Origin of the sequence: Paraburkholderia phenoliruptrix (assembly GCF_019511605.1) — a bacterium.
In the GTDB taxonomy this organism is placed as follows: Bacteria; Pseudomonadota; Gammaproteobacteria; order Burkholderiales; family Burkholderiaceae; genus Paraburkholderia; species Paraburkholderia phenoliruptrix_A.
In genome coordinates this window covers 1-115,343 of the sequence record NZ_JAEUAV010000008.1, presented here as the reverse complement: position 1 = coordinate 115,343, position 115,343 = coordinate 1, and the positions used below count along the sequence as shown (strand labels likewise).

The window sequence follows — 115,343 nt, the reverse complement described above, 5'->3', positions numbered from 1 at the left end:
CGCGTAGTGCGTTTCGATCTCGGGCAGCAGGTCTTCGAAGAACGCCGTCTCCATCTTCTCCTTGCGGTCGACGTACCAGTCCGTGCCGCCTTGCGGCATCACGGCTGCAACCGGTGGAATATCGCGATGCTCGATGAGCGCGTCGAGCGTGCTTTGCAGATGGCCGCGGCTGACCCAGTCGTTTGCATCGCCATTGTTGCCATGCAGAAGGTAGAGCACCGGAATGCGCGCGGCGTCGGGGCGGTAGCCTGTCGGCAGATAAAGCATGTAGGACCAGTCGCGCCCGAGCGCGGACGAATGGAAGCTGCGACTCGTTATGGTGCTGGCGAACGACGATGTACCGCAGACGGCACACAGGAGAGCCAGCGTGAAATGTAGGAATAGACGCATGTCACAGTAGGAAGCGGCCGCGTCGCAGGGGACACGGCGGTCATGCTATCAGCATCCAGAGACGCTTTGACCAAGGGTGCGGCCTGGTAGGCCACGGCCGACCCGCGGAACTCACGGCCACGTCCGAAGCCGTGTGCCGACCATACGCATCACGAGGCGCTTGAGCGGCTCGGTTCCGCACGCGACGGCGACAAGCGCCGTGACCGCGCAAGCGTCGGCGAGCAGACCGAGTGGGTAGTTCAGGTAGCCGTCGGTGGCGGCATACAACACCGAGTCCACCACGAGCGAGATCACGGCGCCGGCTATGAAGCACAGCAAGCCCTTGCGTCCGATCAGACCGACGAGCGGCAGCGACTGCGCGAGCTTTTTGGCCCAGCCCAGCTCGGTCAGCTTGGCCACGAGCCACGCGATGGCGAGGAAATTAACCGCTCGCAAGTAGGAAAGGTTCTGCTTGAAGGTCGGATCGAGCGGCTCGCGCTCGATGAAAAGCTTGTAATAGGCCGCGACCGCTGCGACCGAGCATGCGGCGAGCGTCACGAGCCACCCCAGGCGGTGCTGGCTGACGCGCTGATAAACCGGCTGGCAACGCGCGAGCACGCCGACCACGAACAGCAACTGCCACGCGAACGGGTTGAAGTCCCAATGCATGTCAGGCGAGGCGGGCAGATAGGCGGTGATGGACGGCGCGCCTGCCCACAATGCGACGCTGCCGGCGAGCAGCAGCCAGGGTTTGCTGCGCGCGAGCGGCAGAATCATCGGCACGAGCAGCGCGAAGAACACGTACATGGGCAGCACGGACGCCAGATAAGGCTGACGGCGCAACAGCACGATGTCGCGCAAGGCGGCAAGCGGCGTGTCCATCAGGTCGTCGAGGTCGGTGATGGCGAGATTGGGCGCCTCGATGCTGAACGCGTTCAGGACTGCGCTCACCAGCAGCATCAGCCCGGCGGTGACGAGAAATGCGCGATAAATTTCCAGCGAGCGCCGCAGGAAGCGATTGCGCGCGATGCTCTCGCTGCGCCGCTCGGCGAGCGCCGCATAGGCCGTGGCGGTCGCGAATCCGCCGAGAAACACGAACACCTCGGCGGCGTCGCACAGGGCGTACGCGTGCAGCGTGACGCGCGACAGAATGCTGCCGCCTATGTGGTCCACCACGATGATCAGCAGGACGAGTCCACGAAAAAAATCGAGCTCGATTAAGCGGGATTGCGACGGTTGCATTGTTTTTGTGCCAAAAGCAAGCCCCGTGCGACGGCGCGCTCTTTCAGCGCGTCGGGCGTCTCACAAGGCTTTGGAATAGTGGAGTGGTGCTGCGTGGCGGCCGCGACTCGCGTTGCCGCTCCAGCCTGCCGCAAGCAGGAGGCTTGCATCGGGCAGTAAAAATGACTCCCGCAGCACGGCGGAGTTCCGCTTCGGTGCCGCGAAAGTGGGCGATTATATTTCTTTCTGTGACAAGTCTGCTGAGAACCGCGCATTGGTAGAGCCTATCCCATCGGGCCGCAAGCGGATCCGCCGTTTTAGGACAGTGGAGATTTCGCAACGTTTTGACAGATCTACGCGACACCCAATGGACGGACGCGTTCCGGCGTGTGACGATTTCCCACAAGCGCGTCGGGCTTTCAGAAGCGCGTTGTCATAGAGTCAACAAGAAGGCGTCCGATCGAGTCAGGCCCTTACTCGAGGGCAGGGGGATCGTCATGAACAGGCAAGTGTTGGCGCTCGCTGTTTCAACCGCTGTTTCGACCGCTGTCTCAGCCGCTTTCAGCGCAGCCGCGTCCGCGCAGACGAGCGTCACGCTGTACGGGGTACTCGACGAAGGCGTCAACTACACGAACAACGCCGGGCGCGGACATGTCTACGAGCTGTCGAGCGGTTACGCGCAAGGCAGCCGCTGGGGACTCAAGGGCAACGAGGAACTCGGCGGCGGGCTCAAGGCGATTTTCCAGCTGGAAAATGGTTTCGACGTGAGTTCAGGGCGGCTGAATCAGGGCGGCCGCCTGTTCGGGCGCCAGGCCTTTGTCGGCTTGAGCGCGCAGCGATATGGCGTATTGACGTTCGGGCGGCAATACGATTCAGTGGTAGATTATCTCGCGCAGACCACGGCGAACGGCAACTGGGCCGGTTCGCTCTTCTCGCATCCTTACGACAACGACAACACCGACAACTCGTTTCGCCTCGACAACACGGTCAAATACACAAGCCCATCAATTAGCGGCTTTCAATTCGGCGGTACATATAGCTTCAGCAACGCGACGAATTTCGGCAATAACCGCGCATATAGCCTGGGCGGGCAGTACGCGTATGGCGGTCTGCTCGTGAGTGCCGCTTATTTGCGAGCGAATAATCCCGGTAATACCGCCAATGGCGCCATTACGGCCAACGACGCGAGTTTCGTGGCCACCCGCATGCGGGTGTTCGGCGGGGGCATTACTTATAGTTTTGGGCCGGCCACCGCAGGCTTCGTTTATAGCAATTCCAGATATCTGAATCCGACCGGCAATGGCTATCTCGGTACCGCGCCGCTCGTGCCGCCTGGCGTGCTGCTGAACTCGTTGAAATATCAGAACTTCGAGCTGAACGGAAAATATCAGATCTCGCCGATGCTGTTTGTCGGCGCGCAGTATGTCTACACGATCGAAAATTACGATGCGTCGAGCGGCGGCGTCAAACCGAAAATCCACTCGTTTGGCTTGATGGCGGATTACAACCTGTCGAAGAGAACCGACGTCTACATTCAGGGCGAATACCAGCAGGTCGCTGGCGATTCGACGTATTCGATACTCGATGAAGCGTTTATACCTGGCGCGCAGGCGCCTTCATCGACATCGAAACAGGTGGTGGTGCGCGCCGCGATCCGTCATAAATTCTAGGCAGCGCGCGGTGCGCGTGACTGAGTGTTCAAGCAGTCAGAAGATTTTGAACCAGAATGCCGACCATCACGCCGGCGGGAATGCCAAAGGTTCTGCCGCGCAATGTTGCGTTGAGGTCTTCGTCGAGAATGAAGCTGCTGCGGCGCTCGCTCCACACGGTTTTATACAGAAGCGGCTTGGTATCGGAGATAAGCAGTGCAATCACGACCGTCGCGATGACCTGCTCGAGCGCGTGCAGTTTTGCCATGAAGGGCGAAAATTCGCCGCCCACGCAAAGCAGCACCATGATGACCGTAGTGACTATGGCGCCAAAGAAAAAACCGCCCATGAAGCGGTTGGCTGATGTAAGAGAATCCACTTGAGCCTCGACTTCTTCATCGCCCGGATGCAGGCTGACGAAGCAAAAATATTCTGAAGGGAAGGTGTTCCGTTGAGTCATCGACCGGGCGTTGCGCCGCCGGTCAACTTTAGGGAAGGCCTAAGAATATTTTTTTTGCGCTTTGCAACCTATCGTCCGTTTCCTAATCCAGCTTCGGAAAAATCCTAAAGCATGGGCGCGAGCCCTGCGGTGAGCGCACTCGCGCGCCGACACGTGTTCGACCCGTAGCGCCCGGGGCATCGCGCTCCGGGAACCGGCGACTCAAGTTCTGGCACGGGCGTGCCGTTATGCAGGTGGGGTCGGTGTCGGCGGCGTTGCATTGGGCCTCGCGTAATGGTTGTGCGCACAACGCTATGCTCAAAAGGCGGTGCGTAAAGTTTGTATCAGACTGTTTGACGCACTGCGGTTTGTGTTAAACCCACTTTACAATCCCGCTGGAAATTTAATCGCAATCTCGTCCCGTCCGCGCGAAGTGGCGGCCTTGAGCGCCCCAAGCCGCCGCCGTCGTGACCGGCTAGTCGAAGAGTCGGGAAGTCGGAGAACCGGCGGGGCTAGCCGGCCAGCCAACGGTGACGGTCGCAAGACGCTCGCCGGATCGCCACGCGAAGAGCACGACTGGTGAACCGCGCGCATCGCGGTCAGTCGGTCAGGCGGCAAGGTGGGAAGGCGGAGTCCAGCCCGCCGACAGAACAAGCAGGAGTCGAACATGATTGGAAAGCGCTTCGACAGAGCAATGGTGATGGGCGTCGCCGGCGCCTGGCTCGCGCTCGCAATGAGCGGTTGCGCCAATGTCGGACAGCAGTCCGGGCAGGGCGAAGCGGCATCGGCGGCGTCGGGTGTGTCCGCGGCAGGTGCAATCGGCGCGCAAGGCGCGGGCGGAGCGCCCGCGTCGGCGAATACCGCTAGCCAAGGGCGCGCGGCGCAGGCTGCGCCGACCAGCAAGGCGCCGCCGCTCGTCTATCGTGTGAAGCGCGGCGACACGCTCGCGCGCATCGCGCAGCGTCACCATTGCAGCGTCAAGCAGTTGCAGGCGTGGAATGGACTGAAAGCGTCTTCGCGGCTCAAGAACGGCCAGGTGTTGCGCGTCGCATCGCCGGAAACCGTGCAGGCGGTCAATGCCGCAGCGGCAGCGGCAAAAGCTGCCGCTGCCACGCAAGGTGCGTCAACCGCGCAGGTTCCCGCTGCCACGCAAGCCGCGTCGCCCACGCAGGCTCCTGGCGCGGCGGGATCGGCAAGCTCGCCGGTAGCACAAGCGCCCAGCGCCGCAGAAGCGCGCGAAGTCGCGCAACAGGTCACGCGCCGGGCGAACAGCGTGGCGCTCGCATGGCCTGCCGGCGGCCGGGTCGTCGAAGCGTTTCAGCCGGGCGAGACGCGCGGCATCGAGATTGCCGGCAAGCCGGGCGACCCGGTTCGTGCGGCCGCCGACGGCAAGGTCATGTACGCCGGCACGGGCTTGAACAGTTACGGCAGTCTGATCATCGTGCAGCACAACAAGGACTTTCTGACCGCGTATTCGCATAACCGCAAGCTGCTGGTCAAAACTGGCGACATCGTTCGGCAGGGGCAGCAGATTGCCGAAATGGGCGACGAAAACAATTCGCGCGTGTCAGTCGGCTTCGAATTGCGTCGCGACGGCAAGCCTGTCGATCCGATGCCATATCTGCCGCAAGGACGAGGCTAACGCAGCGTTGCGCGCACGACGCGGCGGCGTCAGTCGAGCCACCTCAGCGCCGCCGCGACGATGGCCTCGGGCGCGTCCTCCTGCACCAGATGGCCCGCTCGCGGTACGGCCTGAAAACGCGCCTCGGGAATCGCCCCGGCAAGGCGCCGACCGCGTTCCAGCGGAATCCACTGATCCTCTTCGCCCCAGAGAATCTGCGTTGGACAGCGTAGCTGCGAGTAGCGCGGCTCGACTTCGTCGGTATAGCGCTGGTCCATTTGCGCGATTTGCCTGTAAAACGCGGCTTGCCCTGTTGCGCCGAGCCACGGCGTGACATAGGGCGCAAGTTCTTTGTCCGTGATGTCGCGTGCAATCGCACCACGCACATAGGCGCGTACCACGGCTTCATGAACGTAGGGCGGCAAGCCGGCGAACGCATCGCCGTGCCGGCGCACGTGCTGCACGAATGGCGAGCCCCACGGCGCGAGTGCGACAGGATCGACGAGCGTCAGGCTGCGATACTCGCAACCGTCGATAAGATGCGCGCGCAACGAAGTCGCGCCGCCAAAATCATGCGCGATTACGTCCGGGCTCTTGACTTGCCAGTGGGCGAGCAGCTCGGCGAGCAAGACGTTCTGGACGCCGAGCGACACGTCTTGCCCATCGCTCATCTGCGACTGGCCATAGCCGAGCAGATCGTAATAATGAACCGTGCGAACCTGTGCCAGATGAGGCGCAATGCGATGCCACACATAGGACGAGAACGGCGTGCCGTGCACGAGCACGAGCGGCGGTCCGGTTCCGGTCACCGCAAAGCGCACGGTCTGATCGCGGAACGTGTAGGTCTCGGGAAGTGGCCAGTCGGTCATGGCAGTGAGAGAGACGGTGACAATAGCGGCTGTGAGCGGCAGTGAACAGGAGCGGTCTACTTGGTCTGCGCGCCGCGCAGCACCTGCGACACCTGCCCATGCAGATGCAGAATGCCCAGATCGGCCTGCAATAGAGGCAGATAACGCGGCAAGAAAATATTATTTGGCTGGTCCGCGGAAAAGAGGCCGGTGACCGCTTCGACCGCGGCGAGGCGGTCCGCGGAATCGGCTTCCTTGTCGTCGAGTATCTCGTCGACGTTCGCGATGATCGTGGAAAGCGGCGTAAGCCAGCGGAACCCCGAGCCGTTGATCAGCACTTGCAGAAACGCTGCGGGCGTGACCGGGCCGAACTCTTTTTCATACGCCGCGCGCTCATGATCGAGTATCGCCTTGTGCAGCGCAAGCAGCGGCCTGCGAATATCCGAGAGGAACTGGGTGCATTGCTGGTCGTTCATGATGCGTCTCCGTCGGATGGTCAGTGCGGTCGCGTCCATGCTAACAAAAATACGCTCTACGGGCCGCGTCGGGTGCCTGTTGCAATGGCGTGGTGTCGTTGGCGCGGTGATTTGCACTGCGGCTCGGCGTGAACGCTCGGGCTGGTACTTTTGCACTACAACATAATGCATTGTGGAAACCAGATGCTGGACGGGGTCCGGCAATGTCTTTCACATGCGGTTAACAACAGACGGCAGACGAGTGCACATCGTGATGACTTGTTCGCTTTAATACGAGGCGAACGCTGAAGCTGCCCGGCCAGTTCGCGCTGGCCCACAGGTTCGTCTCGAATCTGATCGCTCAGGCAGTAAGTGTTGTCCTGACGCTCAGACTTCAACTAAACCAAACCGCATTCCCGGATTAAGAGCCATTGTGCCTAAGCCAGTCGATAGGCCGGCTACCGAATCTCGTCTTAATCAATCAATCGGATCAGCCGACGACATTTAACGTTTTTGTTACACTCTTCCCACTAAAAATTCCCGCGGGTAGTTTTTGGGAATCAAATGTTAGCGTAATATTCCGCCTGCGCAAAAGCGCCAAGAACAAAATCGGCATTTGCCGCGCTGGGGGCATTATGAGTTTCAATAACGCAAGCGATGGGATATCTGGCAGCGGAGGCTCTGTTGCCGGGGTATTGGGGAGTGCGGGATCGCTCGCAGGACTCGCGAGCAACGTGGGCGCGATCAGCCCCTCGGCTGCCGGCGTGGTCAACCAGGCGGCGCGCGCGGTTCAATTAGCTCAGACGGCGTCCAGCCTTATCGGCAAGACGCCTGCCGCGGTTGCCGACGCAATCAATACGCTGGCAAGCAAGCCCGTTCTCACTCAACAAAACCGGTTCATGTCCGTCCGGACGCCGCTCGGGCCGGACGTGTTGTTGGTAACGGCGCTCGTTGCGGACGAATACCTCAATCAACTGTCTGAGATTCATCTCGACCTTATCTCCCAAAAGCGTGACATTCCGATTGATTCGCTAGTGGGCCAGGTCGTTTCAGTCTCACTAACCGCTGAGCGGTCCGGCGTGGTGTCGGCGCTGTCCGCAAAGGGCAACGCTGCGACGGAGCGTTATTTTCACGGTTTCGTAATTTCCTTCTCGCGAGTCGGAAATTCCGGCACGGTAACCCGATATGAAATGACGGTCGTTCCGTGGTTATGGTTTTTGACACGCTCGACGGACTGTAGGATTTTCCAAGATAAGACGCCGCCCGATATTTTGACGGAAATATTTTCCGAGTTCGGCTTTACCGACTTCGAGCTCGATCTTCAGGGGACTTATAAGCCCTTTGAGTACATTGTCATGTATCGGGAGTCGTACTTCAATTTCGTTGCCCGGCTGATGGAGCAGGAAGGCATCATCTGGTGGGTTCGCCATGAGAAGGACAGGCATGTCCTCGTGATAACGGACAGTAATGCTGGCTTTCGCGGCATCGATGATTTGACGGAGATTCCGTTCTACGCGGATAGTGCCGCCAGCGAGAAGAACGGCATATCACAATGGAACGAGGCGTTCAGTTTCCGCGTCGGCAAAATCACCTATCGCGATTTCAACCATCGCACGCCGTCTACGCCGCTCCTTCATGTCGAGGTGCCGTCCACTCTCCGAAATCCGAGCATTCAGAACACCGAGAGATACGAATATCATTCGCTATACGATCACGGCGAGGACGGTGAACGTTACGCACGTTTCGCAATGGAAGCGGAGGAGGCGCAAGCCCATCATTTCAATGGAGCGTCGTACGTTCAGAAGCTTGCCCCGGGCTTGAAGTTCAAGCTCGTTAATCATCCCGTGTCTGCGTACAACAACAAGGACTTCGTACTTCTTCACGTGCGGCACGAAGCCGCTAACGACTACACCCACGAGTCGAACGAGTTTCCATACCGGAATTCGTTCTCTTGCCTGCCGGTGGACATCCCTTATCGGCCGGAGCGTCGTACGCCAAAGCCTTACATGTACGGCACCCAGTCGGCGGTAGTAGTCGGCCCGAAAGGTGCCGAGGTCCACACCGACGGCAGCTCGGTGAAGGTGCATTTTTTCTGGGACCGCCGCGGCAGGCAGGATGGCAGCGACTCAATGTGGGTGCGTGTGGCCCAGTCATGGGCCGGCGGAGGCTGGGGCGGCTCGGCGATGCCGCGCACGGGGCAGGAGGTACTTGTAGCATTTAATGAGGGGGACCCGGACAATCCCATCATCGTGGGCCGAGTGTTCAACGGCGAGAAAGCGAACCCATACCACGACACGGCTGGCCGAACCATGGGGTTTCGCAGCAAGACGATAAACGGCGACGGATTCAACGAACTGAAGTTTTCGGATGTCGCGGGCTCGGAAGAGGTTTTCGTCCATGCACAAAAGGACCTGAATGCCGTTATCAAGGATAGTGAAACCCGCTCTATCGAAGGCGGCAACCGGCTCGTGCGGCTGCACGCAGGCGATGAAACGAAAGACATTGCCAAAGGCAGCTTGACGGAGACAATCGCAAAGGCGCGCGCGACGACGGCTAATACGATCGATACGAAAGCGGTCGGCGGTGAGGCTGGGCCTGGCAACCAGACGCATCAGGCAACAGACCAGATAGAGCATCGCGTGGGCTCAAGCATCATCACGATGAAGCCCGACAGTATCAAGCTGTCGCACGGCGCGTCGAGCATCCTGATCAACCAGAGCGGAATTTTCCTTGACGGACCGGTAATCCACCTGAATCAGGGCCTGTTCGTGACGCCGGATCAGGCGTTGGCCATTCAGTGGGCACAGCAGCAGGCGATCATCGCGGCGGGCCTGGCGAGCCCCGATCCTAAGGTGCGCGACGCCGCAAAGCGGCTGCAGGCATCTGTGAAGGCGCAGCAGATGGCGAAGCTCGCGGACGCAGTGTATTCGCCAGGTACCGCGCCGCCCGGATGGTCGAACATCAGCAATGATCCTGAGGCTTTGAAGAAATTCGGCCTGCGGCCGGCAGATCTGTCCATACCGGGAAGCAACTTCGGGGCACAGGCGTATGCGCCTGACCCCGCTGTGTTCGGCGACAGCATGAAGCCAACGGTGGCGTTCAAAGGTACCGAACAGCTGACGGGTGAGGACATGTCGAATAACATCGCACAAGGTCAGGGCCACGAGTCCGCCTATTACGGGCGGGCAGTAAAAATAGGCAAGACCGTGCAAGCCTCGGGCAATGCTTCGGATCTTGACCTCACGGGTCACTCGCTCGGTGGTGGCCTCGCGTCAGCGGCCGCAGAGGCAAGCGGGTCGAGCGCAACGACCTTTAACGCCGCGGGATTGAATTCCGGGACACTCTCACTGTACGGAGCGACACCGGTCCGCGCTTCGATAACCAATTACCGCGTCGACGGCGACATCCTGACTGGATTGCAGGAAGGGAAACTTGGTCCGATCAGTGACGCCACAGCGTCAGTCATGCCAAAGGCTGTGGGCGAGCAGATCGATATCCCGGGCAGCGCGATGACGACGCTGTCCCGCCACAAGATGGCGCAGGTCAATGCTGGAATGGAATCAACGGTTGCAGACCAACAGTCGTCGCTGCTTCAGATTCTAGGATCGCACTAAATGAAATATCGAAAACTGGCCATTGCGGGGGCAGCCGCTATCGCAGTGTGCGTCACAAGCCCAATTTGGTGGCCTACTCAGGCACAGGAAACACACATGTCCACCTTCAAACGGTATCCTCCAGAAGACTTTTTCTCTGGCGTTGAACTCGAGCTAGCGCGTGCTATCCGTGACGGCGATCTCGCGCGTACAAGGGACCTGATACCGAAGGTCGACTTGAGCCTGGTAGGCAAGAAAGAAATGACGATGCTTGCGTTCGCCGTCCAGGAAACGGTCCCCGTCAAAACCGACGCAGACAATGTGCGCTACCAGATCGTTAGCGAACTGGTCCGCCATGGTGCCAAACCGGAGCAGCCATTTGGTCAAAGCAAAGGCAACGTCGCATATATCGCCGCCCGCGCTGACTCGCCCGCTCTGCTCAAGGCGCTCCTTGCAGGAGGCATGAGCCCTGACCTGAGATATGACGGGGACACCCCTCTTCTTTTCGCAGTTGCGGAAGACAATCTCTTACCTCAATTGCGCGTGCTCGTGGAAAACAATGCCAACGTGAATATCAAGGATTCGCTTGGCAATACCGCGATTTTCGGAGCCACCCAGATCCGTCAATGGGACTCCGTTGACTATCTGCTATCGCACAAGGCCGACCCAACCGTCGTCAATGACGTTGGCGTGACATACGCCAAGGTGCTTAAGATCGAGCTTGACAGCACGCCAAAAGGCTCCCCGCAGCTCGAGCGTATCGCGGCGATACGCAAGAAAGTAATCAGCGCAGGTGGAAAGTGGCCGACGGCGTGAGAGGTGCCTGAGACGAATACGCGGGGCGCTGGAATGAGACGCACATGGAATGGGTATGCCGGACTGCGCCTCGTCGGTCCCGACTCGCCACCAGCAAACCGCATCGAGGCGATCGCAAAGCGCATCCTGGCAGCCGAGATGCAAACCAGAAGCAGCGGATAGAAAACCATGTCCAGTTACCAGATGAACGATGCCTCCATCGATCTGCCCGAGCAGTTCAAGGACGGCACCATGCACCTGTTCACCGTGGAGCGCAACGGTAGTAACGCCTTCACCTTTGTCGTGTCACGCGCGGATATGGATGAAAGCGATACGGTAGATACGTTCGCGCATAAGCTAGTCCAGCAAATGCGCCAAACGCTGCCCCGGTTCGAACTGAAAAACTTGCGAGCAAGGGAGGTCGACGGTGAGACGGCGCGCGAGGTGGACTATATATGGGTCTCGCAGGGTACACCGTTGCACCAGCGACAGACCGTGGTGATGGCGCGGGGACCCTCGCACAAGACACGGCGCGCAATCAGTTTCATCGGCACGTGCCCCAACGGCTTTACGGCGGAGTGGACAGAGGAATACCAGAAGCTGGTCACGAGCGTGAAACTTGCCGAGCGAAGCGCTGTATCGTTCGCGAGCCGTATGCTCCCTGCAGACGCGGACGGGCTGATCTTCGTTCTGCGGGAGGTCGACGGGTCGCTGGTGGTCGTGCCCAGGTTGTCGCAACTCTTCGGCTATGACATCGCGGACGCACTCGACCCCAAGGTCGCGTTCTTCGATCACACCGGGGCGCCGATCGGGCTTCAGCGGACAACAGAACCTGGGGAAGGCTGGGCTCATCCGGATGGCGACCGCTACATGTTCTGGACTCTCGACGCGGCGACTCACTCTCGTCTTGTCGATAGACTCGACGCCGTACGTAGCGTGAGCGGCATCAGCAGTCTGACCAGCGTCGACGCCGTGCGCCGTTATCTGGCTGACATGTCCGTTTCTGGACTCATGAAACCGGCGGCTAGCTGATGGACTCGCTACTCGCCGCAGCCCGACTCGGAGACCCGGTGGCGCACACCGCTTCAAAAGGCTGGATGCTCGCCGGTCTGATAGGTGGCGCATTGCTTGGCGCAGCAGTCGTAGCACTCACAGGCGGCACAGCATTGATCGCGCTGGCCGCAGTCGCAGCGGGAGCTGCTGCCGGTGGTGGTATCGGCGAAGTACTGGGCACCATGTCGTGGGCGCCGCGGCACGTTACAGGCAGTCTGATATCAGGGTCGCCAAACGTCTTCATCAATAGCCGCTCAGCGATACGCGCGCACATCAGTAACGGGCTTTGTAATGACCACTCAGGCGCCCCTCAGGTCGTTGCCCAGGGTTCGAGCACCGTCTTTATCAACAGCCAGCCCGCAAGCCGCAAGGAGGATATGCTTGCCTGCAGCGCGGTCATCAGTGACGGCTCGCCGAATGTGTTCATCGGCGGCGCCCGCCAGACGACCGACGATATCAGCCCCGAGGTTCCGGCCTGGATGAACTGGGCGATGCTCGGGGTTGGTATTGCTGCGGCGGTTGTGCTCGCGGGGCCCGTTGTCGGCCTGATCGGCGCAGCAGGCGGATTCCTCGGCGGGGAACTCGGCTCCGCGGTCGGCGGTGCTATTTTCGGCGAGGGTTCGGATGGCCAGAAGTGGTCGATGCTGGGTGGATCGCTCGTTGGCGGCGGACTCGCGGGCAAGGGCGCAGGCATGCTCGAGGCGCCCAAAGAGCCCGTTCCCGTCGCTGTGCTTGAAACGCCCAAAGAGCCTGTCGCCACGCCTGTTTCGCGCTTTGACTATACGGTTGATAAGGTGCCCGCTGACCTCGAGCCCAACTCGGCTGGCGTCTACGGGTACATGCCGAAGGAAGGCACCGAGTTTCATCAGTCGAAGTGGGGTGTAGACTGGACCGATCCCGAAGCAACGGCGGGTGCGACTGCGAAGCGGATCAGTTATCACGAGGGTATGGAGCAGAAAGAGGCCTGGATCGCCGATCAGAGAAGCGCTGGGGTGCCTGATGAGGAGATAGCTCGGCAGATAACCAACAGTCGCAACGCCGACCGTCTTTCTTACTACACGGAAGAGCAGTTGCCGGGCGTGTACGCGCGCAACCTCGCCAGGTATGGCGACAAGATGGGGCCGAGCTACGAGTATTTGATCGAGAGCGGGAAAACACCTCAACAGATAATACAAAGCGCAACCCGCACCAACCCGTCCATGGACATTCTCACAGGCATCGCGAAAGTCAAATGAGAGAAACACAAATCGTCGTGCGCACGCTGCCGAACAGACCGCGCCTGGTGCTGGAAAAGCCCACAGGCCGTCTGACGCCTGCTACCGGATCGGAAGCATTGCCCGTGCGTGGTTTCGCGTTCCCGGTCGAGGGCAAGACGTTCGTGCAGTATGCGGAAGACGGACGGATGTACCTTCAAGTCGACGCGCAACGATGGGAAATCGGCCCGGCTAGCAATGTTAGCTATGGCCATGACTTCCAGAAGAAAACCACGACATTCGCCATCAATGAATTCAGCGTCGAATATGAAGCATGGTGGGCTCACGATCCGACTTTCAACAAGTTCGCTCCCGAGCGCGACCAGGATGAAGACCCGCTCGCCTATGTGTACCACCTCTATAAGGACGACGAGGAGCGCAAGGACTATATCCTGCGCATGATGCAGGGCTAGGATCGCGATTACCTCGCATATCGGTCTGCTGCGTCCGCCAACGCTTGTCGTCCTGAGTCCGGGCACATGACGGCGAGGCCACCCAGGCACCGCCTGGGGGCAGACTCGCGCAAGTTTCAACCCCTTCCTGTGCCGGTTCGTTTCCCTGCAGTGGTTGCGACCGCCGCGTGAGCGCCGGACCGAGCCATCCCCGAGACGTACGACCGGGGCTCCCGATTCACGCAATTATTTGCGGGAATCTGCGCGAGCCGAATGAGCTTGGGCACCTTCCAGGCGAACTTTTTTACGCACGGCTACAATCGCCGGACCCTCACAGTGCACCCGTGCAGCGACGCCTCCAGCGAGCTGCGCATGGACATTGCGCATTAGTCCGGACTCTCGAATAAACGCGACAAGTCATTGCCTTTTGGTCGGCATGCTGGTCTAAAGAGCCGAATAACGATTACCCCACAAGGAACCGCTCATGACAACGTTCAACATCAACGGCGAGACGCATACCGTCGACGCGCCACCTGACATGCCACTCCTGTGGGTCTTGCGCGACCTCGTCGGTCTGACCGGAACGAAGTTCGGTTGCGGCATTGCCCAGTGCGGCGCGTGCACGGTGCATCTGGACGGCGTGGCGGTGCGCTCGTGCGTGCTGCCGGCGGCGGCTGTCGGCGACAAGAAAATCACCACTATCGAAGCGGTCGGCAATACGCCCGCCGGACAGAAGGTGCAGCAGGCGTGGCGTCAACTCGACGTCGTGCAATGTGGCTACTGCCAGTCGGGCCAGGTCATGTCGGCGGCCTCGCTGATTGCGAGCAACCCCAATCCCAGCGATGCGGACATCGACGCCGCCATGGCCGGCAACATCTGCCGCTGCGGCACCTACAACCGCATCCGCGCGGCCATCAAGCACGCGGCGAAGGGAGTCTGACATGTCGCAAGGATTGCTCGATGCACATCGCGACGCAAAGCGTCCGCAAGCCGAATCACATGAACCGCGCGGCTTGTCGCGCCGCACGTTCCTCAAGCTCGGAGTGAGCGTGGGCGCGATGGCGGGCGGCGGTCTGCTGCTCGGCTTCAGCGTGCCGGCCGTCAGTCAGGATCAGAAGGCGGGCAAGTCCGTGATCGGCGGCGACGGGAACGAAGCGCCTCAAAACGGTGTGTTTGCACCGAACGCGTTCATTCAGATCGACACGGCAGGCAAGGTCACGCTGATTATTCCCAAGGTCGAAATGGGGCAGGGTGTGTACACCTCCATTCCGATGCTGATTGCGGAGGAACTGGAAGTACCGCTCGACACCGTCACGCTCGATCATGCGCCGCCTGACGAAAAGCTCTTCATGGACCCGCTGCTCGGCGGCCAGCTCACCGGCGGTTCGACGTCGATCCGCTATGCGTGGGAGCCGATGCGCCGGGCCGGCGCGACGGCCCGCACGCTGCTCATCAACGCGGCCGCGCAGCAATGGCAGGTGGACGCGGCAAGCTGTCATGCGCAGGCCGGTCAGGTTATTCATGCGGCCAGCAACCGCAGCATCGGTTACGGTCAACTGGTGGAGGCGGCCGCGAAATTGCCCGCGCCGCAGAACGTGCCGCTGAAAAATCCGAAGGACTTCAAGATTGTCGGCACCGCGGTCAAGCGCCTCGATTCTCCGGAAAAAGTGGACGGCACCGCCCGCTTCGGTCTCGACGTGCGCGTGCCCGACATGGTCTACGCGGCCATCGCCAATTGTCCGGTGTTCGGCGGCACGCTCGCGAGCGTCGACGACACCCACGCGAAGAAGATTCCGGGCGTGCGTCAGGTCGTGAAGATCGACAACGCGGTCGCGGTGATCGGCGACCATACGTGGGCCGCCAAACGGGGCTTGCAGGCGCTCGACATCAAGTGGAACGAAGGCGAAAACGGCAGTGTTTCGATGAAGCAGATCGTCGACGATCTCGCGCATGCGTCGCAACGCGACGGCGCGGTAGCGCGCAAGGAAGGCGACGTTGCGCAGGCTTTTTCGAACGCGAAGAAGCGCGTCGATGTGATCTACCAGCAGCCGTTCCTCGCACACGCCACGATGGAGCCGATCAACTGCACGGTACACGTGCGGCCCGACAGTTGCGAAATCTGGCTCGGCTCGCAAGTCCCCACGCGCGTGCGCGACGCGGCGATGGCCGTCACCGGCTTGCCGGCCGACAAGATCATCGTGCACAACCATCTGATCGGCGGCGGTTTTGGACGGCGGCTGGAATTCGACATGGTCACGCAGGCGGTCAAGATCGCCCGGCAGGTATCGGCGCCCGTCAAAGTGCTGTGGACCCGTGAAGAAGACATCCAGCACGACATGTATCGCCCGTACTACTACGACAAGATCTCCGCGGGTCTCGACGCGAACGGCAAGCCGCTTGCCTGGCAGCACCGCATTGTCGGCTCGTCGATCCTCGCGCGTTTCGCGCCGCCCGCCTTCAAGAACGGGGTCGATCCCGACGCCGTTGAAGTGGCCGCGGACCTGCCGTACGACTTGCCGAACCAGCTGGTCGACTACGTGCGTCAGGAGCCGCGCGCAATTCCCACCGCGTTCTGGCGTGGCGTCGGCCCGACGCGCAGCACCTTCGTGGTGGAAAGCTTCATCGACGAACTCGCGGCCGAAGCGAAGGTCGACCCGGTCAAATACCGGCGCGATCTGCTTGGCAAGACGCCGCGCGCGCTGAACGTGCTCAACACCGCTGCGCAGGCAGCCAACTGGGGCAGCACGCTGCCCACAGGCCAGGGGCGCGGCGTGTCGGTCATGCACGCGTTCGGCAGCTACTTTGCGATTGTCGTCGAGGTCGCGGTCGAACAGGGCGAGGTGGCGGTCAAGCGTGTGGTGTGCGCGGTGGATTGCGGCATGGTGGTCAATCCGAACACGGTCGAGGCGCAGGTGCAAGGCGGCATCATCTTCGGCATTACGGGGGCGCTTTATAGCGAGATCACCATCAAGGACGGCCGCGTCCAGCAGAACAACTTCACCGACTACCGGATGCTGCGCATCGACCAGACGCCGCCTATCGACGTGCATATCGTGAAGAGCAGCGAGGCGCCGGGCGGCATCGGCGAACCTGGCACGGCGGCCCTCGCGCCGGCGTTGACCAACGCGATTTTCGCGGCGACCGGCAAGCGTCTGCGGCAATTGCCGGTCGGCAGCCAGTTGCAAACCGCTTAACGGGAGCCCGATATGAAAAGCACGTTGAAGGGTTTCGGCGCGGCGCTGGGCATGGCATTGCCGCTGCTGATGCAGGCCGCGACGGCCACGGCGGCAACAACGGGAGCAACGGCAGCGGACCCGGCGCTGGTCCAACGCGGCGCCTACCTCGCGAAGGCAGGCGATTGCGTGGCGTGTCACACCGCCCCGAAAGGCAAGCCGTTCGCGGGCGGCCTGCCGATGAACACGCCGATGGGCCAGATCTACACGACCAACATCACGCCGGACCCGCAAACCGGCATTGGCCGCTACACGGAGCAGGACTTCGCGCGAGCCATGCGCGAAGGCGTCGCGAAAGACGGGCACAACCTGTATCCGGCCATGCCGTATCCGTCGTATGCGAAGGTCAACGACGAAGACATGAGGGCGCTCTACGCGTTTTTCATGAGCGGCGTCGCGCCGGTGCAGCAGGCCAATCGCGAGTCGGACATCAAGTGGCCGATGAACATGCGCTGGCCGCTCAAGCTCTGGAACATGGTGTTCCTCGAGAAGGGCGTCTATCAGAACAAGCCGGGCAAAGACGTTGCGTGGAATCGCGGCGCGTATCTGATCCAGGGGCTGGGGCATTGCGGCTCGTGCCATACGCCGCGCGGCATTGCGTTCCAGGAGAAGGCGCTCGACGAAAGCGGCAGCGCGTTTCTGAGCGGCGGCCTGCTCGACGGCTGGTTCGCAGCCAACCTGACGGGCGAGCATAACGTCGGCCTCGGGCGCTGGAGCGATCAGGACTTGCAGGCGTTCCTGAAGACCGGCGCGAATCGGCACGCGTCCGCATTCGGCTCGATGACGAGCGTGATCAACAACAGCATGCAGGCGCTGAACGATGCCGACATCGCGGCAATGACGACGTACCTGAAGTCGCTGCCGCCGGCCGGCGGCAACGGCGCGCCGCCTTACACGTACGATCCGCAAGCAACCAGGGTGTCGCTCAACCGTGCGGCAAACGATGCCGGTGCGCGCGTCTACACTGCGTACTGCATGCACTGCCACGGCGTCGACGGGCGCGGCTTCGCGCCGATGCTCGCGCCGCTTGCCGGCAATCCGAACGTGCTGGAGAAAGACGCGTCGTCGCTGATCAACGTCACGCTCAACGGCACCGAGGATCTGGTGATCGGCGGCATTCCCGCGCCGTATCCAATGCCGAAGTACGCGCCGGTGCTCAACGATCAGCAGATCGCCGACGTGCTCACTTTCGTGCGCGCCGGCTGGAACAACGGCGCGCCGGCAGTCACGGCCGCCGAGGTAGCGAAGCTGCGCAAGTCGACACAAGCTGCGCGTTAGCACCGGTTCGTCTGGTCGACCAGCGGCACATGAAAAAAGCGTCAACCGTCTCGCGGCGGTTGACGCTTTTTCATTGCGCGAGCCGTGAGTTGGCGCTCGTGCCGCGGCGTGGGTGGCTAACGATGCTGGCCCACCTTGTTGCGCTTTTCCAGCACACGTGCATACCACGTGAGCGGAAAGCACATCGCAAAGTAGATCATCGCGACCATGCCGTAGATGGGGAACGGGCGGAACGCTGCGTTGGTGATCATCGTGCCGGTCTTGGTCAATTCCGTGAAGCCGATGATCGACGCAAGCGCCGTGCTCTTGACCACCTGTACGAGAAAACCGACCGTTGGCGCGACGGCGATTTTCAGCGCCTGCGGCCAGACGATATAGCGCAACTGCTGGCCGAACGTCATGCCGAGACTCGCGCCCGCGGCCCACTGACCGCGCGGCACGGCTTCCACGCAGCCGCGCCAGATGTCGACCAGATACGCGCTCGTATAAAGCGTCAACGTGACCGTGGCCGCGACCCACGGCGATACGTCCACACCGACGAGCGGCAAGCCGAAAAAGGCGAGAAACAGTTGCATGAGCAGCGGCGTGCCCTGAAACACTTCCACGTACAGCACGACGATGCGGCGCAGCCAGGCGACAGGCGACACGCGCATTGCGAGCAGCAAAAGGCCCACCAGGCCGCCGCCGACGAACGCAATCAGCGAGAGCAGCACCGTCCAGCGCGCGGCCAGCAGCAGGTTGCGGGCGATGTCCCAAAGGGTGAATTCGACCATGATCAACGCTCCGTCGGCAGAGTGCGGGGAGCTCGCCACATGAGGCGCGCGCGCCAGCCGCGCGGCGCGCTTTCAGACCCGCGCGCGGCTCGCCCGGCGAACAGGCCGCGTCCAAACCGGTTGAGAATCTGGCGCAGCGCGATGGAGAGCAGCAGATACGTCGCGGTGATAATCACGTAGCTTTCGAACGAGCGGAAGTTGCGCGACTGGATGAAGTTGGCCGCATAGGTGAGGTCGGGCACGGAGATCTGCGACACGACCGCCGAACCCAGCATCACGATCAGCACCTGGCTTAGCAGCGCGGGAAACACGTTGGCGAGCGCCTGCGGCAGCACGACGTAGCGAAACACCTGGCGCCCGTGCAGGCCGAGCGCCTGGGCCGCCTGAATCTGGCCGCGCGAGATCGAATCGATGCCCGCGCGCACGATCTCGATCGCGTAGGCGCCGAGGTTGACCGTCATCGCCAGAATCGCGGCCTCGATTTCGTCGATATGAATGCCGAGGCTCGGCAGGCCGAAGAACACGAAAAAGAGCTGCACGATGAATGGCGTGTTGCGGATCAACTCCACGTAACTCGCCACCACCCAGCGCGCCCATGCGGGGCCGGCCACCGCGACGCTCGCGCCGGCAATGCCGAGCAGGCCGCCGAGCAACGTCGAGACGGCGGTCAGCGCGAGCGTGACGGCCACGCCGTGCGCGAGCATGCCCGCATAGAGGCCGAAGCCGCTGAAATCGAACGCATAGGTCATGACTGGGCGCTCATCGTGAGGTCAAACTCCGTACCGTAAATTCAGAGGTCGGCAGGCAGCGGTGCGCGCAACCATTTCTGCGAGATCGCGTTCATGGTGCCGTCGCTGCGAGCCTTGGCAATGGTTTCGTCGACTTTCTGCTTCAGGCGCGGCTCGTTCTTGTTCAGCCCGACGTGGTCCGGCGAGCTGAACAGTGAGAACTTCTGCTCGGGATCGTTCGCGGGATGACGCGCGAGAATCGTGGCGCCCACGTCGTTGCCGACGACCATCAACTGTACCTGACCAGAAATAAACGCCGAAATTGCTCCGTTCGGATCGTCGAAACGTTTGATGTTCGCCGTGGGCGGCGCGATTTTCGTGACGCTCAGGTCTTCGAGCGTGCCGCGTGCCACCGAAATGGACTTGCCGGCGAGGTCGGCGGCATTTTTCACGGGCAGCGCTTTGGGCCCGAATACGGCGAGATAGTAGGGCGCGTAGGGTTTCGAGAAGTCGATCACCTTTTCGCGTTCCGGCGTCTGGCCCACGGACAGCAGCATGTCCGCCTTGTGGTCGGCGAGATAGGCCATGCGGTTGTCGCCCGTCACTTGCACGAGTTCCACCTTGGCGTTGAGCGCGCGGCCAATCAGATTGGCCACGTCGATGTCGTAGCCCATCGGCTTCATGTCGGGGCCGATCGAGCCGAACGGCGGGTAGTCCATGAACACGCCAATGCGCACTGTGCCCGTTTTGGCGATGTTGTCCAGCGCATCGGCATGGGCGGCCGGCGAGAACGCGCTCAGCGCGCCGGCGGCGGTGACGGCGAGCGCCGCGGCGAGAGTGGCGAACGCGCGGCGCGCGGTCGACTTCGGTTGAACGGGCTTGGGCTGGTTCATGGTTTGTCCTCTGTCGTAAAACGCGGATTGGAATGAGCTGGACTCTAGGTTTGCCAAAATCCCTCAACAAACGAAATATCCGCATGGAGGCCATGACGTAAGCTCATGCGCCCGGCATCGAGTGCCGCCGCCGCGCGGTGCGGTGAACGAAGCCGCGCGTCGCCTGACGTATGAGCCGCACGCATGCGGCCAGGGTCCGCCGCAATTCGTCGCGCTGGGCGCAATCGCGTATCCTGTGGGGCCGGCGGGTGCGGCGCGAGAGGCTGCCAGCGTGCCGCCAGAATGACTTTTTCTTATCCGGACACTTAGATGCGACGACTTCCGCCGCTCAACGCACTGCAGATTTTCGAAACGGTGGCGCGCCATCGCAGCTTCACGCGCGCCGCCGACCATTTGTGTCTCACGCAGGGAGCGGTGAGCCGGCAGATCATCGCGCTCGAGGACTACTACAAGTTCCCGCTGTTCAAGCGTCACGCCAAGGGCCTCACGCTCACCGCCGAAGGCGAGTTGCTGCTGCCAGCGGTAAAGGAAAGTTTCGCGCGCATCGAGGAGATCTCGCTACGCCTCACACGGCAGCGCACAGATCTCGCGCTGAAGGTGCCGACCTGTGTGATGCGCTGGATGTTGCCGAAAATCATGCGCTTTCAGACCGAGTATCCGGAACTGCACGTGCAGATCACCACGACATGGCAGCACGACGTCGACTTCCAGCTGGAGCAGTTCGATGCGGCCATCATTTATGGCTCGTCGCCGGGAGCGGACGTGCAGGCGGTGCCGCTCTTCGAGGAGCGGCTGACACCGGTGTGCGCGCCCGATCTGCTGAAGGACAAGCCGCTCGCCGCGCTCGGCGATCTGGCGCGTCATACGCTACTGCATCCGACCCGCGATCATCGCGACTGGAAGATGTGGCTCGCGAAGGTTGCCGAAACGGACCCTGTCAACGCGCGCGCCATCGATGCCGAACACGGTCCGAGCTTCGACACGCTCGACATGGCGACCAACGCTGCGTTGCAGGGCTTCGGGGTGGCCATCAGCGATCTCGCGCTGATCGACGAAGACGTGGCCGCACGGCGTCTCATTCGGCCCTTTGACACCGTGCTCAAGACCGGGTGGCGTTACTATTTCGTGTATCCGGACTCGGTCGCGCATCAGCAGAAGCTGAAGCTCTTTCGCGACTGGATCGCGGCGCATTGGGAAGAGTGAGCGTGGGCCCGCGTCGAAGGCAATGCGTCAGGGCGCGAACGAGAGGAACAGATAGGCGGCGAACAGCGACAGGTGCACCGCGCCTTGCAGGATCGTCGTGCGCCCGGTGCTGAGCGTGAGTGTGCCGACCAGTAGCGTCAGCAACAGCAGCACGGTTTCCTTGCCGTTGATGCCGAGCACGAGCGGTTGGCCCGTCGCCAGAAAGACGCCCGCTACGGTCGGAATGGTCAGGCCGATACTGGCGAGAGCCGAGCCGAGTGCGAGATTCAGACTGTTCTGCAAGCGGTCGGCGCGCGCCGCGCGAACCGCGGCGAGGCCTTCGGGCAACAGCACGAGCGCGGCGATCACGATGCCGACCACCGCCGGCGGCGCGCCCGCGTTTGCAACCGCTGTCTCGACTACCGGCGACAATAGCTTGGCGAGCAGCACGACCGCCACCAGGCACACCAGCAACAAGCCGCCGCTCGTGAGCGCAAGCGCGGTGCGAGGCGGCGCGGCGTGTACGTTTTCGTCGGGCACGTCGGCGAGAAAGTAGTCGCGGTGCCGCACCGTCTGCACGAACACGAACACGCCATACAGCACGAGCGACGACACCCCGGCGAACGCCAGTTGCGACGACGACAGCACCGGACCGGCATGAGTCGTGGTGTAGTTCGGCATGACGAGCGTCAGCACGGATAAGGACGCGAGCACGGCGAGCGCCGCAGCCGCCCCGCGAATCTGGAAATCCTGCTCGCGATGGCGAATGCCGCCCACCAGCAGGCACAGTCCGACAATGCCGTTGCAGACGATCATGACAGCGGCAAACACCGTGTCGCGCGCGAGTCCGGCTTTCTCGGGGCCGGAGGTCAGCATGACCGAGACGATCAGCGCGACCTCGATCACGGTGACCGCAACCGCCAGCACCAGCGTGCCGAACGGTTCGCCGACGCGGTGCGCGACCACTTCTGCATGATGCACGGCCGCAAACACCGCCGAGCACAGTGCGAGGCCCACCAGGGCGAGCAGCAGTCCATTGGCCGGCAACGCATAGGCCGCGGCAAGCACGATCCACGCGACGACCGGCACGGCCAGAGTCCAGCGGGGCAAGACGGTCGCGGGGGTGGTCATCGGCTTCCTTTGTCTGTGCTTTCCTGAAGGTGCGACGCGCCGGCGTTCTACGGGCGATGGGCGCGCAAAGTCTTGAGTCGACGCATTAAGACTGTCGCGTAATGCGTTGAATCTTAACGTCTATTCTTCGGGAAGGAAAGGTCGCGGCGGGCGTTCGGCCGCTGAGTGTAGGCGAACTGCTGGGGTCCGCGTGCATGAGGTACATTCGGCGGCCGGCAGGCGGCGCGGTCTGACAACCGGGCTCGCCGCCGTGCGGTCCGGCGGACGCACGTGTCGTCGCAAGCGGACCTTCGGGCACCGCCAACCAGGGCCGCCGACGCCCTGGCGGCGCCGGCTTGGCCCTGTGTGGCCCTGCGTTGCGTTATTGGCCGACCGGACGAACCGTCAAAGCGTTCTTGACCGACGTGACACCCGCTACGCCTTGTGCGGCTTGCGTCGCGATGTCGACTTGCGACTGGTCGGGCACCGAGCCGGCCAGCGTCACTGCACCGCCGCGCGCACGCACGCTGATGTTGGCGACGCTCAGGCCCTTGGTCTTGGCGAGCGCGCCGCGGACTTTGCGGCCGAGCGCACGGTTGGCGGCCTTGGCCTGCTTGCCGGTCGCCGCGGACGAAGCCGCCGCCGCCGGCGCAGCCGCCGCGTCGCTGCTTTGCGCGGATGCGTTGAGCGACGCCAGTACGATCAGCGCGCCGCCGACCATCTTCATTGCCGTGGATGCTTTCATGCGAGTTCTCCTTGTCGTGAATTGGCTGGTCCCTTGGTGGGACCGTTTGCTTGCACTACGGGTACAGCGGGATGGAACGCGAAGGACGTTGCTGCGGATCTTGCGAATGCGTGAGGCCGACGGGCCCGGAAGCTGCTGGAGCGGGCCGGAGCCACGCGGCCGGCCGGGAGCTGCTCTTAGCCGGAAGAACACGATACCTCAATTGGTTCCAGAATGAGGTCCGCGGTGTCACGAATGAGGCGTCGCTACAACGGTCTCGCCGGTTTCGCCGTTGGCTGCAAGGCGTTGCAGCGCCACGGGACCGTGTCGCAGACCCGGCGTGGCCCTTGCGGCAAATGGCCGAAGGGGCCGGGGCCCATGCAGCACGCAACGTATCCATATCTACGCAAAGGCAAGGCTTAGCGCATGCGCAAATCGCAGCTTCCTATCATCCCGTTGTCGCGTGACGATTTGCCGGTTGGCGCGGCAGAACTCGCGCGCTTCATGATCGGCAAATATCTCGTGCACGACACGCCGCAGGGGCGCATGAGTGGCCGTATCGTCGAGACCGAGGCGTATCCGATAGGCGATTCGACGAGCCACGCTTTCATTGGGCGTCGCCACTACAACAACTCGTTGTTTCTCGCGCCGGGCCACGCGTACGTGAGGCTGACCTACGGAGTTTCGTACATGCTCAATATGTCCGCAGAAGCGCAGGACGTGGGCGCGGGCGTGTTGATTCGCGCCGTCGAGCCGCTCGAGGGCCTGCCGCTCATGGAAGCGCGCCGGCCCGGCGTGCCGCTGCGCGATCTCGCGCGCGGGCCGGGGCGTCTGACCGTGGCGCTCGGCATCGGCCCGTCGTATGACGGCTACGACCTGTGCACAGGCCGCGAGCTGTGGATCGGCGTGATCGAAACGGGCGAGGCGCCTGTCGGCGTGACCACGCGCATTGGGTTGTCCCGCGAGATGCATCGTCCGCTGCGCTTTTTCGAGCCCGGCAGCGCGTTTGTGAGCGGCCCGCGCAAACTGCTTGTCGCCCCGCATGCGGACTTTGGCGACGACCCGGCAGCGTGAAGGCAGCGTGCGGCGAGCGCACGGGCGGTCAGTCAGGCCGGTCAGCGAGCCCGATCACGGAGCCCAGACAGGGAGCTTGATCAGCATGTTTCGCCCTGGAATCGGCCGGTTTGATCGACGCTGCTCGCCATTATTACGGCCGCGATGCGCGCTGCATCCGCCAGCCGGCAATTTCGTCACATTTTTTCAGCTACGACAATTATGTATCTCACAAATAGGGGTTTTCCCTTGGTGTGCCGGTGACTAGACTGGAATCACTCGCTTCCACATGGTGTGGCAAGCGCGGCAAATAAGACCAAGTCTGGAGGTAATAATCATGAAATCGCTTATCAAGGCAGTCGCCATTGCAGCCGTTCTCGCCGCTCCGGTCGCATCGTTTGCGCAGTCGAGCCAGCAACCGGTCACCCGCGCCGAAGTGCGCAACGAGCTGATCCAGCTGGAACGGGCAGGCTATAACCCGGCTGTGAGCAACGACCCGAACTATCCGGCCGATGTCCAGGCCGCCGAACGCCGCGTGCAGGAACAAAACCCGGCAGTCGCGCAGACCCAGTTGCCGGTCGCCGACACGAGCGGCTACGGCGGCGTGACGAGCGGCTCGTCGCAAGCCGGCGGCGTGCGTGAGCCGATGACGGGTCCGAAGTCGGTCTACTTCGGCAACTAAGCAGGGCAGCTAAGCTCGGCAACTAAGCTCGGCAACTGGGCTTGGCAACTAAGCGGCGCGCCAGGCGCATCGGGTCGCGACGGACAGTCTCAGGTCCGTCGCCAGCGGCCCGGATGGATGTCCGCGCTGCAACCCGATAGCCGCGAACGCGGAAGCCGGGTGACCGAAGGACAGCAAAGCGGTGGATGTGAATGCGCCGCTTTGCGCTTTCGAGTCGTGACCGGCACGCTCCGCTATCACGAAGCCGCGCCGCGGCCGGCCAGGCACTTCTCCGGATGAGGCAACCGATGCGCGCGCCCACTCTTGCGCCTGCATGAGCAGGCGGCAGATGCACAACCTCGGGAGGCTCGGCATCCCGACGGCCCGGCGTCAGAAGGGCCGTTCAGAATCCCTCGAACCTCCGCTGCCGCAAGGTAGCTTCGCCCAACCGCTCAGCGATTGGGCTTTTTTTGCTGCTGACAGGCTGACATGCGGGCCGAAATGCGGACTGACATGCGGCAGGCGCGATCCCTCAGGGACGCTCGCCATGAATGTAGAACTCGAGCTGCTGGATGGTGAACTGCTGTTCGGCAATGATGTTCTTCACCAGGTCGCCAATCGACACCATGCCGACGAGCCGATCATTCTCGATGACCGGCAGATGGCGCATGCGCCGCTCGGTCATGAGCGCCATGCAGTCGTCGGTGGTCTGGTCCGGGCGTACGAAGCGCACCGCTTTGCTCATGATTTCGCGCACCGGCGTGGCCTTCGACGACCGGTCCATCAACACGACCTTGCGCGCATAGTCGCGCTCCGTGACGATTCCTGCGATGCTGTCGCCATCTGTCACGACCAGCGCGCCAATGCCCTTGTCGGCCATCAGCCTGATCGCTTCATAGACGGAGTCGTCGGCTCCGATCGTGAAAACGGTGGTGTGGTTCGGTTTGGTTTTCAGAAGCTGTGCAACGGTTGTCATAGAGCGGCTCCGTTTCGCAGTGCAGCACGCCGGCGCGGCGGGCTGTCAGGGACAGTCGATTCCAGTATAGGCGCGACGCGCCGGCGAGTGTGTCCGGGAATAACTGGAGCGCGCGCGGCAGGCAATTCGGGTAGCTCGCGGTTCGCCACTGGTCTCGTGCGCAGGTCACGCGCCGCGGCGGTGCATGAACCGTGCGCCATGCATGGGCATCCGGGTGCGACGGCCCGATTAGCGGTAAACTCCCTGTCCGTACCTAATCCCCGGTTTGATCGGGTTCATGTCCAGCACTACTGTCTAACGCCATGCTCACGTCTCACGATCCGTCGCCTGCGGCAGACGGCGCAATCCAGGGCGAGTGCGTCGTTCTCGACGCCACCGCCACGCTTCCCACGCGCTACGGCACGTTCACCTCTTACGTGTTTCGCGTGATTGAAAGCGGCGCCGAGCACCTCGCGCTCGTGATGGGTGACGTCGCCAACAAGTCCTCGGTGTTGACACGCCTGCACTCCGAATGCCTGACTGGAGACGTGCTCGGCTCCTATCGTTGCGATTGCGGCGAGCAACTCGATCTCGCGCTGCGCTATATCGCCGCTGAAGGCTGTGGTGTTCTGTTGTACCTGCGCGGGCACGAAGGCCGTGGCATTGGCCTGTCGAACAAGATCCGCGCGTATGCGCTGCAGGAGCAGGGGCGCGATACCGTGGAGGCGAATCTCGACCTCGGTCTGCCGGACGACTCGCGCGAATATGACTCGGCGGCGGGCATTTTGCGCACGCTGAAAGTCACTTCAGTTCGCTTGATGAGCAACAACCCCGAGAAGTTCGACACGCTCTCCAAACACGGCATTCCGGTGTGCGAACGAGTCGCGCTCGCTATTCCGATGCGCGAGGAAAACGAGCGCTATATCCGTACGAAGCAGCTCAAGTTCGGGCATTACTTCGACGAGAACGAATAGCCCAAATTCGGTATCTGTCCGCGGCGGGCTGCGGTGAGCCAAGACGGTCCTCGACTGGCGGAAAATAGATAGAAAAACCGAAATGCTGACCGCCAGGGTCGGCGCATCAAAGCTCATCTCAGCGTGCCAAAACTTGCCACCTCGGCGTGGGTTTTTCTGCGTTGCCGACGAAACTTGCGCCGACTATTCTTGCCCTCGGTAAAAACCTGCGCCGAGGGAAAAATGCGCTTCGATGCACGCGCCGCAAAGAGGGTACTCGTCCATCACCGGACGATTGCACCGTCGGACAGCTGTGCCGTGACTATCGGCAGGGGTAGATAGAAGTCAACCGGAAGACGAAGGGTGCAGTCGAGGTAGCACGCAAGATGGAGTAGCCTGCGTTGCTGCGCAAGCTGGATCGCGTCGCCCGTTGTTGCTGCCGCTGGAAAAGCGAAAGTCCGGCGCGAAGCCGGGGTGACCGACACGCGCCGATGCAATGGCTATCAGCCCGACAATGCCGCCGACGCGTTGCTGCCCGCGCGTCGACGGTACAGCCCGAGCGTCGCACACGAGCCGCACAGCGCGGCGAAGCTCAGCCAGTAGCCGAATGACCTTCCACCGGCTCGGTTAAACGACTGCTCCTGGCCGATAAGGTGTGGACGCCAGCGCCCGCTTAGCGGAACTCCAGTCCGCAAAATCTGGATCGCGGCTGACCGAACGGTTCGGAGAAAGTTGCCTCACCAGAGTGGGGCGATTGCGCTCTGCGAGCGCGATGCAAGACTATGCGGATTTGTCGACGCCGCTAGCCTGGTCAAGCAAACCGCGCGCAATCTGCCGACTTGGCGGGTTCCTGCGTTCGCAATGCACTCAGCACCGCGTCCACGACCCGCTCGACGCCCGGCCAGTTTTTTTCGTGTTGGCCTTCGATATAAAAATCCGGTGAGACGCTCTTGTAGTGTTCCGGATAGCCCCAGATTGCATCGTGAACCGTCGGCCTCGTGATACTGCCGCCGAGTACCGCGACCGTCGGCCGGTGGAACGCGGCAGCCACATGCATCAGCATCGAGGAGTTCGTCAGGACGGCATTCGCATTTTCGGCGAGCGCAAAGACCGTTCGCATCGACAGTTCCCCGGCGACCGAACGCACCGGGACATTGGGTCCCGCGGCGACGATCGCTTCATTGGCGCGCACCTTGTCGGCCTCGCTACCAACTATAAGAATCTCGCAGCGGTCGCCGGAGCGTTGCAACGCGGACGCAATCTGCGAGAGCGCTGCGCCAAACTGCCGGGGATCCCAAGCCTTGGTGGGCACACCGGCCCCGACGCCGACCAGCACTCGCCATGTCGTGCCCGCATCCGGAGAGTCATCTGTCCAGATTCTCTTCGCACTTGCCCGCTCGGCTGCCGTGAGGAACAGTTGAGGTCGAGCGTCAGGAAGCTCAGTTGCACCGAGCAACTCCGCTTGTGCGAGCGCGGCGCGACCGGATTGACGGCGCGCGAAGTCAATGTAAGCGTGACACCCGCTGTGGCCGCCGCGATAACCGCGCACGCCGATGCGATATCGCACACCAAGTCGCATCATTAGCAGCGCCCCCATGTAACTGCCGAGGACGTCGATTCCGACATCGAACCCGCCTCGTTTGCGCAGCGCGGCGACTTGCGGCGACTTCAGCAGGAAACGCACGACGTCACCGGGCGAGCGGTTCTCGACGATTTTGTTGTTCCATGGTGCGTCGATTTCGACGATCTCATCGATGAACGGATTGTTCTCGAGAATGGGACGCCCCCAACTGCCGATGCCCGCAACGATCCGGGTGGCCGGGAAGCGTTTTTTGAGCGCCTCGAAGATCGGTGTCGCAGTCAGCAATTCACCAAAATCGTTCGGTCGAAGGACAAGAATTTCACGCGGCGTACTGCGACGAGGGTCATGCCGCGACGGGGTCAAGCGGCCCATCACCCAGACCGGGAATTCAGTAAGCAGGCTTTTCCATTCCATTGCATATCCACGACATGAGGTGAGTGCCAAGCCGCGCGGAGCGACGCACTGAGTGTGCATGGAAGGAGATGCCCGGTCTGTGGGCCGCCATACGAAACTGCCGGGTCGTCGGTTCTCGCCGGCTGTCCGATATCTTCATTCTCATCTCAGGGAGCGGTTGCGAGATGCTCGTGGCTCGCGCCGCTTATCTCGCGTACGTTGCGATCAATGACCGGATCGCCGGATCGTTCATGTTTTGCGGCGTAACGGTGGCCACCTCGACATAGAGAGTGCGGGGTGGCGGACGGCCCTGCAGCGCCTCGACCATGGACGCCAAGGCGAGGTAACCCATACGGTATGGGTCTTGCAATATGGCGGCATGTACGATTCCTTTTTTCAGGCCTTCGAGGAATTCCGGACGCCAGTCGAATAGCACGAGGCGCGGCCGCTGGTCGATTGCCGCGGTCTCGATCACCCGCAGAGCGCCGTACGCAATTGGTTCAGCCGGCGCGAAAACTGCGTCCAGGCGGCCCGGGTAGCTTTTTATCACCTCGGCGATCAACACTTCGGCATCGCGCGGTCGATACCCCACGTAGGTATCGATCACCACATCCCATCCCTCTTTGCGCGCAACGCTTAAAAATCCGCTTTCTCTCGCAACAGTCGAACTCACGTTGGGCGCGAGCCGCAGCATTGCCACCTTGGCGCCTTTTTTTAGAACCGGCACGAGGCTGAGCGCCGCCTTCCTGCCTGCGCCGAAATTGTCTGTGTAGACTGTCGAGATTGCGTCGTAATCAGCGCTGTATCGATCCACGAGGATCACGGGTACTGGCACTGAAACCCGCGTGTCGCGGGCCAATGGTTCCGGTGCTAGCAGTACACCCGAGACTCCCTGCGTCACCAGGTAATCGATAATGCGCAACTGCAGATTCGGTGTGTTGAGCGACTGACCGTCGGAAGGGCTGCGAGTCAGCAAATCTACATGATGATCATGGGCCGACCGTTGTATCCCCTTGAGCAACGTCTGATAGAAGACAAGAGATGAGCCCGGCAGGACAACCCCGATTGTGCTCGCATGCGCGATCGGCACCATGACCGCCAACGACCAGAGCAGCACGAAAAATCTCAGAGCTCCAAGCATGGTGTGTCCACTGGAAGTGGCCTCAACCTGACCGCATAAGCTTACGCAAAGGCATCTGTCTGGTATGAAGATTCTCGACGCGCAAGCGCAATCCCGCGTTCGGTTTCTGTGACGACAACAAGGTTAGTCGTTTTTTCGAAGGAGTATCGCATGGCTGCGGCAGTCTACATGCCAGATCCTACCCTCGAAATACTTCGCCACAACCTGATATGGGTAGCCCGTGAAAATTGAGTGGTCAGCTGAGGGCTGGGTCAATAGGATGGGAGCTTCGCCACATTTCGCCCTTGATCCCCACCACGTACCACCGGAGTCCGCTTATGTCAGCTAGCCTTTCGCCAACTGCCGTGGACGCATTGCGCGCAAGCACTCCCGGCGCGCAAAGCACGACTCATTTCAATCACGCGGGCGCTTCGCTGCCGTCCTCGGCCACGCTGGAGGCAATTCAGGCGCATCTGTGGCGCGAAGCCACGTTGGGACCGATGGAAGCGGGCGTCGTCGCAAGAGAGCAAACGGAACGCGCCCGTCTGCTTGCCGCCCAACTGCTAAACGCCAAGCCTGCCGAGATAGCGTTGACCACAGGCAATTCGCCGGGGTGGGGTGCCGCATTTGCCGCGCTGGGCCCTTGGCAACCGGGCGATCGCATCCTCGTCGGGCGCCATGAGTGGGGCGGTAATCTGGCCGCAATGCGGTTGGTCGCTCAGCGCGCGGGCGTGTCGATCGAGGTCATTCCATCCGATGCTAGCGGTGCAGTGGACCCCCAAGCGCTTGAAGCGATGGTCGACGACCGGGTGCGCCTGATCGCACTCACCTGGTTACCGGCGAACGGCGGCCTGATCAATCCCGCCGCGGCGATCGGGCGGGTGGCACGCCGTCATGGCATCCCGTACTTCATCGACGCCGCGCAGGCAGTGGGCCAACTTCCCGTCGACGTAGTCGAGGTCGGTTGCGATGTTCTGAGCGGTGCCGGTCGTAAAGCACTGCGTGGTCCGAGAGGCACGGGCCTGTTGTATGTCAGACAGGATTTTCTATCCCGGTTGACGCCGGCGTTTGTCGACACGCGGTCCGCTCCACTCGATCTGAACGGCGAGCCCGTTTTGCGAAACGATGCTGCGCGGTTCGAATCGGCGGAAGCGTCGCTGGCGCTGCGCTGCGGACTTGCCAATGCGTTGCAGGAAGCTTTGGACATCGGGATCGACAATATCCGCGCGCGGATCGACGGCATCGCACAGGCCTTGCGTGTACAACTGGCCGACATTCCGGGAGTGACGGTGCTCGATCAAGGCGTTGAACGATCCGGTCTGGTGGCATTCAATGTGGTAGGGCTGGATTCGCTATCGGTGCAGCGCGGTCTTGCGGCTCAGGGTATCTCGATCGGTAGCAATGGCGTCGGTTACACGCCATTGGATATGGCATTCAGAGGACTTGAACAGATCGCGCGCGCCTCGGTCAGCTACCTGACCACGGAGTTGGAAATCAGCAAATTGCTGGAAGGAATCCGAGCATTGACGCCCTAGCTCAAGCGGTGCCTCGCGTGCGGGCAGTCACAAGACTATCTTGTCCGGTCAAAACGTCAGTCAAGAAACGCTCAGTGAAAGACGCCCTGATCGCGCCGACAGTGCGCAAATCTGATTCGCGTTGTTGGTTCTCCTCGTGTCGCCGCAAGAATCGACAAGCAGTACCGCAATCGCCTCTCACGCGTCGACGCTGTGTCCCAAGTTTATCAAAGGTACTAAAAAGCCCTGTTCCACCTTGCCCAATCGTTTGCGCAAAGAGACGCTTCCCCCGACAAAATTCCTGGTGAGCGACTTCCTCTCAAAGTCCGATGATTTGTGTGGGTTACGCAGAGACTGCAGCGCACCTAGAGTTTCAGGGAACTGGGTTCCTGCCGACATACGTCATATCCACACACGTAACGGAACAAAAACATGAAATCGATGACTGTCAGCAGAAAACTTGGCCTGGCATTTGGCCTTGTCGTGCTCATAGCGTTGGCCGGTAGCGCGATATCGCTGGTTAACTTTTTAAAGCTGAATCAGGCGAACGGCTGGAATGTTCACAGCTATCAGGTGCTCGGAGCCAGCGACGATATGTTGACGAGTATGGTGAATATGGAGACCGGTGTGCGCGGTTTCGTCGCATCAGGCGAAGAGCGGTTCCTGGAGCCCTACAACGCTGGGCGCAAGCAGTTCTCCGATTCTCTTGACGTGGTCCGCAACCTGACGGCAGACAACGCGGCCCAGCAGGGTCGCCTCGCAACGCTGCGCGACATGTACCAGAAGGTCGCTGACGTCGACGAGAAGCTGATCGCCATGCGGCGCGACGTCAATGCGGGCAAGCAGCCTCTCGACAAGCTCATCGACTACTTCAAGCAAGGCGACGACAAGCAGTTCATGGACCGCTATCGTGCCGTGTCGACGGAACTGGGCAGCGCCGAGCGCTCGCTGCTCGATCAGCGTTCCGGCGAAGTCGCCAGCCTGACCACTTCCACCAAGCTGACGCTCGCGATCGCCGGCACCATGACGGTGCTTGTGTCTATCGTGCTTGGGGTCTTCATCACCCGGGGCATCATGCGCGCGTTAGGCGGCGAGCCGGCCGACGCCGCGAAAGCAGCGCAACGCGTCGCGCAAGGCGATCTTGATGCGTCCATTGCGCTCACGCCGAACGACCGAAGCAGCCTGATGGCATCGCTCGAATCAATGCGCCAACAATTGCGCGCTATCGTTTCCGATATCCATTCCACAGCGGAAGCGATCACGACTTCTGCAGGCGAGATCGCGCAAGGCAATCTGGACCTGTCGCAGCGCACGGAGGAACAGGCCGCGTCGCTGCAGGAAACCGCTGCGAGCATGGAGGAGTTGACATCCACGGTCCGTCAGAACACCGAAAATGCGAAGCAGGCGAACGCGCTTGCCGGCAACGCATGCGAGGTGGCCATGCGAGGTGGCGAAGTCGTGAACCAGGTGGTCGAGTCCATGCGCGCCATATCGAGCAGCTCCGGCAAGGTGTCGGACATCATCACCGTGATTGAAGGCATTGCTTTCCAGACCAACATTCTTGCGCTGAATGCGGCAGTGGAGGCTGCCCGTGCGGGTGAACAGGGTCGGGGATTCGCGGTCGTGGCAGGTGAGGTACGAACGCTGGCACAACGAAGCGCGAGTGCAGCAAAAGAGGTGAAGGAGCTCATCACACGTTCGGCGGAAAGCGTGGCACAGGGCTCGGAGCAGGTTGAAAGAGCAGGCGCGACCATGTCCGACATCGTTCAATCGGTGAGGCGGGTGACAGATATCATGGGAGAGATTGCCTCGGCGTCTGACGAACAGGGAACTGGAATCGAACAGGTGAACGTCGCTGTGGGCCAGATGGACTCGGTCACGCAACAGAACGCCGCGCTCGTCGAGCAGGCCTCGGCTGCTGCGCAGGCGATGACGCACCAGGCAACATCGCTTCGGCAGGCTGTGAGCGTATTCAAGCTCGGGCGCGTGGCGGGGTGAGTGCAAGCGATCGTTCCCGGTCACGTCGAAAGATGATCTGCATTGAACTCACGTATGGCATGGGTCTGCAGGGCTTTGATGCGGTAGCGCAATCCTTACGCGTCGAGGTCGACAATTTGCGAAGTGATCGGGGAAGTGGTTCTGCAAAACGCCCGATTGGAAATCCTCATGGCCGGCGCCGGTGTCACGCCACTCGCTTGTCTCACCGTCGCACGGCTGATCCACAGAGCTATCAGTCTATGTTCAACGAACGCGGACCGTCGTCGTGAAGGCGGGTGATATCGTCGAAGTGGTGATCTCGAATATCGGCATGCAGCGCAACGTCGTGGTCGTCGAGCGGTAAGCGCGATGGTGCCACCGGCGCGGTCAGAGCGCCGGATCGAGCTGGACGGCAACGGCGTTCTGCCGGGCGCGTATCGTGTTCCGGTAGCGGCCCGGACTCACGCCGTGTCGCTTCCTGAACGCCAGCCCAAAAGCGGTATCGGATTCGTAGCCAATGCGAAGGGCGATCGCCGAAAGCGGTTCCGTACCGGCGCTGAGCGCGCGGCGCGCGAGCATCATGCGCCAGCGGGCCAGATATTCGAGCGGCGGCATGCCGACCTTGACGCGAAAACGCTCCGCGAAACTGGTGCGCGACATCGCGACGGCGGCGGCCAGATCGTCGACTTTCCAGCGCCGCGCGATCTGTCCGTGCATCAGCCGCAGCGCCTGCCCGATCCGCTCGTCCGCCAGTGCGCCCAGCCAGCCCGCGGGCGGCTGTCCGCTGCGCAGATGGGCGCGCAGCATGCCGACCAGCACGATATTGGCGAGCCCGCTCGCGATCGCGGCGGCGCCCGGCTGCTGACGTTCCGTCTCCAGCGCGATCAGTTCCCACGCGAGGCTGAGCGCGCGGATGCCCGGCGTGTCCGAGCGGATATGAATCAGTGGCGGCAGCGAATCCAGCAGCAGCCGGCTCGCGTCGTCGTCGAATACGAAGCGGCCGCCGACGCCCACCGTGCGCGGCGTGCCCTCGCCAAAGCGCATCACGCCGTCTGCATCCGCGCTTGCCGGCAGCACTTCGGCGCTATCGCGCAGCGGCACGTCGGGCGCGCTCGCGAAGCAGTACGGGACGCCGTCCGTGAGCAGGAAGAAATCGCCGGGCGCGAGCCGGACCCGGCTTTCCATGCGATCGGTCCACAGCCACCGGTCCCCCTCGATGATCATGCCGAACTTCATGTGCTCGTAAGCGGGAAAGCGCAGCGCCCACGCGCCCGCGCCTTCCAGGCGGGCGGTCGCGACGCTTTGCACCTTCAGTAGCGCGAGGACATCGGATAACGGGTCCATGTCGATCCGTACGATTGATTGAAAAATATGGCGTTCCGATTATTGATGATCCGCGCCTGACCGACAACACTGAAGCCTGTTGACGTTTTCAGGGGGTGGATGACCGTGACCGAACGATGGATGAAGGCGTGGCGGCTTGCCGGACCGGGCGGCGCGCTGACGCAGAAAACGGTTCGTGTTCCTGAGGCTCGCGCTGGCAGCGTGCGGGTTCGCATCGAAGCGTCGGGGCTCATGTCGTATCTGCAGCGCTATGTCGAAGGCAAGCTGCCGTTCTACGCGCCGCCGCAAGGCGAGTTCACGATCGGCACCAACGGCGTGGGCGTGATCGACGCGGTCGGGCGCGACGTGTGGCACGTGAAGCCGGGTGATCGGGTGATCGTGTCGTCGCACGTGGTGGCGCGCGAGAACGTGCGCGAGCCCGGTCAGGCGCTGATCGGGCTGACCGCGGGCACGCACGGTCAGCCGATTGTCGAGGACTGGCCGGACGGCACGCTGGCCGAATACGCGCTGGCGCCGGTCGACGCGGTCACGCCGCTGACCGGACTGGACGCGTTCGACAGCGCGCAGTTGTGCGCGCTGAGCCGCTTTGTCGTGCCGTTCGGCGGCTTGCTGCGCGGACGGCTGGCCGCAGGCGAGTCGATCGTCGTGTCGGGCGCGAGCGGCGCGTACGGCACGGCGGCGGTGCTGCTGGCACTCGCGATGGGCGCGGCGCGCGTGGTCGCGGCGGGCCGCAATCGCGCGGCGCTCGACGCGCTGGCGCAGGCCGGCGGCGATCGCGTCCGCTGCGTCGCGCTCTGCGGCAAGATCGACGACGACGCGCGGGCGATCCGCGCGGCCGCGGGCGGCGCGCCCGATCTTGCCTTCGACATGCTCGGCAATGCTGCCGATCCGAACGCCACGCTCGCCGCGCTCAACAGTCTGCGCCGCGGCGGACGGCTGGTCCTGATGGGCAGCATGACCGTCGACCTGCCGATCCCCTACACGCAAGTGATGCTCAACGACTGGGAAATACTCGGCCAGTTCATGTATCCGCGCGACGCGTTGCGGCGCCTGATCGACATCGTGCGAAGCGGGCTGCTGGACCTGCGGGCGCTGCGTCCGGTCGTGCACGGGTTCGCCGCGCTGCCCGACGCGATGCGTGCCGCGGCGGCGGCCGACAGTCTCAGCTACGTGGTCGTGCAACCGTGACGGCCGGCGTTTTCACCCATCGAGGACTTGCATGACTTCAGCACAAATCCCGCTGCACGACGCGCGCCGCGCGAACCTGACCGCGCTCGACGCGCTGGGCGATACCGACCTGTCGGGCAAGACCGCCGTCGTCACCGGCGGGTATTCGGGCATCGGACTCGAAGTGACCCGGACTCTTGCGCGGGCCGGCGCCCACGTGATCGTGCCGGCGCGAAATCCGGACAAAGCGCGCGAGGCGCTCGCATCCATGGGCGCGTGCGAACTCGCGCGCATCGATCTGACCGATGCGTCTTCTATTGAATCTTTCTCCGACGCGTTCGTGGCGAGCGGGCGCGCGTTGCACCTGCTGATCAACAACGCGGGCGTGATGGCGGTGCCGTCGCTCGAACGGGACGCGCACGGCCACGAACTGCATCTGTCGGCCAATCATCTCGGCCACTATCGACTGACGGTCGGCTTGTGGGACGCGTTGAAACGCGCGCAGGGGGCCCGCGTCGTCACGTTGTCGTCGGGCGCGCACCGGCGCTCGGCATTCGATTTCGACGATCCGGATTTTCATGCGCAGCCGTACGACAAGTGGCAGGCGTACGCGCGATCGAAGACCGCCAACGTGCTGTTTACCGTTGCGCTCGATCGTCGCGGCGAAGCGCACGGAATTCGCGCGTTCGCGGTGCATCCCGGGCGGATCGAAACGGATTTGCAGCGCTTCATTCCGCTTGCCGAATTGCAGGCACTCGGCTTTCGCGACGAGCACGGCGAGATTCCCGCCGATCAGCGCGACGCCTACAAGAGCGTCGAGCAGGGCGCGGCCACCACCGTCTGGTGCGCGACCAGCGCGGAATTGCGCGAGCACGGCGGCGTCTACTGCGAGGATTGCGACATTGCCCGCGCGGTGCCCGCCGATCATCGGCCGCTCGATGGCGTGCTGCCATGGGCGATCGACGCAGAGGCGGCCGAGCGCCTGTGGCAGTGGAGCGAACGCCAGACCGGCGTTGCGCTTTAGCGCGCGCGGGGCGCAGCGCGCCGCGTGTCGTGCGCGTCACGAAGCGCGCGCTTGCGTCGCCACCAGAGCCACACGCCGCTGACCGGTAGCGCGAACAGAGCAACGCCGTCGACGGCAATCAGCGTCTGCAGCAGCGGCCCGCCCAGTTCGCCGGTATGCAGCGGATAGATCACCGCGACGATGCGCGCGCCCAGATCGAGCGCGTTCCAGCGCTGCGCCGCGAGAATGCGGCCGGTCGACGGATCAAGCCACACCGAAGTCAGGCCGTTCGGATGCGGATCGTCCGGCACGTGCAGACGCACGCGCACCGGTCGCCGGTTCGCTTCGGCGAGCGGCGGTGCCTGCACGAGATACACGTCGCCGTCGGGAAAGCGCGCTTGTGCGCGCGCCATCAGATCGTCGAGCGGAGCGCGGTGGGTCGACAGTGCCGAAGCGGGCGGCACGTCGGGCGCGCGCACCGGCGTCCCGCCGGCGAGCGCGGTGACGAAACCGTTCAGCGGCCGCCACGCCATGTAGGCGCCGGTCGCCGCCGATACCGCGATCAGCACGCCCATCACCGCACCGATCGTACGATGCAGATCGAGCAGCGCGCGCGTCCTGCCGCGGCCCAGTTCGATGCGCCAGCGCATCGGCATGCCTCGACGCGGCCACCACAGCACGGCGCCGGACACGAGCAGCAGCAGATAGATCGACGCGACGAACGCGAGCACGGGCTTGCCGGCTTCGTCGAGGGCGAGCGTGCTGTGCAGCCAGAACAGCGTGGCGACGAAGCCGCCGTTCGCGCTTTGCCGCGCAAGCTCGCGGCCGGTGTACGGATCGAGGTAGACGACGCCGCGAAACGACTTGCCGCGCAGATTGACCGCGAGCGCGCGATCGGGCGAATGCGGCGGCAGAAACGATAGCGTGGTCTTCGCGCCGAACTCGCGCGACAGCCGCTCGCGTATGGTTTCAAGCGGCACCCTGCGGGTCGCGTCGGCGGCGGCCGCCGGCGCCGTCACGCGCGTCTGCGCCGACTGAATGCGCTCGTCGACCGGTGCGGACACGACCAGCAGCGCGCCTGTCAGACCGATCAGCGCGAGCACCCAGCCGAAAGTCAGCGCGAACCAGCGATGAGCAGTGAGCCACGCCCGCCGACGCGCGAGCAGGCGCGCGTCCCGCGACGGCAGCGGTGCGGCCTCAGTAGACAAAATGACCCTGCACGTAGACCATGCGCGGCGCGCCGACCATCCGGCCGAGATTGCCGTCGACGTTGCGCGTGTAGTAGCGCTTGTCGGTGACGTTGTTCAGGCCGACCGTCACGCTGCTGCCTTTCCAGCCCGGAATCCGGTAGTCGGCCTGCAGATCCCACACGCGAAAGCCCGGGATGCGTCCGTTGCCGCCATTGGCCGTTTCGGCGACGGTGTTCTGCAGATCGGCGTATTGCGCGCTCTGATGCGTGGTCGACACATTGAAGGTCCAGCCGTGCGTTGCATACTTCACGCCCAGCGTGTCGGTGATGCGCGAGTAGAACGGCACGTCGAGCCCGGCAGTCGCGCCGGACTTCTGGATCGCTTTCGTGTAGGTGAAGTTCGCGTAGGCGTCGAGGCCGGCGAGCGGGCCATCGTCGGCAAACGCATAGTCGAACGCGGTTTCTATGCCCTGATGACGGGTCGCGCCGATGTTCTGGAACGTCGCCGGAACCAGACCAGGCACCTGCAGGATCTGGTTGTCGAACAGCATGTTGAACGCGGTGACTTCCGCGTGAATCTGTCGGCTGGTCCAGCGCGCGCCGAATTCGAAGGTCTTCGCGAGCTCGGGTTGCAGCGGATTGGCCGCGCTCTGCGAGTTCAACTGGATGTTCTGCACCGGACCGAACGAAGTCGAATAGTCGGTGAAAAGCGTCAGCTGCGGCGTCGCCAGATACGACAGGTTGATGGCCGGCAGCGGCTTGTTGTTGTTAGTCTCGAAGGTCTGATTCAGCTTCAGATCGTGACGCGTCGATTCAATGTGCTCGAAGCGGATCCCCGGCGTCAGCCGCCAGCGTCCCCACGCAATCTTGTCGTCGATATAGACGGCGTGCGCATTGGTCGTGTTTTCGAAGGTGCTGGTCGGCCCGATCAGGCCCGAGCCGATTGCCTGGTTATAGCTGTTGTCGTTGCCGGTCTCGCGAATGAAGCGATAGCCGACCGTCACGTCCTGCCGCACCGGCCCGAGCGTGAAGCGCTGTGTGTAGCGCGGCTCGACGCCGAGCGTGTGGTAGTTGCGCGGCTGGTTCTGCATCTGCGTGCCGGCCGCGTTGACGAGCGAACTGGTGCGGTAGCTCTGGTTGTAGAACGTGCGGACCTCGAATTCCTGGGTGTCCGAGATCGTATTCAGATAGCCGATGTCGAATGCCTTGCGATCACCGTACCAGTAGTCGTTCGGACGCGTATTCTGAAAAGGATTCTGGTTGTACTGAGCGACCGTCAATCCGCCTGGCGTGCCGGAATACACGTCGTAATACGAAAACTTGCCGTAGATCTCCGAGCTTGGCGTGAGTTCGTAGCGCCACTTCAATTGCAGATCGTTCACGCGTTCCTTGCTGCCGTCGCGCCAGTCGCGGCCATGCTCGCCGGAATAGAGCAGCGCGACGCCGAGCCCGTTGTCCAGCTGCGTGCCGAGGAACGTCGAATACTGCGTGTTCGCGCCGCCGCCCGCCGTGTAGATGTTTTCGCGCAGCGTCGCGTCGGCGGTCAGTCCGGGCTTCGATGGAATCTCGCGGGTGCGGAAGTTGATCACGCCGCCGACGTTCTGCGGACCGTAGCGTACCGAGCCGCCGCTGCGCACCACGTCGATCGAATCGATGTTGAAGAGACTTATCGGCGCGAACGACAGTTGCGGCTGGCCGTATGGCGCGACGGCGAGCGGAATGCCGTCGAGCAATACCGTCGAGCGTGGCGTGTAGCGGCCCGTCAGACCGCGCACGCCGATGTTCAGCGAGATCGCACTGCCGGCGGTGCCGGAGTTGTCGGTGGACTGTACGCCCGGAATGCGGCGCAACACGTCGCCAATGCTGGTCGCGCCGGACTGCTCGATCTGCGCCTTGTCCACCACCGTCCGTGCGCCGGCAAATGTCTTCACGCTGTTCTGCAGGCCGCTGCCCAGCCAGTCGCCGGAAGTCGTGATCGTTTCGAGCGTGGTGCTTGTGTCTTTCGTCGCGTCGGCGCGTGCCCCGTCGGGCGTGCCCGCCACCTTGCCGCGTGGGTCCGCGGAGCTATCCGCGGTTCGCGAGGTATCCAGGGTTTGCGCGGTTTCCGCGCTCTGGGCGTGGGCGCGGCCCGGGTGCGAAGCGAACGCGAGTGCGGCAAGCGCTGCGAAGACGTGAAGTGAGCCCGCCGCGTTCGCACGCCGGCAGATCGGTGCAGCCATGTTGTTATTCCCCGAGGAGTTTTCGGCGCGGCGTCGGCGGAAGTCTCATACGTCACGCGGGAGCCGCAAGATTTCGAAATTTACAAAGAATTGACAAAAAAGCTGCGAGAGTATAACGAGAATCATTATTATTCAAAAGGCTTTTTCGGGCACTGATCGCGTCTCCTCGGCCTTCGGACGACGACGCGCCGCTGCGGAGACGGCGCCGAGAGTCGTATGCATGGGCGCGCAAGTTTTCCGTGCGTCTGCGTCACAAGGCGCTCGCCCGTCAACGTACCGTGCCCGCACGTCGACATTGGGTTTCACAGCTTCATCGACACGCTGCTCGCACAGCAGGGTTTGACGCGGCGGGTGGGAGAAAATCGGCCGAAGCCCTCAATTTCTCTTTACGTTTGCCGATACTACTGTCGTTATCCTGCGCAACCATGTCGCACAAGCGTCGACGCGCCAGTACGCGACACCCCACAAAATAATCACGTGTTCCCAACCTTTGTCAGGCGCGCGGCTGTAATCGCGGGCCGCCGTCCGTACATCGTGGGCGCGCTCGGCACACTGCTGGCGGCCGCTGTTCTGGGCGTGAGCCTGCTAACGCTTGTTGCCGCGCGCGACACCGCGATTCGCCACGCGCACGAGACATCCGGCAATATTGCCGCGGTATTGTCGAGCAATATCCTGCACACCGTTGAATCTTCGGATCAGTCGTTAAGGACGCTCATCGCCTCTCTTGACAAGCCGGCCATCCAGACTATGAACGCAGATGTGCGGCACGAACTGCTGTTCAACCGCACCGCGATCTCGCAATACGTGACGGGCATGGGCGTGACCAACGAGCACGGACAGTTGATCGACGGGTGCTGTTCGAGCAGGCATCACTGGAACTTCAGCGATCGCGATTACTTTCTCGTACATCGCGAGTCGGCGGACGTAGGCCTGTATGTCTCAGCAGTGTATCGGGCGCGCTCGCGCGGGGGCGTGGAAGCGTTGGCACTGAGCAGACGGATCGACAACGCCGACGGTTCTTTCAAGGGCGTGGCACTTGTCGCCATCAACCTGACGTACTTCAGCCGCCTGCTTGACGGGCTGAACGTCGGACCGAGCGGCATCACGGCAATCGTTCGGACAGACGGCACCCTCGTTGCAAGGAATCCTCATATACAACTGGCGCTCGCACCGAACTTCAGCAAGTCGCTGACGTTTCCGCGCATGGTGAACCAGGACTCCGGCTTCTATGCAGCACGCTCACAGACCGACGGCGTGCTCAGACTCTACACGTTTCAACGCGTGCCAGGCACGCCGCTAATTGCAGTCGTCGCGCCGGCGCTTGACGACGTGCTCGCGTCATGGAAGACGCTTTCGTGGATCGTGGGTACCTCCGCCTCCGTTATCAGTGCCGGATTTTGCGCGGTGGTGTGGTTGCTGGCGTTTGCGTTGCGCGACCGGGCTCTCGCCGAAGACCGCCTGACAGAACTCACGCAGACGGATTCGCTCACGGGACTGAAGAACCGCCGTGCGCTCGACGAGGTGCTGCGAAACGAATGGGAGAGATTGGAGCGAAACGAAAGTTGCCTGTCGGTGCTTTTCCTGGATGCGGACCACTTCAAGCAATACAACGATAAGCACGGGCATGCAGAAGGCGACAAGGCCTTGAGGCATCTCGCGGAATGCATCACGCAGCGCGCTCGCCGTCGCGGTGATTGCGCCGCCCGGTACGGCGGCGAGGAGTTCGTGGTGGTATTGCCTGACACGTCCTCAGCGGACGCTTTGCTTATAGCCGAAGGCATACGTGAGACGCTGGAAAGATCGTGGCATGTGCAGCACGGAAGCGAAAAGGCTGGCCTTCACGCCTTTACCGTAAGCATCGGCTGCGCGACAGGTCGACCCGGACACGGTGCTACGTTGGAGCAATTGACGAAGCTGGCGGACCTTGCCCTCTACGAAGCCAAACGCGCAGGGCGTGATTGCGTCAGATCGGCGACGACCGCATAAGTGTCACGACCCGACTGTCGGCAACGCTCAAGTTAGGAAATCGCCGACGCACGTCCTTTGCGGTGAATGACCGCTTCAATCCTGTAACGGGTAAGACACATGACAGTCCGTGAATTGATCATCCCGCCGACGATGCAACGTATCGTAGAGCGCGCCGGTTATGTACCGGCCGTCAAGGCTGGTTCGATAGTTTTCTGCGCTGGGCAGGTCGGGCGCACCGTTGATCTTGAGGTTATCGCCGATCCCGAGGCGCAATTCGTCGCGTGTTGGGAAAACTTGCGCGTGGTTCTGGAAGCGGCTGGGTGCACTTTTGAAGATGTTGTCGATATGACGACGTACCACGTGCAGATGAGTACGCATATGCCCATATTCCGCGAGGTGAAGAACCGCGTTTTTCCTCGCGGCACATGCGCGTGGACTTCGATTGGCGTGACCGAACTCGCGCATCCCGGCCTGCTGGTCGAGATCAAGTGCGTGGCAGTGAAGCGAGACGCCGCCGCAACGCAACAGTCTGCTAACAGCTGAAGCTCAGTCGCTCGTGCAAAGCGGGCGAACGCCCGCAACGCAGACCGCCGAGTTTTCGACAGTCGGTCAATGGGGCCAACGCGACATATGGATAGGTATCGATCCGTTCTTTTACAAGGAGCGTGTGAATCAGATGCCACGCATGCCGGATCTCTTTGTCCATTGGTCTGTCACGAGGATTCAATTGGAGACCACACCTTGGATAGAAGACGTGTCTCACGGCACGAAGTTACGGATGCGCGATACTGAGCATAAGTCGTGGATCGACAGCGCTGCGACAAACGCATGGACCGACGATGGCGGCAACGGTGTTGCTCTTCGCGCGGCGAGATGAAGCGGAATGCAAGCAAGCTGCGCCGCCGCGGCGGGCGGCGCATCAGGAGGAGGGCGATCAGAATGCGTGCCGCACGCCTACCATGCCGACGAATTGCGAGGGCCCCGACGAAGGCGTCGTATTCTGCGAGTCGCCCACTACCGCCACGGCGTCGATGATTCCTGTTGCACCGCTGCCGCTCGAGACGAGGGTCTTGCCTCTCGCGAGCTGATAGGCCTCGATCGCGTAGAGCGTCGTGCGCGTCGACAGGTTATAGGTCTGTTCCAGCGAAATCTGATGGTAACGCGCGGGATCGCTGACGCCGTTGGCCTTGCTCGCCCGCGTGTAGCTGTAGCCGGCGCCTACGATTACGGCCGGCGCGATGCGGTAGGTGGAAATGACCCCGTACGTGTTGAACACGCCTTCGTCCGCGAACAGCGAGCCGTGGCCGGGTGCATATTGCACGTTTGAATAGTTGATGCCGACCATCAGGTCCTGCGCGGTGTAGCGCGCGGCCGCCGCGAAGAGTTGCGCGCTGCGCGCGCTCGCGTAGCCGCTGTTGACCGGGGAGTTGATCGCGTAGGTGCCGAGCGCGCCGCTCGTTGCGATGTCCTTCAGCTTGACATAGCCCGCCGCGACGGCGAAAGGCTTGTAGTCGTAACGCAGTGCCGCGCTGAAATGACTGCCGTTGGCGGCGCTGCCCGGAACGCCGCCGAGCCCGTACTGCGCGCTGAATTGCAGGCCCGCGATAACCGGCGACAGGTAGGTGACCGAGTTGTTCATCCGTAGCGTGGTGTCGAGCGCATCGATGTCGCCCGGATGCGCGCCAGTGGCGCCCGTGAGCACGCCGGTGGGACCGAGCGCGCCCACCATCTGAAAGTAAGGCGTGTATTGGCGGCCAAGCGTAAACGTGCCGTAGCGGTCGTTGCTGAGCCCGACATAAGCCTGCCGGTTGAAGATGAAGCCCGCGCTGCTTTGCGCGCCTGTCAGCGAGTTGAAGCCGCTTTCCAGCCGGAAGATTGCCCGCGTGCCGGCGCCCAGATCCTCGGCGCCGAGCAGGCCGAATTTGCTCGCCTGCAGATTGCCCTGGCTCATGTAAAAGTTCGCATGCCCGCGCTGATTGCTGACGTAGGTGAAAGCATTGTCCACCACGCCGTACAGCGTGACGCTGCTCTGCGCCGACGCGCCGGCGGACAGCAGGGCGCCGGCGAGCGGCAGGCAGCACACGAGGGCCGCACGGTGGCGCGCGCGCTTCGATGGATTCATGGTGAAAAGTCTCCGATCCAGTTTTTCGGTGTGGTGAGTGCAGCGTAAAGTAGCGCGTGTCACGGCGCGGTTGAGATCGTCAGGCAACGCCAGCCGCCCATCTGTTCGTTGCGGGCGTTGCTCACATCGCTCAGCAGCGTGCCGCTCGCGCATACGACCTTTCTCGTGTCGTGCATCGGCACGAAGACGCGCACCTTGTCCTGCGCGTGCGGCATCACGCCTTTGCACTCGACGGCAAGGTGCAAGGTGCTCGCGTCGGTGGTGATGGTCACGTTCCAGCGGCCTTGCCGACCGGAGCGCCATGCTTCGGTTTCCCCGTCGTCTTCGATCGAGCCGCCGCGCGCCGTTCCTTCGCCAGCCGGCGGAACAGCGATGAACGCGCGCTCGTCGGCTGGGCGGCTGAAGTGCTGTGGGGCGATATTCAACGCAATCACGCCGCCTTCTCGCAGCAGAACGACAGGTTGCTCGAATGGTGCGGGCAGCGTGACGCTCTGGCCACCTTCGAACAACTCGCCGCTCCAGTACGACACCCAGCGGGTTGCGGCGGGCAGATACACCTCACGCGTCGTTTGACCGGCGTCGACGACCGGCGCGACGAGCATGGAGGCGCCGAGCATCATGTCGTCGCCGTCCGCGAGACAGCGCGGGTCGTGCGGGAATTCGGCGAACATCGGGCGCAGCACCGGCTCGTAGGCGCTGTGCGACTGCCACAGCAACTCATACAGGTACGGAATGAAGCGGTAGCGCAGCTTGATCAGCGCGGCAACCTGCTGCGTGACTTCCGGGTACATCCACGGTTCGTTGACGGTGCCGTCGTCGTTCCACGAGTGAATGCTGAAGCGCGGCAGGAAGATGCCGAACGCAACCCAGCGGGCGAACAGTTCGGGGCCGGGCGCGGGGCCCGAAAAACCGCCGATGTCGTGACCGCTGTTCGACACGCCCGACATAGCCAGTCCAAGTCCCATCTTCAGATTGAAGCGCAGCGTTTCCCACGACGTGTAGTTGTCGCCCGACCACGTCTGCACATAGCGATGCATGCCGACGCCGCCCGAGCGCGACACGAGAAACGGTCGGCGCTGCGGCGCATACTCGCGCTGTGCATCGCGCGACGCACGCATCATCAACTGCGTTTGCAGAACTTTTGCTTCGCACGCCGGATACGCTTTGCCGAAGCCGCGCGCGACCGCGTTACGCGTCCAGATCTCGAACTCGTTATTGTCGTTCCACGTCGCGGCTATGCCGTGCCTCAACAGGCTTTCCTTCACCTGCGACTTCCACCAGTCGATGGTGTCGGGATTGGTGAAGTCGAGGTACGCGCCGACCTCGTCCCAGAACTGCACCCAGGCAGGCTCGCCATCTTGCGACTCGATCAGCAGTCCCGCTTTGGCGACCTCGTCGAAGGCAGGATGATCCTGCAGCAGACACGGCTTGATGTTCGCGCACAGGCGCACGCCGTGTTCGAGGTAGCCGCTGACAAACCCGTCGATGTCCGGAAATTTTTCGTGATTCCAGTTGAACACGTAGCGTTTCGCGCCAATCGACGTATAACCCGATGACAGATGAAACGAATCGCACAGCACGTCGTGTTCGCGGCACCGCTGGATGAACTCGCCCATGCGCTGTTGCGCATCGGGCGCGTCGGTGTAGCTCATTGTCGAGCCCGAATAGCCGAGCCCCCACTTCGGCATCCATGCCGGACGCCCGGTGAGCCACGTGAAGCGGCGCACCGCATGAAGCGGTGTGCCGGGCGACGCAATGAAGTAATAGTCGAGGTCGCCATGCTCGGCGACGAAATGCCGATAGTGGCCGTGATAGTTGTCGAGCTCACGACCCATATCGAAGCGGCAGTCCGCGAGCGTGTCGTAAAAGAGGCCGAAGCCCGTGCACGTCTGCGGCTGCCAGGTCACGTAGAACGGGATGTGCTTGTAGAGCGGGTCGGTGGTGCGCGCGCTGTAGCCCATCGCGTCGATGTTGCGCATCTCGTACGACTGATCGGCGCGATTGAGCGACCCGGCCCGTTCGCCGAGGCCGACGTACATTTCGTCCTTGCACCGCTCGACGTAGTGATAGACGCGCTCGTCCCACCAGCCGAAGTTGTACGCCTGTGTCTTGCGGTCGCTCATCACGCGGTGCCAGTCGGCGTCGTGCAGAATGTCCCACGCGCAGAAGCCGCCTTCAAGCGTCACGGTGAGGCGGATCAACGCCGTTTGCACGACGAGTTGAGCGCCGTCGTTCGAGAGCTGGAACGACGGCGCCGTAAAGCCGCTCATATCGCGGCGGTCGCGGCCCTCCAGCGCGACGTCTTCGGCGCCCGGTGCGATGGCGTACGTGCGCGGACCCCGCAGTTCTCCGTCCGGCAGCACCAGCACGCGGATGATGTCGTCCGCGAGCACGAAGAGTTCGATCCGGCAATGCTCCGGCGACGCGAGCACGATGTGACCGCCTTCATGAGACGTCAGCGAAAAGCGCGGCGGGTGTTTCAGATTTGTGATTGAACGCATGATGAATGGCCGGTGAGGTCACGCAGCCGCATTAGAGGCGGCATAGGCCTCGCGCGGACGTGCGTCGCGCGAAACGCCGCGCATGAGGATGATGAGAAGCGTGGCGCCGATCAGGTCGAATGCGCCGAGCGCGCCGAACAGCGGCGTGTAGCCGATTCTGTCCGCCAAGGCGCCGACCATTAGCGAGAAGCCGAGACCGCCGATCCACGCGGACATGCCCGCAAAACCCGCAACGGTGCCCACTTCGCCCGGATCGAACACGTCGGCGGCAAGCGTATTGACGAGCGCCGAGATCATCTGGTGTGCGAAGCCGCCCACGCAGAACAGCGCAATCGCCTGGTAGGGCGACGCGACCAGCCCGATGCAGGCGGGTCCGAGCATCATCAATGCGCCGAGCGCGACGCCCGCGATGCGCGACCAGATGAGCGGCACGCGCAGACGTTTCATGAGGAAGGGCGACAGGTAGCCGCCGAACAGACCGCCCAGGTCGGCGGCGAGGAACGGCAGCCACGCGAAAATCGCGATCTGCTTGAGATCCATGTGACGTTGCGTGGCGAGATACAGCGGAATCCAGAAACTGAAGGTTTGCCACGCGGGCTCGGCAAAAAAGCGTGCCTGCGCGATGGCCCAGAAACGGCGTGTGCGCAGCACGTCGCGGATGCGGCTGCGCCTCGGCGCCGGCGGCGTCTGGCCGCTGATGATGGTCTCGCGCTCCGCCTCGCCGATTCGCGCGTGATCGGCAGGCGAGCGGTACAGCGCGTACCACGCCGCGGCCCACACGAAGCCAAGCGCGCCGGTGACCGCGAACGCGCTTTGCCATCCGTAACGGAGCGACAGGAATACGACGAGCGGCGGAGCGAGCAGCGAGCCGAGCGACGTGCCGGCGTTGAAGTAGCCCACCGCAACGGACTTCTCGCGATTGGGAAACCACTCGGCGACGACTTTCATGCCCGCCGGTATCGCTACCGCCTCCGTGAGCCCCATCATGCCGCGCAGCGCCGCCAGCGAGAACCAGCCGCTTGCGAAGCCGTGCAGCACGCCCGTCAGCGACCACAGGCAGGCGAAAAGCGCGAAGCCAAGGCGCAGGCCGATCAGGTCGATGATGAGACCGCACACCGGCTGCATGATCGTGTAGCCAACCTGGAAGGCGCCGACGACGTACGAATACTGTTGCGTGCTCATGTGCATGAGCTTCATCAGTTCCGGAGCCATCACGCCGAGCGCGTTGCGCGACAGGTAGTTGACGATCGTTCCGAGGCAGACGAGCGCGATGATCCACCAACGCAAACCTATGATTGTCTTCAAAGTTGTCTCCAGATCGGCATACCCGACCGGCGACGGCCGGCGCGATTATGCGCGAATTCGAACATTTAATGTGTGTTTTGGTGTCAGTCATCGTATCACTATGGTGCGGCATTGATACTAGGTAGAAACCATGAATTCGGCGCGTAAGCAGGCGTGATTGGCGAGTTTCGGCCACTGATGTCCGGTTGACCTGCTTGATGTCTGATGACTGGCTTTCGCGATTACTTGTGGTGACGCGTTCGTTCGAACATTGGTGTGTGTTCATTTCGCCGCTCCTGTGAGCGGCGGCGTGGCTCCTCCGCTACCTGTCTCCCGTCAGCAAACTCACGCGCAACATTCGTTGGCCCCCACGCAACACAAATCCGCGCCCGGATGCAGCGCCGTCCTCTACACGCCCGCCACATAAGGCGCTGGGCGCAATGGCACGGTCGATGCCTGATGAACACCATCCAGTCGTGCAGTTACCAATCTCCGTTGAATTGAGGTGCGTCATGTCGAGTGTGCAAGGCCAACGTCAACCCGTGAACTGGCGAAGCCGGCCTTTTCGCGTGGGCGGCCGTTCAAAGCGCCATACGGCAAGGCGCGACTTCCCGGTGGGGTTCGTGCCGTTCGGATTGCGGGCCGCCGGCTTCATCGGACGAGGCCCGAAACAGTTGTGGCCGTATGTCTTGCCGTGGGTTTTCGCGGTGCTCACCATCGGTTTTTTCTGCCTGGTCGTGCGCGGCGTACTCACGCGGCAATTGCTGGTGCCGCCCGTCCAAACGCCGCAGTCGCTGGTGGAACGGGGCTATACATCGAACTTTCTGGCGGAACGCATCATGTCTTCGATGCGAGCCATCGGTCAGGACGCCGAGTCGATTCCGCACGACACGATGACCGACAACGACGCACAACCGGACATTCAGATACCCGGTCAGGAGATGTCGTATGCAAGCACCGTGCGCTTCATCAAAGGCGTCATCAAGCGCACGGACGTGGTCGTTCATGTCGGCATCACAAAGGTCGACGACAGAGCGGATTCTTACGTGGCGCATGTGCAGATTGAAGGCGGTCCGTTTGATTCCCGAGAAAGCACCGTGTCGTTCGAAGGACGCGATCTCGAGAAGTTCGTACACGACATTGCAGTCAAAGCCATGCGTCTTGCCGAGCCGAATATTCTCGCTAGTCACCTCTACTCGCAAGTGCAGAAAACCAGGTGTTCGCTCGCGCAATGCGACTACGGCGAGATCGTTGCTATCTACGACGAAGTGCTTGCACTGCCGGCCTCCGAGCAAGGCGAATGGGCGCTCGCCGGCAAAGCGTGGCTGCTTGCCGATCAGGGGCTGTCCAAAGAGGCCGAGCAGCAGACACGTGAAGCGCTGACCGTGTACCAGCATTCAGCAGTGCTGCACGCAAGCCTTGGCATTGCACTCGAACAGCAGCATCGCATCGACGACGCACTTGAAGCCTTGCGAGCCGGCGCGAGCGAGAAATCGAAGACGGCGGAAAATCTGCGTCTTCTCGGCGACGTGCTGTTGCATGCGAATCGCTATTCCGAAGCACTCGATGCGTTCAAGCAGGCAGACAGGATGAAGTCGGACTTTGTGGACAACCTGCACGATTGGGGCGAAGCGCTCGTCACTGTCGGCCGCTACGACGAGGCCATCGAAAAACTCTCGCGTGCCGTCGCACTTCGCCCAGATCTGGCGCCGTCCTACGCGGAATGGGGCCGGGCACTGGATCGCAAGGGCGATCTGTCCGGCGCCTCGCGCAAATACGCTCAAGCAATGCAACTCGACGCGGGGACTTTGTCGGTGCGGGAAAGCCATCTGGCGCGGCTTGCGAGAGCGGCGCAGGGAGGCGATAGCGCAGACGCGTCGAAGCCCGGTGAAGCAATCACGCCTGTTGCGTTTCCGCCGGCCTCGCTTGGGTTGCAAACCTCCTGACGAATACCCGGCCATGAAGATGGCTTAGTCCCGCAGTACCTACCCGTTGCAGTAACCTACCTGATTGAAGGGGAGATGTTCGATGGACAGTTTCGAAGATGCGTTCAGGGCTCTGATCGGTAATGAGGGCGGTTACTCCTTCAATCCGCATGACCCTGGCGGTGAAACGATGTGGGGAGTGACGGCGCGCGTCGCACGCAGCGCGGGCTATGCCGGCGCCATGAAAGACCTGCCGCTCGATACCGCCAAACAGATTGCCAAACAGAAGTACTGGGACCCGCTGCATCTGGACGAGCTCGACCCGCGGGTGGCCTTCCAGATCTTCGACGCCAATTACAACGGCGGCCTGGTGGTGTTGTGGATGCAAAAAGCTTCCGGCGCGAAAGAAGACGGCAAGTTCGGCCCGGACACACTCGATGCAGTCAAAAGCGCGGACCCGCTGAAGTTTGTCATGCGCTTCGCCGCTTATCGCTTGCGTTATCTGCGCAACCTGCATGCATGGCCCAATTTCAGCCGTGGATGGACCGAAAGAATGGCCGCTAATCTTCTCCTGGGAGCAGCATGATGGACTGGTCTAAAGTAGCGTCGAACATCGGCAGCAGCGCACCGCTTCTCGCCGGTCTCGTGGGTGGTCCGATCGGCGTGGGTGTGACTGCTGCAGCCGCGATCATTTCGCATGCGCTCGGCACGCCGAGCGACCCCGGCGTCGTGGAACTCGCATTGAACGACCCCAGCGCACTCGAGAAGGTCCGGCAAGCCGAGAACGCCAACTCGTTGCAGCTGCAACAGTTGATGGTCACTGCCGCGCAGGCGAGCCTCGCGCATGAAAGCGATATGGCGCGTATCCAGGCCGCCGATAGGGCCGACGCGCGCGCAATGGGAATCAGCACCAGGGACTGGGTACCCAAAGTCCTTGCGATGGCGGTCACCGCCGGCTTCTTCGGCATTCTGCTGCTGATGGCCTTTCAGCCGCTGCCAGGCACGAACAAGGATCTCGTCAACGTCGTCGTCGGAGCGTTGGGTACGGCGTGGATAAGCATCATCGGCTACTACTTCGGCACCTCGGTAGGGTCGATGCGAAAGACGGAACTGCTCGCCAAGCCCAGCGTGCCGATCACCGCGGACAGCGCGCTTACGCTGCGCGAGCCGGCAACGGCTTCAGCGGCGCGGCCACAAGCGGCGCCGGCTCCGTCGCACAGCGAGTCATTCCCGCAATTCACACCGGGTGGACAGGGCCCGATTTACTCGGGCGGTTGACGGCGATTGATTCACGGACCAGATGCAGCACGCGCATCGCGCATGGCGCACTGATGGTGGGTTATATGTCGACTGCTTCGACGCGGTCAATCGAACACGTGATTCACAAGGAGAACCTCAGCGATTTCCCCGTCTCGTCGGGCTACGACAAGCTGCGTTTTCTGAAGCCGGTTGCACTCGGCGATACGATTACCGTCATTTATGAGGTGATCAGGATCGACAAGAAAAAGGGCCGCGGTATTGCGGAGAACGAAGTGTTCAACCAGCGCGACGAACTTGTGCCAGTCGGCGAGCGCGTCATGCGCTGGGCGAAGAAACTGAAGGGCGAGTGAGCGGACAGAAGGCGCATCAAGGCGTTTTGCCGCGAATCATCGGCGCGGCAAAGTCCGCGCACGCCGGCCGATTTCGTTGAAGTCATCGAACTCGACGGCGAGGAATATTTGCGGCTCAAGCCGTTGCCGCTGAACGTGACGTTCATTCGTGGCACGACCGCCGACGAAGACGGCAACGTGACGATGGAAGAAGAAGCCGTGCTTGGTGAGATGCTCGCGATGGCATAGGCAACGCGCCGCGCAGGCGGTGTCGTGATCGTGCAGGTCAAACGGGTGGCGCGGCGCGAGACCTTGCCGCCCAAACAGGTGAAGGTGCCGGGCAGGCACGCTGACGGCGGGCGGGCTCGATATCGGCTGGGAAGGCGGCCGGACCACGCGCATGATGGAACGCGTGCCGGCTGTCGCCCTTGCGCGAGAACGGACTCGACCGGCTCGCGGTAGAGGTGCATCTCCAATCCATCGTCTGGGCAGAACACGGCCGAAGCCTATCCCGGCGCGCAACCCTGCAGAGCCGAAGTCAGGAGGCGAGCACCCTCAACGGAAAACACTCACTGCCTCGACCAGGCGGGTTGCCTGCTGCTTCAGGCTCTCAGACGCCGCTGCGCTCTGCTCCACCAGTGCGGCGTTCTGTTGGGTGATATGGTCGAGATCGGTAACGGCCCGGCCAACTAGCTCGATGCCGCTGCTCTGCTCGGTGGTGGCCGAGCTGATCTCGGCAATCAGGTCCGAGACGCGTTTCACCTGAACGACAATTTCGTCCATGGTCTTGCCGGCGTCATCGACGAGCCTCGAGCCTGATTCGACCTTCGCGACGCTGGCACCAATCAAACTCTTGATCTCCTTCGCCGCGCTGGCGCTCCGCTGTGCGAGCGCGCGAACCTCGGCCGCAACGACTGCAAAACCGCGCCCCTGCTCGCCGGCACGTGCAGCCTCAACGGCTGCGTTAAGCGCCAGTATGTTGGTCTGGAAAGCGATGCCGTCGATCACGCCGATAATGTCGGCGATTTTTTTGGAGCTGTCGGTGATGTCGTTCATTGTGGTCACCACCTCCGACACTGCCTGTCCTCCTCTTGCCGCTGCGTCGCTTGCAGTACCTGAGAGCTGATTCGCCTGGGTCGCCGTCTCTGCATTGCTTTTCACAGTGGCGGTCATCTGCGTCATTGATGCAGCCGTTTGCTGAACGCTTGTCGCGGCCTGTTCGGTGCGCGTACTGAGATCAGTGTTACCCTGCGCGATCTCGTTGCTCGCGGTTTGTACATTGAGCACCTGCCCGCTGACGTCGTCGATCAACCAGCGAAACATCAGACCTAGCTGACTGATCGTGCGCAGCGTCATGCCGATCTCGTCGACGCGATTCATATGCGTGACCTTCTGGCTTTCACCTGAAGCCACGCGCAGCGCCTGTTGCCGCATCTGTTCGAGTGGCCGTGCGATCTGCGCTTCCAGCCACCATGAGGCGAGCAATAGGCAGATCGCCGTCCCCCCGGCAAACCCGCCAAGCGCGCCGCCCGCCAGACCGAGCGCCCAGGCACCGAGGACAAGTGTCGGCGCCAGAAACAGGAGCGCCGAACGAATGCGCCAGCGCACGGGCATTGTCTGCAACACCGACGTCCAGCTCATCAGGCCGCGACGAACGATCAGCCCGCTGTGAAATCGCCGGTTGCGAGCGTTGCCTTCGCGAAAATCCTTGTAGAGCGCCTCAGCGGCGGCAATTTCCTCGCGCGAGGCTTTGGTCCGCACGGACATATAGCCCACCGGCTGGCCGTTCCTGACAACCGGTGTCGCGTTGGCGCGAACCCAGTAGTGATCGCCGTTCTTGCGCCGGTTCTTCACCAACGCGGTCCAAGGCTCGCCGCGTTTGAGTGTGGCCCACATGTCGGCGAAGGCCTCTTTGGGCATGTCGGGATGCCGCACCAGATTGTGCGGCTGCCCATGGATCTCCTCAGGACTGAATCCACTAACGTCGACAAAAGCCGCGTTCGCATAGGTGATGTTGCTCTGAGTATCCGTAGTCGACATTAAGGTCGCGTTGTCGGGAAACTCGAATTCACGTTGCGTGACGGGTTGATTGTTTCGCATGAGTGCTGATCCGGTCAGGAGGTGAGAGTCGACACACGGCAAAAGGCATAGCGCCGTCTCCTTTCCCTTGTTAACGGTATGGATATCGAGGTCTTTAGTCTTTTAGAGCGATGAGCCCGTAACGGGAGTCGATCGGACCCCTGAGGCTTTCTGGTGACGGCTCGAGGAGGGCGTTGCGGCGTTGCGCAAAGGCATTCATGCTGTGCAGTCCCGACCTTTGCGCGCGATATAAGCGCTCATCCTTCACATGACAGGCAGATGCAGATGATGGGGATCGTTCAACATCTCTGCGACTCGCTGCAAAGCCTCACGGCAATCGTTTCTGTCCTGCGGCCCACCCAAACACACGCGAATCGTGTTAGGCGGGTTGCCGTCCGTCGAAAAGGCCGCACCTGCAACAGCTCCCACGCCTTGATTGCGCAGCTGCAGCGCAAGCTCCGACGCGCTCCAATCGCATTGCACGGGAATGGGTAACCACAAGTGAAAGCCGTCTGGCTGCGAATCGTACTGCCAGTTCGCGAGTTCCTGCGACGCGATCGTCTGTCGCACATTCGCTTCCTTGCGGATGGCCCCAAGCATTTCGTGGGCAGTGCCGTCATTGACCCATTGCGTTGCCAGGAGCACGGTAAACGGACTCGGCATTACTGTTGTCGCACGCAGGGCACCCGCCACACGCTGCGTCTGTCTCGGCGTGGGTGCGCGCAGATACGCGACGCGCAGCCCTGCACCGAGCGTCTTCGAGAAGCCCGTCACGTACCATGTCAGCTCAGGCGCTAGAGATGCCAGTGCGACAGGCTTGTTCGTGGGCAGCCAGCCATACGCGTCATCTTCGATGATGGGGACGCTATAGCGCAACGCGACATCGGCTAGCGCTTCGCGTCGTTGTACTGACAATGTCAGTGTGCTTGGATTCTGCAAGGTCGGATTGCAATAGAGCGCGCCGGGCTTTTCGGTCTTGCAGAGTGCTTCGAATGCGTGCGGCAAAGGTCCTTCTTCATCGCGCGGCAACGGCTGCAGACGCACGCCGAGTTGCGACGCGATGGCTTTGATGCCGGGATAAGCGAGCGTGTCGAGACAAATGGTTTCGCCTGGCCTCGCGAGTTGCGAGACAAGGGCGACAAGTGCGCTATGAATGCCGGGGCACACGAGTACGGTATCTTCTTCGCAGGCGGGCAAGCGTTCCTTGAGCCATGCGCGACCCGCAGCGCGGTCGTCGGGTGTGCCGCCGAAATCCTGGTAGCGTAGCAGGTGATAAGGGTCCGTCTGCGCGAGCAGTTGGGCAGACGACTCTCTCAGTCGCGCCGCAAGCTCGGGCGGCTCAGGCGGCATGTTCATCGACATCTCGACGCTGCTGCCGCCCGGCAGGGGCAGCGTCTGCGTGCGCCCGCGCACGAACGTTCCGCTGCCCGCTCGTGCGTCGAGCAGGCCGCGCTTGCGCGCTTCCGCATACGCGCGCGCGACTGTCGTGTAGTTCAGTTGCAAGGCCCCTGCCAGATCGCGCAGTCCGGGCAAGCGGTCCCGCGGCCGTAGACGTCCGCTCGCGAGATCCTCTTCAATCAGGTCCGGTATCACGAGGTACGCCGGTTTGCGGCTTTCGCTCAAGCGCTTGAGCCAGTGATGCGTGAGACTGTCCATGCTGAAATCCCGCTGCGGAATGCGTGAGAGTGCGTCAGAGTGCGTGAGAGTGCGTGATTTAAAAGTAACACGCGGATTTCCGGAAAAATAAATGTGTTTGCAATTGTCTGGGCCATTGATCGCATTGATTGGATGAATGCTCATTTGCGGGCTCCAGCGCACCATACGCACGCAAAGCGGGCTGCCGTGCTGTGCGAAAGCGGTGCACACCGGCACGCTGCGAATCCCGGAAACCCGCGCCGGACGGAGCTCGCAAAAAGTTTTTTCGGGTCGCGAGAACACTCGACGGTTGATTGATTGGAAGTTGATCGCATGAGCCGCGGCGGAAATTGGCATACGTGTTGCGTTAAAGGATTCGCCAATCGGGATATTTCCCACTTAGGCAATCCGATCAATACGCGACTTATTGGAGAGTCAAATGCCTGCCGTCAACAAACCTCTGCATCAGAAAGGCGATTACCTGGTCGACTACGAAGAGAAGGTCTTTCCCGACGTCAAGGCCGAACCGGGTGAGAAGGCACTCGTCACTTTTCACACCGTCGCGTTCGAAGGTTCCATCGGCTTTGTGAACCTGTTGCAGGCGACGCGTTTGCAGCGCAAGGGCTTCGATACGTCGGTGCTGCTTTACGGCCCAGGCGTCACGCTCGGCTTGCAACGCGGCTTCCCGACGCTCGGCGACGAAGCCTTCCCCGGCCATCTGAACTTCAACAAGCAGCTCGTCAAGTTCATGGAAGAGGGCGGCAAGGTCTATGCATGCCGCTTCGCATTGCAAGCACTGTACGGTCACGGCGAGGCGTCGCTGATAGAAGGCATCCGGCCGATCAATCCGCTCGACGTGCTCGATCTGCAACTGCTGCATCGCAAGGAGAACGCGCTGATCATCCACACATGGACTGTCTGAGTGCACGGGGTGCCCATCATGTCTCATCAGCGAGTCATCCGGGCAGCGGCAGTGCAGATCGCGCCGGACATGGAGCGTAGTGGCGGTACGCTCGAGCGGGTCTGCGCCGCTATTGACGAAGCCGCGTCGAGAGGCGTGCAGCTAATCGTCTTTCCCGAGACGTTCGTGCCGTACTACCCGTATTTTTCGTTCGTGCGTCCGCCGGTCGCGTCAGGTGCTGAACATATGCGGCTTTATGAAGAGGCGGTCGCTGTGCCAGGCCCTGTCACGCAAGCGGTGAGCGAGCGTGCATGCCGTCACGGGATGGTAGTCGTGCTCGGAGTGAACGAGCGTGATCACGGCAGCCTGTACAACACACAGCTCGTGTTCGATGTCGACGGGCGCCTCGTGCTCAAGCGTCGCAAGATCACCCCGACCTTCCATGAACGGATGATCTGGGGGCAAGGCGACGCGGCGGGTCTCAAGGTTGCGCACACGGGCGTCGCACGCGTCGGCGCGCTCGCGTGCTGGGAGCATTACAACCCGCTCGCGCGCTACGCACTGATGACGCAGCACGAAGAAATTCATTGCAGCCAGTTTCCCGGTTCGCTCGTCGGCCCCATTTTTGCCGAGCAGATTGAAGTCACGATTCGCCATCACGCACTCGAATCGGGCTGCTTCGTCGTCAATTCGACGGGCTGGCTAAGCGATGCGCAGATCGAATCGGTGACGACCGATCCGAAGCTGCAAAAGGCGCTGCGCGGCGGCTGCATGACGGCAATCGTGTCGCCGGAAGGCCAGCATCTCGCCGAGCCACTGCGCGAAGGCGAAGGTATGGTCGTCGCGGACCTGGACATGTCTCTGATCACAAAGCGCAAACGGATGATGGACTCCGTTGGCCATTACGCGCGCCCAGAACTGCTGAGTCTCGCGATCAACGATCGTCCCGCGATGCCGGTTGCGCCGATGTCGATGTCGTTCGAACGCGCGGGCGCGCAGGCGGCGCCTGAAACCACAAACGGAGGTCACGATGAATGCCAACATGAGCCTGTCGCCGGCTGAGCCGCGCACACAGCGCCAGATGACTGAACTGCGTACGGAGTTGCAGTCGGTGGGGCTGCGTCTCGTCGACCCGAACGCGGGCGCCGCGAGCCGGCGCGGCGGCGCCGGCCCATCGGATCACAAGGCCGTGACCGTGGACGGCGTGACCATCATGGTGCCCGTGCATACGAGCTCCGCGTGGAATTCGCCGTTTATCGCGGGGGCACCGGACGAATCGGGCGCGAGCGCTTTGCTGCGCGGAACGATCCCGATTGCCAGCATCAGCTTTCCGAATGCGCCACGCTTCACGAAGCTGCAAACGCTGGACGGCGTGCCGTACTCGCATATCGCGACACTGCACAGCACCGACGTGCTTGCGACGACGGTGCTGCAAACCTGTATCCGCTACGAGAGCCGCAAGAAGACGTGCAAGTTCTGCGCGATCGGACAGTCGCTCGCGGCAGGCCGCACGATTGCACGCAAGACACCGGAGCAACTCGCAGAAGTGGCGCGCGCCGCGGTGTTGCTGGACGGCGTGAAGCACATGGTGCTGACCACCGGCACCCCGCCGACGCCGGATCGCGGCGCACAGATCCTCTGCGAGAGTGCGTTTGCGATCAAGGCGGCCGTCGATCTGCCGATTCAGGCGCAATGCGAGCCACCGGACAACGACGCATGGTTCGAGCGCATGAAGGCGAGCGGCATCGACACCTTGGGCATGCATCTCGAAGTCGTGACGCCGGAGGTGCGCGCGCGCGTGATGCCGGGCAAGGCGAGCGTGCCCGTCTCGCGCTATATGGAAGCGTTCAAGGCGGCCGTCGGCGTGTTCGGCAAGGGGCAGGTCAGCACCTACATTCTGGCGGGTCTCGGCGACACGGCAGAAGCGATCCTGTCGATATCGCGCGAACTGATCGACATGGGCGTGTATCCGTTCGTCGTACCGTTCGTGCCGATTAGCGGCACGCCACTCGAAGATCATCCGCCGCCTTCCCATGCATTCATGAAGTCGATCCTCGAGCCGCTAGGCGCCATGCTGCGTGATGCACAGATGCGTTCGGCCGATATCAAGGCCGGTTGCGGTAAATGTGGCGCGTGTTCGTCGCTGGCATCGTACGAGGCGTAATCATGTTCTGCGAAACCATCGATGAACTCGATGCCTTACCGCTCGCCTTCACACCGGCCGAATACCGGGTGAAATGGGCGACGCTGCCGTGGGAAAGCAAGGAGGCGTATGCGTTGCGGCGCGCTGTGTTCTGCGTCGAGCAAGGCATCTTCGTCGGAGACGATCGCGACGACATCGACCGTGATGCGAAGCTGCTGGTGGCGCTCAGCTGCATTGCAGGCATTCCCGAACAAGTGGTTGGGACGGTGCGCATTCATCAAATGCAGCCACGCCGCTGGCTCGGCTCGCGCCTCGCCGTGCACGCCGCATTCCGCTCGCACGGCAAGCTCGGATCGACGTTGATACGCCTTGCAGTGAGCAGCGCCCACGCGCTGGGATGCGATACGTTCCTCGCGCATGTGCAAAGCCAGAATGCACCGCTGTTCCGGCGGTTGCACTGGCAGACCGTCGCAGAGGAGACCCTGTTCGGCCGGCCGCATCATCTGATGGAGGCGGACCTCGCGCACTATCCGCCGTGCTTTACGCCGGAAAGCGGATTCGTCACGTCTTCGCGAGGCCGGTCATGACTTTGCACTCTCTGGTCGACCGGCTGCGCAAAAGCCGGGGCTTTTGCCACAAGACGGATATTGCGGGCGTGGTTGCGTCGCTGGCGTCGCGGCTGCCGAACGGCACGCGCGATCTTGCGCAAGCCGTGGCAGTCGGCGACGACTGTGCGGCGCTACGCGATGGCAATGGCTATCTGCTATTCGCCATCGAAGGTTTGGTCAGTGACTTCGTCGAAACGATGCCGTGGTTCGCGGGCTACAGTAGCGTGATGGTCAACGTGAGCGACGTGTACGCGATGGGCGGCAGGCCGCTCGCCGTGGTCGACGCTCTGTGGAGCGACGGGCTCGAATCCGCCGCGCAGATTCTGGCGGGCATGGCGGCGGCATCGAATGCGTACGGGGTGCCGGTTGTCGGCGGGCATAGCAATACACGCAGCGCACAGGCGCAAATCGCGGTGTCGATAGTGGGCCGTGCCAGTGCGTTGCTGTCGAGTTTCAATGCGCGTCCAGGTGACAGCCTCGTGATGGCCGTCGATCTACGCGGCCGTTTCGAAGACCCGTACCCGTTCTGGAACGCATCCGTGGGTGCGCCGGCGCAACGCCTGCGCGACGATCTGGAGTTGCTCCCGCAACTTGCGGAAGGCGGTCTGTGCGATGCCGCGAAAGACATCAGCATGGCAGGCGTGCTCGGTACCGCGCTGATGCTGCTCGAATGCTCGGGTGCAGGCGCGCGCATCGACCTCGACGCGATACCGCGTCCGCCCCATGTCGATTTCGAGCGCTGGCTGAGTGCGTTTCCGAGTTACGGGTTCGTGCTGTCGGTTCGCGACCAACATGTCGATGAGGTGCTGGCGCGCTTCGTTCAACGCGGACTGGCATGCGCGACGATCGGCCATGTGGATGCGTCGCGCGAAGTCGTGCTCACGCAGCAAAGTGAATCGGCCTTGCTATGGAGCTTCCACGACAGCGCTTTCATCGGCGCGCCAGCGGGAGCGGAACAATGAACGACGCGGCACTGCGTATTGCGCTATTCACGCATTCCGTCAATCCGCGCGGCGGTGTCGTGCATACGCTCGAACTAGGCGGCGCGCTGCACGAAGCGGGACTGGACGTGACGATCTTTGCGCCGTCCGTGGACGGTGCGCCGATGTTTCGAGCCTCGCGTTGCCGTGTCGTGCTCGCGCCTGTCGCTGCCCATGCTAACGACACGGTGACGATGGTTCAGACCCGGATCGATGCACTCAAGAGCGCTTTACTCGAGCAACAGGCGTCGGCCTTCGACATTCTGCATGCACAGGACAGCATCAGCGGAAACGCGCTGGCGGAACTGCGCGAAGCGCGCGCCATTCGCGGCTTCGTGCGCACGGTGCATCACCTCGATGTATTTACCGACGCTCGTCTGAGCGCCTGGCAGCAGCGGGCATACGCGGACGCCGACGCCGTGTTCTGTGTGAGCGACACGTGGACGCGAAAGATGCGCGACGACTTTGGCATCGAGGCGTCGACGGTCAGTAACGGCGTCGATCTGGAACGCTTTCGCGGGTCCAATGCAATGGGTGACGCAGCGATCTGCGCGCGTCTTGGTGTTGACGGACCGTCGGTGGTGCTCGCTGTGGGCGGCATCGAAGCGCGTAAGAACACCCTGCAACTGCTCGAAGCGTTTGCGTTGCTCAGGCAAACCCACGCCGATGCGCAACTGGTGATTGCGGGCGGCGCGAGCCTGCTCGATCACGATGCCTGCACGCGCCGCTTCTTCGCGCGTGCGGCCGAACTCCATCTGCGCATCGGACCACGCGAGTCGATCGTCGTGACAGGCCCGCTCGACGACGACGACATTCCCGCACTCATGCGCCGTGCCGATGTGGTGTCGATGGTGTCCGTGTATGAAGGCTTCGGGCTCGTCACGCTCGAAGCGCTTGCAGCGGGCACGCCTGTCGTCGTGTCGAAGACCGAACCATTCACCGACTATCTGAACGAACGCGTCTGCTGCTGGGCGCAACCCGATGACGCCGCAAGCATCGCCCGCGCGCTGCGTCGCGCATTGGCGGGCGAGGCTGGCATCGACTTCGACCATGCGGTGCCCGATCTGCTCAACCGCTTTAGCTGGCGCGACAGTGCGCGCCGCCATATCGCGCTGTATGAGCGCCACCTGCAGCGCGCGCCGCGAGCGCTCAACGCCTGAATTTCTCATTCAAAGGATTTGTGATGCCAGTCATGCACTTCAAGGTCCAGTGGCCGGACGGCAGCGAGGCCAACTGCTATTCGCCTTCGACGGTGGTCGGCGAGTTTTTCGTCGCAGGGCAACGCTACGCGCTCGACGATTTTGTCGGCAGGGCGCGCGAAGCGCTGCATATCGGCTCCGAACGAGTGCGCGAGAAATACGGCTTTGCGTGTTCGGCTGCGATGGACCAGCTCGCGCAGATTGAAGAACTCGCGCAGCGTTTCGCCAGCGACCCGAATGCCAAAGTCAAGGTCGTCGAACTTATTTGAACCGTGGGCAGGAACGAACCATGTTGAACGAAAACAGCATCGCATTCAATGCACAGAATGAACTTCCGCACCACATGGTAATCGTGGTGGGCGGCGGGCAGGCGGGTTTGTCGATCAGCTACTACCTGAAAGAGGCCGGCATCGATCATCTGGTCATCGAAAAGCATACGCTCACGCATACGTGGCGCTCGCAGCGCTGGGACGCGTTCTGCCTTGTCACGCCGAACTGGCAATGCGCGCTGCCCGGCTATCCGTATCGCGGCGACGACCCGCACGGCTTCATGAAAAAGGACGAGATCATCGCGTATCTGGACGGCTTCATCGCGATGGTCGATGCACCGGTGCTCGAACATACGGAGGTGCGCAAGGTCAGGCGTTTGCCCTCGGGCGGCTACTTCGTGTCGACGTCGAACGGCGACTTCACCGCCGACCAGGTCGTGGTCGCGTCGGGCGGCTATCACACGCCCATCGTGCCGCGCATGGCGGAGCGTCTGCCTGCGGGGATCGTGCAGATGCAGTCGTCGCACTATCGCAACCCGGAGGCATTGCCCAAAGGCGCGGTGCTCGTGGTCGGCTCGGGGCAGTCGGGTGCGCAGATAGCCGAAGACCTGCATCTTGCGGGCCGCAAGGTGTATCTTGCCGTAGGTGAAGCACCGCGCTGTGCCCGCTTTTATCGCGGTCGCGACGTAGTGGACTGGCTCGCGGACATGCGCTACTACGACATGCCCGTCGATCAGCATCCGTTGCGCGAAGGCGTACGTGACAACACGAATCACTACGTAACGGGGCGCGACGGCGGCCGCGACATCGACCTGCGGCGCTTTGCGCTGGAAGGCATGGAACTGTATGGCAGGCTCGACGACCTGCGCGACGGCCGCCTGCACTTCGCGCCGAATCTGACCAGCAATCTCGATAGCGCCGACGACACCTACAACCGCATCAACGCGAGCATCGACGCATTTATCGACAAGCACGGTATCGACGCTCCGCAGGGTGTTCCCTACAAGCCGGTGTGGAGCCCTCAGGGCGAGCGCACGTCGCTCGATCTCGCACAGAGCGGCATTGCGTCGATCATCTGGTGTATTGGCTTTAGACCCGACTTCAGCTGGATCGATGCACCCGTTTTCAATGGGCGCGGCTATCCAGCCCATAATCGCGGCATCACGCCGCAAGCGGGCTTGTATTTTATCGGCCTGCCGTGGCTGCATACATGGGGATCGGGCCGTTTCTCGGGAATCGCGCGCGATGCCGAGCATGTTGTCGGCGCGATCCGCTCGACCATCGCCACGTCGGCGAGCCGTGCGGCGTGAGCATGATTCATCGCTATCGCGCCGGCATGCCGCAACTGAGCTATACGGGCCTGTCCGAAAACTGGCTGCTGAAGGAATGCGGGCATCGCCATTGGGAAGCGCTTGCCGAGCACGCAGGGCGGGCGCAACCCGACTTCCACGACGACAACGGCCACCGTTCGTACGCGGCCTTCACGGGGATCCGCTTGCAGACTAGCGGTCTCGACGCGATCGCCGAAAACGACGTGTTCGATATTCACAGCACACTATGCAGAACGGGACCTGTGCGCCACTTCAGCACGCATCGGATCGTGCGCGGCGGCAATCAAATCGTGGACCTGTCGATGTCGTCTGCCTTCCTCACACGCGGCGAGGCGCGAAGCAATCGCGTTGTGGCGCGCGCAGCACTGGCGGCGTTGTCAGGCGAAATCGCGCCGATGCCCGAACGCGCAGCGCAGATGCTGCAAATGAGCAAGCGCCTGCGCGCGGCCGACCGCACCGTGCTGTCCGATCTCGAGCCAGCCGCGGCTGGTCCGATCGAGTTCCTGCCGTGCCCCAACGGTGATTTCAACGGCGCGAACTTTCTGTACTTCGCGAGCTTCCAGGCCTTTGTCGACCGCGCCGAATGGCAATGGCGGCAATGTGACGAACCGCCTCTCGTGACGAACCGCTCGCTGTTCTACTACGGCAACGTCGACGTAGGCGACACGTTGAGCGTGCGGATGGTCGGTCATGCGGAAAATGAACAGGGCATCCGGCACTGGACAGAAGTGCGCCGCAAAAGCGACGGCATGAAGATCGCCGATGTGATAACTGAAAAACGCTGGAGACGCCGATGAGCCAGCATCGTGCAGTGCCGCTCAAGTCGGTATATACGCGCGCGGATCTCTGCGGCATTGAGCATCTGGACAGCATGCCGGGCGAAGCGCCGTTCGTGCGAGGTCCGTTCGCATCGATGTACACAGAAAAGCCTTGGACCATACGTCAGTATGCGGGCTATGCGCAGGCCTCTGACACGAATCTCGCGTTTCGCAGAGCTTTGAGCGAAGGCGCACAGGGCCTTTCGGTCGCATTCGATCTGCCGACCCAACGGGGCTACGATTCGGACGACGTGGCTGCGAGCGCGGATGTCGGCATGACCGGCGTCGCTATCGATACCGTGGATGACATGGCGCGGCTGTTCGAGGGCATCGCGCTCGACGCAGTGTCGGTGTCGATGACGATGAACGGGGCGGTCCTCCCCGTGCTTGCTGCTTTCATCGTCGCAGCAGAGGAGCGCGGCATACATGCATCCAAACTGCGAGGGACAATCCAGAATGACATTTTGAAAGAGTTCATGGTGCGCAACGCGAGCATTTTTGCACCTGAACCTTCATTGCGCATCGCGGCCGACGTTGTCGAGTATCTCTCCCGACACGTGCCGAGATTCAATGCGCTCTCCGTGTCTGGATACCACTTCCAGGAGGCGGGAGCAGACGCGGTACTTGAGCTTGCATTGACGATGGCTAATGCCCGCAAGTACATAGAGATACTGTTGGAACGGGGAATGGATGCCAACGACGCGTGCGAGCGCATGAGCTTCTTCTTCGGCGTGGGGATGGACTTTTACGTCGAGATAGCAAAGCTCAGAGCGGCGCGAATCCTCTGGTCGGAAATAGCTTCGCACAGTGGGGCCACGACAGACAGAGCGCGCGCGCTGCGAATGCATTGTCAGACCTCCGGATGGGCGTTGACCGCGCAAAAGCCAATGAACAATGTCGTGCGCACGACAGTGGGGGCATTAGCGGCCGTGTTTGGCGGCACGCAGTCTCTGCACACTAACGGATACGACGAAGCTCTTTCACTTCCTTGTACAGAATCAGCGAGACTCGCTCGCGATACGCAATTGATTCTGCAGCACGAAACGCATGTGTCGGAGGTCGTCGATCCGTGGGCGGGATCGTACATGATGGAAGCGGTGACGGCAGATATGTCCCGACGCGTGCGTGCTGTCATGGATGAAATCGACGAGCGTGGCGGCGTGGTCGAAGTCGTTGTTTCGGGTTGGGTGCGCGACAAGATCCACAGGTGTGCTTTAGAAACGCAAGCAGAAATCGAAACGGGCGAACGGACGATTGTCGGCGTCAACCGGTTTCTCGCGAGAGATGAAGATGAGCTTGCCGTTCCGCAAACGGTCGACGGGCGGCAGGTGCAAACGATGCAGGCCCGAAGGCTTGCGGAGACCAGGGCTAGCCGCGACCCAAAGCGAGTGCGCGAGACGCTCGAGGCATTAACCGAAGCCGCTCGAAGCGGGAGCCACAATCTTCTCGAGCTAACGATGGCATGCGTGCGAGCTCGCGCCACCGTTGGCGAGTGCACTCAGGCGCTAGAGGTGATCTGGCCAAGATATCAGTGTGACTTGCCCATTTCTCGTGACTTCTACGGTGAAACGGTTGCGACCGATCCGGAATGGCAAGACTCTTGCCGTGCCGTGGCCGATGCAACCAGGCGCCTCGCCCGCGCCCCGCGCATGCTGATCGCAAAACTCGGTCAGGACGGACACGACCGTGGAGCGCGAGTTGTCGCGGCCGCACTGAGTGACGCGGGCTTCGAAGTCTTCACAGGAACCATGTTTGCCTCTCCTGACGAGGTGCTGGCCATGGCCGAGCGCGAGTGCGTTGACATTATCGGCATATCGTCGCTTGCCGGCGCGCATGGCGAGTTGATTTCTCAATTGCATCAACGCATGTGCGAACGCAGTCTACGAATACCGATTGTTGTCGGCGGTATTATCGGACCGGAGAGTCAAAGTGCGCTGCGGGACGCGGGCGTAGTGGCTAGTTTCGCAGCGGGCACATCGGTTCACTGCATCATTTCGTCGCTAGCTAGAATCGCCGAGACCTGGGAAGGCAAGGCGCCTCTCGACGTGAATCACCTTTCGCGCGAATCGTTCTGATCGGGACACGACGGGCTTACACCGAGCGCTTACCGGAAGCCCGGCTGGCCCACCTGCGACGGCTTTTGCGGAACCCGACGCATGCGGGCGGTATTGAATCCCAACGCGGCGAGCCGGTCGAGCATCTCCTTGTAGGTGGCCTGGTCCATCTCGGGGTCGCGCGCAAGCATCCACACCATGTTGCCGTCCTCCATGCACCGGATCGTATAGCGGTAGTCGGGATCGACATAGGCGGTAACGACCACCACTTCGAACGGCCAGATCAGACCCACTCGCCACTTCGTGTTGCCGGTGCCAGGCATCACCTTGGCGACGAAGTGGCTTCCGGTGACCGGTTGATCGAAGTCGTGGCGTCGGCCGAGGTATTTATCTTCGATCGTTCCGTCGGCACGTAGTGTCCACTCGTCGTAGTCGCCCACGTAATCCCGTTCGCTGAGAAAGGGTGTGTTGGCGATCACGTACCAGCGCCCCATGTACCGTTCGAGGTCGAGCGGCGCGCCGGCGCTGCAAGCAGAGCCGCTCGCCTGCGGGCTGCGGGCGGGCGTTGGGGCGTAGGCACATGCGCTGAGCAAGGTCGCGAGTGCGGCGAGGTATGCCATCCGTCTGCGCATGATGCTTCCCTGATTGAGCCGATTGCCCGAATAGTCCTGACTGCGCGCAGCCCTCCGTAAGCTGCCAACGCCCATCGCTTCCCGGCATGCGACGCTCGCCGCAAACGCAAGTCAGAAAACTCCTACCGCACAACCTCAACGACTACAAGCGATTCACGCTGCGCTGATTTAAATTCTGCGGGCGTGCTCCCAATAATGTACTCAACAAGGCCGCTGAACAAGCTTCAGTCACCCGTTGGACGCAGACCGAGGAGCACGCGATGACCGGCAATATCATTCCCCTTAGGGCGCTTGTCGACAAATGGCTCGCGCCGACGCGCTCGGTCCCCGCGCGCATCACCCAGGTCGGGCGCTTCGGCAGCCACGGGGCGCGCTACGTCCGCCTGGAAGGCCAGGTAGCGACGGGTCCATTGAGCATTGTGTTCTTTCGGCATGGCAGCGGTGCATGGGACGTCTTTCCGCCGGTGCCGCCTTCGGCCGCAATGGGCACGCGACTCTTCGCCGCCTGACTGGCTGTATGCTCGCACCAGGCGGTAAAGCATGGTTGACGCAAGTCAAGCATGCCACGCCGACGCCGCGTGCATCCCGCCGGTGGACATCGCAATGCTGGCCGCACGCGGCGACCGCAAGCGAGGGCAGCCAACTACCCGCGAAATCCGAACGCACCTCACCGCCAGTTTCTTTCGCGCCTCGTTGTTTAGTTCCGGTCGATGCTTTGTTTAGTCGAATTACGATATCCGCACATTCCGTGTATGGGAAAAGGGCATCAAAATTCGCACGTGGTGGAGCAATCCATCTAATGTCCCGCGTAGTGCAAGATTGAAACAATGCCATCAAAAAAAGTTTGACGGCCCATTTTGATTTGTTATTGTCCCAGTCCATTGAGCGCCTCGTAACAGCCGGCGCCTGGCCGCGAGATAGATAAGATCTCTCCGCACGCTTTTCCCGCCTGAGCAGAGTCATGCGTCCGTCATTCGGCCGCTGTCTTCGCTCGCGCTCGAAGTTCGTGCGGCGTCCAGGTTGAGGGTGCAGCGTCCAATGCAAAGGGTGGCGAGCTCGTCGCAGGGGGCACGAAACAAAATTTGCGCACATCAAACAAATTTTGACTCGGCGATTCTGGCTTGCTATGTTTCTGCCACCCAAAGCGCCGCCTGCCGCACCTGACAGCGCTTGCAGGGCAGCGCAACGGAACAGGCGAGAGGGGTGCCCAATGCTTTCTATTGCCTGACAGAATTGCCCGAACGCCCGAAAGCCGAGCGCGGGTAACGACCTTTGCAGCATTCCCGGCTCAACGACAGGAACTTAGGTATCCGAAACAGTTTTGCGGTCGAAGTGCGTGGCGCGACGAAGCCATTGTGAAGTGATGGTCATACCAAGGTTTGGACAGAAATGAAATGTTCCAGAAAGAAAAGTGCTTTCATTTTGTTAAGTAATTAGGATTACTTATTTGAAGTTCTTTTATCGGATCGTCGTATATGCATTCCCATAAAGAATAAAAGCGAATTAACGGTTTTGGACATGTTTTGCACTTAAGCGGGGCATGAGCGGTAAATCGTGGTGCGTCGTCGTTGTAAAAAAGGCGGAGGAGTTCACAAGACTTCTCTTTGCACAACAGGTGTGGTCTTTACTGACAGGCGAGAAGGGGAAAATGAAACAAAGGGCATTGGCGTTGGCCATCAGAAGAATGGTTTGGGCAGAACTCGCGTTGTCGGCGGCGATCGCGGCGCCGGCGCTTGCGCAAAGCCAACCGACCGGTAGTGCCGCAGCGGCCCCGGCGTCGGAGGCTACTGCGGCTACACCCGCCGTAGCCGACCCGGGCAACGTCACGAAGATGCAGCGGGTCGAGGTCACCGGCTCGCTGATCCGCACGTCGGACAAAGTCGGCAATACCGAGGTGCAAACCATCACGCCCAAGGAAATCGAGCAAAGCGGTTACACGACCGTGGCCGATTTTCTGCGCGGCACGTCGGCCAACTCGGGCAGCAGTTGGGGGCAGACCACGATGAACAGTTCGGCCCAGGGCGGCGGCGGCATTGCGCTCCGTGGTCTGAGCGAGAAATACACGCTGGTGCTCGTCGACGGGCAGCGCGTCGCGAACTACGGCAAGGCGGTGAACTTCACGGACACGTTCTTCGACGTGAATTCGATTCCGCTGAACATGGTGGACCACATCGATATCGTGAAGACCGGCGCGGTGTCCGTCTATGGATCGGACGCGATTGCGGGCGTGGTCAACATCATCACGAAGAAGAATTTTCAGGGCTTGCAGATCGACGGCCAGCTCGGCAAGGCGCAGCATCCGGGCGATGCGCAAGGCAACTTCGGCGTGCTCGGCGGCTTCGGCGATCTGAATGCGGATCGCTTCAACGTGACGGCGGCGGCGAGCTATTACCGCGACAGCGGCTCTTCGCTGGCCGACCGGTCGATGACGGCCAACCAGGACTTCAGCCAGTTCCCCGGCGGCCTCGCGGGTCCGCTCGGTCCCAACCAGCAGTCGTACTGGACTGCGCCGGACGGCACCCAGACCGCTCTGAGCCCATGCCCGCCCGGCAGCGTGTCGGCAAACGGCGGCGCAACCTGCAAATCGAACCCGGCGAGCACGACGTCGCTGGTTCCGTCCACGACCCGTCTGAACGCAAAGGTGCGTGGCACCTTCAAGATCAACGACGACGTGCAGGCCTACGCCGATTTGTGGGTGAGCCGCAACGAGACAGTCCAGAACGAAGGTCCGGCTGCGCTTGCGAGCACGACGAACGCGTTCAACCCGGCAACCGGCTCCGCGCTGCCGCTGTCGCGCACGGTCCCCGCAACGAACCCGTTCAACCCGTTCGGCGCGCCGGCGCAGATCAACTACACGTTCCCGAATACCGTTTCGGCGGATACGGTGTCCACCTTCTGGCGCGCGATGACGGGCGTGAAGGGCTCCTTCACCACGCAGAAGTTCGGCGACTGGGACTGGTCCGCGGACTACGGTCACTCGCAAAGCACCGTCGACACCACCTACAGAAACGTGCTGAACGTGGCGGGCGTCGAGAACATTCTGCAAAACGGTGGATATAACTTCTCAAATCCGTCTGCCACGCCGAACGGACTGAACGGCGTGTTCCAGAACGATTACGAGCAGGCGATCTCGAAGCTCGACAGCGTGACGGCGAAAACCTCCACGGGCAATCTGTTCAACCTGCCGGGCGGACCCGTCGGCGTCGGCTTCGGTACGGAATTCCGTCACGAGAGCTCGATCATCAACTCGCGCACCTACAGCGCACTCGGCGTGACGGCGCCGGCCAACGTGCAGACCGTCGACGGCGAGCGCAACGTGGCCGCCGTCTATTACCAGATCGACATTCCGATCATCCGCAACCTGACGTTCACGCAGGCGGGCCGTTACGACCACTACAGCGATTTCGGCGGGGCCTTCTCGCCGAGTTTCGCGCTGCGCTTCCAGCCGGTCCAGGCGCTCACGACCTTTGCGTCGTACAGTCGCGGTTTCCGTGCGCCGACGCTCGTCGAAAACTCGCAGGCGACCTACCTCGCGCACCAGAATCTGGTGGACCCGAACGACCCGAGCGGCGTGCCGACCAAGCACTTCACGACCGAGCAGGTCAACGGCAATCCGAACCTCTCGCCGGAGCGGACCAAGAACTACAACATTGGCTTCCAGCTTTCGCCGGACTCGTCAACGGATATCGGCGCGGCGTTCTATAAGATTCACATCGACGGCGTGATCGGCACCAACGATCCGAACGCGGTGATGAACGCAAACGACCCGTCGACGGTGATTCGCAATGCCGACGGCACCGTTGCCTACATCAAGGAACAGTTCGTCAATCTCGGCTCGCTCGACACCGACGGTTTCGACATGAACTTCCGCAAGTCGGTCGCCACGAAGTTCGGTACCTTCACGCTGGCGGGCGACTGGGCTTACGTGTGGCACTTCAAGCTCAATAGCCCCGGCGCGCCGACCCAGGACTTCGCCGGCAACAACCTTGCGCTGCTGCAGCCGTTTGGCGCGAGCAATCCGCGCTGGAAGGGCAATACGAGCCTGAGCTGGGATTACCGCAAGTTCACCACGACGCTCACGTGGCAGTACACCGGGCCGTACACCAACGCGGTGGCGGACGAATTCGGCGACGGCGGCACCTTGTCGGTGGCTTCGTATAGCCAGTTCAACCTGATGGCCACGTATCGCGGCTTCAAGCACTGGACCATCTACGGCGGCATCAACAACATTTTCGATCGCAAGCCGCCGTTCGACGTGGAGTGGCAGGCCACGCCGGATATCACCGGCTATGACCAGTCGCTTTACACCAACATCGGCCGCTTCTTCCAGGTCGGTGCGACTTATCGCTTCTGAGTCGCGCGATGGTTGTTTGTACAACGCAGTCTGTTTAGTCGGTCGGCCGCTTCGGCTCCCGGTCTTCGGGACCGCGGCGGCTCGACATTGTTAGAGACGTAACCGGAGTTCCCCGTGCTCAATACCCTTATCAATTATTCGGTTCAATCGATGGGCCTGATTCCGATTCTGGCCTTCATCTTCCTGCTGGGCATCTCGATCATCGTCGAGCGCTTCATGTTTTTCTCGCGAGCGGTCAAGGCGGGCAAGACGCTCGAACACGATCTGAAGATGGTCGAGCCGGCCAACCTGTCCGACGCGCAGAAAGTCGCCGAGCACTATGGGCAAACGGTGCAGGGCGAACTCGTCAAAAGCGCGCTGAAGGTGCGTGGCAAGCCCGAAGCAGTGGTCGAGCGGGAACTGGAGGAAACCATCATGTTCCAGATGCCGCGGCTCGACCGCAATCTGTGGATTCTCGACACGGCGGTGACGCTCGGACCGTTGCTCGGGCTGCTGGGCACGATCATCGGCATGGTGGAGTCGTTCAATGTGCTCGGCACGAGCGGCACGGCGAACCCAAACGGCGTGACGGGCGGCATTGGCCATGCGCTGACCGCCACGGCCTGCGGCCTGACCATCGCGATTGTCTGCGTGATCTTCCTGAACTACTTCAACAAGCGCATCCGGATGACGGTCAACCAGTTCGACCTGATCAAGTCGCTGCTCGTATCGCGCTTCGCCGCCTGAGCGGCGGCATCCAAGGAGAAGGATCATGCGTAACCATCGCAGCCATTACCTGGGCGCAGAGGAAAAAGCGCGGATCGAGATCATTCCGATGATCGACATCATGATGTTCCTGCTGGTGTTCTTCATGCTCGCCACGCTGAAGATGATCCAGGGCGCGGGCATCAAGCTCGACCTGCCGCAATCGAGCACGGCCGAGCAGTTGCAGCAGACGGTGAAGGTGTCGATCGGCGTCACGAAGACCGACGAGATTTATCTCGACGCGAAGCCGGTGACGCCGTCCGAACTCACCGCCCATCTGCAAGGGCTCGTGCATGACTCGAAGAAGGTCGACGTGGCGATCGCAGGCGACGAGGGCACGAGCTACAAGAACATCGTCAAGGTAATGGACCTGGTGCGTGCAGCGGGCATCAGCTCGGTTGCCCTCGCCACCAATCCGACGACATGAGCTCTCCGGTACTCGATATGACAGACCCGCAAAGCCGTCTGAACGGCGCTCTCTGGGCGTCGTCCCATCCGGCCCAGCATGGCCGCATGTCCATGAAGACCGCGGTGGGTATTGCGCTCGTCGTCGAACTGCTGATCGTCGCCGGGCTCTCGCAGGTGAGTTTCAAACAGGAGCCGCCGCCCCCGCGCAAGATCATGGAAGTGACGATGGCGCCGCCGCCGCCGCCTCCGCCGCCTGAGGTAAAGAAGCTCGAACCGCCGCCCGCGCCTACGCCGGTGAAGCCGCAACCCAAGCCGCAACCCAGACCGTTGCCGGTGCAGAAGCCTCCGCCGGCAATGCCGTCGGCCACGCCCAAGCCCGCCAATATCGCGCCCGCTGCGAATCCGAGCCCGAATGCGCCGGCGCTCGCCACCGCGAACGCGACGCCCGGTCCCGCCACGGCGCCCGCCGCGCCGCCCGTGCCCGCGGCGCCGCCGGCGTTGCACGGCGTGGTCGACGGACGCGGGCACTGCCAGGCCGTGCAGCCGCAAATCCCGCGCCGCGCGTTACAGGAAGGAATCTCGGCCACCGTCATCGCGCATCTGTCGATCGGCACGGACGGCAGCGTGAGCGACGTCAAGATCGTGCGTGTGACGCCGCCGACCGCGGTGTTCAACGAGGCGGTCGTGACCGCGGCGAAGGCATACCGGTGCGAGAAGAATGCCGAGCCGTACGTCGGCGAAGTGGCGTTCTCATTCAAGACCACGCCTGCCGACGACGACGAATGACGCGCGCGTATTGAAGCAGCGCAAGCAGCGGAAGCAGCGGCGCGCGCGGTGACCGCGGTCATCGTCGCACCGGTTCGACGTACCGCGCGCCGGCTTGCAACCGGCGCGCGACCTTGGGTATTCCTGAACCATGAGACTTGTGAAGTTTCGCCGGCCCCGCGCGCGGCGCATGCTCCCGCGCGTGCTTGCATCGGCGTTCGTGCTCGCGCGCGCATGCATGTTCACGATGCGACGCGGCCGCGGCGCGGCCTTTTCGTGGGCGCGCGCCACCGGCCTGAGCCTCGCGTTGGCCGCGCTGTGCGCAGGTGTGCACGCGAAGCCGTCACTGGCGCAATACGGCGAACCGAAATATCCCGCGAATTTCACGCATTTCGACTACGCGGATCCCACCGCACCAACGGACGGCAAGCTCAGCTTCCAGAACTACAACGAATTGCAAAGCTACGATTCGATGAATCCGTTCCTCGTGCGCGGCGCGCCCGCGCCGGACGTGCAGCATCTGATGTTCGACACGCTGATGCAGCGAAGCTGGGACGAACTCGCATCCGAGTATCCGCTGATCGCGGACGACGTGGAGGTGGCGCCGGACTTTTCTTCGGCGACGTTTCACATCAATCCGGCCGCGCGCTTTTCCAACGGTGATCCGATTACCGCCGCCGACGTCAAGTATTCGTTCGACACGTTGACGAGCCCGCGTGCGTCGCCCGTCTTCAACGCGCAGTTCGCGGTGATCCGGCGGGCGGTCGTGCTCGACCGGGCAACGGTGCGCTTCGACTTCAAACGCGCCGAGCGCGATGCGCCGCTGATCGCAGGCGACTTGCCGGTGTTCTCGCCGAAGTGGGGAATGCGCGCCGACGGCAAGCGGGCGCCGTTCGACCAGATCGCGAACGAGGCGCCGGTATCGAGCGGCCCGTACCTCGTCGAATCGCGCAAGAACGACAAGGAAATCACTTACAGGCGCAATCCGGCATATTGGGCCGCGGACCTGCCGTCGAGGCGCGGCATGTACCGTTTCGCGCACATCACCTTCAAGCTGTATCGCGACCACTACACCCAGCTCGAAGCGTTCAAGGCGGGCGACGCCGACGCGATCGTCGAATACAGCGCAACGCAGTGGGCGCGCAAGTATGTCGGCAAGAACTTCCAGAACGGCTCGCTGGCGAAAGGCACCTTTGCGGACGGCCCCGCGCAGATGCAGGGCATGCTGATGAACCTTCGCAAGCCGATGTTCCAGGACGTGCGTGTGCGCCATGCTTTGACGCTGGCGTTCGACTACGACTGGATGAACCGGATGATGTTCTATGGCCAGTACAGGCGCACCAAAAGCTATTTCGACGCGAGTCCGTTCGGCGCGACCGGCATGCCGGGGCCGAAGGAACTCGCGCTGCTCGCGCCGTACCGTGCGAGTCTGCCGCCCGAAGTGTTCGGCCCGATGGTGCAGCCGCCCAATACGCTGCCGCCCAATTCACTGCGCGGCAATCTGCGCGTGGCCCGCGACCTGCTCGCGCAAGCCGGCTGGCGATACCGCGACGGCGCGCTGCGCGACGCGAACGGCTTGCCGATGCGAATCGAGATCATCGACGACCAGCCAGGCATGGACCGTCTGATCCTGCCGTACATGCAGGCGCTCGCGAACCTCGGCATAGACGCGCATTTGCGCCAGATCGACAGTGCGTTGTATCAGAAGCGGATCGACAACTTCGAGTTCGATATGACCACGTATATCTATGCACCCGTGACGATTCCGGGCGTGGAACTCGAGCGGCGCTTTGGCAGCGCGGCGGCCTCGCAGGTGGGCTCGGAAAATTACCCCGGCATCCGCTCGCCCGCGGTGGACTCGCTGATTCGCGCGGCGCTCGCCGCGACCACTCTGGACGATCTGCAGGCAGCGACCCGCGCGCTCGATCGCGTGCTGATCAACTCGTATTACCTCGTGCCGGAGTACCACGCACCGGGCGCGCGCATCGGCTACAAGACGACGCTTGGATTTCCAAAGATCTTGCCGGCGTCGTACGGATACGAAGACTGGGTGATCAGTTACTGGTTCGCCAGGCGGCCAGCCGGCAGCGCGCCTGCGTCTGCGTCTGTGCCCGCGGCCCCGGCTCACTAGCCTTCGAGGAGCAGCATGCTTGCCTACATTCTCAGAAGATTGCTGTTGATGGTGCCGACGTTGCTCGGCGTCGTCACGCTGACGTTCGTCGTTACGCAGTTCGTGCCGGGTGGGCCGGTCGAGCAGGTGATGACGCAACTCCGCCACGGCGCTGGCCGTGGCGGAGAGGCGGGGGCGGGCGGCGGCGGTTACCACGGCAGCCAGGGTGTCGATCCGCAGCAGATCGAGCAGATCAAAAAGCAGTTCGGCTTCGACAAGCCGCCGCTCGAGCGCTACGTTCTGATGCTCGAACACTATGCGCGCTTCGATCTCGGGCAGTCGTATTACCAGCACGCGCGAGTGTGGGACGTGATCTGCTCGAAGCTGCCCGTGTCGATCACTCTCGGGCTATGGACGGTACTGCTGACGTATCTGGTGTCCGTGCCGCTCGGCATTGCGAAGGCGGTACGCAACGGTTCGCGCTTCGACACCGCGACGAGCGTGCTGGTGCTCGCGGGTTATGCGATACCCGGCTTCGTGCTTGGCGTGCTGCTGCTGATGCTGTTTGGTGGCGGCACCTTCTGGCAGGTGTTCCCGATGCGTGGCCTCACGTCGGACAACTTCGCGGAGCTGAGCGTGCCCGGCAAGCTGCTGGACTACCTGTGGCACATCGTGCTGCCGGTAACGGCCTCGGTGGTCGGCAACTTCGCGATCGTCACGATTCTCACCAAGAACACCTTTCTCGAGGAAATCGGCCGGCAGTACGTGCTGACGGCTCGCGCAAAGGGCGCGGCCGAGCGCGACGTGCTGTGGAAGCACGTGCTGCGCAACGCCGCCATTCCGCTGCTGACAGGTTTGCCGGCGGCGTTCGTCGGCGCGTTCCTGAACGGCAATCTGCTGATCGAAACCCTGTTCTCCCTCGACGGCATGGGTCAGCTTTCATACGACTCCGTCATTCGCCGCGATTATCCGGTCGTGCTCGGCTCGCTGTTCCTTTTCACGCTGATCGCTCTCGTAACCAAACTCATTGCTGACGTCTGCTATGTCCTCGTCGACCCGCGCATCCAGTTCAACCGGCTGGACCGATGAAGTATCCGGCGCAATGCGCCAGGCGGTGCCGTCCCCGTGGCGGCGCACGTGGCTGCGCTTTCGGCGGCAGCGGCCCGGCTACTGGAGCCTCGTGATCTTCGCGTCGCTGTTCGCACTGAGCCTGCTCGGCGAGGTACTGTCGAACGACCGGCCGCTCATCGTGCGTTACGACGGGCACTACTATTTTCCGATCGTGAAGGATTATCCGGAGACGCTCTTCGGCGGCGATTTTCCGGCGCGTGCGAATTACCTCGATCCTTATATCCGCTCGCGGCTCGAGTCGAACGGCAACTTCGCGATCTATCCGCCCAATCGCTTCCACTACGACACCATCGACTATTTCGCGGTGCATCCGTATCCGGCGCCGCCCACTTCGTCGAACTGGCTGGGCACCGATCAATACGGCCGCGACGTGCTCGCGCGGCTGCTGTACGGCTTCAGGCTGTCGGTATGCATGGCGCTCGCGTTGACGGTGTCGGGCGTGCTGATCGGCGTGGCCGCGGGCGCCGTTCAGGGCTTCTACGGCGGACGCACCGACCTGTTCGGGCAGCGCCTGATCGAAATATGGAGCTCGATGCCGGACCTGTATCTGCTCATTATCTTCGCGTCGATCTTCGAGCCGACGCTGTGGCTGCTATTCATTCTTTTGTCCATGTTCGGCTGGCTCGTGCTGTCCGACTACGTGCGCGCGGAGTTTCTGCGCAACCGTTCGCTCGACTACGTCAAGGCCGCCCGCACCCTGGGGCTGTCGAACTGGCAGATCATCTGGCGCCATGTGCTGCCGAACAGCCTCACGCCGGTCATCACGTTCCTGCCGTTTCGCATGAGCGCCGCGATCCTCTCGCTCACCAGCCTCGATTTTCTCGGCCTCGGTGTGCCGCCGCCGACGCCGAGCCTCGGCGAGCTGTTGCAGGAAGGCAAGAACAATCTCGACGCCTGGTGGATATCGGTCTCCGCGTTTGCCGCGCTCGTCGTCACGCTGTTGCTGCTGACGTTTATTGGCGACGCACTGCGTAATGCGCTCGACACCCGCTCGCGCGGTTCCGCTTTCGGTGGAGCGCCGCGATGAACCGCGCGCCCATCGAGCGGCCCTTGCTCCAGATCGAGGGGTTTTCCGTGCGCTTCGGCGACCGCTTCGCGGTGCGCGATCTGAGCCTTTCCATTGCGCGCGGCGAGCGGGTCGCGCTGGTCGGCGAATCGGGCTCGGGCAAGAGCGTCACGGCGTTGTCCATTTTGCGGCTGGTCGATCATGCGCGCTTGAGCGGGCGGATTCTGCTCGACGGCGAAGACCTGCTCGCAAAAACCGAGCAGGAGATGCGCGGCCTGCGCGGCGCGGACGTAGCGATGGTCTTTCAGGAGCCGATGACCGCGCTCAATCCGCTTTTCACGATCGGCAAGCAGATCGCCGAAAGCGTGCGTCTGCACGAGGGCGGGCGGCCCGAAGCGGCGCGCGCGCGCGGCATCGAGCTGCTCAGGCGCACGGGCATTGCCGAGCCGGAGCGGCGTATCGACAGTTTTCCGCACCAGTTGTCAGGCGGCCAGCGTCAACGCGCGATGATCGCGATGGCGCTCGCGTGCCGTCCGCGCCTGCTTCTCGCCGACGAACCGACGACCGCGCTCGACGTCACGGTGCGCCAGCAGATTGTCGATCTGCTGATAGCGCTTCAGGAGCAGGAGGCCGCCGAGCGCGGCATGGCCGTGCTGCTCATCACGCACGATCTGAATCTCGTGAGGCGTTTCGCGCAGCGCGTCGCCGTCATGGAAAAGGGCGTGCTCGTCGAAACGAATACGACAGAGGCGTTGTTCGCCGACCCGCGGCACCCGTACACGCAGCGTCTGCTCGACAGCGAACCGCGCCGCTCCATTGCTCCGCTCGAAAAAGGCGCGCGCCGTGTGCTCGACGTCCAGGGGCTCAGTGTCGATTACAGCACCTCCGCCAAGGGCTGGCGCTCGCTATTTGGCCGCTCGACCTTTCGCGCGGTGCACGATGTCGATTTCAGCTTGCGGCGCGGGGAGACGCTCGGCATTGCCGGCGAATCGGGTTCGGGGAAGTCGACGCTCGCGGCTACCGTGCTCGGCTTGCAGCGTCCGGCCTCGGGCCACGTGCATATCGACGGCATGCCGTTATCGCTGCTGACGACCGCGCGGTCGCGGCGGGCGTTGTACTCGCGCATGCAGGTGGTGTTTCAGGACCCGTTCGGCTCGCTCTCGCCCCGCATGACGGTCGAACAGATTGTCGGCGAGGGCCTTGTCATGCATCGGCCTGAAATGGGTGCGGAGGCCCGACGCGTGCGCGTTGCCGCGTTACTGGAGGAAGTGGGGCTGCCCGCGGATGCGATGCCGCGCTATCCGCACGAGTTCTCCGGTGGCCAACGTCAACGGATTGCGATTGCTCGCGCGCTCGCGGTGGAGCCGGAACTGCTGGTGCTGGACGAACCGACGAGCGCGCTCGACGTTTCCATTCAGCAGCAAGTGCTGGCATTGCTGGTACATCTGCAGAAGACGCGCAAGCTGAGCTACCTGCTTATCACGCACGATCTTGCCGTGATGCGGGCCGTCGCTCACCGCGTGATCGTGATGAAGGCGGGGCGCGTCGTCGAGACCGGCGACACGCTCGAGGTTTTGCATGCACCGTCACATCCGTACACGCGCGCGCTGCTGGCTTCGTCGTTACTGTCGCCACAGGCGGAGCCGCAGGCGTAGGCACAGCAACAGCAGTGGTTCGGCTCCGGTGCAAGCCGCACTGAGCGTGCCTTCATGAACGGCATGGGCCATGCCGAGCTGTACTGCCGCGGGGTACGTCGCCCTGCTGGATGCCTTCGGCTACGAAGGATGGCGGAACCGGCCACGTTGCTACATCGCTGCACTAAAGGCGGACCGTCCCAGCCACTGCATCTAGGCTGGGTGGTCAACGCGCGGTGTCGTTGACGCCGCGTCGTTCGGGCACGCCTGCCCGCGCGCTGTGCGAGCCCACCGCTTAGAACAAGCCGAAGTCTTCGTTGCTGTCGGGAATCGCGTTAAGAAGATCGCGCAGCGCGCGCCAGCCGAACAGTCCCGCCAGCGTTAGTGCGAGCGCCAGCAGGCCGCGCAGATTCACGCGCACGGCTTTCGTCTGATACCGCAGCACACAGCTCGTCATCGCGATCCTCCTCATTGATGAGCTCCTGGCTGGCCACTTGCCCGATTTGCCCCATTTGCCCGATCTGCCCGATTTGCCCCACCTCGCACGAGCACCGCTAATGCCTGCGCCAGGGTCGTCGGACCCGTACGGCGCTCGCTGACGTTGGCCTCGACGTCGATGCGGCCAGCGTTATGAGCGTCGTATAGATCGATGATGAGCCGCGCGTGTGCCTCGCCAAGACCGGCACGCTCGAGCATGGCCGCCCATTGCTCGCGCGGCACCGCCTGCGCCGTGATCGCGCGGCCCGCGAGTTCGCCGATGGTGCGTGCGACATCGACAACGCTCACGCGCTCTTCGCTTTCGATGCTCACCACGCGCGGCGCATGCTGTGGCGGTTTCGCGTCCAGCAGCAAGTGAGCGGCCAATGCGCCGACGTCTTGCGCGGCGACAGTAGGAAAGCGCTTATCGAGCGGATGATGAAGACTCGGCAGCGCGCCGGTGGACAAAGCAACGGGCAGCACGCGTGCCCAGTTGTGCATGTGCTCGGCGGCACGCAGGAACGTGAGCTGGGTGTCGAGCGTGCCGACGCGTGTCTCCAGATAGTGGAACAGCGTGGTGATGCCGGTGCCGCTCGCATGCTCGGCGCCGTAATCCGACAGCGCGAGCACGTGTTCAGGCAGGTTTGCCCGCAATGCGTCGACGCTCGCGTCGATCGTGCTGCGCATTTCGCGCGCCGGGTCGGCATGATCGCGCGGCACCGGACACAGTATCTGCACCGCCCGTGCGCCATCGAGAGCGCGTGCCATTGCCGTGCGGTCGCGCAGATCGGCAATCGCGATGTCGCAGCCGATTTCCGCGAGCGGCGCGGCGTGCGCGGCACTGCGAAGCACGGCACGCACGTCGTGCCTGGCGCGCCGCAATGCGGTGGCGGATGCTTTGCCTACATTGCCGTTTGCTCCAAAGATCACGAACACGTAAGGTCCCTTATTGGATCGTCATGGACGGATCATAGAGACGGCTGCCACGCAAAACGCGCACGTGAAGATGAAGATGAGCAGATTCGGATGATCGATTGCGCGCGGTTGCTGCTTTGCGCTGGCGGCAAGGAGCGGGCCACGCGAGTGTCCGCGCGGCCAGAAACGAGCGCAGACGGCTTGGCGAGCCGCGAAAGCGCCGAAAGCACGCAAGCCCCACGCCCGAAGCCCCAGCCCCAAAGCGCGGCTGCCAAAAACCCGGCACAATGCGCGCAGACAGATCGCCATTCGCGAGGCAACCATGAGCGCCGTCACACCCGCCGCCAGTCCGACCCACGCACTGACCCACGCACCGCTCCCACCGGCACACAGCGGCTCGCGCATCGCTTTACGCACGAGCAAAACGCTCGGCTGGCAGGGCTTCGGCGCGGAGCTGGTCAATGTGTCGGCCGGCATGCACCGGCTGCCGGCGTACAGGCATCATCGCGTGGGCGTGCATGTGGGCAGCCCGGTGCGGGCGCGCTGTCTCTGCAACGAGAAGCCGCACTCGCGCATTCAGGCGCACGGCGACGCGGATGTGATACCCGCAGGGCTCGACGGACAGTGGAGCGACGAATCCGCCTGCACCATCTTCAGCGTATGGATCGGCGAAGAATTCGCGCGCAGAACAGCGGAACAACTCGCATTGAAGGCAGGCGCCTCGCAGATCCGTCCGCAATTCCAGCTGCGTGATCCGCGCTTTACGCACCTGGCGTGGGCATTGCGTGCCGAACTGGAGGCGGACGACGCGTCCGATCCGCTCTACGCGGAGAGTCTCTGCACGGCAATGGTGGTGCGTCTGATAGGCGGCGCGCCCTCGCTCGATGAAAAGCGGCGCACGCTCGCGCCGCGAACGGCGGCACGCGTGACCGAGTTCATCGAGGCACATCTGGAGCGCCGCCTCACGCTAAGCGAACTGGCCGCACTGGCCGATCTGAGCGTGCCGCATTTCAAGGTGCTGTTTCGCGCGACGCTCGGCGTGCCCGTGCATCAGTACGTGGTGCAGCGGCGCGTCGAACGGGCCCGCACGCTATTGCTGCAGGGCCGGCTCTCCGCGAGCCAGGTCGCGCTCGAGGCCGGCTTCGCGCACCAGAGTCACATGGCGCACTGGATGGGACGCCTGCTCGGCGTGACGCCGCGCCAACTGATCCAGTCTGCCGCACGCTGAGGCGCGCGGCTCGTGGTGGACATCAGCCGGGCGGCGCCGCACTGGTCAGTTGCGAATACACGTCATGCGAGAGTTGCAGCAACAGCTTGCGGTCTATACCGCCCGACACCGCATAGCCGAAGTCGCCATCGACCCAGTAGAACACGTTGACGGGTCCGTCCTGATACAGCTTGAACGCGGTGGTGTTCGAATTCACCTGACGGCGCGAGATGCACAGCGTCACGCGTTCGCCGTTGGGGCCGCGATACATGAATTGCGCCGTCTGGCCGTCCGGACCCGGCAGCAGGCGTCCACCGGAGAGGGCAAAGCCTTGCCTTGCCAGCATCGGCGGGTGCACGTTGGTGCCGAGGCGATTCGCGAGCCACTGCACGAAATCCTGCTCGTGATCGACACTCATGTCGGTGGGCCGGTCCACGGCCGGCATGTAAACCACGTGCGCCACCGCAGCCTGATGCGCGAGCATCTCGGAGCTGTCCGCGCTAACCGGGCGCGTGTTGGCCGAACCGGCCATGGTCGGCATCGCGTCCTGCCCCATGTGCGTGCCGAATCCGATACCAATGCCCAGCACCAGCGCCGCCGCCATGCCCGCAAATTGCGGCCAGTTCGCGGCAACCCGCGAACGGCGCGGCGCGGCCGGCTGCAGGCGCTTGGGCACCGGTTCGTTCAGCACGCGGTCGTAGCGCTCATGGAGCAGGCTGTTCAGCGAGAAATAGTCGCTGATCCGCGCAGCCAGTTCGGGGTTCTGCTCGAGCGCGCGCTCCACTTCGGCGCGCCGTTCGTCGGACAGCGTGCCGTCCACGTACGCGTGCAACTCTTCTTCAGTGATCGGCATATGTTGGTCGCTCATCGCACCACCTGTAATTTCGCACCGGGCTGGCTGCCCGCCATCAACGCCCGCAGCCGTTCGCGTCCGCGCGAAAGCCGCGACATGACCGTGCCGATGGGAACGTTCAGCGCGAGCGCGACGTCGGCGTAGCTCATTTCCTCGAGGCCGACCAGCAGCACCACTTCGCGTTGCTCGAGCGGCAGACGCTGCAACGCGTAGTCCAGATCGCGCATTTCGAGCGAACGCACCTGTTGCGCCGGCACCGCGAATTCGCTTTCGTGGACGCTTTCGTCGTCGACGGCCACGTGGACCGCGCGCGACGACGCCTTGCGCGCCTGATTGGCGAACACGTTGTGCATGATCGTGAACAGCCACGCGCGCAGGTCGGTGCCGGGCTCGAACATGCCGGTGCGGCCGAGCGCGCGCTCCAGCGTGTCCTGCACCAGATCGTCCGCGAGGTCGCGATTGTTGATCAGCGCCCGCGCGTAGCGCCGCAGCCGCGGCACGTGCTCCATTAACTCGTCACGAACATCCATTCTTCATCCCGATCATGGGGCCTCTCGTGAACAGTGAACGGCGGCGCCTCGTCCGGGCGCCGCTCGCGTTGATAGTGCAAACACGCGTGAGGGGATTCTATTCCCACGCTGTTGAAGGGGCATGCCACGCGCATGTCTTGCCGCGCACACGTCATTGCATGGTCATGACGTCGGCGGCACGCATCAGGCCATGCGTGCGCGCATTGCCGGCGACCACGAAGCGCTGGCGCTGGTCTGTCCATGTAAGCAGGCGCACGTCGCCTATGCGGCGCGCGGACCATTGCGGCTGTGCGGGCGCGAGCAGGGCGAGAGTGGACAGCACCACCACGGGTTGGCCGTCGCGGTTCAAATAGACAAAGCCGGTCGCGCGCTGCAACAGGCCGAGCGACAGCACGCGCTCATCGACGAGCCGCAGCCCGATCGCCTCCAGGTTCGGCGCGGACGGCTCCCGGCGCGTTGGCGTGGCGGCGGGATAGGGCGCGGCGGCGGTTTCAGCCAGCACCATTACCGCCGCATTGTTGAGCGCCTGCTGTGTGACCTGCGTGGCCGCAAGCCAGCCGCCCAGCGCAACGCACGCAATGACGAGCGCAAGCAACGCGCGCCATGTCCTGCGCAGGGGCGACCTGGCGACGCTCGGACCCCGGCGGCCCGGCGCATTGCGCCCGCCGTCGAAGGCGCTCGGCGCGGGTTCGTCGGTCGTCTGAAAGGAGCGCTGAATCTGCTCGTTCAGCTTGCCGTAGAAGGCCACGCGGCGGGCTTCGGCGGGATCGCGCATCAGGTAGTCGCGCAGGAACGAGGCGCGCGCAGGCGACAAGGTGCCGTCGGCGTAGGCCTGAATGTCGGCTTCGGAAAGCGGCGAATCGGCAGGGGCGTCGGTTGGTTTCATGATGAAAGATCTCCGGTCGAAATCCGGCTATGGAGTGCAAACACTGTCGCGCGCGTTTTATTCCGCTCGGCCGGGCGGGCGTGCCGAAACTTCTGACCGTGCTTCATCGTAGTTCACCGCGCGATCGACGCGTTGCGCGACGGCGAGCAAACCCCTTCGCGCTGTACTTTATTCCGCGCTGCAAAAATGTTTTTTCCTGAAGCCTCGCACAGGAATAAAAGCCGGAAAAGGGTGGTTCGCCCTGATGCAAACCCGCACATCACTTACCGGAGTTCATCATGAAGAAGATCGCTTTTGCCGCCTTGTCTGTCGTCGTTCTGGCTGCATCGTCGAATGTTTTTGCGCAGGGCAAGACGCGCGCCGAGGTCTACCAGGAGCTGATCACGGCGGAGCAGAACGGCCTCAATTACGTGACCGACGCGTCGTATCCCGACGTGAGCCCCGTGTTCGCACACCAGGTCGAGCAACACAAGGAGGCGCTGGCCGCCGAGGCCGCTGCGAGCCGCGTGGCAAGCCAAAGCGCGCCGGCTGGCGGCGTGAACTGAGCGTGCCTCGCGGCTTGTGCGTGACGCGCCGCACAAGGCGCGAAGCGAAGGCCGCAAGCCGCAAGCCGCAAGCCGCAAAGCCGCAAAGCCCAAAGCCCAAAGCCCAAAGCCCAAAGCCCAAAGCCCAAAGCCCAAAGCCCCCAAACCCCGCCGCCCGACGAGCGCCGCCTCACACAGCCAAATCCCGCCAACGCGTAAAATGGCCGGTTATCACTGGCAAACGACGCCTCGGGGCGTCCGTAGCGGTGGACAGCGCGCCGTCCGCCGCACGGATTCCCGTGCCGCTTGCCTTAGCCGGCTTGAAAGGGGATGCCCGCTGATGTCGTCAGTTTTCTTCGATCGGGAACGGATTGCAGACTGGCTCGGAGACCACACCGTGGCCAAGGCGCGCGCGGTGGGCCCCGTCAGCAACGTGCAGTGGCATGGAGCCACGCTGACGGGCCGCGTGCAGGGCAGCGAGCCTGAGCCCTACAGGACACGCGTGCGCTTTCGCACCGACGGCGGCACGCCGTGGGCGCAGAGCGACTGCAGTTGCCCCGTCGGCCGCAATTGCAAGCACGTGGCCGCGCTGCTGCTCGCCGAACTCGAGTATCACGACGAGATGGACCATATCGTCCGCGTGGACGACGCCGAACGCGACGACAGCGCACCCACGGCAGAGCCGGGCACGCCGGAGAGCTTCGGCCCGCGGCAGACGCAGCAGGGCGTGCGCCCCGAACTCGTCAGCTGGCTGGAGCGCTTTCGCGCCCGCGCGGAGGCCGCCGACGCCGCCGCGCAAAAGGCGACGGCCGCGCGCACCGAGACGCTCGCCTATCGGCTGAACTGGTCCGACTTCCACAAGCGGCATGAAGTCGTGCTGTACCGTGCGCGCTGCGACGCTAACGGCAGGATCGTCGAAGTCGGCGAGACGTGGGGCAATGTCGAGTCGGCGCTGCTCAAGCAGCCGAGGTTCGTGTCCGACGAAGACTTGTCCATTTTGCGCGGCCTGTGGCTTGGCCGGGCGCGCGAAGACTTCGGGCAATTCGTTCTGCGCGGCACGAACGGCGCGGAGATGCTGCAAAAACTCATCGTGACCGGGCGCCTCTTTTTCGACTTCAAGGTCGCGCCGCATGACGACGCGCCCACGCCGCTCGTGCGTGCCGCGGACCGGCCCGGTCGCATCGAATGGGAGCCGCTTGCGGACCAGCGGCTGCGTCCGGTTCTGTGCACGGAGCCGCGCGCCACGATGGTGCTGCCGACCGAGCCCGTCTGGTACGTGGACGGAGTGGCGCGAGAGGCGGGGATCGTCCGCTCGTCGCTGCCGTTCCAGCAATTGCCGGACTATCTGGCCATGCCGCCCATCTCGCTTGCCGAAGCGCCGCTCGTCGCGTCGGTGCTGCGCGAGGTCGCGCCGGACCTGCCGTTGCCGCCCACCCCCGAAGCGTCGGCGATCCGCGTGATCGACGTGGAGCCCGTGCCTGTGCTCACGCTCAACAGCCATGCGCTGCCGTTTGCCGCCCGGACAAGCAAGGCAACCAGGGCCGAGAAGGCATCCAGGGCCACCAGGGCCGCGGCTGCTCCGGCGGTGGAACTGGCCGGCGTGAGCTTCGACTACGACGGCGTCAGCATCAACGTGGATAGCAGCGTGACGCTCGTGCCGGTGCCGGGCGGCGAGGTCCTTCATATTCGGCGCCGCTACGAGGTCGAGAAAAAGCGCCTGCTCGAACTGCGCAAGACCGGCCTGCAGAAAGTGCCCACGAGCCGCGTGTTCGCTTCGCGCCTGTTGCCCGACACGATGCTCGGCTTGCCCGATGACGAGGCGTGGTCCGTGTTCGTCAACGAGGCCGTGCCGGATCTCGTCAGCAAGGGCTGGCGCGTGACGATGGCGCCGGAATTCCGCTACAACGTCATCGAAATCGATGCGATCGACGGCACCGCGCATCAGGCGGGCGACGGCTGGTTCGATCTGGAAATGGGCATTCGCATCGGCGAGCGCAATGTGCGGCTGGAGCCGCTGCTCGCAGATCTGTTTCGCCGCGACCGGCGCTGGCTTGGCGGCGCGCTCGAAGCGATTCCCGACGACGAGCCGATCGAGCTGAAAACCGAAGAGAACAAGCGGCTGCGGCTGCGCGCCGACCGGCTCAAGCCAGTGGTGCGCGTGCTGGTCGACCTGTTCGATTCGCTTGGCGGCGCGCTCGCCGAAGGCGAGCCGCTGCGCGTGCCGTCCGTCGACGCAGGCCGCCTCGAAGCGTTGAACGACACCGGGCGCTGGCAGTTTCGCGGCGACGATTCGATCCGCCAGCTCGCCGCGCGCTTGCAGGCGGGTCCGGGCTTGCGCGACGTGCCGGTGCCCACGGCGTTGCGCGCGCAACTGCGCGCATACCAGCAGCAGGGTTTGAACTGGATGCAGTATTTGCGCGAGCAGGGCCTGGCCGGCGTGCTCGCCGACGACATGGGCCTCGGCAAGACCGTGCAGACGCTCGCGCACATTCTCGCCGAGCGTGAAGCGGGGCGCCTTGACAAGCCCGCGCTGATCGTCGTGCCGACCACGCTCGTGCACAACTGGCGCGAGGAAGCGCGGCGCTTTGCACCCGAGTTGAAGGTGCTGGTGCTCAACGGTCCGCAGCGCAAGGAGCGCTTCGAGCAGATCGGCGAACACGAACTGATTCTGACCACCTACGCGTTGTTGTGGCGCGACCAGAAAGTATTGGCCGGGCACGAGTATCACCTGCTCATTCTCGACGAGGCGCAGTACGTAAAGAACGCCACCACGAAAGCCGCGCAGGCGATCCGCGGGTTGAGCGCGCGCCACCGCTTGTGTCTGACCGGCACGCCGCTCGAGAATCATCTCGGCGAGCTGTGGTCGCAGTTCGATTTTCTGCTGCCGGGCTTTCTCGGCTCGCAGAAGGACTTCACGCGCCGCTGGCGCAATCCGATCGAAAAAAACCACGACGGCGTGCGCCGCTCGCTGCTCGCGCGGCGCATCCGGCCATTCATGCTGCGGCGTCGCAAGGACGAAGTCGCGAAAGAGCTGCCGGCCAAGACGACGATTGTGTGTTCCGTCGATCTGGAAGGCGCGCAGCGCGATCTGTACGAAACCGTGCGCACGGCGATGCAGGAGCGTGTGCGCGCCGCGGTGAGCGCGCAGGGGCTCGCGCGCAGCCACATCATCGTGCTCGATGCGCTGTTGAAGTTGCGGCAAGTGTGTTGCGATCCGCGTCTCGTGCGCTCGCTGCGGGCGGCAGAGGCCGAGGCTGAAGCTCAGGGGCAAGCCGGAGTGCACGCCGACACCCACGCGGGAGCCCAAGCCTTGGCCCAGGCCGACGAGGCCGACGCCAACGCCCAAGCCGACGTCCAGGCCCAAGCCAACGTCCAGGCGCACGCCCACGCCAACTCCAACGACAAAACCCCCGAGGACTCGCCGCGCAAGCTCTCGCGCGTGTCCGACAAGCCCGAGAAGCCCGAGAAAGGCGCGCGACCTACGCGTTCGGCCAAGCTCGATTTGCTGCTTTCGATGCTGCCAGAACTCATAGAAGAAGGACGCCGCGTGCTGCTCTTTTCGCAGTTCACCGGCATGTTGTCGCTGATCGCGCAGGCGCTCGACGAAGCTGCAATTGCGTACGTGATCCTGACTGGCGACACGGCGGACCGGATCACCCCTGTGCAGCGCTTCCAGCAGGGCGAGGTGCCGTTGTTCCTGATCAGCCTCAAAGCGGGCGGCGTGGGTCTGAATCTGACTGCCGCCGACACCGTGATTCACTACGATCCCTGGTGGAACCCGGCTGCCGAGAACCAGGCCACCGACCGCGCGCACCGCCTCGGTCAGGACAAGCCCGTGTTCGTCTACAAGCTGATAGCGGCGGGCAGCATCGAGGAAAAGATCGTGGAATTGCAGGAGCAGAAGGCCAGCCTCGCGGACAGCATTCTCTCCGAAGACGCCGCCGGCGCCGTCAAGTTCTCCGACGACGACATCGACGCACTGTTCGCGCCGATGCCCGAACTGGACGGCGAAAAGTAACGTCCACGGCCGCGCCGCTTGCACGTGCCGCGCGCAGGCCACGCGTTTTCGCCGCACTCAAATTGCACCACATTTGACCTGCTGTTGGTCAAAGGCGTCACAAATCGTCAAGGAATGCAGAGTTCCGTTCGATGACGTCAACGCTTTCCTTTCGTACTCGTTGAACACGCGACCATTTACCGGTCAGTCAATGCATACGTTAAGGAACACATCGCAATGAACAAGCAACTCATCGCCGCCGCCGTCGCCGGCCTGTTCTCCATCGCCGCGTTCGCGCAGAGCGCTGCGCCCGCCGCGGCTTCCGCGTCGCAAGCCGCGGCCGTGCACGCAGCGCCGGTGTCGCAAGCCGCAGCGTCGCACGCAGCTCCGGCGGCAGTTGCCGCGAGCGCGGCCGCTGCCGATGAAGCGAAGCCCGCGGCTTCCCACCATCACGCGAAGAAGCATAAGCACGCGCACAAGCATGCACACAAGCACGCAGCGTCGGCTTCCGCTGGCGACGACAACGCAGCGCCCGCCACCGACGACGCAGCGCCCGCCAAGCCGTAAATTTCCGCTGCTTATCGAGCCAACTCGCGGCCGCTAGAGGGTGTGCGGCCTGAGGGTCCGAGGGTCTTCGGGTCCTCGGGCCAACAGGTCTACGGGCCGACGAGCCTAGGGGCCAGTGGGCCACTGGGCCACTGGGCTAGTCGGCTAGTCCGCCAGTCCGCCAGTCCGCCAGTCCGCCAGTCCGCCAGTCCGCCAGTCCGCCAGTCCGCCAGTCCGCCAGTCCGCCAGTGGGCCAGTGGGCCAGTGGGCCAGTGGCCCAGTGGGCCAGTGGCCCAGTGGGCAGTGGGCAGTGGGCTAGTCGGCCATTGGGCCAGCGAGCCTGCTTCCGAGCCCGCTTTTGAGCCCGCCAGCGAGGCCCGCTCGGGGGCCTGCGTGGCAGGTCCCCATAGTTGGCCTGCGAAAGAGCGGATCGATGCCTTGCATCGGTCCGCTTGCACCGATCGATCGAGGCGCGAACGGCGCAATCGGCGCGAAGGTGCCGTGGCGCCGATTGCATCTGCGTCATACAAGAAGTGCGAGCGTGCTGCTGCCGCTCGGCAAGAATCCGATCTTTTCAGAGTACTAATGAAAATCAGTTTGTCCCGATGTGCCCAGCCGCTCGTCACGATGCTGCTTGTGATGTCATTGTCCAGCCCGCTGAGCGCCTGTGCACTGCACTCGCCGGGCGCTGCGTCGAGCGAGGCGCCGGCGAGCGAACCGCTCGATCCAATCGCGGCTCTGGCAAACGGCAGCGCACTGGCGGCACGGGGTGAAGCGACGGTGCCGTCGGGATTTTATCGAGTGAATCCGGGCGATACGTTGACGGCGGTTGCGCGCGACTTTGGCCGCGACGTGTCGGCGATTGCGCGGTGGAATCATCTTCCCGCAGACGCCGGGTTGCGGCCTGGACAGATATTGCGCGTCGCGCCGCCTCCCGCGAATGCCGCAGGCAACCCGGCTGCAAGCAATGCACGTGCGCCGGCAGCCGCGGACACGCGTGCCGACAAGCGCGCCGATGCGGCGTCGGGCACGACGCGCGAGACCAAGGCAAGGCTCATGTGGCCCGTCAGCGGCGCGGTGCAACAGCCGTTCATTGCCGGCAAGACCAAAGGCGTGACACTCGCCGCACTCGCGGACGAGCAGGTGAAAGCCGCGGCGAACGGCAAGGTCGTCTATGCGGGCAGCGGCATTCCCGGCTATGGCCGGCTCGTCATCGTCAAGCACGACTCGCATTTGTTGACCGCGTACGGCAACAACCGCGCGCTGCTCGTCAAGGAAGGCACGCTCGTCAAGAAAGGCCAGGCGATTGCGGATCCCGCGACGGACGCTAGCGGCGACGCGTCCATGCGTTTCGAAGTGCGCCGGGACGGCAAGGCCGTCGATCCGCTTCCTTATCTTCCCACGCGCCGTTAGGCGGAGGTTGGTGTCCGCGCGGTGGTGCGTGTTGCTGCACGTGGATCCCTTTGGGCGCATGTGAGTGCCTGTGGCTGCCGGTTGCTGCCGCTTACTGTGCCCGTTGCCGCCTCTTCCCCTTTATCCCCGGACCACAAAAAACCAAACCCGCCGCGACGCGCCGTGATGTCCCCGCAGCGCGACGCGCGCAACGACCGCTTATGAACCTTTATCCTTGCAGCCGTCCCAGAAGCTGTCTTTCATTGACGCTTGCATCGCTGGGCGCCGCGCTCGCGCTCACCGGCTGCGTCGCAGCGGGCGTGAACACAAGTCCGTCAGACGCCGGGCAAACTGGCATGCAGATGCTGCAAGGCGCGTCACGCTATGCGTTGCAGCACGATGGGACCAACGAGGCAGACAACTCCTCCGACACGCAGCTTCCATCGGCTGCCGAGCCTCACGTGCCTGCGCAGCCCGCGAACGACGAGTCGCCCGTCGTGCCGGCCTGTGCGTGCGGCAAAGGCTTCCGCCAGACGGGCCTCGCTTCGTGGTACGGCAAGATCTTCCAGGGCCGCCGCACCGCAAGCGGCGAGCGCTACGACATGCACGCATTGACGGCAGCACATCGCACGTTGCCGTTAGGCGCTTGTGTGCGTGTCACGTCGCTCGCGCGCATGCGTTCCGTCGTAGTCCGTATCAATGACCGCGGGCCGTTTGTGCGCGGACGCATTATCGATCTGTCGTATGCCGCCGCCGAAGCACTGGGCGTTCGCGGGGCGGGCAGTGCTCAGGTCAGGCTTGAGCACATCGCGCCGGTGCGCGGTGCGGACGGCGTGCGTCGATGCATGGACCTATCGGCCTCGGCATGAAGGACTTGCCACGGAATACGCGCGGGTTTCATCGCGCTTACGCGCGCGTTACATGGCGCCACGCTGGTTCGCGAAGACGCAGCGCGGACTGTAACAAATCATCGCGTGTGTAAAACGCAGGCGTTTCGCAGCTTCCGGCCGTCACTTTTTTAAGGCCGCATGCAGCAGTGCTATGGAGCGGGACGCGCCCGGGGCTTCGCGTAAGAACTACCGCAGGCGCCGTTACAAACGCACTTATTTCATCTTGAGGAAGCTTTTCGGAGCAGTTATTTTTGCTCCACTCGTGTGGGCAGCCCCCGCGAGCGTGTGGTGTTTTTTGAAGCGGCGTCGTCCCCGCAAGGGAACGATGCCGTTCTTTTATGCGCGCTCGGGCGCTGGCAACTCGACCGCGGGTCGATTCGATAGCGTCGTGATCGACGGTATCAACGCGAGCGCGGCTTATCAGTTGCCGCCGCCAAATCCACAATGTGCTCACGGTTGCGGGGCGAGCCCGGACCGCTTGACTTACTAGGCGCATTGGCAAGGAGCACGGCATGGATATTCAAACGAGGGCAACAACGGTTCACGTCAGCAACGAGGGCAGCGGCGAACCGGCGCTGGTGTTTCTGCACTATTGGGGCGGATCGTCGCGCACGTGGAGCCCGGTGGTAAGCGAACTGGCGAGCGCGTATAAAGGCGTGGCCGTCGATCATCGCGGATGGGGCCTTTCAAAGGCGCCGCAACAAGGCTACGCAATCGCGGACATGGCGGACGACGCGCAGGATGTCATCGAAACGCTGCGGCTTTCGCACTACGTTCTGGTTGGTCATTCGATGGGCGGCAAGGTGGCACAGCTGCTTGCCTCGCGCCGGCCGCAAGGACTGGCGGGCGTGGTGCTCGTGGCGCCGTCGCCGCCGTCGCCGACTCTTCTTCCGGACGAGCAGCGCGCCGCCATGGTCACTGCTTACGAGTCGCGCGAATCCGTCGCATGGGTGCTCGACAACGTGCTGACCGCGAGCCCGCTCGACGAGCGGCTGCGCGAGCAGGTGATCGCCGACAGCTTGCGCGGTGCGCGCGAGGCGAAGGCCGCGTGGCCCAACGCCGCCATGCGCGAGGACATCACGCACGAGGTTGGCTCGATTGACGTTCCGGTACTCATGGTGGGTGGCGAACGGGACCAGGTTGATCCGGTGGAGACCTTGCAGCGAGAAGTGCTGCCGCGCATTGCCGGCGCACGTCTAACCGTGTTGCCGGGAACGGGGCATCTGTCTCCGCTCGAAGCGCCGTCGGCGCTTGCAACGATCATCAGGCAGTTTCTCGGCGAATTGCCCGCGTTGCGCCTGGCGAGCGGCGCACCCGGCCGCGCGGCGACTGTCTGAAGCGATCCCACGGCGGCTCGTCGCCGAAGGCACCGGCGAGGTAGTCGAGGAGATGCCGCACTTTCAGCGGCAGGTGACGCGCGCTCGGATACACCGCCTGAATCGTCAACTCCGACGCTTGGTATTGCGGCAGCAGTTCCACCAGCTTTCCGCGGGCGATCTGCTCGCCAAACACGAAGGTCGGTCCGTACACGATGCCCGCGCCGGCAAGCGCCGCGGCAAGCAGCATCTGCGTGTTGTTGGCGGCGAGCCGGCTGGGTCCGTCGATCACGTGCGGGCGTCGTTCGCTATCGAAGAGTGTCCAGTCGTCGACCGACACGGCCTCGCTGAACGTGAGCCGCGGCGCGTTTCGCAGGTCTTCGGGACTGCGCGGCACGCCGTGGCGCTCGAGATACGCCGGCGCCGCGCACACGACCATCCGGCACGGCGCCAGCCGCCGCGCGACGAGCGCGGAGTCGGGCAAGCGCCCGATGCGTACCGCTACGTCGACCCCGCTTTCCACCAGGTCGACGTAACGGTCGGAGAGCGACACTTCGACTCTCACGTGCGGGCACTGCTCCATATACCCCGCGAGCACGTCGCCCAGGTGCATGGCGCCGAACGTGACCGGCGCGGCCACTCTGAGCACGCCGCGCGCGGTTCCGTGCGCGTCGCTGGCTTCGCGGCTGGCTTCGTCGTAGGCCTCGAGAATCCGCTTGCATCGCTCGTAATACGTTTGGCCGACGTCGGTCAGACTCAGGCGGCGCGTGCTGCGCTGAAGCAGCCTCGCGCCCAACTGGGCTTCGATGGTGCTGACGTACTTGCCTGCCATGGCGGCGGACAGACCAAAGCGGCGCGCAGCCGCCGCGAAACTGCCTTCGTCGACGGCGGCGACGAATACTGCAATGCCAGTCAGGCGGTCCATTCGTTCCTCGATTCGATAGCGCGGTGATCCGCTGCCTGGCGGCGTGCAAGAAAGCGGAGCACCGCGATTATCGACCGAAACGGCGAGCGCTGCGACGCCCGATTCACGCAGGCTCGGTCTCGCGCTCGACCGCGGCACGCGGCGCCATGCGCGGACCCTCGATGCGCCGATGTGCGGCCTCGGCAAGCACCAGCGCCAGCGCGATCAGCGCGGCTGCCACGACGCTCAGATAGCGCGCGCCTATCGACTGCAGCACCGCGCCGCCCAACACGCCGGAGCAGGCGAGCCCCATGTAGGTGGCCGTGCTGTTGAGCGCGAGCAGCAAGGGGGCGACTTGCGGCGACAACTGTACGAGCCGGTGCTGCTGCGGAACAATCAGGCCCCAGCCGCAGATGCCCCACACCGTGAGCGCAATTGCCGCGCTGACAACACGAGCCGACGCCCACGGCAGCACGCAGAAGTTGACGGCGGCCACGCCCAGCATCGCGTTGATGATGTGCCGGCTGCGCAGCCTGTCGACGAGCCGCCCCGCCCACAGGTTGCCCGCCGTCGCAGCCACGCCCCACATCAGGAACAGGCCGGCGAGAATGCGCTCGTCGCCGTGGGTCACACGCTCGAGCACGACGCCTGCATACGTGTAGACCATCAGGAAGCCGCCGAATGCAAACAGCGAGGTGAGCAACGTGAGGGCGATGCGCAGGTCGCCAACCGGCGCGAGCCGCTCGCGCAACGTGATGGAGCGGGGCTGGGCCACGGAGGGCAGCATCGTCCATACGCCGATCATCGCGACGAGTCCGAGCAGCGTGACGAACCACAGTGTGGTTCTCCAACCGCCGAATCCGCCGATGAACGTGCCGATAGGCGAGCCGAGCGCGGTGGCGCCGGTCAGGCCCGCCGTCACCGTGGCGAGCGCGCGGCCGCGTCTTTCCGGCGTGGCGAGCACGGAGGCCACCCCCAACGCGGTCGGAGAAAAGAGCGCCGCGCCGAAGCCGGCCAGCGCTCGCGCGAAGAGAACCCACGGCAGTTCGGTGGCGAGCGCGCTGATCGCATTGCCGAGCACGAAAATGCCCAGCGCGGCGACCAGCAGGAGCTTGCGCGGCCACGCGCCGGCGACGGCTGCCATGACCGGCGCGCCCACCGCATAGGTCAATGCATAAAACGTCACCATCAGGCCGGCCGCGCTGACCGAGCTATGCAGCGATGCCGCGACGTTCGGCAGAATGCCGGCCACGACGAAGTTGTCCGTGCCCATGGCAAACATGCCCAGTGCCAGTACCAGTAATCGACGGTCCATGTGAAGGTTCTCTGTCCAGCCAGTTGAGTTTTGCTGCAAGGCAGCCGCCGTTGCGGTGTCGCCTCGGTCCGGCGCGTGCGCTTGCAACGCAGGGGATGGCAAAAGCATAGCGTTCGTTGACTATGTCTCAAATGTCATATATACCTGCAATTCAGGACATGGCTGGAGTCGCGCGTGCACAGAATCGGTTTCGTCGTATTTCCAAACTTTTATCTGATGGGCTTTGCGGCGGTCACCGCGTTCGAGGTCGCCAACGGCGTGCTCGAAGAGCCTGCATATGAAGTGACGCTGCTTTCGGAGAACGGCGGGCTGGTGCTGTCGTCGGCCGGGATTCGCGTCGAGACCCAGCCTTTCAGCGACGCCACCTACGACACGGTGATGTTCGGCTCGGGCGTGGACATCGACCTGAGTTCGGCCACGCTCACCGAATTCGTCAGGCGTGCGCTCGAAACCTCGCGGCGCATCGCGGCGCCGTGCACGGGCGCGTTTGTCCTCGCGGAGGCGGGCGCGCTAGACGGCCGGCGCGCCACCACGCATTGGCGCTTCGCCAATGATCTGCAGCGCCGGTTCCCGAAGATCGCGGTGGAGGAGGACCAGATTTTCATCGTCGACGGACCGATCTGGACGTCCGCGGGCATGACGGCCACCATCGACATGGCGCTTGCAATGATCGAGAAAGACCACGGACAGGACGTGTCGCGTACAGTGGCGCGCAAGCTCGTCGTGTATCACCGGCGCGCGGGCGGGCAGTCGCAGTTCTCGACCTTGCTCGACCTCGATCCGAAGTCCGACCGGATTCAGAAAGCCATCGACTACGCGAACGCCAATTTGCGCAAGGCACTGAGCGTCGAGGAGCTTGCGGGCGTCGCCGGTTTGAGCCCGCGCCAGTTCAGCCGCGCGTTCAGCGCCGAAACGGGGCAGTCGCCCGCGAAAGCCGTCGAGCACTTGCGGGTGGAAGCGGCGCGACTGATGCTGGAGAAAGGCCGCCTCTCGCTGGATGTGATCGCCGACCAAGTGGGCTTTGCCGACCGCGAGCGGATGCGACGCGCGTTCCTGCGCGCGACCGGGCAGCCGCCTCAGGCGGTGCGTCGTCTGAGCCGGGAAACGCGCGGCGCGTCGGCTCAGCGCGAGGCGTGATCGCGCGCAACGGCAATCACGTGCGCCTGGATCTTGCCGTCCAGTGCTTCGCTGCCAAAGCGCTGTGCGAGTGCGTTGCCGGCTGCCGTGGTTGCTTCCTCCAGGCTCGCGCCGGCACGTGCCTCGATCTCATTGCGCAACGGCGTGCCTTGGCAATAGGCGAGCGCGACCTCGCGTGCCGATGCGGCGCGGCTACGCGCGGCAATCGTCTCAAAGGAAGGCGGCGCGCTGAAGCCCGCATCCGCGAGATCGCGCGCAATGACTTGCCGGTCGAAATATCCGTGCGGCGTGCGCGCCATGAAACGGGGCGGGTCCGACGGAAAAAGGCCGGCAAGCGCCGTGGTGACGGTATCGGCAAACTCGTTTTCCTCGATCCGGTCCCACACGTTGAAGAGCAGCATGCCGCCTTGCCGCAGCACGCGCCTCGCTTCGGCGAACGCCCGCGGCTTGTCCGGAAAGAACATGGCGCCGAACTGGCAGACGACCACGTCGAAACTGGCGTCGTCGAACGGCAGGCTGGCTGCATCGGCGAGCTGCCAGGTGACCGGTCGGGCGGTGCCGGTTGCCGCGGCACGGTCGAGCATCGGCTGATTCAGGTCGGTCGCGACAATCTCCGTGTCGGCGGGCAAGACGAGCGCCATCGCGCGGGTCACGGCGCCGGTGCCGGCGGCGGTTTCCAGCACGCGCGACGGCGCGCGGGCCGCGACGCGTTTCGCCAGATCGGCGGCGTAGATCGCGAAGATCATCGGAACGAGCTGGCTTTCGTAGAGTTCCGGAATCGAGCCGGCGAAGCGAGTGTCGGTGCCAGAGCTGTTCATCGCGCCTCCTTGTGGGTGTCATGAAAAGCTTAGGCGCCGCCACGCCGGCTGAACAATCCGGGTCTGCGACAGGCACGGACGTGAGGCATGGCGCGAGGCCATGCGCGTGAAAGCAAGCTTAGCCGCTTCCGCCACGCGAGGGCAGGCCGATTTGACAAAGCTTAAACGATTTATTTTGAGACAGTTCCTATACTGACTCCCGAAATGTCAAATCGCTGTTTCGGATTTCCGCGGCGGCGTGAAATAGAAAGGCGGCGGGGCCAGCACCGCGCGAGTGAGACCACCTGATCCAAAAACACGGCCGGATGCGCAGACATACCGGGCTGCGCAACCCGGGAGACAAACGAAAAGCTTCCCACAGAAGGCGCACAGAGCGCACCAGCCGCCGGACCAAGCCAGGCCGGCAAAAAAGCAGCGCAGGCAGCATGAATGCAGCACAAATGCAGTCGAACAGGTCAAATGCGGGAATCTGTAGAAAACCTGTCGGCAACATGCAGCCAACTGCGGGCTCATTGCATAAGCATAAAAACGCAGGTCGACAGAACAAAAGCGGCGCGTAATAGAAAAGAGGCCGCGAGAAAAGACGCCATGGCGACGCGGTTCAAAGGAATCCGGCAGAAACAGCCGTTTTTTCGATTATGATTACCGCCGATTTGATATTCACCGCTCCGGAATCAAAATGCGCGCTATTTTTGAGACGGAGTGGCAAGAGTGTGTACGGGGCGCGAGGCGAAGGACCATAAGTCGAAAGAAAGTCGAAGAAACTTCGAACTGTAGATGAGTGGAAGGCCGGATCCCCCGGTGCCTGGAGCACCGGCATCCCGGCCAGTCCGCCGGTTTCACGACAGCGCATCACGGCTGCCGGTGCGACCGGTCCGCCAGTCAGAAACGATAAAGTCGCGTTGCGGGGTTTTATGAGAATTGCAGTCCTTGATGACGATTCGGCGCAGGCCGATCTTGTATGTCAAACGCTGTCGGCGGCCGGCCATGTCTGTCACGCATATGGAGAAGGCCGCGAACTGGTGCGGCAGTTGCGGCGCCAGACCTTCGACCTGCTGGTGCTCGACTGGAACGTTCCGGACATGTCGGGCGAAGAAGTCCTGCGCTGGGTGCGCGAAAGCCTGTCGGAACGCCTGCCGGTTCTGTTCATGACGAGCCGCGGCCAGGAAAGCGACATCACGTCCATATTGAATACGGGCGCCGACGACTACGTCGTCAAGCCAGTCTCCGCTGCGGTGCTGCTGGCGCGGGTCGGTTCGTTGCTGCGGCGCGCCTATCATCTGAAACCGCCGTCCGCGAAGGAAACCTTCGGCGAGTTCGAGTTCGACCTGCATGCGAAGCACGTGGTGGTCCGCGGCACGAAGGTGGCGGTGACGCAGAAGGAGTTCGAGCTCGCGTTGCTGCTGTTCCAGCATCTGAGCCGGCCGCTCTCGCGCGCGCATATTCTCGACGTGATCTGGAAGCAGGCGACCGACATCCCGTCGCGCACCATGGACACGCACGTCTCGATGCTGCGCAGCAAGCTCGGCTTGCGCCCGGAGCACGGCTATCGCCTCACGCCGATTTACGGCTATGGCTACCGGCTCGAGCGGCTCGAATCTGCCGGCGAGGCAGCAGCCATCAGCGGGCGCTCCGAAGCGGGGCAGGCGTGACGTTTGCCGCCGACGCAGCCCTGGCAACCCGCGGCAGTGGTAGTTCGGCAAGCCGCCGCGCGGCTGCACGGCTGACAGCGGCCGGCATGCTCGCCATGGCCTGCTTCGCGCCGGCCGTGGCGCACGCGCAGTCTGCCGGCGCGAGCACGCCGAAGCAGCGCGCCAAAGCTGCGCCGCCCGCGTATGTCTCCTACGTGACGCGTGAAGGCGACACACTCTACGAAATCGCGAGCCGCTATCTGAGCGATAGCGGCGACTGGACGGTACTGAGCCGCCTCAATCGCGTGCCGGCGCCGCGCCGCATGCACGCCGGCGTGGCGCTGCGCCTGCCGGCTGACAGACTGAAACAGGAACCGGAGACGGCGCGCGTCATCGCGACGAGCGGGCCGGCCGAGCGGGCATTCGGCAAGAGTCCCTACGTGCCGCTTGCGACGGGCGCGACGCTCGGCGAAGGCGACCGCATCCGCACGGGACCGAACGGTTTTGTCACGCTCGCGCTGTCCGACGGCTCGCATGTGACGATGACCGAAGACGCCATGCTCGACATCGGCAAGCTGCGGCATACCACGTTGACGGGCGCAGGGGACCGGCAACTGGCGTTGCACCGCGGGCGAGTCGAAAGCGAGGTCACGCACGCGACCAAACCGGACGATCGCTTCGAGATCCGCTCGCCGTCGGTGGTTGCGGGCGTGCGCGGCACGCATTTCCGCGTGGCTTACGACGGCGACATCCAGGCCACCGTGGTCGAGGTGCTCGACGGCGCGGTCGGCGTCGATCCGGCCGCGGCCCGCGCGTCTGCGCCCGGCGTGCCGTTGCAGGCATCCGCGCAACTGCTGGCGGCGCGCTTTGGCAGTGTCACGCGGGCCGACGGCGCGCCTGGCGACGCGGTGCCCCTGCTCGACGCGCCCACGCTCGCGCAGCCGTCGCGGGTTCAGGACGGCAAAACCGTTGTCTTCGATCTGATCCCGCCGCCCGACGGCGCGAGCACCGGCACGGCGAGCGCGGTCGCGGCCTACCGCGTGCAGATTTCGCGCGACGCGGACCAGCTCGACCTGATCCGCGACCTGCGCGTGAGCGGGCTGCATGCCGAGTTTGTCGACCTCGCGGACGGCACGTATTTCGTGCGCATTGCCGCCATCGGCCGGAACGGACTCGAAGGACTGCCGCGCGTGTATGGCTTCGAGCGCCGCCAGTTCGGCCTCGCGGCGTCGGCCGCGCCGCGTACCGGCAGCCATGACTATGAGTTCCGCTGGTTCGTGAACCGCGCGCCCGCTTCGGGGCAGACGCGCTTTCGTTTCGTCATGGCGGCGACGCCGGATCTGCGTTATCCGCTTGTCGATCGCGCGGATCTGACAGGCGGCCAACTAGTGGTGAGCGATCTGCCGCCGGGCGTCTACTACTGGACGGTCGTGGCCGAGCAGTTCGACAATGGCCGCTTTTATCAGACGAGCAGCGCGGTTCGCTCGTTCACGCTCGCGCGCTGACGCTGGCAGCTTCGCGAGGCCGCAGCCGATCCGCTTTCGAACTTCCCCGCTCACACGCCCTTAGAGACCTACGGCCAAGCCTTGTCGAACACACCTACGCGCCTGAGCCTCGACCCGCGCGCCCGTCTCGGACGGCGCGCAGGCAGGCGCTTTCTGATCGAATGGGTGGCCATCGGCTGCCTGGGCATTACGGTGATCCTGTTCGGCTCCGTCGGGCGCATGAGCGCGAGCGTCGATCATCTGATGTACGACCGCTTGCTGATGTGGCGCGCGCAGCCGGTGCTGCCAGACATCGTCGTGCTGGAGATCGACAACGAAAGCATTGCGCAGCTTGGCCGCTGGCCCTGGCCGCGCAGCGTTCACGCAAGCCTGCTCGAGCAGCTCGCTAAAGCGAGGCCGGCTACGGTTGTTTATGACGTGCTGTTCACCGAACCCGGTCGCGACGATGCGAGCTTCGCCCGCGCCGTCGCGCTGAGTCCGACCTATCTGCCGGTGCTTCTCATCAACGACGGGCGCGGCGGGCGGCATGCCGTCGTCGAACCGGTGGCGCCGCTCGCGCAGGCTGCGGCCGGCCTTGGCCACATCAATCTCGAAGTGGACAGCGACGGGATCGTGCGCAGCGTCGCGCAATACGAAGGTGACGCCGACGCACGCTGGCCGCAACTGATGGTGACCGTCGCGGGGGCGGCGCGGCCGGGCAGGCTTGCATTGAATTCCGCAAGCACCGGCAGCCCCGCCTTCACCCGCCAGCCGAACCCCAGCACCGCCGGCGAAGGCCGTTTCATGATCCCGTTCAGCCGCAACTCGCAAAGCTATACAAAGCTGAGTTTCGCCAGCGTTCTTGCGGGCGATGTCCCGGTGGAAAAGCTGCGCGGGCGCATCGTCGTGGTCGGCGTGACGGCGTCCGGTCTGTACGACCGCTTCGCGACGCCCGTCTCCGGCGAGTTGGGGCCGCTGCCGGGCGTTTATATTCATGCGAACGTGCTCGATACGCTGCTCACCGGCCGCGAAGTCCTGCCCGCCGCGCGGTGGTTGCTCTCCGGTGTATCGCTCGCGCCGCTCGCCGCGCTGCTGGCGGGCTTTCTGGTGCTGTCGCCGCGCCGGTCGTTGCTGCTGACAGGCGCCCTGTGCCTGCTCGCGATGGCCGCCAGCGCGATCTTGCTGTACGGCGCGCGGCTATGGCTCTCGCCGGTGCCCGCGATCATCGGCGTGGTGGTCGTCTATCCGATCTGGAACTGGCGCCGCCTCGAAATGACGATGGCCTATCTGCGCAAGGAATTGCAGCGCCTTGCCAACGAACCGCACCTGCTGCCGCAGACGCCGCAGCGCCGCCGCGAATTCGGCGGCGACGTGCTGGAGCAGCACATGGCGCTGATGGCGCAGGCCGCGCAACGCGTGCAGGACATGAAGCGATTCATGTGGGACAGCCTGAACAGCGTGCCCGAGCCGATTCTGGTGAGCGACGTGCGCGGCATCGTGCTGATCGCCAATCATGCCGCGAAGGCACATTTCACCCGGCTCGGCGCGCCCATGCCCGAAGGACGCGCGATGCATGCGGTGCTCGGCGGGCTGACGCTCGTAAAGGCGATCGACAGCGGCGCCGCGTCCGACGCCGACAACACTCTGTTCGCGCGCGCCCATTGGCCGGCGCTGCTCGATCCCGCGCGCAGCGAGTTTGCCGGGCTGATGGCGCAAGGCGTCGAAGTGCGCGACGCGAACGAGCGCGATCATCTGTTGCGTTACGCGAACTGCACCAATGCGCAGGGCGAGACCACCGGCTGGATCGCCGGCCTCGTCGACGTGTCCGCGCTGCATGCGGCCGAGCGTCAGCGCGAAGACGCGTTGCGGCTGCTGTCGCATGACATGCGCTCACCGCAGGCGTCGATTCTCGCGCTGGTGGAAATGGAGCGCGCCCGCGAAACGCCGGCGCTCGCGCGGGGCCTGCTCGAGCGCATCGAACGTTACGCGCAACGCGCGCTGACGCTCGCCGACGACTTCGTGCAGCTCGCGCGTGCCGAATCGCAAACCTACATGCTGGAGCCGGTGAATCTCGCCGAGATCGTCATCGACGCGAGCGACGAAGTCTGGCCGCAGGCGCATGCCAAGCGCATCACGCTGGATAGCGGAACGCACAGCGAGGGCGATGTTGACGAAGCCGCCGGCGGCGGCTACTGGATCTGCGCCGACCGCTCGCTGATGACGCGCGCGCTCGTCAACGTTCTGAACAATGCGGTCAAATACAGTCCGCCCGACACACGCATCACCTGCGAGCTTTCGTATGTGAAGCCGGCACCCGCGGCGGCGGGCCGTGTCTCGTGCACGATCCGCGACGAAGGCTATGGCATTCCCGAGGAACAGCAGGCGGGTCTCTTCGAGCGCTTCAGGCGCTTTCACGAAACCGAGCGGCCCGAAGTGGGCGGAGCGGGGTTGGGCATGGCTTTCATCAAGACCGTCGTGACCCGTCACGGCGGCGAAGTGTCAGTAACCAGCGCGCCCGGGCGCGGCACGGCGGTGACAATCAGCCTGCCGCTTCTCGACGACGAACCATCGGCCCTGCCGGCGAACCCTGTTGACGACGCGCGAGCGCGCAACTGATCGAAGCGAGGAACGAATAGTGAAAGCGGTGAACGGGATGACGCGATGAAGAGGATGAACGGGATGAAAGCGGTGCTTGTCTGCGCGGCGCTGGCGGCCGTGAGCCTCGCCGGTTGCACCGGTCTGCACGCGGATGTGCATACCGCTACGCCCGCAAGCGCATTGCCGGGCGAGCGCACCTATAGCTTCGCGAGCATGCCGACGCAGGGTGAGGGCAGCGCTCACGCGCAATTCGAAACCGCTGTGCGCGACGAACTGGCGAAGCAGGGGTTCGCGGAAACAGCCGGGCGTTCTGCGCATTACCTGCTTTCCGTCGGCTACGAAACGCGGCCCGCTAAAATCGGCGTGGGCCGTAGCGATTGCACGGCAGACGATTGCGGCCGGCCAGACGGCGCGCCGTTCGCGCTGTTCGGCGCACGGCTCTATCGGCATACGCTCACGCTGCGCTTTTTCGAGCGGGAAAACGGACGCGAGGTGTACAAGGTCAGCGCGGCGAGCACGGATCGCGATGCCGATCCGCTGCGAGCGGCGCCTGCGCTCGCCACAAGCGCGCTGGCCCGGTTTCCGTTCGGCGCGCCGGCAGACTGGCGCGTCAAACTGCGCATGAATGAAGCGCGCGGCGTACCCGACGTAGTCTCGGTCAAGCCGCTCGACAGGTGAGGTTGCAATCGCAAGCTTGCAATCGCGCTCAGCAGCACTTAGCCGCGCTCAGCGCGATTGCGGCCAAAAGTTTTCGAACACGCAGTCGGCAAGCGGCATGCGTTCGGCCCAGCGCTCCGCTTGCAGCATCGGCTCGCTGTAGAACTGCTCGACGTGACCGAGACACAGTATCGCGACCGGCCGCGCGCCTCGCGGCATATGCAGCAGGTCGCGCACCGCGTCGACGTCGAAGAGCGACACCCATCCCATGCCGAGACCTTCCGCGCGCGCTGCGAGCCACATGTTCTGGATCGCGCAGGCCACTGACGCCAGATCCATCTCCGGCAATGTGCGGCGACCGAATATGTGCCGCTCGCGGCCGTCCATCAGCGCCATCACCAGCAGTTCGCCGCATTCCAGCATGCCTTCCACTTTCAGCTTCATGAACTCGTCGCGGCGTTTGCCGAGCGCATCGGCAGTGGCAAGCCGTTCGCTTTCGACGATCTCGTGCAGCGCCGTGCGCAACGCCGGGTCCGTGATGCGGGCGATCCGCCACGGCTGCATGAAGCCGACGCTCGGCGCGTGGTGCGCGGCGTCGAGAAGGCGCTGCAACGCTGCGGCGTCGACAGGATCGCGCACGAAGTGGCGCATGTCGCGGCGTTCGTGAATCGCGCGATAGACCGCTTCGCGGTCGGCGTCGTTAAAAGGCTTCGCCATTGAAGAGAGCGGCCGCGAAGGCCGGGTTGGAGGGCCAGTAGGCGTGCATGTACGTCGCGACAATCGAGCCGACGCGATAGAGCGCCTCGCCCGGAGCGTCGCCCTGGGGCCGCGTGGCGCAGCGCAGCGGCACGAGCGCGGTGCTGATCTTCGAGTAGTGAAACGTATGGCCGGTCATCGGGCCATGCAGACTGTCGATCTGCTGCATGCCAAGCGCTGTGAAGCGCGTTTGCATCGTTGCGCGGCCGGGAACGAGGCCGAGCATCGGCGTGCTCACGCCTTGTGTGTCGGTGAGCTGGTCGAGCAGATAGAGCATGCCGCCGCATTCGGCGACGAGCGGCTTGCCGGCCGCCGCGTGGGCGCGCACGGCGGCGGCGCTGCGGACATTGCCGGCCAGCGCCGCCGCATGCAGTTCGGGGTAGCCGCCCGGCAGATACAGCGCGTCGGTGTCCGCCGGCAAGCTCTCATCGGCGAGCGGCGAGAAGTAGTGCACGCGTGCGCCGAGTGCTTGGAGCAAGGCGACGTTGGCCGGATAGATGAACGAGAAAGCGGCGTCGCGCGCAATGGCGATCTTGCGGCCTTGCAGAAGGCGCGGCAGCACGGGCGGCGTCGGCGCGCCGAATTCCACGGCGGGCGGCAACGCGGCTAGCTCGGTGTGGGCGAGCGCATCAGCGGCGCGCTCGAGGCGCGCGTCGAGATCGTCGATTTCGTCGGCCTGATGCAGACCGAGGTGGCGATCGGGCAGTTCTATCTCGCTGTCCGCCGCAATGTGCCCGCACCAGCGCAGCCCCGGCGGCAACGCCTCCTGCAGCATCTGCGCATGACGCGCCGAACCGACGCGGTTGGCGAGCACGCCGTGAAACGGCACCTGCGGCCGGAAATGCGCGAGCCCGAAGGCCACTGCGCCGAAGGTTTGCGCCATTGCCTTCGCGGAGATCACGGCGAGTACCGGCACGCCGAATTCGGTGGCGAGATCGGCGCTGCTCGGCGTGCCGTCGAACAGGCCCATCACGCCTTCTATCAGGATCAGGTCGGCTTCGGCCGCCGCTTCGGCAAGCAACTGCCGGCAGGCGTTCTGCCCGACCATCCACAGATCGAGCGACAGCACCGGCGAGCCGCTCGCGCGCGCGAGAATCATCGGATCGAGAAAGTCAGGGCCGGTCTTGAAGACCCGCACGCGCCGCCCGAGCCGCCGATGGTAGCGCGCGAGACCCGCGGTGATCGTGGTCTTGCCCTGACCCGACGCGGGCGCGCTGATAAAAAGCGCGGGGCACGCGGACACGTTCAGAACTCCACGCCGCGTTGCGCCTTCACACCTTGCTCGCGGTACGGGTGCTTGACGATGCGCATTTCGGTGACGAGGTCGGCGGCTTCGATAAGCGCATCCGGCGCATGGCGGCCGGTCACGACCACATGCAGCATCGCAGGACGCGCGTTGATGACGGCGAGCACTTCGTCGAGCGGCAGGTACTCGTATTTGAGCACGGTGTTCAACTCGTCGAGGATCACCATTTGATAGTCGCCGCTTTCTATCATCCGGCGCGCTTCGTCCCAGCCTTTGCGCGCGGTGGCCATGTCGGCCTCGCGGTTTTGCGTGTTCCAGGTGTAGCCGTCGCCCATCGTGACAAAGTCGCAGTTGGCAATCGCGCCGAGAAAATCGCGCTCCGACGTGTGCAATGCGCCCTTGATGAACTGCACGACGCCAAGGCGCATGCCGTGGCCGAGCACGCGCACGGCCATGCCGAACGCGGCGGTGGTCTTGCCTTTGCCGGTGCCCGTGTTGACGATCAGAAGACCTTTTTCGACGGTTGCGTTGGCCTGTTTCTTTTCGTGACCTTCGCGCCGGCGTTCGGTCATGCGTTGATGCGATTCGGGATCGGTCTTCATGGAAGGTCCTGTTGATTGAGGGTAGCGCTGTGTGCTTGCGTGCGTTGCACCGCGGCAATCGCCACGGTCACGCGAGCGCAAACAGTCTTGCCGACGATGAGCTGCGCGACGCGTGCGGCGGGTGCTGGCGACGCTGGCGACGCATCATGCGCCGCGCTGCTAACGCAAAGATTCTGCCGCGCCGCATGCAAGGCCCCGAGCAGCGCGCAAGGTTCGCACACGCCGTCCACTGCGGCATGTTCGCGCGCGGCCACAGATGGGTGCGTCACGCGAATCGCGGCAATCTGCTCGCGCGAGAACAGTTGCAGCGGCAACCCGTGACGCGCGCAGAATTCGAGCAAGCCCGCTTCGTCAGCTTTGGTTTCTATCGAAGCCACGGTCGCGATGTCTTCGATTGCATGCGGGCCGAGCGCGGCACGCACGGCGTTTTCGATTTCGTCCGCCGACGCATGCAGGCGGCAGCCGATGCCCATGCTAAGCGTTTTCATCATGCATCCGGCAACGAGGGCGCCTGTGGCGCAACGGCGGCGCAGGCACGTTCAAGCGCGAGCGAAGCCACGCCGCCGATCACCACGATAGCCGGCGAGCCCAGTCCCGCGCGCGCGACGGCATCGGCGAAATCGCCCAGCGTTGCAAGCGCATGCCGCTGTTCGGGACGCGTTGCCGATTCGATCGCCGCGCACGGCGTGTCGGCACCCATGCCTGCCGCGAGCAATGCGGCGACGATATCGCTAAGCCGCCGCATGCCCATGTAGATCACGAGCGTCATGCGCGTGGCGGCGAGCGCGGCCCAATCCGGCTCGCTCGTGCCCGCTCCGTGTCCGGTCACGAACACCACGCCTTGCGCATGATCGCGGTGCGTTACGGGAATGCCGAGCGCAGCGGGCGCCGCTATTCCGGCCGTAATTCCGCTGATGATTTCCACTTCGATACCGGCGGCGTGCAACGCCTGCTGTTCTTCGCCGCCTCGGCCGAACACGAACGGATCGCCGCCCTTCAGTCGCGCGACGCTGCGCCCGGCTTTGAGGTGTTCCAGCATTTGCGTGACGATGCCTGCTTGTGGCGTGGACGGGTGGCCGCCGCGTTTGCCGACATGCACGATGGTCGCGCTCTCCCGCGCGAATTGCAGCACGTCCGGGTTCACCAGGTCGTCGACGAGGATCACGTCGGCTTGTGCGAGGGCGCGCGTGGCCTTGAGCGTCATCAGTTCGACGTCGCCGGGACCTGCGCCGATAAGCCAGGCGCGCGTCATCGCGGCTCGCGAACCGTGCGCGGCACGGTCGGCACGCTTGCCGCCCGCGCACCCGGAGTGGTACGGCAGTGCGCGAACGGACGCAATGGATTGGAGATCGAAGTCATTCAAAGCTGTGCATGCACGCACGTTGGCGAACCGGGCTTGCGCGTTGGCTCACCCATTGGCTCACCCATTGGCTCATCCAGCGTGCTTTCGCGCCTTCATCTCCGTCCCTCGCGGAGTCAGGCAGGCGGCGGCGTATGCCCGACATCGGCAGGGGGCCGCCTCCACGTCTGGCCGGTATCCGGGCTGGCGGCCTCACGCGTTTGCCTTCCCGCCCGCATTCGTTCGAATGGATCGGACAGTGGCTTTGAAACGCATGCGCGGCGCAATGAAAATTCGCGCCGCAGGTCGCTTACCGTTGCGGGGACAGCACAGGTTAAGCGCAAGCGCGCTGCCTGTTTCCCGTTTAACTGCACACGCGAACGCATGTGCGGGCACCAAACGCGCGCATACGATAGCACACGAAAAGCCGCTCCGGCACGCGCGCCCGGCTTGCGTTTTCTTGACGTCGCAAAGCTCGGGGCCTACACTCGCACGCACTTCTGGTGCTCGCGTGCGCGCTCGTGCGCATGCAGTTAAACGGGAAACAGGGCGCCCGCCTGGCATGGAGCGGGCCAACCTGTGCTGCCCCCGCAACGGTAAGCGAAAAGCAGCGTCATGCTGGTTTGCATGGCGCCGCAGAGCCGGCTTCGATGTCCCCGCGCAAGGCCGCGTGGGCATATCACCACTGGGCGAGAAATCACTCGTCCGGGAAGGGGAAGCGGCGCTTTCGCCAGCCCGGATACCGGCCGGAACACGAAGGGCGAACGCCGCGGGGATGCGGCGCTGCGCTCATGACCTCATACCCGTTTTCTGCGTGTTTCCAGTTGTAGCGGCAGGCCGTCGTTCGTCCCCGTGTTTCGCAATGCCACGTCGTGCGCAACGGCGCGCGATCATGCCGGCCAGCCATGCAACTCTCACGGATGGACCTCACGATGCAAACTCAGATGCGCAAGATTCCTGTCACCATCGTCACGGGCTTTCTCGGCAGCGGCAAGACCACGCTGTTGCGGCACATTCTTCAGCATGCGGGCGGCAAGCGCATCGCGGTGATCGTCAACGAGTTCGGCGAACTCGGCATCGACGGTGAAATCCTCAAGGGTTGCGGCATTGGCTGCGACGAAAACGGCGTCGAAACCGAAGGCCAATTGTATGAACTGGCGAACGGTTGCCTGTGCTGCACGGTCCAGGAAGAATTCTTTCCGGTAATGGAGAAGCTCGTCGAGCGTCGCGAGCAGATCGACCACGTGCTGATCGAAACCTCCGGCCTCGCGTTGCCCAAGCCGCTCGTGCAGGCGTTCAACTGGCCGCAGATCAAAAGCAGTTTCACCGTGGATGCAGTGATTACCGTGGTGGACGGCCCGGCTGCCGCGAGCGGCCAGTTCGCCGAAAATCCGCTTGCCGTGGACGCGCAACGCAAGGCTGATCCGAATCTCGATCATGAGTCGCCGCTGCACGAGTTGTTCGAAGACCAGTTGTCCGCGGCTGATCTGGTGATCCTGAACAAGACCGATCTGCTCGACGAAGCCGGCCAGCACAAAGTGGAAGCCGTGATTCGCGAAGAAATTCCGCCGCAAGTGAAGATCGTGCGCGCGCAGAACGGGCAACTCGATCTGCACACGTTGTTCGGGCTCGAGGCGGCATCCGAAGAAACGATCCACCTGCGCCACGATCACCACGGGTCGGCGCAAGACGCCGATCATCACCATGACGAATTCGATTCGGTGGTCGTGCAAGCGAGCGTGCCTTCGCGCGAAGCGGCGCTTGCCGCGTTGCAGGCACTCGTCGAAACCAACACGATTTACCGCGTGAAGGGCTTTGCCGCGTTGCCCGGTGCGCCGATGCGGCTCGTCATTCAGGGCGTGGGGCGGCGCTTCGACAGCTACTTCGATCGACGCTGGCAGACCGGCGAAGCTGGCGAGAGCCGCTTCGTGCTGATCGGCGAAGACCTCGAGCAGGCCGCGCTGCAACGCGCTTTCGACGCGGCACTCGGCGCGGCTTCGGGCATCGCCGGGCAACGGGCGTAGACGCATATGCATCTGCTGCGCACCACGCCGGGTGGTTTCGTCGATGACACGCAAGGCGTGATTCGCATCGATCAGCGGCCTGCGGACATTGTCGTGCTGAGTTCCGCCGATACAACCCTGTCGCTGCTTGCGAGCGTCATGGCACGTCTGGGCGAGGGTTTTCCCAGCGTGCGCCTTGCCAACGTGACCTATCTGCGGCAGCCGGCGTCGGTGGACTTTTATGTCGAAGACGTGTTGCAGCACGCGCGCGTAGTCGTGGTCGACCATCTTGGCGGCGAAGCGTACTGGCCGTATGGCATCGAGCAGGTGGTCGCGCTCGCGCAGCGCAAACAGCAGACGCTCGCAATGTTTTCCGGCGATCTTCAGGAAGACCCGAACCTGCTGGCACGCAGCACGGCGCACGCCGACTTTTGCCACCAGTTGTGGCGCTATCTGCGCGAAGGCGGGCCGCAAAATGCAGAGGCGTTCCTGCGCTGCATTGCTCATCGCGCGCTGGGTTTTGGGTCCGAACCGGCGCCGCCGCGCGCGCTGCCCGCCGCGTCGCTCTATCATCCGCAACGCGACACGCCGACCATTGCGGATTGGCAGGCGCGCTGGCAAGACGATGCGCCGGTCGCCGCAATCCTGTTCTACAAGGCGCATCTTCAGGCGGCCAACACGGCGGTGTTCGACGCGTTGATCGACGCGCTCGAAGCACGCGGCGTCAATCCGCTGCCTATTGCAATCACGTCGCTGAAAGATGCAATGAGCCGCGAAGTCGTGCAGTCGTTGTGCGCGCAACATCATGCTTCGCTCGTGCTCAATACCACGGCGTTCGCCGCATCCGCAATCGACGACCCCGAGCCGCTCGCGCTCGCAGGCGACGCGCCGGTGCTCCAGGTGATTCTGAGCGGCGGCAATCGCGACGACTGGCAAAAGGACAACCAGGGCCTCAATTCGCGCGACATTGCGATGCATATCGCGCTGCCCGAAGTGGACGGCCGCATCATCACGCGCGCGATCAGTTTCAAGGGGCTTGCCTATCGCTGTCCGCATACGGAAGTCGACGTCGTCCGCTATCAGCCGGACCTCGAGCGCGTGAGTTTTCTGGCTGAGCTGAGCCGCCGCTGGTGCCGTCTACGGTCGCTCGACAACGCGGACAAGAAGCTTGCGCTGATTCTTGCCAACTATCCGATGAGCGAAGGACGTATCGGCAATGGCGTTGGACTCGATACGCCCGCTTCGGTGGTCGGCATTCTGTCGATGCTGCGCGACGAAGGTTATCGCATAACGGAAATCCCGGCGGACGGCGACGCGCTGCTCAAGAAGCTCACCGAAGGCGTGACGAACGACCCGGTGGTGCGCGATTTGCGGCCCGCTTTGCAAAGCCTCGCGCTTACCGACTACCTCGCGCATTTCAACGCGCTGCCCAAAGAGACGCGCGATGCGCTGAACGCGCGCTGGGGCCCGCCGGAGCTCGACCCGACCGTGCGGCGCGGCCGTTTCATGATTGCCGGCTGGCGCTGCGGCCATGTGTTCGTCGGGATTCAGCCGTCGCGTTCGCGCGAACAGGGCGATTACGCGAGCTATCACGACGCCGAGCTGGTCCCCCCGCATGCGTATCTCGCGTTCTATTTCTGGCTGCGTCATCAGTGGAGTATCGACGCGGTCGTGCATGTCGGCAAGCATGGCAATCTGGAATGGCTGCCGGGCAAGAGCGTCGCGTTGAGCGATACGTGCTGGCCCGATCTGATCCTCGGGCCCATGCCGCATCTGTATCCGTTTATCGTCAACGATCCCGGCGAGGGCAGTCAGGCGAAGCGTCGCGCTCAGGCCGTGATTGTGGACCACCTGATGCCGCCGCTCACGCGGGCGGAAAGCTACGGGCCGTTGCAGGATCTGGAGCGCCAGGTCGACGAATACTATGAAGCGCTGATGGTCGACCCGCGCCGCTCGAGGCTGTTGCGGCGCACGATTCTCGCGACCATTGTCGAGCACCGGCTGCATGAAGAACTGAGTCTTTCGGAGCCCGCGGGCGAGGACGACGAAGACGTGTTGCTCACGCGCGTCGACGCGTGGCTTTGCGAATTGAAAGAGGCACAGATTCGCGACGGTTTGCACACGTTCGGCCAATCGCCGCAAGGCGTGCAACGGCGCGATACGTTGCTCGCGCTGGGGCGTTTTCCCGTCGGCGACGGACAAGGCGGCAAGGCAGGGCTGATCGACGCTTTGGCGCGCGATCTGAGCATCGACCACTTCTTCGATGCGTTGTCTGTCGACTGGTCCGCGGCATGGACGGGGCCGCGTCCGGAGATTCTGCAACGCGTGAGCGATGCACCCTGGCGGCATTGCGGCGATACGCGCGAGCGTCTGGAGCTGCTCGCTGCGCAGATGCTGCTCGCCGTGTGCGGCGAGCACGACAGCGCTTCAAGCACGCTCGCCGAAGCGCAGGCGCGCCTGCCGCAAGCGCAACGCGTGCTCGAGCGTCTGCGCGACGACGTGCTGCCGCGGCTCGACGCATGCGGCACCCAGGAGATGCTGCAACTGAAGCGCGGCCTGGAAGGACGTTTCGTGCCGCCGGGGCCGAGCGGTTCGCCGTCGCGCGGCCGGCCCGATGTGCTGCCGACAGGCCGCAACTTCTATTCGGTCGACACGCGTGCCATTCCGACTCAGGCCGCGTGGTCGCTGGGCCTGAAGTCGGCTCAGCTACTGATCGAACGGCATTTGCAGGAACACGGCGATTATCCGCGCGCAATCGGCCTCTCCGTATGGGGCACGGCAACCATGCGCACGGGCGGTGACGACATTGCACAAGCAATGGCGTTGCTTGGCGTGCGGCCGAAGTGGGCGCCGGGCAGCCATCGCGTAACCGACTTCGAGATCATGCCAATCGAAGCGTTCGACAGACCGCGCATTGACGTGACGCTGCGCGTGTCCGGTTTTTTCCGCGACGCCTTTGCCAACGTGATGCATCTGTTCGATGCAGCAGTGCAGGCGGTTGCCGAACTCGACGAGCCTGCCGAGCTCAATCCGATTCGCGCGCGCGTGATGCGTGAACGCGACGCGTTGATCGCGCGCGGCATGGAGCCCGCCGAAGCGCGCAGGCGCGCCGGCTGGCGAGTCTTCAGCGCGCGTCCGGGCGCATATGGCGCCGGCTTGCAGGAGATGATCGACGCGAGGCAATGGCAGACGGACGCGGACCTCGCGAATGCGTATCAGGCGTGGGGCGGTTATGCGTACACGCAGAAAAGCGCAGGCGAAGAGGCGCGTCAGGCGTTCGGCGCACGCCTCGCCGCGATGGATGTCGTGTTGCAGAATCAGGACAACCGCGAACACGATCTGCTAGATTCAAACGACTACTATCAGTTTCAGGGCGGCATGGTCGCGGCCGTGCGGCATCTGGCGGGCAATCAACCCAACGTTTATCACGCGGATCACAGCAACCCGGCCGCGCCGCGTGTGCGCACGCTTCATGAAGAGATAGCGCGGGTGGTGCGCTCGCGTGTGGTCAATCCGAAATGGATCGACGGCGTGAAGCGCCATGGTTATAAGGGTGCCGCCGAAATGGCGGCGACCGTCGATTACCTTTACGGCTACGACGCGACTGCGCGTGTGGTGACCGATCACCAATATGCGCTGGTTGCCGATGCTTACCTGAACGACGCGCACACGCGCGAATTCCTGCAACGGCACAATCCCCATGCATTGCATGCGATCTGCGAGCGTCTCATCGAAGCGATGCAGCGCGGGTTGTGGCAAACGCCAGGCGAGTATCGCGCGCAAGTCGAAGAGCATCTGCTCGCGAGCGAACAGCAGCTTGAAGGAATGCAGAGATGAATGCAGGCACCCATGCGGGCACGAATGTGGGCACAAGCGTAGGCACGAATGCTGGCACGAATGCTGGCACAAGCGATGCGCGCTCAGGCGCGGTGCCAAGACCCGCGTTTCCGTTTGCCGCGCTGATCGGTCAAGCCGCATTGCAGCAGGCACTGCTGCTCGCGGCGATCGATCCGGGAATTGGCGGTGTGCTGGTGAGCGGGCCGCGCGGCACGGCGAAGTCCACCGCGGCGCGCGCGCTCGCTGAGTTGTTGCCGGAAGGACAACTCGTGAACCTGCCGCTTGGCGCAAGCGAGGACCGGCTGATCGGCACGCTCGACATTGAAACCGTGTTGCGCGACGGCTCCGTGCGTTTCTCGCCTGGGTTGCTCGCGAAAGCGCATCGCGGCGTGCTGTATGTGGACGAAGTCAACCTGCTGCCCGATACGCTCGTCGACGCCTTGCTGGATGCGGCCGCAAGCGGCGTAAATACTGTCGAACGCGATGGCGTATCGCACAGTCACGAGGCGAGCTTCGTGCTGATCGGCACGATGAATCCGGAAGAGGGCGAACTGCGGCCGCAACTGATCGATCGCTTCGGCCTGGTGGTGCAGTTGCACAACTGCTTTGAGCCGGGCGTGCGCGAGCAGATCGTGAAAGCGCGTCTTGCGTTCGATCTCGATCCCGCCGGTTTTCGCGCCGGTTATGCAACGCAGCAGGCGCAGTATGTGCAGCGGATTCGCGCGGCACGCGAGGCACTGCCGCGACTTTCTTTCGGCGATGCAGTGCATGCGCAAGTGAGTCGGTTGTGTATCGACGCTGCCGTCGACGGCTTGCGTGCGGACCTCGTCATGCTGCGCGCCGCGCGAGCGCTCGCTGCTTGGGAGTTGGCGGACGGGATCACCACACAACATGTCGATCGAGTTGCAGAGGCAGTGCTCGTGCATAGACGGCGTGAGCAGCGTGGATCGTCGGCAAGCGGCACAAACGCGCCGGATACGCAGCCGCTTTCGCAGTCGGATGATGTGCCGCCGGATTCGGCCGGGCCGTCGCAGGAGAGCGCAAGCGGCGGCGAAGGGGATTGGGGTTACTTGCCGCCGCAACCGGCTGCGATCCGACACGTCAAAGGCGTGATTCCACTCGATGTAAAAAAACGCTGAGCCATCGGAAGGGCGCCGCCGCTGACTCGCACAGCGGTTTTCGATGGCGGCAACAGGCGCAGGCAGCCCTACGCTCGCGCGGCAATGCGCAGGCGGATGAAAAGGTCGGCCGGCGTATTGCATGGCCGTGCACATTCGCCGCGATGGGCCAGAACGGGCGCGCCGGGCTGCGGGCGCAAGATCTGCGCTTTGTGCGCGAAATGCCGCGCCACGGCGTGCTGCATTGCTTCGTGCTGGACTGCTCCGGCTCGATGCTGGCAGAGGAGCGTCTTGCGCTGGCGAAGGGGCTGCTCATCGCGCTTTTCGACCGCGCAAGTGCAATGCGCGCGGAGGCCGCGCTGATCTGCTTCGGCGGAGCGGGCGCGGATGTGCGTTTCGGGCCCGCCGTGCCGCGCTGGTGGAACGAGCGCTGGCTCGAGCCGGTCGGCGGTGGCGGCGGTACGCCTTTCGCAGCCGGCATTCGATGCGCCGCGCAATTGCTGTCTAGCGCCGCGAAGCGCAAACCCGCACAGCAGCGCTGGCTGTGGATACTGACCGACGGCCGCACCACAGATCAGGCGGCCCGCCCCGTCCACGCGGACGAGGTCGTGTTCGTAGATTTCGAGCACGGCACGATACGCATGGGCCGCTGCGAGAAAACAGCACAGGCTTGGGGCGCGCGACGCTTTACGCCTGAAGAGCTGATTGGTTGAGCGGCGTATCGGTTTTACTTTATGCCGGTTTCGCTACTTTCATTTCGAACCCCGGTGACCCCTGCTGTACATCGTCTTACTGGTCGAACACAAAGACCTTCATTGCCATTTGCTGATCCGGTTCCAACTGATCGAACTGAAGCCCATGAGTGTTGACGGCATGCGTGCCGGTGCTGTTCCGCACATTGCGGGGCGAGCTTTCAACTACGGCTAATCCTCTGGTGGTCGGAATTATGTCGGATGACTAACTAATTTTGATGCTGCGAGAACTGCTGCGCGGCCGCACCGTTTTTCGGTTTCTCTACTTTTCGAAAATAATTGCAGAAAAGGGGTTGACGGCCCGCGGGCCGCATCGCATAATTCGCCTCCCGTTTGATGACGGACGCGAAGAAAGCAGAGCTTCTTGGCGAATGATCTTTAAAAACTAGCAGCCGATAAGTGTGGGCGCTTGATGCGCGACGCGAGCCGGGTTCTTCGGAATCTGGCGTAAAGCGAAAGTATCAAGTCTCACACAGTAATGAAAGGAAGGTTTTTCTGTCGAGAGATGGAAAGATCATTCGTCAGTACGTTGAGTGAGCGACCGGTTGGTAAAACAACCGAAAACAGTAACAGGTTTGAACTGAAGAGTTTGATCCTGGCTCAGATTGAACGCTGGCGGCATGCCTTACACATGCAAGTCGGACGGCAGCGCGGGCTTCGGCCTGGCGGCGAGTGGCGAACGGG

At 63.3% G+C, this 115,343-nt stretch carries 94 protein-coding genes, 1 rRNA gene and 2 riboswitches (1 of these 97 running past the window's edge); of the genes, 60 read left to right on the top strand and 35 right to left on the bottom strand.

Annotated elements, in window-relative coordinates; translation table 11 throughout:
• Positions 1-390, bottom strand: the 5' end (the start) of a protein-coding gene (locus tag JNB89_RS13345; RefSeq protein WP_220362468.1) for an alpha/beta hydrolase. Its footprint begins 483 nt before the window's first position; the window shows 390 of its 873 coding nt (coding positions 1-390); its start codon is at positions 388-390; the stop codon falls past the left edge of the window.
• A gap of 111 nt (positions 391-501) precedes the next feature.
• Positions 502-1,611, bottom strand: a complete 1,110-nt coding sequence (locus JNB89_RS13340; protein ID WP_220362467.1) for an OpgC domain-containing protein — start codon at positions 1,609-1,611, stop codon at positions 502-504.
• Positions 1,612-2,087: 476 nt separating this feature from the next.
• Between JNB89_RS13340 and JNB89_RS13335 the strand changes: the two genes are divergently transcribed.
• Positions 2,088-3,260 carry a porin gene (locus JNB89_RS13335; RefSeq protein WP_220362466.1) on the top strand — a complete coding sequence of 391 codons (1,173 nt, stop codon included), beginning with the start codon at positions 2,088-2,090 and terminating at the stop codon, positions 3,258-3,260.
• A gap of 28 nt (positions 3,261-3,288) precedes the next feature.
• Here JNB89_RS13335 and JNB89_RS13330 read toward each other — a convergent pair whose 3' ends face one another.
• The gene (locus JNB89_RS13330; protein WP_223216745.1) at positions 3,289-3,699 is read right to left on the bottom strand and encodes a hypothetical protein; all 411 of its coding nucleotides are present in this window, start codon (positions 3,697-3,699) and stop codon (positions 3,289-3,291) included.
• Positions 3,700-4,345: 646 nt separating this feature from the next.
• Here JNB89_RS13330 and JNB89_RS13325 point away from each other — a divergent pair.
• The gene (locus tag JNB89_RS13325; protein WP_220362465.1) at positions 4,346-5,320 is read left to right on the top strand and encodes a peptidoglycan DD-metalloendopeptidase family protein; all 975 of its coding nucleotides are present in this window, start codon (positions 4,346-4,348) and stop codon (positions 5,318-5,320) included.
• Positions 5,321-5,349: 29 nt separating this feature from the next.
• On the opposite strand, the gene JNB89_RS13320 is transcribed toward JNB89_RS13325, so the two are convergent.
• Both JNB89_RS13320 and JNB89_RS13315 read right to left on the bottom strand, forming a co-directional pair.
• Complete coding sequence (locus JNB89_RS13320; protein WP_135895023.1) at positions 5,350-6,168, bottom strand: alpha/beta fold hydrolase; 819 nt, start codon at positions 6,166-6,168, stop codon at positions 5,350-5,352.
• A 56-nt stretch (positions 6,169-6,224) separates the two neighbouring features.
• Positions 6,225-6,623 carry a hypothetical protein gene (locus tag JNB89_RS13315; RefSeq protein ID WP_220362464.1) on the bottom strand — a complete coding sequence of 133 codons (399 nt, stop codon included), beginning with the start codon at positions 6,621-6,623 and terminating at the stop codon, positions 6,225-6,227.
• Positions 6,624-7,237: 614 nt separating this feature from the next.
• Between JNB89_RS13315 and JNB89_RS13310 the strand changes: the two genes are divergently transcribed.
• From JNB89_RS13310 to JNB89_RS13275, 8 genes are all read left to right on the top strand, one after another.
• Positions 7,238-10,216 (top strand): type VI secretion system Vgr family protein, encoded by a 2,979-nt coding sequence (locus JNB89_RS13310; RefSeq protein ID WP_223216744.1) that lies wholly within the window; start codon positions 7,238-7,240, stop codon positions 10,214-10,216.
• Positions 10,217-10,312: 96 nt separating this feature from the next.
• Positions 10,313-11,011 carry an ankyrin repeat domain-containing protein gene (locus JNB89_RS13305; RefSeq protein WP_167507907.1) on the top strand — a complete coding sequence of 233 codons (699 nt, stop codon included), beginning with the start codon at positions 10,313-10,315 and terminating at the stop codon, positions 11,009-11,011.
• A gap of 168 nt (positions 11,012-11,179) precedes the next feature.
• On the top strand, positions 11,180-12,022 hold the full coding sequence (locus tag JNB89_RS13300) for a DcrB-related protein (protein WP_220362462.1): 843 nt from the start codon (positions 11,180-11,182) through the stop codon (positions 12,020-12,022).
• Positions 12,022-13,278, top strand: a complete 1,257-nt coding sequence (locus tag JNB89_RS13295; protein ID WP_135895020.1) for a PAAR domain-containing protein — start codon at positions 12,022-12,024, stop codon at positions 13,276-13,278. Before JNB89_RS13300 ends, JNB89_RS13295 begins: the two co-directional genes overlap by 1 nt.
• Positions 13,275-13,709: a hypothetical protein gene (locus JNB89_RS13290; protein WP_013343205.1), complete on the top strand. Its 435-nt coding sequence runs from the start codon at positions 13,275-13,277 to the stop codon at positions 13,707-13,709. Before JNB89_RS13295 ends, JNB89_RS13290 begins: the two co-directional genes overlap by 4 nt.
• A 463-nt stretch (positions 13,710-14,172) precedes the next feature.
• A complete protein-coding gene (locus JNB89_RS13285; protein ID WP_006053023.1) occupies positions 14,173-14,628 on the top strand; it encodes a (2Fe-2S)-binding protein in 456 nt (151 codons plus the stop codon).
• Position 14,629: 1 nt separating this feature from the next.
• Positions 14,630-16,882, top strand: coding sequence for a xanthine dehydrogenase family protein molybdopterin-binding subunit (locus JNB89_RS13280; RefSeq protein ID WP_218741707.1), 2,253 nt, complete (start codon positions 14,630-14,632; stop codon positions 16,880-16,882).
• A gap of 12 nt (positions 16,883-16,894) precedes the next feature.
• The gene (locus JNB89_RS13275) at positions 16,895-18,199 is read left to right on the top strand and encodes a c-type cytochrome (protein ID WP_220362461.1); all 1,305 of its coding nucleotides are present in this window, start codon (positions 16,895-16,897) and stop codon (positions 18,197-18,199) included.
• A gap of 116 nt (positions 18,200-18,315) precedes the next feature.
• On the opposite strand, the gene JNB89_RS13270 is transcribed toward JNB89_RS13275, so the two are convergent.
• From JNB89_RS13270 to JNB89_RS13260, 3 genes are read right to left on the bottom strand one after another with little or no spacing between them, the layout of a single operon-like run.
• Complete coding sequence (locus JNB89_RS13270) at positions 18,316-18,972, bottom strand: amino acid ABC transporter permease (RefSeq protein WP_013343208.1); 657 nt, start codon at positions 18,970-18,972, stop codon at positions 18,316-18,318.
• 2 nt (positions 18,973-18,974) lie between these two features.
• Complete coding sequence (locus tag JNB89_RS13265; protein WP_220362460.1) at positions 18,975-19,721, bottom strand: amino acid ABC transporter permease; 747 nt, start codon at positions 19,719-19,721, stop codon at positions 18,975-18,977.
• A 41-nt stretch (positions 19,722-19,762) separates the two neighbouring features.
• Positions 19,763-20,593, bottom strand: coding sequence for a transporter substrate-binding domain-containing protein (locus tag JNB89_RS13260; RefSeq protein ID WP_013343210.1), 831 nt, complete (start codon positions 20,591-20,593; stop codon positions 19,763-19,765).
• Positions 20,594-20,902: 309 nt separating this feature from the next.
• On the opposite strand from JNB89_RS13260, the gene JNB89_RS13255 reads away from it, so the two are divergent.
• On the top strand, positions 20,903-21,796 hold the full coding sequence (locus tag JNB89_RS13255; RefSeq protein ID WP_220362459.1) for a LysR substrate-binding domain-containing protein: 894 nt from the start codon (positions 20,903-20,905) through the stop codon (positions 21,794-21,796).
• Between the two features lie 27 nt (positions 21,797-21,823).
• Here the strand turns inward: JNB89_RS13255 and JNB89_RS13250 are convergent, their stop codons facing one another.
• On the bottom strand, positions 21,824-22,906 hold the full coding sequence (locus JNB89_RS13250) for a calcium:proton antiporter (protein ID WP_220362458.1): 1,083 nt from the start codon (positions 22,904-22,906) through the stop codon (positions 21,824-21,826).
• A 361-nt stretch (positions 22,907-23,267) separates the two neighbouring features.
• Positions 23,268-23,630, bottom strand: a complete 363-nt coding sequence (locus JNB89_RS13245) for a BON domain-containing protein (RefSeq protein WP_013343213.1) — start codon at positions 23,628-23,630, stop codon at positions 23,268-23,270.
• 405 nt (positions 23,631-24,035) lie between these two features.
• Here JNB89_RS13245 and JNB89_RS13240 point away from each other — a divergent pair, with 405 nt between their 5' ends.
• Together JNB89_RS13240 and JNB89_RS13235 are read left to right on the top strand one after the other, a co-directional pair.
• Positions 24,036-24,683, top strand: coding sequence for a DNA-3-methyladenine glycosylase (locus JNB89_RS13240; protein WP_013343214.1), 648 nt, complete (start codon positions 24,036-24,038; stop codon positions 24,681-24,683).
• A 316-nt stretch (positions 24,684-24,999) separates the two neighbouring features.
• Complete coding sequence (locus JNB89_RS13235) at positions 25,000-25,344, top strand: DUF4148 domain-containing protein (RefSeq protein ID WP_013343215.1); 345 nt, start codon at positions 25,000-25,002, stop codon at positions 25,342-25,344.
• Positions 25,345-25,855: 511 nt separating this feature from the next.
• Here JNB89_RS13235 and JNB89_RS13230 read toward each other — a convergent pair.
• Entirely contained in the window at positions 25,856-26,299 is a 444-nt protein-coding gene (locus JNB89_RS13230) for a CBS domain-containing protein (protein WP_013343216.1), read from the bottom strand.
• 302 nt (positions 26,300-26,601) lie between these two features.
• Here JNB89_RS13230 and ribA point away from each other — a divergent pair, with 302 nt between their 5' ends.
• The gene (gene ribA / locus JNB89_RS13225; protein WP_013343217.1) at positions 26,602-27,252 is read left to right on the top strand and encodes a GTP cyclohydrolase II; all 651 of its coding nucleotides are present in this window, start codon (positions 26,602-26,604) and stop codon (positions 27,250-27,252) included.
• Positions 27,253-28,042: 790 nt separating this feature from the next.
• Here the strand turns inward: ribA and JNB89_RS13220 are convergent.
• Positions 28,043-29,227 carry a glycosyltransferase family 9 protein gene (locus tag JNB89_RS13220; RefSeq protein WP_220362457.1) on the bottom strand — a complete coding sequence of 395 codons (1,185 nt, stop codon included), beginning with the start codon at positions 29,225-29,227 and terminating at the stop codon, positions 28,043-28,045.
• A gap of 184 nt (positions 29,228-29,411) precedes the next feature.
• Positions 29,412-30,347, bottom strand: coding sequence for a substrate-binding domain-containing protein (locus JNB89_RS13215; protein ID WP_220362456.1), 936 nt, complete (start codon positions 30,345-30,347; stop codon positions 29,412-29,414).
• A 317-nt stretch (positions 30,348-30,664) separates the two neighbouring features.
• Between JNB89_RS13215 and JNB89_RS13210 the strand changes: the two genes are divergently transcribed.
• Both JNB89_RS13210 and JNB89_RS13205 read left to right on the top strand, forming a co-directional pair.
• Positions 30,665-31,861 (top strand): aminotransferase class V-fold PLP-dependent enzyme, encoded by a 1,197-nt coding sequence (locus JNB89_RS13210; RefSeq protein ID WP_220362455.1) that lies wholly within the window; start codon positions 30,665-30,667, stop codon positions 31,859-31,861.
• A 411-nt stretch (positions 31,862-32,272) separates the two neighbouring features.
• On the top strand, positions 32,273-33,838 hold the full coding sequence (locus tag JNB89_RS13205) for a methyl-accepting chemotaxis protein (protein WP_220362454.1): 1,566 nt from the start codon (positions 32,273-32,275) through the stop codon (positions 33,836-33,838).
• A 366-nt stretch (positions 33,839-34,204) separates the two neighbouring features.
• Here JNB89_RS13205 and JNB89_RS13200 read toward each other — a convergent pair whose 3' ends face one another.
• On the bottom strand, positions 34,205-35,161 hold the full coding sequence (locus tag JNB89_RS13200; protein WP_220362453.1) for an AraC family transcriptional regulator: 957 nt from the start codon (positions 35,159-35,161) through the stop codon (positions 34,205-34,207).
• Positions 35,162-35,260: 99 nt separating this feature from the next.
• Here JNB89_RS13200 and JNB89_RS13195 point away from each other — a divergent pair, with 99 nt between their 5' ends.
• Positions 35,261-36,349 (top strand): zinc-binding dehydrogenase, encoded by a 1,089-nt coding sequence (locus JNB89_RS13195; RefSeq protein ID WP_223216743.1) that lies wholly within the window; start codon positions 35,261-35,263, stop codon positions 36,347-36,349.
• Between the two features lie 31 nt (positions 36,350-36,380).
• Positions 36,381-37,352, top strand: a complete 972-nt coding sequence (locus tag JNB89_RS13190; RefSeq protein WP_220362452.1) for an SDR family NAD(P)-dependent oxidoreductase — start codon at positions 36,381-36,383, stop codon at positions 37,350-37,352.
• On the opposite strand, the gene JNB89_RS13185 is transcribed toward JNB89_RS13190, so the two are convergent.
• Together JNB89_RS13185 and JNB89_RS13180 are read right to left on the bottom strand one after the other, a co-directional pair.
• On the bottom strand, positions 37,349-38,539 hold the full coding sequence (locus tag JNB89_RS13185; RefSeq protein ID WP_223216742.1) for a PepSY-associated TM helix domain-containing protein: 1,191 nt from the start codon (positions 38,537-38,539) through the stop codon (positions 37,349-37,351). The genes JNB89_RS13190 and JNB89_RS13185 overlap by 4 nt on opposite strands.
• Positions 38,529-40,739, bottom strand: coding sequence for a TonB-dependent receptor family protein (locus JNB89_RS13180; protein WP_220362451.1), 2,211 nt, complete (start codon positions 40,737-40,739; stop codon positions 38,529-38,531). Before JNB89_RS13180 ends, JNB89_RS13185 begins: the two co-directional genes overlap by 11 nt.
• 477 nt (positions 40,740-41,216) lie before the next feature.
• Between JNB89_RS13180 and JNB89_RS13175 the strand changes: the two genes are divergently transcribed.
• A complete protein-coding gene (locus JNB89_RS13175) occupies positions 41,217-42,725 on the top strand; it encodes a GGDEF domain-containing protein (RefSeq protein WP_220362450.1) in 1,509 nt (502 codons plus the stop codon).
• A gap of 99 nt (positions 42,726-42,824) precedes the next feature.
• Positions 42,825-43,250, top strand: a complete 426-nt coding sequence (locus JNB89_RS13170) for a RidA family protein (RefSeq protein ID WP_220362449.1) — start codon at positions 42,825-42,827, stop codon at positions 43,248-43,250.
• 391 nt (positions 43,251-43,641) lie between these two features.
• On the opposite strand, the gene JNB89_RS13165 is transcribed toward JNB89_RS13170, so the two are convergent.
• The 3 genes from JNB89_RS13165 to JNB89_RS13155 are packed head-to-tail and all read right to left on the bottom strand — an operon-like array spanning position 43,642 to position 48,635.
• Positions 43,642-44,829 (bottom strand): porin, encoded by a 1,188-nt coding sequence (locus JNB89_RS13165; protein ID WP_220362448.1) that lies wholly within the window; start codon positions 44,827-44,829, stop codon positions 43,642-43,644.
• Between the two features lie 59 nt (positions 44,830-44,888).
• A complete protein-coding gene (locus JNB89_RS13160) occupies positions 44,889-47,330 on the bottom strand; it encodes a glycoside hydrolase family 31 protein (protein ID WP_220362447.1) in 2,442 nt (813 codons plus the stop codon).
• Positions 47,331-47,348: 18 nt separating this feature from the next.
• Positions 47,349-48,635, bottom strand: a complete 1,287-nt coding sequence (locus tag JNB89_RS13155) for an MFS transporter (protein WP_220362446.1) — start codon at positions 48,633-48,635, stop codon at positions 47,349-47,351.
• Between the two features lie 491 nt (positions 48,636-49,126).
• On the opposite strand from JNB89_RS13155, the gene JNB89_RS13150 reads away from it, so the two are divergent.
• From JNB89_RS13150 to JNB89_RS13135, 4 genes are all read left to right on the top strand, one after another.
• Positions 49,127-50,560, top strand: a complete 1,434-nt coding sequence (locus JNB89_RS13150) for a tetratricopeptide repeat protein (RefSeq protein WP_220362445.1) — start codon at positions 49,127-49,129, stop codon at positions 50,558-50,560.
• 82 nt (positions 50,561-50,642) lie between these two features.
• On the top strand, positions 50,643-51,125 hold the full coding sequence (locus JNB89_RS13145) for a glycoside hydrolase family 108 protein (protein ID WP_013343228.1): 483 nt from the start codon (positions 50,643-50,645) through the stop codon (positions 51,123-51,125).
• Positions 51,125-51,817, top strand: coding sequence for a hypothetical protein (locus JNB89_RS13140; RefSeq protein WP_220362553.1), 693 nt, complete (start codon positions 51,125-51,127; stop codon positions 51,815-51,817). The genes JNB89_RS13145 and JNB89_RS13140 overlap by 1 nt, the downstream gene beginning before the upstream one ends.
• Before the next feature lie 65 nt (positions 51,818-51,882).
• Positions 51,883-52,149 carry a MaoC family dehydratase gene (locus tag JNB89_RS13135; protein ID WP_346656202.1) on the top strand — a complete coding sequence of 89 codons (267 nt, stop codon included), beginning with the start codon at positions 51,883-51,885 and terminating at the stop codon, positions 52,147-52,149.
• A gap of 534 nt (positions 52,150-52,683) precedes the next feature.
• Here JNB89_RS13135 and JNB89_RS13125 read toward each other — a convergent pair.
• Positions 52,684-54,228 (bottom strand): methyl-accepting chemotaxis protein, encoded by a 1,545-nt coding sequence (locus JNB89_RS13125; protein WP_220362444.1) that lies wholly within the window; start codon positions 54,226-54,228, stop codon positions 52,684-52,686.
• Between the two features lie 243 nt (positions 54,229-54,471).
• Positions 54,472-55,863 carry a PLP-dependent aminotransferase family protein gene (locus tag JNB89_RS13120; RefSeq protein ID WP_041729746.1) on the bottom strand — a complete coding sequence of 464 codons (1,392 nt, stop codon included), beginning with the start codon at positions 55,861-55,863 and terminating at the stop codon, positions 54,472-54,474.
• A gap of 418 nt (positions 55,864-56,281) precedes the next feature.
• Between JNB89_RS13120 and JNB89_RS13115 the strand changes: the two genes are divergently transcribed.
• The 10 genes from JNB89_RS13115 to scpA are packed head-to-tail and all read left to right on the top strand — an operon-like array spanning position 56,282 to position 66,166.
• Positions 56,282-56,764 carry an MSMEG_0572/Sll0783 family nitrogen starvation response protein gene (locus JNB89_RS13115; protein WP_012403844.1) on the top strand — a complete coding sequence of 161 codons (483 nt, stop codon included), beginning with the start codon at positions 56,282-56,284 and terminating at the stop codon, positions 56,762-56,764.
• Between the two features lie 18 nt (positions 56,765-56,782).
• On the top strand, positions 56,783-57,805 hold the full coding sequence (locus JNB89_RS13110) for a Nit6803 family nitrilase (RefSeq protein WP_220362443.1): 1,023 nt from the start codon (positions 56,783-56,785) through the stop codon (positions 57,803-57,805).
• Positions 57,774-58,907 carry an MSMEG_0568 family radical SAM protein gene (locus tag JNB89_RS13105; RefSeq protein ID WP_135895710.1) on the top strand — a complete coding sequence of 378 codons (1,134 nt, stop codon included), beginning with the start codon at positions 57,774-57,776 and terminating at the stop codon, positions 58,905-58,907. Before JNB89_RS13110 ends, JNB89_RS13105 begins: the two co-directional genes overlap by 32 nt.
• A gap of 2 nt (positions 58,908-58,909) precedes the next feature.
• On the top strand, positions 58,910-59,473 hold the full coding sequence (locus tag JNB89_RS13100; RefSeq protein ID WP_013343234.1) for an MSMEG_0567/Sll0786 family nitrogen starvation N-acetyltransferase: 564 nt from the start codon (positions 58,910-58,912) through the stop codon (positions 59,471-59,473).
• On the top strand, positions 59,470-60,456 hold the full coding sequence (locus tag JNB89_RS13095; RefSeq protein WP_220362442.1) for a sll0787 family AIR synthase-like protein: 987 nt from the start codon (positions 59,470-59,472) through the stop codon (positions 60,454-60,456). The genes JNB89_RS13100 and JNB89_RS13095 overlap by 4 nt, the downstream gene beginning before the upstream one ends.
• Entirely contained in the window at positions 60,453-61,634 is a 1,182-nt protein-coding gene (locus JNB89_RS13090; protein WP_220362441.1) for an MSMEG_0565 family glycosyltransferase, read from the top strand. The genes JNB89_RS13095 and JNB89_RS13090 overlap by 4 nt, the downstream gene beginning before the upstream one ends.
• Positions 61,635-61,657: 23 nt before the next feature.
• Entirely contained in the window at positions 61,658-61,942 is a 285-nt protein-coding gene (locus tag JNB89_RS13085; RefSeq protein ID WP_220362440.1) for an MSMEG_0570 family nitrogen starvation response protein, read from the top strand.
• 20 nt (positions 61,943-61,962) lie between these two features.
• Positions 61,963-63,252, top strand: a complete 1,290-nt coding sequence (locus JNB89_RS13080; protein WP_220362439.1) for an MSMEG_0569 family flavin-dependent oxidoreductase — start codon at positions 61,963-61,965, stop codon at positions 63,250-63,252.
• 2 nt (positions 63,253-63,254) lie between these two features.
• Positions 63,255-64,070, top strand: coding sequence for a Pnap_2097 family protein (locus tag JNB89_RS13075; RefSeq protein ID WP_220362438.1), 816 nt, complete (start codon positions 63,255-63,257; stop codon positions 64,068-64,070).
• Entirely contained in the window at positions 64,067-66,166 is a 2,100-nt protein-coding gene (gene scpA / locus JNB89_RS13070) for a methylmalonyl-CoA mutase (protein ID WP_220362437.1), read from the top strand. The genes JNB89_RS13075 and scpA overlap by 4 nt, the downstream gene beginning before the upstream one ends.
• 29 nt (positions 66,167-66,195) lie before the next feature.
• On the opposite strand, the gene JNB89_RS13065 is transcribed toward scpA, so the two are convergent.
• Positions 66,196-66,777, bottom strand: a complete 582-nt coding sequence (locus JNB89_RS13065) for a lipocalin family protein (protein ID WP_220362436.1) — start codon at positions 66,775-66,777, stop codon at positions 66,196-66,198.
• A gap of 260 nt (positions 66,778-67,037) precedes the next feature.
• Here JNB89_RS13065 and JNB89_RS13060 point away from each other — a divergent pair, with 260 nt between their 5' ends.
• From JNB89_RS13060 to JNB89_RS13020, 9 genes are all read left to right on the top strand, one after another.
• Positions 67,038-67,286 carry a hypothetical protein gene (locus JNB89_RS13060; RefSeq protein WP_220362435.1) on the top strand — a complete coding sequence of 83 codons (249 nt, stop codon included), beginning with the start codon at positions 67,038-67,040 and terminating at the stop codon, positions 67,284-67,286.
• A 1,139-nt stretch (positions 67,287-68,425) separates the two neighbouring features.
• The gene (locus JNB89_RS13055) at positions 68,426-71,131 is read left to right on the top strand and encodes a TonB-dependent receptor (RefSeq protein ID WP_220362434.1); all 2,706 of its coding nucleotides are present in this window, start codon (positions 68,426-68,428) and stop codon (positions 71,129-71,131) included.
• Positions 71,132-71,245: 114 nt separating this feature from the next.
• On the top strand, positions 71,246-71,857 hold the full coding sequence (locus JNB89_RS13050; RefSeq protein ID WP_013343245.1) for a MotA/TolQ/ExbB proton channel family protein: 612 nt from the start codon (positions 71,246-71,248) through the stop codon (positions 71,855-71,857).
• A 25-nt stretch (positions 71,858-71,882) separates the two neighbouring features.
• On the top strand, positions 71,883-72,302 hold the full coding sequence (locus JNB89_RS13045; RefSeq protein WP_013343246.1) for an ExbD/TolR family protein: 420 nt from the start codon (positions 71,883-71,885) through the stop codon (positions 72,300-72,302).
• Positions 72,299-73,069 (top strand): energy transducer TonB, encoded by a 771-nt coding sequence (locus JNB89_RS13040; protein ID WP_220362433.1) that lies wholly within the window; start codon positions 72,299-72,301, stop codon positions 73,067-73,069. Before JNB89_RS13045 ends, JNB89_RS13040 begins: the two co-directional genes overlap by 4 nt.
• A 169-nt stretch (positions 73,070-73,238) precedes the next feature.
• Positions 73,239-75,179, top strand: coding sequence for an extracellular solute-binding protein (locus tag JNB89_RS13035; protein ID WP_431026588.1), 1,941 nt, complete (start codon positions 73,239-73,241; stop codon positions 75,177-75,179).
• 15 nt (positions 75,180-75,194) lie between these two features.
• Positions 75,195-76,247: a microcin C ABC transporter permease YejB gene (locus tag JNB89_RS13030; RefSeq protein ID WP_220362432.1), complete on the top strand. Its 1,053-nt coding sequence runs from the start codon at positions 75,195-75,197 to the stop codon at positions 76,245-76,247.
• On the top strand, positions 76,201-77,316 hold the full coding sequence (locus JNB89_RS13025) for an ABC transporter permease (RefSeq protein ID WP_220362431.1): 1,116 nt from the start codon (positions 76,201-76,203) through the stop codon (positions 77,314-77,316). The genes JNB89_RS13030 and JNB89_RS13025 overlap by 47 nt, the downstream gene beginning before the upstream one ends.
• A complete protein-coding gene (locus JNB89_RS13020) occupies positions 77,313-78,950 on the top strand; it encodes an ABC transporter ATP-binding protein (protein WP_220362430.1) in 1,638 nt (545 codons plus the stop codon). The genes JNB89_RS13025 and JNB89_RS13020 overlap by 4 nt, the downstream gene beginning before the upstream one ends.
• Positions 78,951-79,224: 274 nt before the next feature.
• On the opposite strand, the gene JNB89_RS13015 is transcribed toward JNB89_RS13020, so the two are convergent.
• Positions 79,225-79,401, bottom strand: a complete 177-nt coding sequence (locus tag JNB89_RS13015) for a hypothetical protein (RefSeq protein ID WP_220362560.1) — start codon at positions 79,399-79,401, stop codon at positions 79,225-79,227.
• The gene (locus JNB89_RS13010; protein WP_220362429.1) at positions 79,398-80,342 is read right to left on the bottom strand and encodes an NAD(P)H-binding protein; all 945 of its coding nucleotides are present in this window, start codon (positions 80,340-80,342) and stop codon (positions 79,398-79,400) included. Before JNB89_RS13010 ends, JNB89_RS13015 begins: the two co-directional genes overlap by 4 nt.
• Before the next feature lie 301 nt (positions 80,343-80,643).
• Here JNB89_RS13010 and JNB89_RS13005 point away from each other — a divergent pair, with 301 nt between their 5' ends.
• The gene (locus JNB89_RS13005) at positions 80,644-81,549 is read left to right on the top strand and encodes an AraC family transcriptional regulator (protein WP_220362428.1); all 906 of its coding nucleotides are present in this window, start codon (positions 80,644-80,646) and stop codon (positions 81,547-81,549) included.
• Between the two features lie 22 nt (positions 81,550-81,571).
• Here JNB89_RS13005 and JNB89_RS13000 read toward each other — a convergent pair whose 3' ends face one another.
• The 3 genes from JNB89_RS13000 to JNB89_RS12990 all read right to left on the bottom strand — a co-directional run bounded on the left by JNB89_RS13000 (position 81,572) and on the right by JNB89_RS12990 (position 83,797).
• Complete coding sequence (locus JNB89_RS13000) at positions 81,572-82,396, bottom strand: anti-sigma factor family protein (protein ID WP_220362427.1); 825 nt, start codon at positions 82,394-82,396, stop codon at positions 81,572-81,574.
• A complete protein-coding gene (locus JNB89_RS12995; RefSeq protein WP_013343256.1) occupies positions 82,393-82,911 on the bottom strand; it encodes a sigma-70 family RNA polymerase sigma factor in 519 nt (172 codons plus the stop codon). Before JNB89_RS12995 ends, JNB89_RS13000 begins: the two co-directional genes overlap by 4 nt.
• A gap of 151 nt (positions 82,912-83,062) precedes the next feature.
• Positions 83,063-83,797, bottom strand: a complete 735-nt coding sequence (locus tag JNB89_RS12990; RefSeq protein ID WP_013343257.1) for an anti-sigma factor family protein — start codon at positions 83,795-83,797, stop codon at positions 83,063-83,065.
• 278 nt (positions 83,798-84,075) lie between these two features.
• Here JNB89_RS12990 and JNB89_RS12985 point away from each other — a divergent pair, with 278 nt between their 5' ends.
• The 6 genes from JNB89_RS12985 to JNB89_RS12960 all read left to right on the top strand — a co-directional run bounded on the left by JNB89_RS12985 (position 84,076) and on the right by JNB89_RS12960 (position 92,483).
• Positions 84,076-84,342, top strand: coding sequence for a DUF4148 domain-containing protein (locus JNB89_RS12985; RefSeq protein ID WP_013343258.1), 267 nt, complete (start codon positions 84,076-84,078; stop codon positions 84,340-84,342).
• Between the two features lie 319 nt (positions 84,343-84,661).
• Complete coding sequence (locus JNB89_RS12980; RefSeq protein ID WP_220362426.1) at positions 84,662-88,339, top strand: DEAD/DEAH box helicase; 3,678 nt, start codon at positions 84,662-84,664, stop codon at positions 88,337-88,339.
• 216 nt (positions 88,340-88,555) lie between these two features.
• Positions 88,556-88,885 (top strand): hypothetical protein, encoded by a 330-nt coding sequence (locus JNB89_RS12975; protein ID WP_220362425.1) that lies wholly within the window; start codon positions 88,556-88,558, stop codon positions 88,883-88,885.
• A gap of 564 nt (positions 88,886-89,449) precedes the next feature.
• Entirely contained in the window at positions 89,450-90,277 is an 828-nt protein-coding gene (locus tag JNB89_RS12970; RefSeq protein ID WP_220362424.1) for a peptidoglycan DD-metalloendopeptidase family protein, read from the top strand.
• A 200-nt stretch (positions 90,278-90,477) separates the two neighbouring features.
• Positions 90,478-91,125, top strand: a complete 648-nt coding sequence (locus JNB89_RS12965) for a septal ring lytic transglycosylase RlpA family protein (protein WP_220362423.1) — start codon at positions 90,478-90,480, stop codon at positions 91,123-91,125.
• Positions 91,126-91,658: 533 nt separating this feature from the next.
• Entirely contained in the window at positions 91,659-92,483 is an 825-nt protein-coding gene (locus tag JNB89_RS12960) for an alpha/beta fold hydrolase (protein WP_220362422.1), read from the top strand.
• On the opposite strand, the gene JNB89_RS12955 is transcribed toward JNB89_RS12960, so the two are convergent.
• Positions 92,410-93,387: a LysR family transcriptional regulator gene (locus tag JNB89_RS12955; RefSeq protein WP_220362421.1), complete on the bottom strand. Its 978-nt coding sequence runs from the start codon at positions 93,385-93,387 to the stop codon at positions 92,410-92,412. The genes JNB89_RS12960 and JNB89_RS12955 overlap by 74 nt on opposite strands.
• Before the next feature lie 103 nt (positions 93,388-93,490).
• Positions 93,491-94,681 (bottom strand): MFS transporter, encoded by a 1,191-nt coding sequence (locus tag JNB89_RS12950; RefSeq protein ID WP_220362420.1) that lies wholly within the window; start codon positions 94,679-94,681, stop codon positions 93,491-93,493.
• Between the two features lie 174 nt (positions 94,682-94,855).
• On the opposite strand from JNB89_RS12950, the gene JNB89_RS12945 reads away from it, so the two are divergent.
• Entirely contained in the window at positions 94,856-95,818 is a 963-nt protein-coding gene (locus JNB89_RS12945) for a GlxA family transcriptional regulator (RefSeq protein WP_220362419.1), read from the top strand.
• Here JNB89_RS12945 and JNB89_RS12940 read toward each other — a convergent pair.
• Positions 95,803-96,636 carry a class I SAM-dependent methyltransferase gene (locus JNB89_RS12940; protein WP_220362418.1) on the bottom strand — a complete coding sequence of 278 codons (834 nt, stop codon included), beginning with the start codon at positions 96,634-96,636 and terminating at the stop codon, positions 95,803-95,805. The genes JNB89_RS12945 and JNB89_RS12940 overlap by 16 nt on opposite strands.
• A gap of 914 nt (positions 96,637-97,550) precedes the next feature.
• On the opposite strand from JNB89_RS12940, the gene JNB89_RS12935 reads away from it, so the two are divergent.
• The 4 genes from JNB89_RS12935 to JNB89_RS12920 all read left to right on the top strand — a co-directional run bounded on the left by JNB89_RS12935 (position 97,551) and on the right by JNB89_RS12920 (position 103,027).
• Entirely contained in the window at positions 97,551-98,288 is a 738-nt protein-coding gene (locus tag JNB89_RS12935) for a response regulator transcription factor (RefSeq protein ID WP_135895685.1), read from the top strand.
• A complete protein-coding gene (locus JNB89_RS12930) occupies positions 98,285-99,772 on the top strand; it encodes a FecR domain-containing protein (protein ID WP_220362417.1) in 1,488 nt (495 codons plus the stop codon). The genes JNB89_RS12935 and JNB89_RS12930 overlap by 4 nt, the downstream gene beginning before the upstream one ends.
• 81 nt (positions 99,773-99,853) lie before the next feature.
• Positions 99,854-102,367, top strand: a complete 2,514-nt coding sequence (locus tag JNB89_RS12925) for a CHASE2 domain-containing protein (RefSeq protein WP_220362416.1) — start codon at positions 99,854-99,856, stop codon at positions 102,365-102,367.
• A gap of 45 nt (positions 102,368-102,412) precedes the next feature.
• Positions 102,413-103,027, top strand: coding sequence for a DUF4136 domain-containing protein (locus JNB89_RS12920; protein ID WP_220362415.1), 615 nt, complete (start codon positions 102,413-102,415; stop codon positions 103,025-103,027).
• A gap of 48 nt (positions 103,028-103,075) precedes the next feature.
• Here the strand turns inward: JNB89_RS12920 and bluB are convergent, their stop codons facing one another.
• Genes bluB through cobA form a run of 5 tightly spaced genes read right to left on the bottom strand, consistent with a single transcriptional unit; the run spans position 103,076 to position 106,862 of the window.
• A complete protein-coding gene (gene bluB / locus JNB89_RS12915; RefSeq protein ID WP_013343272.1) occupies positions 103,076-103,723 on the bottom strand; it encodes a 5,6-dimethylbenzimidazole synthase in 648 nt (215 codons plus the stop codon).
• Complete coding sequence (locus JNB89_RS12910; protein WP_220362414.1) at positions 103,707-105,005, bottom strand: cobyrinate a,c-diamide synthase; 1,299 nt, start codon at positions 105,003-105,005, stop codon at positions 103,707-103,709. Before JNB89_RS12910 ends, bluB begins: the two co-directional genes overlap by 17 nt.
• Before the next feature lie 2 nt (positions 105,006-105,007).
• Complete coding sequence (gene cobO, locus JNB89_RS12905) at positions 105,008-105,610, bottom strand: cob(I)yrinic acid a,c-diamide adenosyltransferase (protein ID WP_013343274.1); 603 nt, start codon at positions 105,608-105,610, stop codon at positions 105,008-105,010.
• Positions 105,607-106,098: a cobalamin biosynthesis protein gene (locus tag JNB89_RS12900; RefSeq protein ID WP_220362550.1), complete on the bottom strand. Its 492-nt coding sequence runs from the start codon at positions 106,096-106,098 to the stop codon at positions 105,607-105,609. Before JNB89_RS12900 ends, cobO begins: the two co-directional genes overlap by 4 nt.
• Entirely contained in the window at positions 106,098-106,862 is a 765-nt protein-coding gene (gene cobA / locus JNB89_RS12895; RefSeq protein ID WP_220362551.1) for a uroporphyrinogen-III C-methyltransferase, read from the bottom strand. Before cobA ends, JNB89_RS12900 begins: the two co-directional genes overlap by 1 nt.
• A gap of 260 nt (positions 106,863-107,122) precedes the next feature.
• Positions 107,123-107,364, bottom strand: a riboswitch (cobalamin riboswitch).
• A 69-nt stretch (positions 107,365-107,433) separates the two neighbouring features.
• Positions 107,434-107,714: riboswitch (cobalamin riboswitch) on the top strand.
• Positions 107,715-107,881: 167 nt separating this feature from the next.
• Between cobA and cobW the strand changes: the two genes are divergently transcribed.
• From cobW to JNB89_RS12870, 5 genes are all read left to right on the top strand, one after another.
• Positions 107,882-108,973: a cobalamin biosynthesis protein CobW gene (gene cobW / locus JNB89_RS12890; protein ID WP_276572772.1), complete on the top strand. Its 1,092-nt coding sequence runs from the start codon at positions 107,882-107,884 to the stop codon at positions 108,971-108,973.
• 6 nt (positions 108,974-108,979) lie between these two features.
• Positions 108,980-112,789, top strand: coding sequence for a cobaltochelatase subunit CobN (cobN, locus tag JNB89_RS12885; RefSeq protein WP_220362413.1), 3,810 nt, complete (start codon positions 108,980-108,982; stop codon positions 112,787-112,789).
• Complete coding sequence (locus tag JNB89_RS12880; protein WP_223216740.1) at positions 112,786-113,928, top strand: ATP-binding protein; 1,143 nt, start codon at positions 112,786-112,788, stop codon at positions 113,926-113,928. The genes cobN and JNB89_RS12880 overlap by 4 nt, the downstream gene beginning before the upstream one ends.
• 143 nt (positions 113,929-114,071) lie before the next feature.
• Entirely contained in the window at positions 114,072-114,620 is a 549-nt protein-coding gene (locus JNB89_RS12875) for a vWA domain-containing protein (RefSeq protein WP_135895678.1), read from the top strand.
• Between the two features lie 616 nt (positions 114,621-115,236).
• A 16S ribosomal RNA gene (locus JNB89_RS12870) occupies positions 115,237-115,343 on the top strand; the annotation flags it as partial.

What these genes read in the sequence shown, in the direction of transcription:
- JNB89_RS13140 (WP_220362553.1), top strand. Translation starts at nt 51,125, where the DNA reads ATGGACTGGTCTAAAGTAGCGTCGAACATCGGCAGCAGCGCACCGCTT.
- JNB89_RS13210 (WP_220362455.1), top strand. Translation starts at nt 30,665, where the DNA reads ATGTCAGCTAGCCTTTCGCCAACTGCCGTGGACGCATTGCGCGCAAGC.
- JNB89_RS13060 (WP_220362435.1), top strand. Translation starts at nt 67,038, where the DNA reads ATGACCGGCAATATCATTCCCCTTAGGGCGCTTGTCGACAAATGGCTC.
- JNB89_RS13220 (WP_220362457.1), bottom strand. Translation starts at nt 29,227, where the DNA reads ATGGAATGGAAAAGCCTGCTTACTGAATTCCCGGTCTGGGTGATGGGC.
- JNB89_RS12875 (WP_135895678.1), top strand. Translation starts at nt 114,072, where the DNA reads ATGGGCCAGAACGGGCGCGCCGGGCTGCGGGCGCAAGATCTGCGCTTT.
- JNB89_RS13000 (WP_220362427.1), bottom strand. Translation starts at nt 82,396, where the DNA reads ATGAGCGACCAACATATGCCGATCACTGAAGAAGAGTTGCACGCGTAC.
- JNB89_RS13340 (WP_220362467.1), bottom strand. Translation starts at nt 1,611, where the DNA reads ATGCAACCGTCGCAATCCCGCTTAATCGAGCTCGATTTTTTTCGTGGA.
- JNB89_RS12880 (WP_223216740.1), top strand. Translation starts at nt 112,786, where the DNA reads ATGAATGCAGGCACCCATGCGGGCACGAATGTGGGCACAAGCGTAGGC.
- JNB89_RS13040 (WP_220362433.1), top strand. Translation starts at nt 72,299, where the DNA reads ATGAGCTCTCCGGTACTCGATATGACAGACCCGCAAAGCCGTCTGAAC.
- JNB89_RS12900 (WP_220362550.1), bottom strand. Translation starts at nt 106,098, where the DNA reads ATGAAAACGCTTAGCATGGGCATCGGCTGCCGCCTGCATGCGTCGGCG.
- JNB89_RS13030 (WP_220362432.1), top strand. Translation starts at nt 75,195, where the DNA reads ATGCTTGCCTACATTCTCAGAAGATTGCTGTTGATGGTGCCGACGTTG.
- JNB89_RS12935 (WP_135895685.1), top strand. Translation starts at nt 97,551, where the DNA reads ATGAGAATTGCAGTCCTTGATGACGATTCGGCGCAGGCCGATCTTGTA.
- JNB89_RS12955 (WP_220362421.1), bottom strand. Translation starts at nt 93,387, where the DNA reads ATGGACCGCCTGACTGGCATTGCAGTATTCGTCGCCGCCGTCGACGAA.
- JNB89_RS12985 (WP_013343258.1), top strand. Translation starts at nt 84,076, where the DNA reads ATGAAGAAGATCGCTTTTGCCGCCTTGTCTGTCGTCGTTCTGGCTGCA.
- JNB89_RS13080 (WP_220362439.1), top strand. Translation starts at nt 61,963, where the DNA reads ATGTTGAACGAAAACAGCATCGCATTCAATGCACAGAATGAACTTCCG.
- JNB89_RS13275 (WP_220362461.1), top strand. Translation starts at nt 16,895, where the DNA reads ATGAAAAGCACGTTGAAGGGTTTCGGCGCGGCGCTGGGCATGGCATTG.
- JNB89_RS13135 (WP_346656202.1), top strand. Translation starts at nt 51,883, where the DNA reads ATGTCGACTGCTTCGACGCGGTCAATCGAACACGTGATTCACAAGGAG.
- cobA (WP_220362551.1), bottom strand. Translation starts at nt 106,862, where the DNA reads ATGACGCGCGCCTGGCTTATCGGCGCAGGTCCCGGCGACGTCGAACTG.
- JNB89_RS13020 (WP_220362430.1), top strand. Translation starts at nt 77,313, where the DNA reads ATGAACCGCGCGCCCATCGAGCGGCCCTTGCTCCAGATCGAGGGGTTT.
- JNB89_RS12965 (WP_220362423.1), top strand. Translation starts at nt 90,478, where the DNA reads ATGAACCTTTATCCTTGCAGCCGTCCCAGAAGCTGTCTTTCATTGACG.
- JNB89_RS13055 (WP_220362434.1), top strand. Translation starts at nt 68,426, where the DNA reads ATGAAACAAAGGGCATTGGCGTTGGCCATCAGAAGAATGGTTTGGGCA.
- JNB89_RS13090 (WP_220362441.1), top strand. Translation starts at nt 60,453, where the DNA reads ATGAACGACGCGGCACTGCGTATTGCGCTATTCACGCATTCCGTCAAT.
- JNB89_RS13280 (WP_218741707.1), top strand. Translation starts at nt 14,630, where the DNA reads ATGTCGCAAGGATTGCTCGATGCACATCGCGACGCAAAGCGTCCGCAA.
- JNB89_RS13330 (WP_223216745.1), bottom strand. Translation starts at nt 3,699, where the DNA reads ATGACTCAACGGAACACCTTCCCTTCAGAATATTTTTGCTTCGTCAGC.
- JNB89_RS13235 (WP_013343215.1), top strand. Translation starts at nt 25,000, where the DNA reads ATGAAATCGCTTATCAAGGCAGTCGCCATTGCAGCCGTTCTCGCCGCT.
- JNB89_RS12940 (WP_220362418.1), bottom strand. Translation starts at nt 96,636, where the DNA reads ATGAACAGCTCTGGCACCGACACTCGCTTCGCCGGCTCGATTCCGGAA.
- JNB89_RS13240 (WP_013343214.1), top strand. Translation starts at nt 24,036, where the DNA reads ATGCGCAAATCGCAGCTTCCTATCATCCCGTTGTCGCGTGACGATTTG.
- JNB89_RS13310 (WP_223216744.1), top strand. Translation starts at nt 7,238, where the DNA reads ATGAGTTTCAATAACGCAAGCGATGGGATATCTGGCAGCGGAGGCTCT.
- JNB89_RS13205 (WP_220362454.1), top strand. Translation starts at nt 32,273, where the DNA reads ATGAAATCGATGACTGTCAGCAGAAAACTTGGCCTGGCATTTGGCCTT.
- JNB89_RS12990 (WP_013343257.1), bottom strand. Translation starts at nt 83,797, where the DNA reads ATGAAACCAACCGACGCCCCTGCCGATTCGCCGCTTTCCGAAGCCGAC.
- JNB89_RS13315 (WP_220362464.1), bottom strand. Translation starts at nt 6,623, where the DNA reads ATGAACGACCAGCAATGCACCCAGTTCCTCTCGGATATTCGCAGGCCG.
- JNB89_RS13015 (WP_220362560.1), bottom strand. Translation starts at nt 79,401, where the DNA reads ATGAGGAGGATCGCGATGACGAGCTGTGTGCTGCGGTATCAGACGAAA.
- JNB89_RS13190 (WP_220362452.1), top strand. Translation starts at nt 36,381, where the DNA reads ATGACTTCAGCACAAATCCCGCTGCACGACGCGCGCCGCGCGAACCTG.
- JNB89_RS12950 (WP_220362420.1), bottom strand. Translation starts at nt 94,681, where the DNA reads ATGGACCGTCGATTACTGGTACTGGCACTGGGCATGTTTGCCATGGGC.
- JNB89_RS13115 (WP_012403844.1), top strand. Translation starts at nt 56,282, where the DNA reads ATGCCTGCCGTCAACAAACCTCTGCATCAGAAAGGCGATTACCTGGTC.
- JNB89_RS12920 (WP_220362415.1), top strand. Translation starts at nt 102,413, where the DNA reads ATGAAGAGGATGAACGGGATGAAAGCGGTGCTTGTCTGCGCGGCGCTG.
- JNB89_RS13270 (WP_013343208.1), bottom strand. Translation starts at nt 18,972, where the DNA reads ATGGTCGAATTCACCCTTTGGGACATCGCCCGCAACCTGCTGCTGGCC.
- JNB89_RS13150 (WP_220362445.1), top strand. Translation starts at nt 49,127, where the DNA reads ATGTCGAGTGTGCAAGGCCAACGTCAACCCGTGAACTGGCGAAGCCGG.
- JNB89_RS13165 (WP_220362448.1), bottom strand. Translation starts at nt 44,829, where the DNA reads ATGAATCCATCGAAGCGCGCGCGCCACCGTGCGGCCCTCGTGTGCTGC.
- bluB (WP_013343272.1), bottom strand. Translation starts at nt 103,723, where the DNA reads ATGGCGAAGCCTTTTAACGACGCCGACCGCGAAGCGGTCTATCGCGCG.
- JNB89_RS13180 (WP_220362451.1), bottom strand. Translation starts at nt 40,739, where the DNA reads ATGGCTGCACCGATCTGCCGGCGTGCGAACGCGGCGGGCTCACTTCAC.
- JNB89_RS13325 (WP_220362465.1), top strand. Translation starts at nt 4,346, where the DNA reads ATGATTGGAAAGCGCTTCGACAGAGCAATGGTGATGGGCGTCGCCGGC.
- JNB89_RS13170 (WP_220362449.1), top strand. Translation starts at nt 42,825, where the DNA reads ATGACAGTCCGTGAATTGATCATCCCGCCGACGATGCAACGTATCGTA.
- JNB89_RS13085 (WP_220362440.1), top strand. Translation starts at nt 61,658, where the DNA reads ATGCCAGTCATGCACTTCAAGGTCCAGTGGCCGGACGGCAGCGAGGCC.
- JNB89_RS13335 (WP_220362466.1), top strand. Translation starts at nt 2,088, where the DNA reads ATGAACAGGCAAGTGTTGGCGCTCGCTGTTTCAACCGCTGTTTCGACC.
- JNB89_RS13260 (WP_013343210.1), bottom strand. Translation starts at nt 20,593, where the DNA reads ATGAACCAGCCCAAGCCCGTTCAACCGAAGTCGACCGCGCGCCGCGCG.
- JNB89_RS13245 (WP_013343213.1), bottom strand. Translation starts at nt 23,630, where the DNA reads ATGAAAGCATCCACGGCAATGAAGATGGTCGGCGGCGCGCTGATCGTA.
- JNB89_RS13120 (WP_041729746.1), bottom strand. Translation starts at nt 55,863, where the DNA reads ATGGACAGTCTCACGCATCACTGGCTCAAGCGCTTGAGCGAAAGCCGC.
- JNB89_RS13215 (WP_220362456.1), bottom strand. Translation starts at nt 30,347, where the DNA reads ATGCTTGGAGCTCTGAGATTTTTCGTGCTGCTCTGGTCGTTGGCGGTC.
- JNB89_RS13305 (WP_167507907.1), top strand. Translation starts at nt 10,313, where the DNA reads ATGTCCACCTTCAAACGGTATCCTCCAGAAGACTTTTTCTCTGGCGTT.
- JNB89_RS13265 (WP_220362460.1), bottom strand. Translation starts at nt 19,721, where the DNA reads ATGACCTATGCGTTCGATTTCAGCGGCTTCGGCCTCTATGCGGGCATG.
- cobW (WP_276572772.1), top strand. Translation starts at nt 107,882, where the DNA reads ATGCAAACTCAGATGCGCAAGATTCCTGTCACCATCGTCACGGGCTTT.
- JNB89_RS13045 (WP_013343246.1), top strand. Translation starts at nt 71,883, where the DNA reads ATGCGTAACCATCGCAGCCATTACCTGGGCGCAGAGGAAAAAGCGCGG.
- JNB89_RS13200 (WP_220362453.1), bottom strand. Translation starts at nt 35,161, where the DNA reads ATGGACCCGTTATCCGATGTCCTCGCGCTACTGAAGGTGCAAAGCGTC.
- scpA (WP_220362437.1), top strand. Translation starts at nt 64,067, where the DNA reads ATGAGCCAGCATCGTGCAGTGCCGCTCAAGTCGGTATATACGCGCGCG.
- JNB89_RS13095 (WP_220362442.1), top strand. Translation starts at nt 59,470, where the DNA reads ATGACTTTGCACTCTCTGGTCGACCGGCTGCGCAAAAGCCGGGGCTTT.
- JNB89_RS13320 (WP_135895023.1), bottom strand. Translation starts at nt 6,168, where the DNA reads ATGACCGACTGGCCACTTCCCGAGACCTACACGTTCCGCGATCAGACC.
- JNB89_RS13005 (WP_220362428.1), top strand. Translation starts at nt 80,644, where the DNA reads ATGAGCGCCGTCACACCCGCCGCCAGTCCGACCCACGCACTGACCCAC.
- JNB89_RS12980 (WP_220362426.1), top strand. Translation starts at nt 84,662, where the DNA reads ATGTCGTCAGTTTTCTTCGATCGGGAACGGATTGCAGACTGGCTCGGA.
- JNB89_RS13145 (WP_013343228.1), top strand. Translation starts at nt 50,643, where the DNA reads ATGGACAGTTTCGAAGATGCGTTCAGGGCTCTGATCGGTAATGAGGGC.
- JNB89_RS13160 (WP_220362447.1), bottom strand. Translation starts at nt 47,330, where the DNA reads ATGCGTTCAATCACAAATCTGAAACACCCGCCGCGCTTTTCGCTGACG.
- JNB89_RS12970 (WP_220362424.1), top strand. Translation starts at nt 89,450, where the DNA reads ATGAAAATCAGTTTGTCCCGATGTGCCCAGCCGCTCGTCACGATGCTG.
- JNB89_RS13300 (WP_220362462.1), top strand. Translation starts at nt 11,180, where the DNA reads ATGTCCAGTTACCAGATGAACGATGCCTCCATCGATCTGCCCGAGCAG.
- JNB89_RS13075 (WP_220362438.1), top strand. Translation starts at nt 63,255, where the DNA reads ATGATTCATCGCTATCGCGCCGGCATGCCGCAACTGAGCTATACGGGC.
- JNB89_RS13255 (WP_220362459.1), top strand. Translation starts at nt 20,903, where the DNA reads ATGCGACGACTTCCGCCGCTCAACGCACTGCAGATTTTCGAAACGGTG.
- JNB89_RS13025 (WP_220362431.1), top strand. Translation starts at nt 76,201, where the DNA reads ATGTCCTCGTCGACCCGCGCATCCAGTTCAACCGGCTGGACCGATGAA.
- JNB89_RS13290 (WP_013343205.1), top strand. Translation starts at nt 13,275, where the DNA reads ATGAGAGAAACACAAATCGTCGTGCGCACGCTGCCGAACAGACCGCGC.
- JNB89_RS13285 (WP_006053023.1), top strand. Translation starts at nt 14,173, where the DNA reads ATGACAACGTTCAACATCAACGGCGAGACGCATACCGTCGACGCGCCA.
- ribA (WP_013343217.1), top strand. Translation starts at nt 26,602, where the DNA reads ATGCTCACGTCTCACGATCCGTCGCCTGCGGCAGACGGCGCAATCCAG.
- JNB89_RS13125 (WP_220362444.1), bottom strand. Translation starts at nt 54,228, where the DNA reads ATGCGAAACAATCAACCCGTCACGCAACGTGAATTCGAGTTTCCCGAC.
- JNB89_RS13110 (WP_220362443.1), top strand. Translation starts at nt 56,783, where the DNA reads ATGTCTCATCAGCGAGTCATCCGGGCAGCGGCAGTGCAGATCGCGCCG.
- cobN (WP_220362413.1), top strand. Translation starts at nt 108,980, where the DNA reads ATGCATCTGCTGCGCACCACGCCGGGTGGTTTCGTCGATGACACGCAA.
- JNB89_RS12995 (WP_013343256.1), bottom strand. Translation starts at nt 82,911, where the DNA reads ATGGATGTTCGTGACGAGTTAATGGAGCACGTGCCGCGGCTGCGGCGC.
- JNB89_RS12975 (WP_220362425.1), top strand. Translation starts at nt 88,556, where the DNA reads ATGAACAAGCAACTCATCGCCGCCGCCGTCGCCGGCCTGTTCTCCATC.
- JNB89_RS13250 (WP_220362458.1), bottom strand. Translation starts at nt 22,906, where the DNA reads ATGACCACCCCCGCGACCGTCTTGCCCCGCTGGACTCTGGCCGTGCCG.
- JNB89_RS13295 (WP_135895020.1), top strand. Translation starts at nt 12,022, where the DNA reads ATGGACTCGCTACTCGCCGCAGCCCGACTCGGAGACCCGGTGGCGCAC.
- JNB89_RS13065 (WP_220362436.1), bottom strand. Translation starts at nt 66,777, where the DNA reads ATGCGCAGACGGATGGCATACCTCGCCGCACTCGCGACCTTGCTCAGC.
- JNB89_RS13105 (WP_135895710.1), top strand. Translation starts at nt 57,774, where the DNA reads ATGAATGCCAACATGAGCCTGTCGCCGGCTGAGCCGCGCACACAGCGC.
- cobO (WP_013343274.1), bottom strand. Translation starts at nt 105,610, where the DNA reads ATGAAGACCGATCCCGAATCGCATCAACGCATGACCGAACGCCGGCGC.
- JNB89_RS13035 (WP_431026588.1), top strand. Translation starts at nt 73,239, where the DNA reads ATGCTCCCGCGCGTGCTTGCATCGGCGTTCGTGCTCGCGCGCGCATGC.
- JNB89_RS13230 (WP_013343216.1), bottom strand. Translation starts at nt 26,299, where the DNA reads ATGACAACCGTTGCACAGCTTCTGAAAACCAAACCGAACCACACCACC.
- JNB89_RS12960 (WP_220362422.1), top strand. Translation starts at nt 91,659, where the DNA reads ATGGATATTCAAACGAGGGCAACAACGGTTCACGTCAGCAACGAGGGC.
- JNB89_RS13195 (WP_223216743.1), top strand. Translation starts at nt 35,261, where the DNA reads ATGACCGTGACCGAACGATGGATGAAGGCGTGGCGGCTTGCCGGACCG.
- JNB89_RS13100 (WP_013343234.1), top strand. Translation starts at nt 58,910, where the DNA reads ATGTTCTGCGAAACCATCGATGAACTCGATGCCTTACCGCTCGCCTTC.